This window comes from Sphingobacterium endophyticum (assembly GCF_009733535.1).
Taxonomy (GTDB): Bacteria; Bacteroidota; Bacteroidia; order Sphingobacteriales; family Sphingobacteriaceae; genus Sphingobacterium; species Sphingobacterium endophyticum.
This window is the reverse complement of record NZ_SMMI01000006.1, coordinates 173,015-261,678: the sequence shown is the minus strand read 5'-3', so window position 1 is coordinate 261,678 and position 88,664 is coordinate 173,015. Positions and strand designations below refer to the sequence as shown.

Here is an 88,664-nt window from a genome sequence, read left to right as displayed (position 1 = left end):
ACTCCTTCAGGAATGATAAGCGGCATTAAAGCTTTAAATGAATCGTGCATCTCTATATAAGTTCAAAGCACAAATATCTAATTATTTTTTATCCCCTCCACAACTTTTGTACATGATCCTGAATCAGTGATTTGAATGCATTTCAGTGAGTACTTCAATCAAATTTAATGACTCACCGAATGAGTCACTAAAAGTTTGCGAATTTCTGAACATTTTGACCTGCCTTAAAAATAAAAAAGCCTGCAAACGTTCAATTTGCAAGCTTTTGTATGTTTTGATCTTCGATGTGGTAGCCCGTAGGGGAATCGAACCCCTGTTTCAAGAATGAAAATCTTGCGTCCTAACCCCTAGACGAACGGGCCATTTTGCTTTGGTGATGCAAATATAGAAGCTTTATCTATTCTTCCAAAATATTTTCACCGGCAAAAATATAACTCATTGGCTTTGAAATCAATATTTTTATATTAAATCAAATCCTATATCTGTTCTGAAGTATTTTCCTTCGAAAAATATACGTCCTGCATCAGCGGTTGCCTGTTGCAATGCTGAGAATAAATCATCTTCCAATGCAGTTACTGCAAGTACACGTCCACCAGCAGTCAATACATTTATCCCATCCTGTTTAGTCCCCGCATGAAAAACAATAGACTCCTTAACGTTTTCCATATTTGATATCACCTTACCTGTTTCGTAGTTTCCAGGGTATCCTCCTGAAACAATAACAACAGTAGCAGCAGTCTTATCCGTTACAGTATATGAACGTTTATCCAAATCAACCTTCGCAACACCTTCTAATAGATCCACTAAATCTGATTCAATACGCACCAATACCGACTCTGTTTCTGGATCTCCCATGCGAACATTATACTCAATAACATAAGGATCACCGCCCACATTCATTAATCCGATAAAAATAAAGCCTTTGTAAGGAATCCCATCTTTCTTCAAACCATCAACTGTAGGTTTGATAATACGGCTTTCTACCTTATCTAAGAACGCTTGATCTGCAAATGGAACTGGAGAGACAGATCCCATACCACCTGTATTCAATCCTGTATCACCTTCACCAATCCGTTTATAGTCTTTTGCCGAAGGCAAAACTTTATAATTTTCACCATCTGTCAATACGAAAACAGACAATTCAATTCCTTTTAAAAACTCTTCAACCACAACCACATCACTTGCTGCCCCAAACTTGGAGTCGCTGATCATCGCCTTGAGTTCCGCTTTTGCTTCATCATAGGACTCAAGGATTAAGACTCCTTTTCCTTGCGCCAAACCATCAGCTTTCAAGACAATAGGAAGATTTTGAGTATCTAAATACGCTAATCCTTCCTCCAAATTTGATTTGTTGAATGACTTAAACGCAGCTGTAGGAATATCATGACGGATCATAAATTCCTTCGAAAAATCTTTAGAACCTTCTAATTGTGCCCCTTCTTGTTGTGGACCAATAACTGCGATTCCTTTTAAATCTTCCCTCGAAAGGAAAAAATCATGAATACCCTTTACTAATGGCTCTTCCGGACCTACAACAATAATTTCTACATTATTTTTTAACGCAAAATCAGCGATTCCTTCGAAATCCGTAACTTTTAATGCTACATTTTCACCATACTGTTCTGTACCAGCATTCCCTGGTGCGATATATAATTTGCTTAATTTTGGGCTTTGTGAGATCTTATAGGCAAAGGCAGACTCTCTACCTCCAGAGCCGATGATTAGAATATTCATACCGCAAAGATATTGAAGCAGATGAGAAATCCGCTCCCAAAAAAATAATTTACAAACTTTCCCTCGAAATTTTCGTATAATTATAAAGAATTAGCCAGCTTAATTATGAAGAAACTCACCGTCCTCTTAGGTCTTCTCTGTGTATTCAGTGTATTTTTTCGTTTATCTGCTCAAACTACTGATGTATTTCAAGAAAGAATGACTCAGTATGCAAATAAATTTCCCCAAGAAAAAATTCATATACAGACCGATAGAGATAATTATGGTGCCGGTGAAACCATCTGGTATAAAGCTTATACTACAATTGATATCGAAAATAAACTCTCCATTTTATCCAGAATAGCTTATGTCGAACTAATCAGTCCAACAGGAGAAATAGTCAGTCAAAAAATAAATTCACTGTTTTCTGGTATCTCCGTTGGTGATATCGCGCTCTCCGATACTTTGGTTGAAGGTTCCTATAGAATGAGGGCCTATACAAATTGGATGAGAAACAGTAGTGCTGACTACTATTTTGAAAAAGTTCTCAACATTGGTAATCTACGTTCGGATAATATCATCAGCAGCAGCCAAATGATAACCGAGGGAAACAATGAATATTATCTCCTAAACTTTAAAAACCCCGAGAATCAAGATTGGGCGAAAACATCCGTGGGATATGAGGTTCTGGAAGGTGAAAAGGTAGTTGACAGGGGCAGGGAATCGATGCAGCCGGATGGAACTATAAAAATAAAGGTTACTGAAAAGATAAAAGGAAAACCAATTTCCATCCGTTTCAGAAATGTAGATCAATCCACAGTAAAGAAATTAATCAATACCGATATCTTCAATAAACAAAACAGTTTGCAATATTTCCCTGAAGGGGGCCAGATTGTTGGAAATGAACTTAATAGAATTGCCTTCAAGGCCCTAAATCCAAAAGGTTTAGGAACCAAAGCCCGTATTCAAATTTTTACTTCTACAAAAGACACCGCAGCATCTGTCAGCACAAATGATCTGGGAATGGGATCTGTACCTGTTTATCTAGCTGCAGGAGAACATTATGATATTCAAGCAACCTTTGAAGATGGTTCAGTCGCAAATTTAGAATTGCCAGAAATAACCGCAGATAAATTATCCCTAGCCGTTAATATCAGCAATCCTGATAAATTGTTTATCCAGGTAAATATCGGTGAAGAAAGAATAAATGATCAAGATTTATATGTGGTCTTACAGCACTTAGGAAATATTTTTTATTTGGCTAAAAATAAAGCAAACCAAAACTCGGTGCTATTTACAGTCCCTAAAGACAAATTACCTACAGGCCTTTTGACAGTCACTTTATTAAATAAGAACTTTCAGGCAGTTGCGGAAAGACCTGTCTTCAATTTTAACAATAAAAGCTATCTACCTGCAGATATTAAGCTAGATAAGGACTCTTATGGAACAAGGGAAAAGGTAACTACAGAAATTGCAGTAGATGGAAGCCAAGACAGCACGAATATGGCCATTCTTTCTGCCTCAATTGTCAATTTAAAAAACTATAAAGACGATGTTCCTGATGCCGTTAGCATCTTAAGTTCCTTATATCTGAATGCGGACCTAAAGGGTTTCATTGAAAAACCAAGTTATTACTTTAACCAGGATGGAACAATTAAGGCATTAGACCTTGACAATTTAATTCTTACCCAGGGTTGGCGAAAAATAATAATCAGTAAACTAGATTCAATATCAGATTTAGTTCCTCAATATAACGCTGAAAAGGGTCTTAAGATTTCTGGAGCAATCAACAAGGTGGGACGTAAAGTGCCTGTCCCTAATGCCAAAATTCAGTTGATTTCCACAAATAATTTCATGGACTTTATTGATACTATTTCCAATGAAAATGGAAAATTTGAATTTGACAACCTCATCTTTCCAGACAGTGTCAAGTTTCTTCTATCTGCCAGAAATGAAAAAGGTAAAAATTTTGTCGATATATTGTATGCACCTACCGAACCTCCTCTAATAAATTTTGATAAAAATGCTCCTCTAATCCTTAACGACATAAATAAGTTAAATGAGGATCAGCTGTTAGCGAATAAAAAGTTTTATGATCAACTGGAGAAGAAGGGGATTATGGATAAGGTCTTTCAAATACAGGAAGTTACCATCCGGGCACAAAGACCAAAAGCTTCTACCAATTCTTCTAATCTAAATGGACCAGGAAATGCGGATCAGGTCATTACTGCTGATGACTTAAGCACCTGTGCAACGCTTGAGATGTGTTTGAACGGTAGGTTAACTGGTGTTTATTTCTCTAATGGTATTCCGCACAGCACAAGAGGAAATAGTCCAATGCAAGTGGTTGTGGACGGGATGTACATGGAAGCTGATATTTTGAACACAATTAGTCCAATGGATGTACAAAGTGTTGAAGTTCTTAGAAACGTGAACTATACGGCTATCTATGGTGTCTACGGCGCATCTGGTTTAATCATTATCACCTCCAAAACAGGTCGTGATGCTCGCTCATCCGCATATCAACCTACCGGAATACTTTCAATTGCCCCTAAAGGAATTTCATTAGTAAAGGAATTTTATAAACCTGCTTATGAGGTAAGTTCTGAAAATCAATTCCAAAATGATTTAAGAACAACAATACATTGGGAACCAGGAATTATAACGAATAAAGGAAAAGCTAGCTTTAACTTTTACACTTCGGATGAAGCCGGAACCTACAGGATGATTATTGAAGGGCTCGACTTTAATGGCAGGCTCTTAAGGAAGATTGTCAACTTCGAAGTTAAATAAACAAGGATATCCCAGATTATGGGGTAGCATGATTTCTTCGAATGGTCTAATCCAATCAAATAATATCCACAATTGTTATGATATGCGCTAATTTTTTGTTGATAAGACTAATTTTTCCGTAAATTTCGATACTTAACAAATGGAACTTACATGGGTACATTCTTAAATACTCAAATTTCTGAGAACATCTGCTATATCCAATTAGATAGAGGAAAATCAAACGCGATGCACTTAGAGATGATCGAAGAAATATCGGCCACCTTTAAGTCTTTAAAAGATGATCCCGCCATATTTGCGGTGATTTTGCAAGGTAAGGAGGGCTTCTTTACCTCAGGATTAGACCTTATCACGCTCTTTCAATATGATGAAGCTCAAATGAGAACGTTTTGGGATAAATTCATCAATTTAATTGAAGAACTGGCATCATTCCCTAAACCATTTATTACTGCTGTAACAGGACATAGCCCGGCAGGAGGCTGTGTACTTGCACTTTGCTCTGACTATCGGGTTATGGCTGCTGGAGAATATATCATTGGATTAAACGAAGTTCCTGTTGGAATTATCGTTCCATCGAGTATTTTCGAGCTTTACAGCTTCTGGATAGGCTCTGGAAATGCAGCTCGATTCTTATTAGAAGGTAAACTCTTAACCCCTCAAGAAGCCTTAAACATCGGTTTGATTGACGAAGTCGTCAATTTTGATAGAATTCAAAATACCGCTACTAGAAAAGCTAAGCAATATCTTCAGTTTGAGCCTAATGCTTGGAAAGCCTCAAAGATTAATATCCGTAAAAACATCATCAAGCAAATTCAGGAAACTAAAGGTCCTGCTATCGAACAGGTTTTGGAACGTTGGTGGGCACCATCTACTCGAGCGATATTAAAAGCAATTATCGACAATCTAACTAAAAAATAATATGGCAGTACAAGGAGCATTACAAACGGATGCATTAAAAGGAAAAACTGTTGTCGTTACTGGAGGAGGAACTGGACTTGGTAAAGCCATGTCAACTTATTTTTCAGAGTTAGGGGCGAATGTTGTCATCAGCAGCAGAAAGCTTGATGTACTCGAAGAAACAGCCAAAGAAATACAGGCAAAGACCGGCAACCCTGTCCTTCCTGTTGCTTGTGACATACGAAATACGGAAGAAATTACGCTCTTGAGAGAAAAGGCCGTGAAGCTTTTCGGAAGGGTTGATGTCTTAGTGAACAATGCTGCAGGAAACTTTATTTCTCCTACTGAGCGGCTTTCTGCAAATGCGTTCTCAACCATTATTGACATCGTGCTTAAAGGAACGGTCAATTGCACCCTTGAATTTGGAAAACATTGGATAGAGAACAAACAACCCGCTAATGTCTTGAATATTGTGACCACCTATGCTTTTACGGGCTCTGGTTACGTGGTACCCTCTGCTGTCGCTAAAGGCGGAGTGGTAACTTTGACAAAATCATTGGCAGTGGAATGGGGGAAATATGGCATTAGACATAATGCGATTGCTCCAGGACCATTCCCAACCAAAGGTGCTTGGGATCGATTATTGCCTGGTGAACTGGCTAAAAAGTTTGACTTCAAAAATAGAGTTCCTTTGAAACGTGTAGGCGAACATCAAGAATTAGCGAATTTAGCAGCTTTTTTAATTTCAGACTTCGCAGGATATATTAATGGCGAAATCATTAGCATTGACGGTGGAGAATGGCTACAAGGTGCTGGCCAAATGAATGGAATGGAAGCTATCCCCGCTGAAATGTGGGACAGTATTGAACAAACTATCCGGAAAAACAATAAATAATCATGATTAAAAATTACGGAATCGCCCTTATTGCATTTATTGTGCTATTGGGCTCATGTAATAACTCACAGAAATCCGCTTCCGCGCAACAAGATACTGTAACGCGCGCCAGATTGAACAAACCTGAGGAAATTCAACAGATCTCAGAAGTTATAACTCGTTTCGCTCGTGCTTATCTAAGCCAAGACAATGAAAAAGTAAATGCGCTGATCCATCCACAACATGGGCTTGCCGTTATCTACCGCCCAGGTGTCATGGACGATTTTATACTTGTCGATAGCTTTGATTTTAAATCTCCGGTTCCTGAATCATATCCTTATGTCACATTTGAAAACGATAAGATGTTAACCTTTGAACCTCTTCCAGAATTTTTATGTGATACTGATAAATGGACAAAATATGGCTTCTCAAGTGATACAACCGCAACTAGTGTTACGCATTTGCTGGATACCATTATGAAATATCAAGGTGAATATAATGAGGTAAAATATGATGACACCGTTAAAACCAAGGCTTCTGTACTGGAGGATGGTAGTTATCGTGTGATTTTAAACCCTTCTGACGAACACTTTTTAATTTTTCATGTTAAACAATTTGATGGAGCATGGTATGTCACCCTACTGGACCGTTCCTATGGAAACTGTGACGCCTAATAATTACAATTTATACACTGACTTAAATCAAACCACATGGGTACTTTAGATAAAGAAACACAAGCAAGAATTAATCAATGGCTTTCTGCTGAATATGACAAAGATACGGTCGCTAAAGTTCAGTCATTAGTTGACAACAATGAGGAAACCGAATTACTTGATTCATTTTATAAGGAATTAGAATTCGGAACTGGTGGATTACGTGGGATCATGGGAGTAGGATCTAACCGAATGAATAAATATACAATCGGAAAAGCGACCCAAGGTCTTGCTAATTACCTCATCAAACAATTCCCAAATCAGGAAATCAAGGTTGCTGTTTCCTATGATAGCAGAAATAATTCCCAATCATTTGGTCATTTGGTTGCCGATGTTTTTTCGGCTAACGGATTTCAGGTCTACCTATTCAAAGAATTAAGACCTACTCCAATGCTTTCATTTGCAGTACGTTATTTCAATTGCCAAGGTGGAGTTATGCTGACAGCTTCGCATAATCCCAAAGAATACAACGGCTATAAAGCTTACTGGAATGATGGCGGACAATTAGTTGCTCCTCACGACGAAAATGTAATCACAGAAGTCAATGCCATTACTTCTGTAAATGATATCAAATTTGATAGAGTTGAAAAGAATATTCACTTGGTAGATGAGGATTTTGATCAGATTTATATCGATGCAAATTTAAAATTAAGCATTCATCCGGAAGCGGTAAAAGCTCAGAATGACCTAAAAATCGTTTATTCCCCGATTCATGGAACAGGGATTACCATAGTTCCAAAAATGCTGGAAGCATGGGGTTTCAAGAATATTCAGGTTGTTGAAGAGCAAGCTAAACCCGACGGAAACTTCCCTACGGTGGTTTACCCTAATCCGGAAGAAGAAGAAGCTATGTCTAAAGCTATGCAGAAAGGTCAGGAAATCGATGCTGACGTAGTCATGGCAACAGATCCGGATGCTGACCGTGTGGGTGTCGCAATCAAATTGCCTTCAGGTGAATTTCAATTAATAAATGGCAACCAGATTGGTAGTTTATTAACTTATTATGTGCTATCTAGCAAAAAAGATTTAGGACAATTAAAGCCAAACCAATATATCGTAAAAACAATCGTAACATCCAACCTATTCTCCGATATCGCAAAATCATATGGAGTGAAGAGCTATGAGACATTGACTGGCTTTAAATTTATCGGCGAGGTGATGACTAAATTAGTGGGCAAGGAAACTTACCTGGTTGGAGGTGAAGAGAGTTACGGTTTCCTAGTAGGAGATTTAGTAAGAGATAAAGATGCGGTTAATTCATGTGCCTTTATTGCTGAAATGACGGCTTACTTTAAAAACCAAGGAAAATCCTTGTATGATGTGTTGTTGAAGCTGTACCTTGACTATGGTTATTATAAAGAAAAATTGATTTCCTTAACCAAAAAAGGCAAAGCCGGTGCGGATGAAATTAAACAAATGATGGCCGACCTTCGTGCAAACCTTCCAAAAACATTAGGTACAATTGAAGTAGTTGAGGTTAGAGACTATGAAAGTAGCGAAGCTACCGATATGGCATCAGGAAAGAAATCCAAAATTGACCTGCCAAAATCGGATGTATTACAATTTATTACGAAAGACGGTGATGTAATTTCTGCTAGACCCTCGGGAACTGAGCCAAAAATTAAGTTTTATTGCTCTGTTCGTGAAAATTTGGAATTTACTTCTGAATTTGGACAGATCTCAAACCGCCTTGACGATAAGGTTAGGGAAATGATGAACGATATAGTGAAAGATTAATGAATAAATGGAAAATATTAGATTCTAAATATATTATTCAACGTCCTTGGGCAACTCTACGTGTAGATAAACTAGAGATGCCCAATGGCAATATAAAAGATGAATATTATGTTTTAGAATACCCCACCTGGGTAAATATGGTGGCATTAACGGAAGACAATCAGGTGATTTTTGTTCGACAATACCGTCATGGTGCCGGGCAGATTATGGTTGAATTACCCGCTGGAGTTGTTGAAGAAAATGAAGAACCCGAAATCGCAGCTAGACGCGAACTATTGGAAGAGACTGGCTATGCATTTGATGATATAACCTATGTATGTGAGCTTTATGCAAACCCTGCTACATCGGGAAATATAACCTATACCTATTTGCTTACTGGAGGCAAAAAAGTTCAGGAACAAGAATTAGATCCTTCTGAAGATATTGAAGTTGTTTTAATGGATTTAGAAGAGGCCAAGAATTTTCTTTTTGAGAATAAAATCGGGCAGGCATTACATACTTCTGCCCTATTCTACACCTTTAAAAAGTTAGGCGTGCTTTAGTCTCGCCTAACTTTATTCTTTATATCCCCAACTTTACACAATAATTAACGCCGTTTTCGTACCTTTGCCGCATGGCAAGAGAAATTTACGAAACCAAGCGGAAAGCGCTTAAAATTAACCTTAACCCTGATATTTACGGAACATTCGCAGAAATTGGAGCAGGACAGGAAGTTGCTCGAAATTTCTTTGAAGCCGGGGCCGCATCGGGGACTATTGCAAAGACCATGTCTGCCTATGACATGGCATTCAGCGACGCCATTTATGGCGTTGAAGAATCTGGCCGATACGTGAGCAGAACTAGGCTCACCAAAATGTTGGACCATGAGTATAGTCTTTTAACCGAACGCCTGCAAGGGGAAAAATATTGCAGTAAAAAATTCTTTGCTTTTGCCGATACTGTAACTACTTTAAACTTTACCAAAACCAATGAACCTCACGGATGGATCGGTATAAGATTCCAACATGAAGTCGATGGTCCTACTAATGATATCATCATCCACGTCCGTTTATTGGACAGCGATAACAGGCTGCAAACAAAAGTTTTGGGAATATTAGGTGTTAACCTTGTATTTGCAGCTTACTATTATTCTGACAACCCTCAGACCATGATTGAATCTTTAGTAGACAACCTCTCTGTAGGTTCTGTTGAAATTGATTTAGTTAAGGTTTCTGGTCCTTTATTCGAAAAGGCAAATGAAAGATTACTGAATCTATACCTTATCGCAAAAGGATTCTCCAAAGCAGCAATCTTCAAACCAGATGGAAAGGCTGCACAAATTAAAGAATACCTGTATAAGAAGAATATCATTATTCTTCGTACAAAATACCGTCAAAAGTCAAACCCTAACTTTGACCTCTTTAATCTTGCCGTTGAAGAGTTCCTAAAAAACACAAAGGCTGTACCGGAAGATACGGTTGTACTCATTGAGGTATTAATGGGAAATGTGCTTGATGAGAATATTAACATCTCCGATGAAGATTTAATCTATTTTGCAGAAAGAGCCGAATACTTATGTTCCACAGGAAACAACATCTTGGTTTCTAACTTTAGAAGGAATAATCACCTTGCAGAATTTGTGCAGACATTCAAACCTAAACATGTCGGTATTGCAACAAACACAGCGAACTTGAAAAATATTTTTAATACGGATAATTATAATAAGGAAAACTATACCAACGAATTGCTTAGCTATATTTCCGGAATGTTCAGCAAAAATGTGAAGCTTTACGCTTACCCATATCTAGATAAGAAATCAGATACCATCATTACAACGAAAAACCTTCCTGTTTCTGAAGAAGCCAAACCTTTATTCGACTTCTTAATTAACAATCGATATATCGTAGACATTGAAAACTACGATGAGAAGTTTGTAAAAACGGTCTAAGAATAAAAAAAGGGGCAAAAATAATTTTGTCCCTTTTAAATGTTATAAAAACTTCTTAAAAATCGAATATAATATCTTGAGATCATGTTCGGTCAATAAAGCGCTATTTACATCCATCTGCGTATAATGTTGCTTAAAGCCCTTGATTGCAGCATCTAAATTCTTTACATCATATCCGATAATTCTCAACGCGATCTTAGGATCAAAACCAACAGGTGGATCTTCTAACACCTCATCATACCAATAACCAAATCCCTTATCCGCCAAAATTTTCCAAGGAAACCTTGAGGGGTCATTCTTGCGAGTTGGTGCATAATCCATATGACCAATAAAATTCGCCTGCGGAATCTTATAGGTTTCTTTTAAATAAGACAATAACTGCACTAATGCATTGATCTGAACCTCAGGCCATGGATCACTGATCCCATTATTGTCAAGTTCAATGCCTATGGAAGAAGAGTTTAAGTCTGTATCGTTTCCCCATCGACCTAAACCGGCATGATGAGCCCTATATAGGTCATTTACCATTTGAACGACCTTACCATCCCTGCCTATAACATAATGTGAGCTTACCCCAACCTTTTCATTATGGAATGTCTTTACCGTTTGATCAAGATCTTTCTGAGCTGTATGGTGAATCATCACATAGTTTGGCTTACGAACTCCAAAATTAGTCGAAGCGATCCACTCCTTATCCTTATAATTTATCTTTTCTAACTGCCCTTTTACAGGTGCTTCTTTATAAACTTCAGAAAAGTCCTTTGCTTTTTTCTTATAGATCTTTTCGGTTGTGGCATATTTACCTCCAGCACAAGAACCCATTAATGCTACAATCGAAAAGTAGATTGCATATTTCTTTATCATCATATCCTTTTTGCGTTTGTCAAACCATTATAAAGCATCCACTACAAACTCTGGACGTTCCATCCCTGGTTCCAATTCGATAATCTGAAGATTACGGAACTCCATCTTCGCACCTTCCGCTTCTAGACAAAGATAACCTTTTCGCTTTGACGCTAATCGAATACTGTTTACGAATTTACCGTTTACGGCAAGCTTAACAGTTCCATCTATACATACCACAGTGTATTTGTTCCACTCCCCAACTCCCAAACATCGGTTCTCCAATGATTTGCTCCTTTCTCCTCTTGGATTATCTGGCGATGCCGTCATCCCGCCGGCCCCAAATAATTCCCCATGTACATAGGCAATAGGCTGCTGCTTTCCATCCACCGCATGTATATTCACCCATTCTAATTCAAGCATTTGAACCTCCATACCCATCGGAAGCCTTGAGTTTGGATCTGCCTTCGCATCGCACCATACAAAAACACCTGAATTGCCCCCCTTCTCCAAATGCCTCCACTCAACATGCATAATGAAATTTTCATACATCTTTTCTGATCGAACAACTCCAATAGGATTTCCACTGTTCTGCAATAAATTGCCTTTGGCCTTCCATGTCGAATCAGAGGTATTGACATCAAACCATTGAATGGGTTTACCTTTAGCTGTCTTGCCCAATATGGACTCGTCAAAACTCTTCTCAACCCCAAACTGAAACAACTTCTTCTGTGCTTCAGCAAATTGAGTACCTAAAACAAGGGTATAAAATATAATAAGATAAAAAGAATAGGTTTTCATGATCGCTAATCTATTAATTGAAAACCTAAAATAAGAAAAACTTACCTTAAAAACTCATTTCCATAAGGACCGCCCGATGATCTGTTGGCCATTCTGAAATCACTAAATCCGAAGTCTCGGAACTCTCACCAACTATTTTTGCTGATTTGGTCTTAACCTTGGAATTAGCAAAGATCAAATCTATCCGATCATAAACCTCGTTTTCTATAGATCCTCCAGGTATCGATGTCCACGTATAGGCTGGACGCTTGTTTACATCCTTATATATCTTTCTGTAGGCATCATAAAACCCATTTTCAACCAACAGTGAAGTACTAGGCCATTTTACAGAAAAAGGAAGTCTTGGATCATTTCTATCCTTCATGTATTTCGCTGTCCAATCAAAATAACTGGGTTCATTAAAGTCTCCTAAAATAACACAGGGATAGTTTTCAAACCCTTTCAATTCATCTACAACAGAATGGATCTGCTTACCTCTTGATTTTTGTGCCGAAGCAATGGCAGAAGCTTCATCTGATAACTTCTTTTCAGCAATATCATAGGGTTCATATGGATATGCCGGTAAATGCACATCTCCCACCAACAATGTTTTACCAGCAATATCAACTTTTAAAATCTGAGATTTATCATCCTTTAACCTACTTAATGGATATTTACTGATTACAGCACGGCTCCTGTCAATGATTATACAGTTCCAACCCAAGCTATCCGCCAATAATTGGGCCCTTGAATGTTCGCCAAATTTGAAGCTTGTTTGCTCCTGAAAAGCAACAATCTCCGCACCCGATTTTCGGATAACCAACAACTGGTTCCTTACGCTCTTCTCTTTATCAAACCCTGAACCGTCTCCACCGACCCAAATATTGAAAGATAAAATCTTGAAACTCGTCTTTGCATACCCAACATGGATGTTACCTATTAAAATCAAGGTCATTAAAACTAACCTTGGAATAAATCTGATCGTTCTTTTCATAATTATTACTATTGATTAATAAATAAAAATGTCGTCAATACCGCAGCGTGATCCGATGGATAGCGGACAGGATGAGTATCGATAACCTTAGAATCTAGAGTCTTTAAACCCTTTCCTTTAAAAAATATATAATCGATTCGATCTTGATGGGTATGTGGATTGATGGGAGTCCAAGTGATTCCTCTGAATCTTTTTGGATCTTTATACACTTCCCTAAAAGTATCCTTAAAACCCAAACTTTCCATGTACTTGCTGGTAGGAAAAGGCATCACATAACCCGAGTTTTTATCTTTTACAGACTCGACCCAGTCCAAATGTGATCCCGAATTAAAATCACCTCCCAAGATAATCGGAACGCGATTGCTCGCAGCAATTTCAGGAGAAAGGCTCTGAATTATACCCTCCATGGTCCTTCGATTACCTTCCTGTTTTTCCATCCATTCTTTGAGATTCATTTGACGGCCATTATCAATTTCTGACCAATAATCAACTGGGTAATTTAACCACACCGAAGATACAACAACAAGTTGCTTCCCAATTTCTATCAATGCATTCCCGTTATTAAATGCCGTAGAACTCTTTAATGTCTCCTTGATTGGATATCGGCTCATGATAGAAATGTTGCTACTCCTTAAATAAAAGTAATAGCCTAACTCATCCGCAATTCTCGCTCCTGAACCGTAGGTTTCCTGCATCGTGATAATATCTGCCGCGGATGCTTTGATTATCTCCGCAATCCTTTTATATCCTATACCTTTTCCGGTTTCATTTCCACCATGCCAAATGTTATAGGTCATTACCCTTAAGCTGTCAACCGTTTTGGATAAAGTAAGATCTCGTTCTGAAGGAAAGTATGTATTGTAAATCTCCCTAATCTGATCGCTGCTTAAATCGGTATTATAAAGGCTTATATCATCAATATATCCATTAAAAACTTCCCATTCTCCTAAATCTCCTTGCTTTTCCCCACCAATCGTTAAGCCTATGGTTTCTACTTCGGATACTGGCTCCATTCCTTCCAATGAATAGATGGCTACCTGCTTACCGTTATAGTAGAGTGCAACCTCCTGCTTTTGGGAATCATAGCTCATACTAATCAGCGTCCAACCTTCTGTAATCAATTGCCTTGTAGGACCCGGTTTATAATCAAGGCTCTTTTTCGCCTTGATTAGCTCCCATGCCCAAGTATGGTTAGCCTGCTTATTGAACTTCCAATTCAACATAGTTGAATCGGCATATTTTATTTCCAAGTCAAGAAGATTATAAGATTCGAAGTCTTTCTCTCCCTTGACCCACATTGAAATAGTAAAAGACTTCTTCCATTTTGTTTGATCGATCACATAACTCAGGCGCTGACGATATTCTGCACTTTGAGTCAGGTTCAATCCATTGCCCCGAACTCCAGAAATTGCCTGGGCTTGCGATAGGGAATTAAATTCTTCTTTGAAAATAATCTCCTGACCAAATAGTGAAGAATGAATCGCCCAAGTAAATAAAACAAAAATGAAAAAAGTCCTTACCATCAATTATTTTTTTGCTACCACCCAGCCATAATCTATATAATCCCATCCAAAATCATCTCCATCAATATTGACCTGCAGATAACCTTCCTCTGTTCCATGAAAGGAACCGCCCCACCATCCGGCACAAATCGCTCCCGCAGTGATATATTGAACTCCTTTTACCTTTATCTCCTCATATAGATGCTGATGCCCTTGCAATACCAGTTTTAAGTTATGCTTATCAAACAGGCTCCTAACATCTTTTTGATTGATGAATGTATCTGCATCGGTATAATATCCTTCCAAAACAGGGTAATATAATGATAGAAATGGCACATGGGAAGACACGATGATAGGCTGATCTGCTGGAGTCTTTTCCAATTCAGAAATTAGCCAATTCTTCTGTACATCCGAAATGCAATACTTTCCATTACAAATCTCTGTACTGTTCAACGTAATAAATTTCCAGCCCTTATGCTCAAAACTATAATATGTTTTACCAAAGAAACTACTGAATAGTCCTGATCCATGCTCCCCTTCTGAAAACCAATAGCGATCGTGATTTCCAATTGTGTAAAACCATTTTAAACCCGAATTTGTGACAATATCTTTATAGCGTTGAAACAAACTTTTAGCAAGCTCCAAATTCTCTGCCTTCATCGCATCAACATCAACATTGTCACCGCCAGTTAAAACAAAATCAACTTTGCTTTTCTTCGCTACTCCAATTGCTTGTTCTAACCCCTTAAAGGATTGATTTGCTTCATCCTTATTCAAATGTAAATCAGTAAAATAAGCAAATGAAAACTTCTTCTGTGCTAATACGCTCGAAACCGAAAAAAGGAATACAATTAAATAAATTAGTCTTTTCATAAATAGTGTTATTTCCAACCAAATGGCTGTTTCAAATTAGGGTTTAAAATCATTTGTGTTTCTGGTATAGGCCTGTAATAATACATAGGTTCTATAAAAGTACGTTTTCTTACGTCAGTTACCATGCTTCCTCCAGCAGTTCCATTACTTAGATAAACACCGGCGGTGCTATCAAACTTTCCAATTGTATAATACACTAACGCCACACCCAAAGAATTCTTCTCCCGATCCGATGGAATAGTCTGGCCTTCTGGAATTAGTTTAATGTCGGGAATTCCATCGCCCGTAAGGTCATAATTGCCAACTGATGGAAAATACATCCCTTCAGGAATTTTCTCTAACAGTTTTCCTGCATTCCAGCGCATTAAATCATTCAAACGAGAATTCTCAAAGGCTAATTCAACTCGACGTTCACGACGAATCTCTAATATCACCCCAGCATTCGTCCCGGTAACTTTGGGGAAGTCCATTTTCAGCTTTGGATCTGGATTTCCATTCGCCTCCGCAAGCATTAAATCAGGTAAATCAACTCGCTTCCTCAGCAGATTAATGGATGAATTCAAATCCACTTGTGTCAAGGTCCCTAATTCAGCCTTTGCCTCTGCAAACATCAGAAGAACTTCAGCATAACGATGTACCGGAAAATCAATGCTGTTGTAGACGTTTTGATCCGTACTGTTCACATAGCCCTTACGTTGATGATAGCCTGTGAAATTCTTATTTAAGCGCTGAACATACGTAGTCGAACCAGGCTCTCTTTTCCATTCTGGATAAATATACGTTTGGTTCAATCTAGGATCCCTGTTTTTAAACTCTTCAACAAAACCAAACTTTGAATAGTTAGGTAAATCCGTGAACCTCTTCCCGTCTTTCATTAAGTATGTCTGAACCAAATCCCTTGAAGGAGATTGCTCATAATCCCCAAAAACTACGCCGTTAACATTCTGGGTGACATTCTTCCCTTGGTCAAAAGCATTGACTAAAATCACCTCTTTATTGTTGGTTAGATCTAAGGACTCAAATAATGTGGCATAATCTTGATCCGGTTTTCCTGAACTGAAGATCACATATTTACCCGACTTCATAATCTCCTCACTTGCCGTCACTGCCACCTGAAGAAACTCATTCGCCGTATTCTTTAAATTAAGTTCATCATGGTATTTCCGATAGGTTCCTTCATGTAAGGCAATCTTTGCCTGCATAAAATATACAGCCCATTTCCCCGGAGTGCCCGTTGGAACATTTTCCCGAACGTGCTTTACCGCAAAATCTAGATCCTCCATCACCTTTTTCATGACCTCTGTCCTAGGTGCAGCAGGATCTTTCAAGGCTTCATCTGTGGGATTTAATGTTTTATCGTACCATGGAACATCCGAATAGCGGTTAACCATATTAGAATAAAATATGGCCCTATAATATCTTGCCAAACCTACATAATGGTTTTTGATATCATCGCTGACTGCAGCCTTCTGATAGTTCTCCAAGAAGTAATTGATATCTCTCAAACGGCTCCAAGACCATCCTCCTGTAATCGTTTGTGACGATGGACTACCGGTCATCATACTCTTAATCTCTACTGCCGCTGTTGTAGCCGCATTGTCTGTAGACTGATCATTTAAATAGGTGTTCCGATTTGGAAGGCTTAACATTCCGTTCATATAAAGGGCTAAGTCCTCCTCAGTGTTAAAGAATACTTCTGGAGTAATCTGTGTCTGTGGAAAACGATCCAGAAAATCCTTCTTACATGCTGTCGAAAAGCATAGTATCGTGGCTACTGGAATTATATATATAGACTTAAATCGTTTCATAACATATTGTTTTTAGGTCGTTCATTAAAAATCAAGATTAATACCTGCAGCAAACTTCCGCTGGAATGGGTATGCCCAAGCACTATTATCCGCATTATTATTAATAGCTTCCGGATCTACGTATTTCTTCACCTCCGAGAATTCAAATATATTTTCTCCCGTTACGAAAAATCTTACCCGGCCAAGTTTCCATCTTTCCAGAACATGTGCTGGCAATGAATATCCCAATGTGATATTTTTAATCCTTAAATAAGCTCCATTTAACAGGTACTGCGTATTTGGGATAGCCAAACCTTTCCCATCGTTTACATCTGCTAACCATGACTGTAAGACAGGATAGGCTGCATCATGATTCGCGTCCGCCAATCCGGCGTCCAAATAGGCTTGTGAATGCTTAGCCCGCTGTTCTGGAGTGTCTGAATTCTCACGATAGAAATCTAAATGCCATGGATAAATATTCGCATATGGCTGTTGATATGGGCCCCAAAATAAATAATGCCTTGGATAAAAATCTCGCCTTAATACTCCCTGTAAGAAAACAGATGCATCAAACCCATTCCAATCCATATTCACGTTAAAACCAATTCTTAATCGATCATCCGAATTACCAATGATCTTACGATCCTTCATTTCCTTCTCCGTCAACCCCAACTCTATCTTTCCATTGCCGTCCAAATCCTTGAATTTTGGCCAACCATTGATGATACTCAACGCTCCCCATGGTACGATGGCCGTTTCATCCAAGGCATCAATCTCTGCCTGGCTCTTAAACAAACCATCTCCCTCTAAACCGTAAATCGTACCAAACTCATATCCTTCAAAGTAATTGGACAATAATCTTTGATCGTTCTGAAACTTCGTAATTCTTGCCCTGGAATCAGATAAAACTACTTTTGCATCAAATCGGAAAGGCTTGTCAGCAATATTAAACTGGTCTTTATAATTGACGCTTAACTCCCAGCCTTTCGTCTTTAAATCTGCTGAGTTCTGTCTTGGAACTCCTGTTCCTAATACGCCTGGCAGTTCTTGCCCTTGGGTCAACATACCGGATGTTTCGCGCACATAATAATCGAAACTCGTAAAAAACTTGTCATTGAATAATCCGATGTCTGTACCAAAGTTGATGGTAGATACATTTTCCCATGTATAGGTGTTTGGATCTATGGTTAATGGAGGTGCTCCGGTGACAACCTGCTGTTGAGCCCCATTGATGAGGTATGGTGATAAACCAGTACCCATCGTTTGGATATAAGAAAAGTCGCCTACGCTCTGGTTCCCTAAACTACCGTAGGAAGCCCTTAATTTAAGATTTGAAAATGTTGGCTTTACTTGCTCAAAGAACTTCTCATTACTTACAATCCACGCTCCTGATACCGATGGAAAAAATCCCCAACGACTATCTTTTGGAAATCTCGACGATCCATCATAACGGCCTGTTGCTTCAAAAATGTATTTGTCGTCAAAGGTATAATTCAATCGACCAAACGCACTTTGAGTGGCATATGAACTATAGGCAGCATTCACCCTCGGATCACCATATGTAAGTGCCAAATATGGTAATGTAGAGGATATTAATTTATCCCTATAAGCTGTCGTCGTGGCATAAGTGTACTCTTCTTGATTTACCCCCAAAGTACCTCCTAATGCATGCTTCCCAATTTTCTTGTTATAATTGGCATATAGATTGAAAACATCATTATAGATTTCGCCCCTACGATCCTGAACATATCCATTTCCACCTTCCTCTCGCACATCATTCGGACCAAAACCAATCTTAAATTTTTTAGCATAATCTGGATATCTCCAATATTCTCGCTTAAAACTTGCATCTCCTGTAACCGTTAAATCCCCATTTAAAAAGGTCCCAACCGCATTGAATATATTTTGAAACCCAAACATATTCTCATTCAATTTTCCTCCGTCTACCAGGCGAGCAGCTAACCGACCTGCATCATTATTCCCCCAGGTCCCATCTGGGTTCTTCGCCACATCTGTAGGTCGCAAATAATAAATATCTGTTAGGTTTGAATTTGGCCTGTCCCTATTAGTCTGATAGATATTCATATTATTATCCACCTTCAACCATGACATCGGCGCAAATGAAAACCTTCCTCGAATACCTTTTCTCTGCCAATAATCAGATGCCAGCTTATTTAAACCATTCTCCTTCGTGTAGTCCGCAGACAGGTAATAATTTAAGGGTCTATTATTAATCTGTGCACCACCTGAAAATGTCAAGGAATGTACATGTGAAAAAGAAGATTTATGCAGAAAGTAGTCGTTCCAGTTGTTTCCGCCCATATATGCCCACAAAGTCGGGTCATCAGGATTTTCCCTGACATCTGGTAGGGATGGATTTTCTGAACGTTCCTTCGCCCATTGATAATGCGCATCGCTATAGTTCACATAATCCCATGGTGTATTATCTGTGGAAATCTCAAGGAGTCTTGAGAAAATATAAGGGTCAGTCACTGGATCCGGCATCTCTGTTGGTCTTCCCCATGATGAAGTTACATTATAGGATACGACTTGACGCCCCTGTTGACCTGTCTTTGTTGTGATTAAGATAACTCCGTAGGTTGCGCGAGCACCATAAATCGCCGCAGATGCCGCATCCCGCAATACCGTATAGGTTGCTATATCACTTGGACTTAATCGGATCATATCCCAATTGTCTGATACTGGAATACCGTCAATAACAATCAGCGGGCTTCCCCCATTAATAGAGGTTGTACCTCGAATATTGATGTTTGGAATGCCTCCAGGACTTCCGTTACCATAGGTAATGTTCAACCCAGGACTCACTCCTTGTAGACCTTGCATGATATTTGTTACAGGCCGAGACTCTAATTGCTTTCCTGATATTTGATCCACTGCACCCGTTAGATTAATCTTTTTCCTTGTACCAAATCCAACTACTACAACTTCATCTAAGTTGCTGGCATCAGTCTCCATTTTTATATTCAATACATCTCCAGGTTTAGAAATAGCTTCCTGTGTTTTGTACCCGAGGTACCTAAATACTAACATCGTGTTATTGCTAATTCCTTCAATTTTGAACTGTCCGTCGTTATTGCTGGATGTCGCCTTATTGGTCCCCTTAACAATTACACTCACTCCAGTAAGTGGTTTCCCATCTACATCTGACACTGTTCCGGTGACCGAAGTCTCCTGTGCCATCAATGAAATTGGAATAATCCATACCAGTAGTACGAACAAGGTTCTAATCAACATGCTGCATGTTGAATGATTTAGATTATGGTTAGTTATCATTTATAAATTAATTGAACATTCATTCAAACTTCAAAAGTAATTTCCCGATGTTAATTCAATATTATCTTAAAATAAAGATGTGTTTAAGTTTAGTTTGCTAAGAATTGTACGCTTTAAATTGGTTAGAGGATTTCCCCGTTATTTCCTCTAAATTAGAGGAATAAAAAAATTAATCAAAGATTTTTTTTCAAAAATTAAAAATATCTATTGATATTAGGCTTTATTTATATTAATTGAACAACCATTCAATATAAAACAATGTAACATGGGTAGAAATAGTTTAAAGGACGAAAGGCAAAAAGAGATTATTCATCAATATTATCTGGTCGCAAAAAAAGAAGGTTTAGAAAATACTTCTATTGCTAAGATTGCTTCTGAAATGAATATCAACCCTAGTCTAATTATTCACTATTTCAAAAATAAGGAGGAACTGAATTATGCCCTGATTGATTACATTCTTGAAAAATATCTTGTCATATACAAAAGACAGAAAATTGCAGAGGAAGACCTTAAAGGTTACCTTATACAATTAATTGATAAGTTGTTCTCTAAAAAATGGAACGCCCTATTCAATGATAGTATTTTCTATAGCTGTTATGCAATGGGTTTTAGAGATAAGAAGATTAAGGCAAAATTTAAGAAACTGCAAGATTCCTTACGCTTCCACCTTGCCGAAGTTTTGGATAGGTGCAAAGAAGCGGGAATAATAAATATTGACTCTTCTGAAGAAATGGCAGATTTAATTTATGTCCTTGTTGATGGGGCTTATTATTATTTAAGCCTTGTTTCTGAGAAAGAAGAATATGAAGAAAAGCTTAAAATTCATCGGCAATATGCCTTTAGAGCATTAAAGATCTAAGTATTCCTAGGCAACACCTTTCCTCCGACTTTCTCTTCTACTAAAATAAGGTTTCAAGAGTCCATATAATGCTATGATTACCCAAATGGAATTCGAGGTTATATTCGGCATATCACGGAAGTAAAGTGCACTGGTGACCAGACCCAATCCTCCAATGACATTTATTGCCTGGTAAATCCATGAATCAAAACGAACAGTTCTAGTATTCAGCAATAAAAATCCAATTGTACAAAAGGTTACTCCAATCCAACCAATAATGGATACAAGGTTTTCTACGTTCATAATATTTGGCAGTAAGTATTATAAACTAATATAGCCTTTACTCAGCAATTTAGAGTAAAGGCTATATTAAGTTTTTTATTTTAGAGCGATTAAATCTCTGCGTAAGCTTCCATTGGAGGACAAGAACAGATTAAGGTTCTATCCCCTTGTGAATCGTTAACTCGACCAACAGATGGCCAAAATTTGTTGATGCGCAAATATTCAATCGGATATGCAGCAGTTTGACGTGAATATGGTCTATCCCATTCGTCTCCTGTAACAACTCTCGCCGTATGTGGAGCATGCTTCAATACATTGTCTTTCTGATCTGCTTCTCCGTTCTCAACCGCAGCGATCTCGGAACGAATGCCGATCAACGCATCACAGAATCTATCCAATTCGGCTTTCGACTCAGATTCTGTAGGCTCTACCATGAGTGTACCTGCAACTGGGAAAGAAACTGTTGGAGCATGGAAGCCATAATCCATTAATCGCTTAGCAATATCTGCAACCTCAATTCCAGCATTTTTAAATCCACGGCAATCTAAGATCATCTCGTGTGCACAACGTCCATTTGAACCCGCGTACAATACCGGATAGTGTTGTTCCAATCTAGCCTTGATATAATTCGCATTTAAAATCGCTGTTTTAGTAGCATTTGTTAATCCCTCTCCACCCATCATAGCGATGTATGCATGGGAAATTACCAAGATAGAAGCTGATCCAAACGGTGCTGCAGAAACTGCCGAGATCCCTTCCTCGCCTGAAATCTCAATGATTTCATGGTTAGGTAAGAATGGAACTAAGTGCTTAGCTACTCCAATTGGACCCATTCCTGGACCTCCTCCACCATGTGGAATACAGAATGTCTTATGTAAATTCAGGTGACATACGTCAGCACCAATATAGCCCGGACTCGTTAATCCTACTTGAGCATTCATATTAGCACCATCCATATAAACCTGACCTCCATGTTCATGGATGATATTACAGATCTCTACAATTGGCTCTTCAAAGACACCGTGTGTAGATGGATAGGTAACCATCAAGGAATTTAAGTTTGCAGAATGCTCTGTAGCTTTTGCCTTTAAGTCCTCAACGTCAATATTTCCACGGTCATCACATTTAACTACCACAACTTTCAACCCTGCCATTGAAGCAGATGCCGGGTTAGTTCCATGTGCTGAAGCAGGAATTAAACAAATATTTCGCTCAAAATCTCCACGGCTATAGTGATATGCGCGAATAACCATTAATCCCGCATATTCTCCTTGAGCTCCTGAATTGGGCTGGAAGGACATCTTAGCAAAACCTGTGATTTCACATAACCAATCATTAAGCTCATTAATCAATTGCATATAACCAGTAGTTTGGTCTACGGGTGCAAATGGATGCAAACCTCCAAAACGTGCCCAGGTAACTGGAACCATCTCAGTCGTTGCATTTAATTTCATCGTACATGAACCCAATGGAATCATAGAATGACATAAAGAAAGATCTTTTGCCTCTAATGATTTGATATAACGCAACATTTCGCTTTCAGAATGATAACTGTTGAAAACTGGATGCGTTAAGTATTCCGACGATCTTTCTAAGTGCTCAGGAATGGAAGTACCTATCTCCTTAACGAAAACATCTAAATCAACATCATTTGTTGACTTTCCTTTAATCTTAGCAAATACCTTTACGATAGTCTCAATATCAGCAAACGTCGTTGTCTCATCAATTGAGATTCCTACAACACCGTCTTGATAGTAGAAGTTCAATTCGTTGTTTAAGGCTTCGCTCTTCAATCCTACCAATTCTTCACCAACGTCGAAACGCAATGTGTCAAAGTAAGATTCATTCAATTGTTTATAGCCTAATGCTTGTATAGCTTTGTCAGCCAATTTAGTCAAATCATTGATTCGTTGAGCAATGTTCTTAATTCCTTTAGGTCCATGATAAACCGCATAGAATGAAGCCATAATTGCCAATAAAGCCTGTGCTGTACAAATGTTCGAAGATGCTTTGTCTCTACGAATGTGTTGCTCACGGGTCTGAAGTGCCATACGCAATGCATATTCACCATTCGAGTCAGAGGTTACCCCAATAATTCTTCCGGGGATATTACGTTTATAGCTATCTTTTGTAGCAAAGAAAGCAGCATGTGGTCCACCAAATCCCATCGGTACTCCGAAACGTTGTGAGTTTCCTACAACAACATCCGCTCCCCATTCTCCCGGAGGAGTCAATAATGCCAAAGACATTAAATCAGTCGCTACGCAAACTGTAATATCTTTATCATGTGCATATGCCGTAAATTCTTTATAATCATTTACCGTACCATCTGCAGCAGGATATTGAAGGAAGGTAGCAAATACATCATCCGTCAAATTCTCAACGGTAATATCAGCTACGCGAATCTCAACAGCAAATGGAACTGCTCTTGTCTGAAGTACATCTAATGTTTGCGGATACACATTTGGAGTTACCAAAAACACATTCGCATCTTTATTCTTACGCGTACTGTACAACATAAACATTCCTTCTGCTGCTGCGGTAGCTTCATCCAATAAGGATGCATTGGCAATTTCCAATCCTGTTAGGTCTGAAACCATAGTTTGGAAGTTTAACAATGCCTGTAATCGACCTTGTGCAATCTCAGCTTGATATGGAGTGTATTGTGTATACCATCCTGGATTCTCAAAAACGTTACGCTGAATAACAGCAGGTAGGATTACATCATTGTATCCCTGTCCGATATAGGATTTGAAAACCTTATTCTTTTCCGCTATTTGAGCGATTTTTTCCAAATAAGCAACTTCGCTTAGAGCTGGAGGAAGTTTTAATGCTTGCTTCTTACGGATTTGCGCAGGAACCGTTTGATCTATTAATTCATCAACGGAACCTACTGAAAGCACATTTAACATTTCCTCTACCTGAGCAGGGCTTGGACCATTATGACGATCCTCAAATTTTTCTTGGTAAAATACGTTACTCATTTTAAGTATTGATTCTAACTTTTGAGACTGATTAACTATCTGTTATCCAAATTATTCATTCATATTTCCTGTTTGAAAATTTAGATGTGCAAAGATACGGATTTTAAGGGTAATTTTTATGTACCCCGCACTCGCAAACACTTTTATTATCACATCAATCGATTGCATATTTTTTTAAATAACATATAATATTTCCCCTAATAAATTATCAATGTTTTAGTCAATCCAACCTTTTGTTTTAAATGAAGAAATTAATATCGTTTTCTTCACCCTTTAATTCATAATCAATATGACTTAACTATTAAAAAAAAGGCAAATATTCGCCAAAAACATTCAATTATCCGCATAAAAAGCCACTACTTCAATGCTTTAATCTTATTATTAAAGCTCTTAAAATTAAATATTTACAATAATTTTTATACTCTTATTTAAAATGAGAATCTTTACTAATTTAGGCTTGAATCAATTTATAAATTTATGCTTAAGTTAAACGTGAGGAATGAAACTGGGCGACTTTCTGCTGTGATTTTAGGTATTGCGAATAGCAATGGTCCAACCCCAACAGCTGAAGAGGCTTATGACCCAAAATCCCTCGAACATATACTTGCCGGTACTTATCCTGTCGAATCTGACATGGTCTATGAACTCTCCCATTTTAAAGATGTCCTAAATCGATACGGTGTCGAGGTATATAGACCCGATACCATTGAAAACCTAAACCAAATATTTACTAGAGATATTGGCTTTGTGATCGATGATTTCTTCATCAAATCTAATATTCTGCCGGAACGGGCATCCGAATGGGAAGCAATCCTCTATATTTTAGACCAGATCGACCCCAGTAAAATTATTACCGCCCCAGAAAATGTCCACATGGAGGGGGGAGATGTAATCCTCTGGAAGGATTATATCTTCGTCGGAACCTATACTGACAGTGATTATTCTCAAATCAATACCGCAAGAACAAATACCGCTGGTGTCAATTTCTTAAAAAACACCTTCCCAAATAAAACCGTCATAAGTTTTGACTTGATAAAATCAATGAAAAATCCACGGGAAAATGCGCTTCATTTAGATTGTTGTTTTCAACCTGTAGCTGAAAACAAAGCAATCATATACACGGGTGGATTTCGTAATCCTGAGGAACTTCAATTCCTATTGGACCTTTTCCCCGACAATAATCTGTTTAAAATTACTGCAGATGAAATGTACGAAATGTTCTCAAACGTATTCTCTATAGCCCCGAACGTCGTGGTCAGTGAACAGAAATTCACCAGATTAAATAACTGGTTAAGGGAACAGAATATAATCGTTGAAGAGATCCCTTATCACGAAATCGGAAAACAAGAAGGTCTACTCCGTTGTTCTACTTTACCTTTAATACGTAAATAATCATGCAAACTACCAATACAATTCTCATGGTCAGGCCTTTTTTCTTCCGCAGGAATGAAGAAACAGCTGTCAATAACTTCTTTCAAGCTGAAAATGAAAGAACAGATAGATTATCAGACCTTGCTGTTGCTGAGTTTGATAACTTCGTAAAGATCCTAAAAGCTGCTGCTATAAAAGTATTTGTCGTTCAAGATCCCGGAAAACTGGATACTCCGGATAGTATTTTCCCAAACAATGTCATTTCTTTTCATACCAATAAGGCTATCCTATACCCTATGTTTGCCCTAAATAGGAGAAACGAAAGGCTCTTGAATTACTTGGGGAAATTGGACCAATCCGGTATTCATTTTGAAACTATTCAGGACTATACCGCCTACGAAAACGCGAATAAATTCCTGGAAGGAACTGGTTCTATAGTCCTAGACCGAGTACATAAAATTGCCTACTGCTCCTTATCGGAAAGAGCAAATGAGGAACTTTTCCATATCTTCTGTAAAGATCAAGGCTTGAAGCCGGTGGTATTCCATGCAACCCAAACAGTGAATGGAACTTTCTTTCCTATCTACCATACCAATGTTATGATGGCAGTAGGAACTAATTTTAGTGTCATCTGCCTTGATTCTATCAGGAATGCCGAAGAAAGAAATCTAGTAAGATCCACTTTACAATCTACAGGGAAGGAAATTATTGAAATTTCAGAGGAACAGATGAATCACTTTGCTGGTAATATTTTAGAGGTCAAAAACGTGGAAGGCGACCCGATTATCTGTATGAGCTCGCAAGCATTTGATTCATTCTCAGACGATCAGATAGAATTATTGGAGGTACATGCTAAGTTATTGCACGCTCCTTTGTTTAGCATCGAAAAATATGGTGGTGGAAGTGCAAGGTGTATGATAGCTGAGGTTTTCCATTAGAAAACATCACATTATTAGAAACTATCTTTCGCTATTTCGCGACGAACTCGACTTAAGCTTTCTGGTGTAATGCCAAGATATGAAGCTATCATCCACTGAGGAACACGCAACAATAAATTTGGATACAACTCGATGAACTCCAGGTATCGCTCCTTTGCCGTCATCGCCAACAAAGAATTAATCCTACGTTGTAGATAGTAAATGCTTCTTTGAAGTGATTTTTCCGTAAACCTCGAAAACTCAAACCTTAACTTCGCTGCTTCTGAAAAAAATTGGGGATGCAAAAAAACTACCTTACTGGGCTCGATAGCCTTAATATAATAGAGCGATGGCTCGTCGAAATACATACTTGAACGATCGGCCATTAACCAGTTTTCTGGAGCAAATTGTAAAATATGTTCAACCCCCTTCTCATCCAATGACAAAAACTGCAACAGTCCCTCATCTACAAATAAAAAATGTTTGCATACCTCTCCTGCTCTCAATATATATTGATTATGGGCAAGATCCCTAAATTCAATATAAGGTAGCAATTGCTCAAAATCATTGTCATCCAATAAAGCCTTCTCCGTATAGTATTTATAGAAATTACTTTCCAACAGTTCCGTCTTGTCCATTATTAATAAAGTATAGTGAATTTAAAATCTAATGGATTGAAACTTTTTACAAGATCTGGAATTAAATCAGGACCATGCTTCAAATACAATTCTGCAAAATTCTCAGATCTTTCTTGAAGCCCTCCATTTGGAAACAATTTGTCCTTTATCCGATCCACTTGTATCAACGCATCTTGATGATTTCTTTTCTCAGCTTTTAGCAATTTCTTCTCTAAATTGTTTATCGCCTTTTTAAGCCTTGCTTTTACAGCATCTGTGCTTGGACCCAAACTTGGATCAATCTTATGCGTACGAAGCTTAATCTTTCCGAAAATCGCATTAAACTCCATCCACTCATCTTGAAGATTTAACCGATGCTTCGTAATCCGCTTTACATATTCCTTCTTAAGTGTTTCCCCCGATTTAAAGATACTCTTGAATGTAAAATCCAACCTAAATATTTTGCCCGCCATCTGATCATCGGTGATTAATGCCGAATTTCTTGGAATAAGAATCGGAAATTGAACCTTATATTGATCAAAATTAGCTTTCAGTTGTAGCCAATAAACAATTTCAGCACCCCCGCCAATATAAGCGAGATTTGGAAGGATCACCTCCTCATACATCGGACGCATCACTACATTTGGACTAAACCTCTCCGGGTGGTTATGTATCTCTTTTTTTAACTCCTCCTCAGTGAAATAAATATCCTGGTGCAATACTTCAAATCGACCATCTCCCGTTCGGACAATACGTTCTCTAAATTCATCAGTCAAATAAAAAAAATTGATTTCTCGAGCATGTACTTGAGTGGCAAAACCCTTCTCTAACAATTCTTCCGAAGTCTTCTCTATCGCTTTAAAACTCTTCTCCTCCAGGATATCTTCCTCCATTATGGGCACAAATAATTTCTTGAGCTCTTTACGGTCGGCATCCAAAATAATCAATCCGTACTGTTTAAATAACGAGTTCACAAAAACCCGAGTCGAATCGGCTAAATTCCTTCCCTTAAGGTATGCCTCTTCGACGAGATTGGTTAATTCGGTAGCATTCTCCGAAAGACCAAAAGTATTGCAGTATTGTTTTACAGCATCAACAATGCTTTGGGTGCTTAACCGTCCTGTGGCAGAATGGGATTCTACATCCCAGGAAATTTTTTTGCCAAATGCACGTGTATGGTTAATTTCTTCAAAATCGTGATCTTCCGTAGCCATCCAATAAACTGGCACAAAATCATGCTCTGGATATTTCTCCTTCAGATCCTGAGCTAATTTGATGGCCGTAACGATTTTAAAAATAAAATATAATGGTCCTGTGAAAATATTTAATTGATGACCTGTGGTTATGGTATAGGTATTTTCATCCTTTAAACGGATAATATTTTGAGCAACCTCTGGCGAGCTGTCCAACAAATCCCCGTATTGATCGCTTAAAACCTGAGTAAGCAACTCTCTATGGGAAAATTTCTTCTTTTGATTTATTTGATCCTTAAATCCTGCAATAGTAGGTCTATTGCCGTAAAATGAAGCTAACTGCTCATTATTGTTGAGATAGGCAATTAAGGTTTTGGAAAAACTATTGGTGTCGCTGTAATCAATATATGTGGCTTTCATCTACCGTTTTTAAACTTTTACAAATGTATACGCATTCAATATACAAAATACTAAAATTTAAAAAAAGCACGACTACTTGCCACAAATGTTATAGTTATTTGACAATGTTTCCGTACAAATCAAAATCTTCTGCACGATCAACCTTTACCTGTACAAAATCACCGATTCTTGCATAATTCGTCTTAGATTCCAATACAACTTCGTTATCAACCTCCGGAGAGTCGTATTCGGTTCTTCCTATGAAATAATCTCCATCAACACGGTCAATCAAAACTTTATACGTTTTACCAACTTTCTCCTGATTAATATCGTATGAAATCCCCTGTTGAACTTCCATAATTTGATCTACCCGATCCTGCTTTACTTCTTCAGGTACATTATCCTCTAAATTATGAGCATGTGTTTTTTCTTCATGCGAATAGGTAAAACATCCTAATCGATCAAACCTAGTTTCTTCAACCCATTCCAACATCTCTTGGAAATCTGCCTCCGTTTCATCAGGATAACCACAGATTAATGTCGTTCTCAACGCAATATCTGGAACCTTATCACGGATCTGATTGACCAAATCTATTTGCTTTTGCTTGCTTGTGCCTCTGCGCATGGAAGTTAACATACGATCTGATATATGTTGCAATGGCATATCCAGATAATTACAGATATTCGAACGCTCGTTCATGGCATCTAAGATATCCATCGGAAATCCAGATGGGTAGGCATATTGCAACCTAATCCATTCTATTCCATCAACATCTGAAAGATGACGCATTAAATCCGATAGATTACGCTTACCATAAATATCCAATCCATAATACGTTAAATCTTGAGCAATTAGAATCAATTCCTTGGTACCGTTCTTTGCCAAAAATTTCGCCTCATTAACTAAATCATCAATGGATTTTGAAACATGCTTCCCGCGCATTAATGGAATTGCACAGAATGAACATGGTCTATTACATCCCTCAGCAATCTTAAAATAGGAAAAATGTGATGGTGTGGTCAACAATCGTTCCCCTAAAAGTTCATGACGATAATCTGCTCCGATCGTTGAAAGCAATTCTGGAAGATCATTGGTGCCAAAAAAAGCATCAACGCTAGGGATTTCCGATTCTAATTCAGGTTTGTACCTTTCCGACAAACATCCCGTTACGATTACTTTATTAACCTTTCCTTGATCTTTTAGTTCTGAGAACTGTAAGATCGTATCAATGGATTCCTGTTTTGCATTATCAATAAATCCGCAGGTATTGATAACCACAATATCATTTGCCTGAATATTCGTTGCTTCATGTACAACCTCCATTTGGTTGCCTTTTAACTGGCCCATCAATACCTCACTGTCGTGAATATTCTTGGAGCACCCTAAGGTAACCACATTTACACGTGGCTTAATTACATTAGGAGCTATTTTAGATTGTTTCGTTTTCATATTAATATGTAGCCTACTTAAATAGCGAGTCTACAAAGTCTTTTTTGTTAAATAACTGTAAATCACCGATCTTCTCTCCCACTCCAATATATTTTACAGGAATTTTAAACTGATCCGATATGCCAATTACTACACCACCTTTCGCAGTACCATCAAGCTTCGTCAAGGCCAATGCATTTACATCAGTTGCCTGAGTGAACTGTGTTGCCTGCTCTATCGCATTTTGTCCTGTTGAGGCGTCCAATACCAATAAAATTTCATGTGGTGCATCAGGAATAACTTTCTGCATCACATTCTTGATTTTGGTAAGTTCATTCATCAAGCCCACCTTATTATGTAAACGCCCAGCTGTATCGATAATAGCAACGTCATCTCCATTTGCAACTGCAGATTTAACCGTGTCAAAAGCAACTGAAGCTGGATCTGAACCCATGGGTTGTGCTACAACACGAACTCCTACCCGATCTCCCCACAATTGAATCTGATCTACTGCCGCTGCTCTAAAGGTATCTGCCGCTCCCAAAACAACCTGATTGCCCGCCTCTTTTAGTTGATGGGCCAGTTTACCGATGGTAGTCGTCTTCCCAACTCCATTAACACCAACAACCATAATAACATAGGGTTTTTGATTTCCATACTCAAAAGACTCAAAGTCGTTGCTGTTGTTCTCCGCCAACAAACCTTGAATCTCGTCCTTTAAAAGTCGGTTCAAGTCATCGGTCGTCACATATTTATCTTGAGCAGCACGCTTCTGGATTCGATCAACGATTTTAAGAGTCGTCGTTACACCAACATCTGATGTCACTAAAACCTCTTCTAAGTTATCCAAAACTTCGTCGTCGATGGTAGATTTACCGACCACCGCCTTCGTAATTTTAGAGAAAAAACCCTCTTTCGTTTTTTCTAATCCTTTGTCTAAAGCCTCTTGGGCCTCAGGTGTCTCTTGCTTCTTTTTGAAAAAATCAAATAATCCCATGTTGGATAGTTATAGATAATGGATCCTAATCGTATCAAAGATACTTAAATAGAGAATACTAAAAAAGCCCTTTTGGTACACCCAAAACGGCTATTTATAAGATTTTTAAAGAAAAACTTTAAAAAAAGGAATATCTAACTGCTTATTTAGAAGCCGCAGCAACAACCTCTTTTACTTTGTCGTTGTGTACCATACTTTCTTTGAAAGTATAAGCGCCAGTTTTTGCAGATTTTGTAGTGATAACAACTTTGGTAAATTCTTTACCACCACCTTTTTGTAATGATGCAACTGCCTTTTTTGCCATGGTATTATATTTTTAATAGGGCTGATTAAAACCCAATTTGTTAATTACTTAATTTCTTTGTGAACTGTTACTTTTCTCAATACAGGGTTGAATTTTTTCAACTCTAAACGCTCAGTTGTGTTCTTTTTGTTCTTTGTGGTAATGTAACGAGACATTCCTGGAAGACCACTTTCTTTGTGCTCAGTACATTCTAAGATAACTTGTACTCTATTTCCTTTTTTTGCCATTGCCTTACTTATTTATGCCCTCACGGGTGAATTTCATGATTCTGTTTTCTGTTGATATAACAGGCTAATATCTATTAAATATGTCCTTTTTTAATAAACTTATCGATAGCTGCTGTAATACCGTTCTTGTTGATGGTTTTAATTGCTGAAGTAGATACTTTTAGCGTAATCCAACGATCTTCTTCTGGAATATAAAAACGCTTAGTCTGTAAATTAGGATAGAATTTACGTTTTGTCTTAACGTTCGAGTGTGATACGTTATTTCCTTTTAATGCCGTCTTGCCTGTTAAATCACAAATTCTTGACATGATATTCGATTTTTATTGTTGTCTTTATTCAATTATCGTCCCTTAGAAACGAGTGTGCAAATATCTATATTTCTTTTGGGAAATACAACAATAATTCTCGAATTATTTTAAAATAATCGCAGAAAGGAGTCTGATTCAACAAAATTACTGTATTTTGCACTATTATTTTAAAGCTGCCGGACAATAGTTTTCAACAATTCACAATGAACAAATATTTAATTAGAGGGATCGCCTTTTTAGCCATTGGGATAATATGCCTTTATTACGGCATCAATTTAATGCAAACTGACCATTTTTGGTATAAACCTCTCTTAATTGCAGGCGTTGTTTTCTTTGGATTCGGATTCTTAACGCTTATCTATCGAATATTTCGGAAAATTGACCGAAATAGCATTATCGATCAGCGCAATGAAAAGAAAAAATAGAGGATAGTCAATGCTTCAACAAACAAAAGGTATCACGCTTAGGGTAACTAATTACTCAGAAAGCAGTGTCGTCGCACAAATCTATACCGAAACACTCGGCTTGCAGTCTTATTTAATTAATGGAGCAAAGAAACCCAAAGCAAAAATTAACTACAATATGTTGCAACCCTTCCATATTCTCGAAATGGTTGTGTACAATAAGGAAAACAATAACCTCCAGCGTATTAAGGAAGCCCATCAGATTCCACCTTTAAAAAGCATACCCCTAAACATTGTAAAGAGTTCAATCGCCATGTTTTTAAATGAGGTGCTATATAAAGTCCTAAGACACCAGCATCCAGAACCTCAACTTTTTCAATTCCTGGAAAATGCAATTATTTGGCTCGACGAAACCGATGATGGACTCGCTAACTATCACCTGGTCTTCTTGGCAAAACTAAGTCATTACTTAGGATTTAAACCCATCATTAGCAACCTGCCTTATTTTGATTTGATGGAAGGACAGTTCTCAAACAACCTCCCAGCCCATTTCCACGTCCTCCAGGAACCATATAGTTCATATCTCCGTGAAATATTGCAAACTAGCTTCAGCAATTGTAACAAAATAAAACTGAATAAGCCGGATAGAACCTATTTACTCCAAAAATTAATAGATTATTATCGCCTTCATACTGAGAACTTTGGAGAGGTAAATTCTCTCTATATTTTGGAAGAGATTTTCGGAAATTAAGCCATGAAAAAACCCGCTGAGTTTTGTTTTCAACGGGTTTCCACAATAAATATATATTGAATCTAATTTTTAGATAAGCTTTACATTTACCGCGTTTAGTCCCTTACGACCTTGTTGTACTTCGTAAGAAACATGGTCGTTTTCACGAACCTTGTCTACTAATCCAGATACGTGAACAAAGATTTCACTCTCGCCCGAATTTGGAATGATGAAGCCGAAACCTTTGGCTTCATTAAAGAATTTTACTACTCCTTCTTGCATAATAATTACTATTGTTTTTTTTTAAAGGTATCATTATTTTTTGAATACCAATTAAATTTAATCGTTAAATGTACTAAACATTTTCAATTTTTTAGCGTCTAAAATTTCATCCAAAGAATTTGGAAAGGTTTTTGTCAATTACAATTTATTTAAACGCAAATGAAAAAACTATTTACACTAATTGCTTTTATCGGACTGTTTACGTCCCTAAATGCACAATCGACAATTATGGAAAACACTAGGAGAGTCGCTACTCGTGGGTATGCTGAAAAAGAAATAACACCTGACATCGTTTATCTTTCTATTTCTTTAAAAGAATATTATCTGGATGGCAATACCAAGAAAAAAGTAGCTATCGATCAACTAGAAAAACAACTTTATGATGCCGCAATTAAAAATGGTGTTAAGAAAGAAGATTTAACCATTCGAAACATCTATAGCTATAATCCTGAAGCAAAAAAGAAAAACAATGAACTTCTGCAAGCTAGGCAATATAGAATCAAAGTTTCAAACTTGAAAAACCTAAATACTTTGCTTGATGAGCTGGATGCTAAAGGATTACAGAGCACCGATATTATGGGATACGATCACTCTCAAAAGAAAGAAATTGATAAAGAACTTAAAACCTTAGCGGTTCGGGATGCAAGATCAAATGCTGAAATCCTTGCTGCAGCAGATGCTGAAAACGTTGGAAAGGTCATTGCAATCAATGATAATAGCTCTTTCAATTGGAATGATATCATACCTCAACCAAGGGCTTACACCATGAAAGCCGAAGCTATTTTGATGGATTCTGGAGATGAAGGCCTAAACCTTGAAGTTCGTCCTATAAAATTAACCTGCAATATTGATGCAGTTTTCGAATTAAAATAATAATGATTAAGAACACTTCTTATAATTTAGAAAAGATAGATAAAGATTTTAAATGGGTTAAACGACTATCCGTATTAATGGATAGTCGTTTCCGCATTGGTAATTTCCGCTTTGGATTAGACCCAATCCTTAACTTTATCCCTTTTGCTGGTCAAATTGCAACTTTTATTATTTCGCTCGTATTGGTTTCTGTTATGATTAGAAATGGAGCCAGTAGCAAAGTAGCTGTAAAAATGTTGCTTAATGTTACTTGGGATGCAATTCTTGGTTCAATTCCTCTGTTTGGAAATATCTTCGACTTCTTTAATAAAGCAAATGAGAAAAACATCAATCTCCTTCAGGAACATTACTACGACAATAAGCATCAAGGTAGTGCAAAAAGAATCCTAATCACCCTTGGCATCATTCTCTTTATAATCATCGTATTATTTATTTATGCAATGTATGCCTTTACTGTTTGGCTGTTTGGATTAATGTTTTAGAACGAACTGACTTATTTATACTACTTTTGTTTCCATGAGTAAAACTAGAATTTTTGCATTATTAGGTGTCGTTATCATGCTAACAGCGGTTTTTACAAACCCCTCAAAAGAAAAGATGAACGAGAAACTAACCTTAAAAGCAAAAGAAATCCTAAAGAAACAACTGGCTTATGAACACAAAGACGCCGTTGACTTTGGTATGATGCTTTTTGGTGATCAAGTGGTAAAGGAATTCATTAACAACTATACATATACTGAAAACTACTATCTTTTTTCATTGACAAAAATAAATTGGAATAGCGAAAAGCTAGTTATTGGGGGAGGAGCATTTGGTCAAGTATGGATTAGTTCCAAGATTGACGAAAAGGCCGGATTGTTGATGGATGCCTTAAAGAAACAATAATGCTTGAAATTCTATTCGAGGATGAGGAATTAATTGCAATCAACAAACCTCACGGCTTACTCGTTCATCGATCATCTATTGCCGCCGACACTTCCGAATTCGCCCTTCAAATTCTTCGAGATCAAATTGGGAAAACCGTATTTCCAGCTCACCGATTAGACAGAAAAACGGCCGGCGTCCTTCTATTTTCATTAAACAAGGAAATGGACAGCGGCATTCAAACTGCATTCTCCCAAAATCTAATCAAAAAAGAATATTTAGCTGTCCTCAGAGGCCATACCATACCCGATGGGACAATTGATTATCCCTTAAAGAAGGAGAATGGAACAATACAGGATGCTTTAACAAATTATACAACCCTAGCTCTAACAGAGATTGATTTGCCTTTCGGAAATTTTCCAACTTCTCGCTATTCATTGGTGCTGGCAAAGCCCCAAACCGGCAGAATGCATCAAATCAGAAAGCATTTCGCCCATATTTTCCATCCGATAATAGGGGATAGACCTCATGGTTGCAACAAACAAAATAAACTCTGGAAGGAAACTTTTCAGCATGATACCATGTTGCTTCACGCCAAGTCCTTAGAATTCCAACATCCTAAAACGAAAGAAAACATCCTTATTCAAGCCAATGTTCAACCGGAGTTCCAAAGAGCACTAGAGATTTTGGGACTACAGGGTTCTGATGTCCGTTAATCTAAAGTAAATTTCCTATTTTTGCAGGAACTAAAACTCATTGAAATAATATGAAAAATACTGCGTTATCAAACGTTCATATTGCATTAGGAGCGAAAATGGTTCCTTTCGCCGGATTTAATATGCCTGTTCAATATTCGGGTATCAACGATGAACATGAAACCGTTCGTACTGCGGTTGGTATGTTCGATGTATCCCACATGGGCGAGTTTATCTTAAAAGGCGAGAAAGCCCTTGACCTTATCCAAAAAGTATCTTCTAACGATGCATCTAAACTTTATGATGGTAAAGTTCAATACGGATACTTACCTAATGAAAATGGTGGTATTGTCGATGACTTTTTAACCTATAAAATTGATGACACAACCTATTTACTTGTTGTGAATGCTTCTAATATTGAGAAAGATTGGAATTGGATTAGCAAATTCAATACAGATCATGTTGAAATGAAAGACATTTCCGATGAAACCTCTTTATTTGCCGTTCAAGGACCTAAAGCTGCTGACGCACTTCAAGGATTAACCGATATAGAACTTGCTCCTATGGAATACTATTCCTTCCAAAAAGGTACGTTCGCCGGCGTTGATAATGTATTAGTTTCTGCAACTGGATATACAGGGGCTGGTGGATTTGAAATCTACGTTGCTAATGAAAACGCTGAAAAAGTTTGGAATGCTATTATGGAAGCAGGAAATCCTTATGGAATCAAACCTATTGGATTAGGTGCTAGAGATACGCTACGCCTTGAGATGGGTTTCTGTCTATACGGAAATGACATAGATGATAATACTTCTCCTTTAGCAGCTGGATTAGGTTGGGTTACTAAATTTACAAAAGACTTTGTAAACGCTGATAATCTTAAAGCTGAAAAAGAAAAAGGTGTTTCCCAAAAATTAGTTGGATTCGAAATGATTGCTAGAGGTATACCTCGTCATGATTATGAAATCCATGATGCTGATGGAAACAAAATTGGTCGTGTTACCTCTGGTACGCAGTCCTCGTCCCTTAAAAAATCAATCGGTTTAGGTTATGTGGATACCGCTTTTGCTAAAGATGGTACCGAAATCTTTATTTCAATCCGTAATCAGCCAATTAAAGCTGTGGTTAGAAAACCTCCTTTTGTTAAGTAATCAAATCTTTAAAAATAATAAAGGGCTATTTTTTAGCCCTTTTCTTTTGTTTCATTTCTTGCTGTGCCAACCTTGCCTTTTCCTCTTGCTTCAACCGCACATCTCTATTAACCTGTTTTAACAAAACAACTTTCAAATAGATCAATACAACCAATAAGGCAATGGAAATACCCAAATAAAGCATTTGACCACTATTATAACCTGCCCAAGCACTCAATACCAAAAACACAATCCCTAGATTGAGCAATAAATTCAATATAAACTTCTTCGTCATTTCTTCTTAATTACTTTGTAACCCGTAACGCGTTCCCGCAGGAAATAAAAATACACTATTCCCGCTAAAATATTTCCCATTATCACGAATAAAACCATTAATAATCTTTCCAAATCCGAAATTCTGGGAGATTTAATAATTTCCAACAAAACCATGATAACCCAGACCAAAGATAGAAGGCCAGAAATACTCAATAGGATAGGAGCAAACCAAACTCTGAGGATAAACAGCAGGATGGAGAGGATATAAAAAACCAGACTAAATAGAAATGCCTGTTTAGTCTGGTGAAATAATTTATTCATAGAACAAAGTTAAGGATAAAATCCCTCTATTGTCTATGGGAAAATTCCCAATTCTTTGTATGATTCTCCAACCTTATTGATTGCACATATAAATGCCGCAGTTCGAAGATCCTCAACGCCTTCCATGTTTTTCCAGATTTGATGAATTTCTTGGTAAGAACCGATCATCGTATCTTCTAATCCAGAATAAACTAAATCTACTTCATCAGGGCCCCTTAAAATTATCTTGCGCTCTAATTTGGTAACCTTTTGATTGGTCATCGATTCAATGATATTCAAGATCTCAGCATACATATTTTCACTGAATCTTTTCTCCAAACGGCCATACCGAACATGACTTAAATTCTTTAACCATTCAAAATATGACACAGTAACTCCTCCAGCATTCAGATAAATATCTGGAATGACTAATTTTCCCTTTCGATTAAAGACCTCATCCGCCTCAGGTGTTAATGGGCCATTGGCCGCTTCACCTATGATTTGTGCCTGAATACGTTCCGCATTATCCCCGTTAATTACGGATTCTAAAGCTGCTGGAATTAATATATCGCAGGGATACTCCAATCCTTTTGCAGACTCTTGAATACTCGTCGATCCAGGAAAATTTAAAATCGAACCCGTTGTTTTCCGGTGCGCAACAACTTCCTCCAAATCCAAACCGTTTTCATTATAGATGGCTCCTTCATATTCAATCAGTCCAACTAAAATAGATCCAGCTTCTTGAAAGTATTTGGCAGCATGATAGCCAACATTCCCCAATCCTTGCACTATAACCTTTTTCCCTTCAACACCAGTCGTCAGACCTAGCCTTTCCATGTCTTCTTCATTTTTACAAGCTTCCCGAGTCCCAAAGAAAACACCTAATCCGGTTGCTTCAGCTCGCCCTCTTACTCCGCCTTGCGATACAGGTTTTCCTGTTACACAGGCTTGTGCATTAATCTCATTAGGGTTTAAGGTGGTATAAGTATCCACAATCCAGCTCATTTCTCTTGCACCTGTACCATAATCGGGGGCTGGTACATCTGTTCCTGGGCCTATAAAATTTTTCTTTACCAATTCTGTGGTATAACGACGGGTAATCTTTTCCAAGTCATATTCTGAATATTTCTTGCTATCGATTTTTATCCCTCCTTTGGCTCCTCCAAAGGGAACATTCACTATCGCACATTTATAGGTCATTAAAGACGCCAAGGCCATCACTTCATCCTGATCAACCTCCATACTAAAACGAATACCACCTTTACATGGTAGTTTATGGTGTGAATGCTGAACCCGATAAGCTTCGATTACTTCAACATTGTCTCCAATTTTTACAGGAAATTTTACCCTCAAAATTGAATTACATGCCTTGATCTGTTCTAAGATGCCAGATGAGAATTTAGTGAACTTGGCCGCTTTGTCAAAATTACGACCCACTCCCTGAAAGAAGCTGTAAGTTGTGTTGGATGGATTTGACATAAAATTATGTTTTTGTTTACGCTTGGTACAATACTATAAAGTTAGTTCTTTTATCATTTTAATAATGCACAAACCGATAAAAACATAATTATTTCACAAATTATAATGAGAACCCCTAATGATTAGCATTTAAGCAAAAAAATGCCCTAAAAATAAAAAGCTCAAGACATTCTTGAGCTTTTTATTGATTTACTGTTTCTTAATAAACATCCATTTCTGGATCAAACTCTTCTTTCCAAGCTAAAATTCCGCCTTGAAGGTTCGATAAATTCGTAAATCCTTCCTGCTCTAATAGCATAACTGCTTGAGCACTACGCTTTCCGGAACGACAATGAATTACTACGGGAATGTCCTTTGAAATCTTATCCGACTCGATAACAACTCCTGATAATGGAATATTTACTCCATTAAGATTAGATACTTCATATTCAAAAGGTTCACGAACGTCGATTAATTGAAACTCGACATTATGATCCATCATGTCCTTTAACTCTTGAACGCTAATTTCTTTCATAGTGGGCTTTTTATCAAATATAAATATTTTACAATCAAACAGCCTGCCATTCGTTTAGAATTTTTGTATTTTCATCGCAAACATTATGCTCATGAGAAAACAATTCTTTTCCCTACTGGTCTTTGGTCTTCTATTCCATCTTGCATGCGCTCAGGATAAGCAAATTACCAGTACTGAAAATATTTCTAGAATATTAAATACCCTCGCATCAGACGATATGAGAGGTAGGTCTGCTTTAAATCAAATCGATATCGGAAAAGCTGCTGATTTTATTGCTGATGAGTTTAAACAAATTGGTCTTAAACCTTATAAAGAAGATAATTTTAGACAATCCTTTATCGTTGACCGATCTAAAGTATCCGAACAGAATGTAACATTCGGTAAAAAATCAATACCTGAGGATGAATTCCTTATTATTGGCGAACTAAATACTCCTATTACCGAAAAGGATCAGGATCTCAAGCAATATACCATTACAGAGGCTGATGATTTTTCACAAAGATTTAGAGAAATCGTACAAAAAGACACATCAAAAGCCATTATTCTTGTAGATAAAAAACATGCGCCTTTTCTAGCAAGGTTCAAAAGAATTTATAATAGAGAAAGCATTACTTTTACCGACCAAAAGAAACCCTCTGCTGGTGCAAAAGTCTTTGTTATTGCTGATGGCATTTCGAATACTTATACGGTTTCTCAATCTCGAAGTAATTCAAAATTCCCAATGTTCAATGTGGCTGCCATCATTCCAGGAAAATCTAAACCGGATGAATATGTAATCTTTTCCTGCCATTACGACCATATCGGAATAATTCAGGCCGTAGGACAGGATTCAATTGCAAATGGAGCTGATGACGATGCATCGGGGACAACCGCAATGATTGAATTAGCTAGGTATTATAAAAAACTTAACAATAATGAACGTACGCTTATTTTCGTAGCTTTCACCGGTGAAGAAATAGGTATGTTTGGTTCTAAATTTTTCTCAAATAATATCGACCCTGAAAAGGTGGTAGCCATGATCAATATTGAAATGATTGGCAAAGACTCTAAATTTGGTCCCAATAGTCTTTATATTACGGGTTACGATGCATCTAATTTGGGCAAATTAATGCAAGAGAATTTGAAAGGCTCTGAATTTACATTCCACCCAGACCCTTACACTACTCAAAACTTATTCTACCGCAGCGACAATGCTGTCTTGGCAGCATTGGGAGTTCCTGCACATACATTCTCAACTTCCCAGATCGATAAAGATCAATATTATCATACTGTAGATGATGAAGTGGAAACATTGGATATTAATAATATTAAATCCAGCATTGAGGCTATTGCTACGGGAGCAATTGGAATAATCAATGGAAAACAGACCCCAAGTCGGGTGGAAAAGTTAAGAGATTAAGCTTTTACGCATTACATAATCATTAAGAATAAACTCGTAGTAGGGGATATCAACTTCCTCTACTACTTGAAATCCTTGTTTCAGATAAAATAAATACGCATTATTTCCGCGGTTTACATTTAGCTCTAGCTCGTTAAAACCCATTTTCCTCGCTAGATCTCCCGCAAAATCAATCAATAGTTTACCAAAACCTTTTCCCTGGGTACTAGGCAGCAAATAAATCTTTTCTATTCTTAATCGATCTGCCTTGGGATCAACCCCCATAAAGCCTACCGCATTTCCTTCCTCATAAAGAAGATAAAAGGAACTACTCCCTAACATTGAAGATTGAAGTGAATCTATCGAATAAATATTCTCTAGCATAAAATCAATTTGCTTCTTACTTAGGATAGAGCCATAAGTCGGATACCAAATAGCATAAGCCAACTCTTGAATCAACTTTGAATCTTCTATCCCTGCCTTTAAAATCTCAATCATATTTCCTCCGATATGAATATATAATCTTCTTGTGCAGGAATGGAGATAAACCCATCTTCCTTTACATGAAATTCATTTCCTCCGGTATGTACTAAATTGATCAATTTTGAATAATCTCCTTTGAATCGCTCAATTATCAACGAAAACCCTTTGGGAAGCCATTTTTCGTACTTCTTTACCATTAAGGTTTTCCTCGATCCATTTAATAATATAACAACAAACTCAGAAAGGTAGGATAGGTATTTTTCCCCATCGGGTTCATCTGTTACTATATTTACGGCAAAATTCTTCTTCTCTCTTAAATAAGTAAATAAAGAATTTAAAAATGAAGTCGTATAAGGGATTACAGTTATGTTTTCTTCTAATAAATCAGCTGGAAATTGCTGATTGTCCAAAATAACATCGACTTTTATTTCCCTAGATCTAAGGATATCATATTGAGAAGAAGTGCTGATTAGGGTAGGACTCCATTCTAATAGTTGGTTTAAATATTTAGTTGATAAAGCTGTTGAATCAAAGATGAAGAGTGCTGGTTCCTGATTCTCCCGTACGATATGGTGAGAGGACATAATTTATTCTCCTAAATAACGAACAGCAATATAAGACATTAAGCCTATGCTAGTTTCAAGGGCTGTTTCTTCTATATCAAATGTTGGTGTATGAACTCCCGAGGTAATTCCTTTTGCTTTGTTTCCGGTTCCTAATCGATAGAAACAGGCATTTGTTTCTTGGGAATAATAGGAAAAGTCTTCTGCTGCTGGCCACAAATCCAATTCAACAACGTTTTCGGCACCGAGGTAGTCCACAGCATAAGACTGTGCTGCAGCTGTGATTTTTGCTTCATTAATTAAAAAAGGATATCCTTTTCTTACTTCAAAATCACAGATTGCGCCCATGCTCTCAGCAATACCAACCGCCATTTTTACCATCTTTTCATGCGCTTCAACTCTCCAGGCCTCATCAAAGGTGCGGAATGTACCCTCTAGGTAAACTTCATCTGGAATGACATTTGTCGCTCCATTTCCAACAATCTTTCCCCAAGATAAAACAGAGGGAGTTCTTGGATCAGCATTTCGGCTAACAATTTGTTGCATTGCCGTTATAATCTGTGCAGTAATGGCAATAGGATCAATATTTTGATGGGGATGTGCTCCATGACCGCCCTTTCCTTTTACCGTCATGAACAATTCATCACAGGAAGCCATGTATTTTCCTGAACGAAATCCTACTTTTCCTGCCTCAATTAATGGCATCACATGTTGGCCAACAATTCCTTGCGGTTCTGGATTTTGAAGTACTCCTTCTTTAATCATTAAAGAAGCTCCTCCTGGTAGTCTTTCTTCTCCAGGTTGGAAGATTAATTTTATTGTACCTCCAATTTCCGACTTCAGATCATTTAAAATCTTGGCAATACCCAATAATGAAGATGTATGAACATCATGCCCACAAGCATGCATCACACCGATATTCTTAGAGCCGTATGATCTGCCTTCTACCTCCGTAATTGGAAGGGCATCCATATCCGCTCGTAACGCCAAAACTTTGTCCGAAGGAATTTCACCTTTAATCAAGGCTACAACACCCGTATTCGCCATCGATTCAAACGGAATGTTTAAATCCGTTAAAATCTGTTTTACGAATGCCGAAGTATTATATTCTTCAAATGAAAGCTCAGGGTTCTCGTGTAAAAACCTTCTGTTATTTACCGTATCTTGAAAATAGGATTTGGCTAATTCTTGAATTCTCTGTTTTGATATAGACATGTCGTTCCTCCACTATTGCCAGGTCCAGACATCTTCGACAAACACAAAAACATTTCTGTATGTACCGCGAAGCTTTCTCATATATTCCGTTGCTGCGGAACGGCTTGTAAAGTCACCAACTTTGACCCTGTAGTTTGGTTCTACATAATCTAGGTAAGCATTAATTTCAGAGTTCTGGCTTTGAAATCCTCGCTGAACATTCTCAGCTTCCCGACGGCTTGAACCTGAAAAAATCTGAACCCTAAAACCACGGACTTTTACTCGGGTTGCCCTCGATTTGTCAATGGTTTTAGGCTCCAAACTTACTGCTTTGTTCGCAGATGGATTTATTGCGTAAAATGATCGGTATTCCTGTAAAAGACCTATTAATGAATCTTTTTCAACGTTTACCTTGTTTTCTTGCGCTTTCGATACTGATACCAAAGCGAATAGAATTAAACAGCTTACTATAAATCCCTTGTATTTCATTGTTTTATTAACCTTGTTTTCCGTGACAGTTTTTATACTTCAACCCAGAACCACAAGGACATTCATCATTTCTTCCAATAGCCTGCTCTTTACGAATTGGCTGAGTTATCTGAGGATCTTGCGTATTCAAGTCTTCTTCAGAAACTCCTGTCGGAGAACTTAACTCTTCTTTTGTTTCTTTAACCTTTACCTTAGGTGCCTCTGGGCGTGCTGCTTGAATGTTTTGAGGTTCTTGCTGCTGTCCAGGAATCTCGCCTTTGAACAAGAAACTTACAATATCTTTATTCATGCCGGCCAACATGGTTTTAAACAAGTTGTAAGCCTCCATTTTATAGATAATGATCGGATCCTTCTGCTCATATCTAGCATTCTGTACAGATTGTTTCAAATCATCCATTTCTCGTAGATGCTCTTTCCATGCCTCATCGATCAAAGCTAATACAATGCCTTTTTCAAATGATTTGAAAACTTCTTTCCCCTTACTTTCTACAGCTTTTTGAAGATTTGTAGCAACTTGAATGCCACGAATTCCATCTGAAAAAGGAACAATGATATTTTCTATCATGCTTCCACGCTCAGCAAGTACATTTGTCAATACCGGTAAGGTCTGCTCCGCAACGTTAATTGCTTTGCGATGGTAATAACCTATTACTTGGTCAAATAGCTTATCAACTAGGCTAGGAACGGATTCACTAGCAAATTCTTCTTGGGTAATTTCAGGATTGATTGCAAATACACGGATAACTTCTATTTGAAATTCATCAAATGAATTGTCTTCTTTTGCCTGCAAAACAACATCCTCAACAACATCGTAAATTGTGTTGTTCAAATCAACATCTAAACGCTCTCCAAATAATGCATTCTTCCGTTTAGTATAGATTACTGTACGCTGTGAGTTCATCACATCGTCATATTCTAACAAATGCTTACGCGTTCCAAAGTTGTTCTCTTCTACTTTGCGCTGTGCTCTTTCGATAGATTTGGTCAACATACCATGTTGCATCACTTCTCCATCTTCAACACCCATCTTAACCATCAAGTTAGAAATACGCTCAGATGCAAATAAACGCATCAACGGATCCTCTAATGAAACAAAGAATTGGGATGATCCTGGGTCACCTTGACGTCCTGCACGACCTCTTAACTGACGGTCAACACGACGTGACTCGTGACGCTCGGTACCAATAATTGCCAATCCTCCCGCGTTAATAACTTCCTCCGTAAGCTTAATATCCGTACCACGACCCGCCATGTTGGTAGCAATAGTTACCTGTCCTGGACGACCAGCCTCTGCAACGATATCAGCCTCTTTCTGGTGTAATTTAGCGTTCAATACATTGTGTTTTACACCGCGTAATTTCAACATACGGCTTAATAATTCCGAAATCTCAACCGACGTAGTACCAACCAATACCGGACGGCCTTGTTCAGTCAATGTTTGGATTTCTTGTGCTACCGCATTATATTTTTCACGTGCCGTACGATAGATCAAATCTTGACGGTCATCACGTTGTATTCCTTTGTTAGTAGGGATCTCAACAACATCTAATTTGTAGATTTCCCAAAGCTCTCCCGCCTCTGTAGATGCTGTACCTGTCATTCCTGATAACTTATGGTACATACGGAAGTAGTTCTGTAAGGTAATGGTCGCATAAGTTTGTGTCGCGTCCTCTACTTTAACATTTTCCTTAGCCTCAATTGCCTGGTGCAATCCGTCTGAATAACGACGGCCATCCATAATACGACCCGTTTGTTCATCAACAATCTTAACCTTACCCTCGTCAACGATATATTGATCGTCAATTTCAAATAAAGTATAAGCCTTCAATAACTGGTTGATGGAATGGATACGCTCAGCTTTGATCGAGTAATCACGCATTAACTCTTCTTTCTTCTGCGCTTTTTCCTCAACAGGGATTTCTGATTTTTCAATCTCCGCAATCTCAGTACCTACATCCGGTAGAATGAAGAAATTTGGATCTTCTCCTGTTGCCGTAATTAACTCAATACCTTTTTCTGTTAATTCTACCTGATTGTTTTTCTCGTCAATTACAAAGAACAATTCAGCATCTGCCTTTGGCATATGGCGGTTTTGCTCCTGCATGTAATAATTTTCAACCTTTTGAAGAATCTGACGGTGATTGCTTTCAGATAGATATTTGATCAACGCTTTGTTTTTAGGCAAACCACGATATGCACGGAATAATGCCAATCCTCCTTTTTCAGGATCGGTGTCATTATCAGCAATTGCTTTTTTCGCTTGGTTTAATACGGTGTTGATATATGCTTTTTGAGCGTTTACTAAACGTTCAATTCTTGGTTTCAATTGATAGAACTCATGTTGGTCACCCATTGGAATAGGACCGGAGATAATCAATGGCGTACGAGCGTCATCGATCAATACAGAATCCACCTCATCAATCATTGCAAAGTGCAATTTACGCTGTACCATCGACTCTTTCGTGTTCGTCATGTTGTCACGTAGGTAATCGAAACCAAACTCATTGTTCGTTCCATAAACGACGTCACTCAAATAAGCCTGACGACGTTGTGGTGAGTTCGGCTGATACTTGTCAATACAGTCTACGCTCATTCCATGGAATTCGAAGATTGGACCATTCCATTCCGAGTCACGACGTGCTAAGTAATCATTCACCGTTACGATGTGAATACCTTGACCTGCTAATGCATTAAGATAGGTTGGCAACGTACCTACTAAGGTTTTACCCTCACCCGTAGACATCTCAGCGATTTTACCTTGATGTAGCACGATACCACCGATCAACTGTACATCGTAGTGAACCATATTCCAGGTAACCTCTGTTCCTGCAGCAGTCCAGGTGTTTTTCCAAAATGCTTTATCACCTTGAATGCTAACGTTAGGTTTACGAGCTGCGATGTCCCTATCGAACTGTGATGCCGTAACCTCAATTTCTTTATTTTCAGTAAAGCGACGTGCAGTATCCTTAACAACAGCAAAAGCTTCAGGTAATATCTCTAATAATACTTCCTCAAGCTTCTTGTCGCGATCTTTTGTCAATTTGTCAATCTTGTCGTAGGTTGAAGTTTTTAGCTCCATATCCTCTGTAGCTTCAGCAGACTCTTTTAAACCGTTGATCTCAGTGTCGATCTCCTGCAAATAGTCGCTGATTCTCTGTTTAAAATCTAGGGTCTTTCCGCGTAACTCATCGTGCGTTAATCCAGATAATTTCTCGTATTCTTCCTTGATTTTATTTACTAATGGTTGTACTCCTTTAACATCTCTTTCAGACTTACTACCAAATAATTTGCTTAAAAACTTTAACATAATTTTTTATTTCTCTATTCGCATGTACAATAATGAATCCAATTCAAATTGACAGACATTTTGACATTAATCGGGCAAATTTAGTTATTAAGGTTGATAACTAATACGTTCCTGATTCTTTTTTATTAATTATTTTACTAAAAACAAGTTTTTCTCCGTATTGGGCACTAAGTTCAATTCCCTAGCCTTCTCGAACATCTGTCTAATCGCCTTTTTGCCTTCATCACCCAAGTTCTCAGAATATTTATTGACATATAATTCTATATGTTTATACATCACGGATTCATCCATTTCCTGAGCATGAGAACGGATATATTCCAATCCAGACTTTGGATTTTCGAAACCAAATTGAACACTCTCTGAAATCAATTGATTCACTTTATCTTTTACCTCTTGTGGCAGGGTTCTTTTGATCACGATACCTCCCAATGGAATAGGAGAGCCTGTTGTCTTTTCCCAATAGTCACCCAGGTCAACAATTTTTTGAAGACCCTTTTCCATATAAGTAAATCTATTTTCATGAATAATTAGGCCAACATCGATGCTTCCATCCAGCAAAGACTTTTCGATATCGGAAAATACCATAATCTCTTTATTGCTTAGTTCAGGAAATGCCAGGCCCAGCAAAAAATTCGCTGTTGTATATTTTCCGGGAATTCCAACACGTAATGACTTGAATTTCTCGGGCATTTCTGCCTTTCCAACAAATGCGGCTAATTCTTTCGCCAAATGCTCATCCTTGCAAATTAGCAACGGCCCTACGCCAAAACCTAGTGCAGAACCCGAATCTAGCAACTCATAATCCTCAACCGCATAGGCAAAAGCATGATAGCTTAATTTCGTGATATCCAAGTCCCCACGGAATGCTTTTGCATTCAGGGTCTCAACATCATGGTATTCCACGTGAAACTGCAAACCTTCACAATCAATCTTATTGTGAATTAATGCATCAAAAATAAATGTATCATTTGGACAGGGTGAAAAACCCAAGGATAGTTCCATATTATCTTAATTAAAAAATGCTGATGTTCTTCGTAAAAACCAATAACATCATCCCTAAAAATGTCGCCAATACCAAGCCATTTCCAAACTTATCCATTTCCTTCTTATAACTAATCCAACAGCCAACTAAATTAATTGCAGCCGCAATGACATAAAGTCCTGTCGGTTTATCAGGAAATAATTGTGACTGAACATCCGTATAACGCATCAAAATAAAGGCAAGTAATGGAAAGATTAATCCCAATAAAAAGCCTACTAAAACACTGTTCTTCATTCTATTTATCAAAAGACCAAGAATTCAATTCTGGAATCACATGATGAGCGGTCATATCAAACTGCGTAGGAACTATAGATACATAGCCATTATTAATGGCATAAGCATCCGTATCCTCCCCGCGATCTTGCAGATCGAAATTACCCGTCATCCAAAAATATTCCCGGTTGTATGGGTCCAAACGCTCGTCAAATTCCTCAAACCACTTCGCATTAGCCTGCCTACAGATTTTTATTCCCTTAATTTCAACACTCTTATTCGGGAAATTAACATTCAACAGTGAGTTTTTAGGTAACCCATTTAATAATACTTGCTCAGCTATCGTTTTAACCCACGAACGAGTATGTGAGAAATCTGCATTATAGGCAAAATCATCTAATGAATATCCAATTGAAGGTATGCCCTCAATAGCACCTTCTACCGCAGCAGACATCGTTCCTGAATACAATACATTAATCGAATAATTCAATCCATGGTTAATCCCCGATACGCACAGATCCGGCTTTTTTCCTTTAAAGATTTTATTAACTGCCAATTTTACACAGTCAACCGGAGTTCCTGAACATTTGTACATTTCAACGCCTTCATAAAGGTCAATTTTGTCTAACCTTAAAGGCTTACCAATGGTTATTGCATGTCCCATTCCAGATTGTGGACTGTCTGGCGCAACAACAACCACATTTCCAATCTCCTGCATCACCTCCAACAAAACCTTAATTCCCGGAGCGGTTATGCCATCATCATTCACAACTAATATGGTGGGTTTCTTTTTCGTCATACTGCTAAGTTAACAAATTATAGCTTCAACTTATTCAATTTATGCTTGTGCTTGATTTTGGTTTTGGTCGTGTTTTGCTCTGCTCTCATCCGCACAATGTTATGACCTTGTCCACAGCTGGTCCGCTGATATCCGGACGAGCTGTGGATCACCGCTGGATGAGGTGTGGACGAGACACGAGCAAAACACGACTAAAACACGAGCAAAGACAAAATGAAACCCCCAAAAAAACAACAAAAAAAGGTTGGCATAAATGCCAACCTTTTATATGTTTTATGGAATTAACCTAGTTTATTCAACCAGTCAACAACTTCTTCTCTGGTCTTGCCTAACTTCTGTTGTAGCTTTCCTAATAATTCATCATCCTTACCTTCTTCGTAAGCTAAATCATCATCAGTCCATTCCGCGTATTCTTGTTTGATTTTACCTTTAAGTTCGTTCCACTTACCTTTTAAATCTAATTTATCCATTTCTTATTTCCTCCTATTGTTTAATATGATATATAAGTAAAACAAGAAGTATTTGAAATAGTTTTGGAGACTCTGAGTTTTTTCATGAAACTCAAGAAATTAAAATTAAGAGTATAGTCCTTTTTTATCTATAAAATCAATAACCGGATCTGGGGTGTAAAATTTTACTGATTTTCCTTCTTTGATAGCATTTCTCAAAAATGTAGAAGATAATTCCATAACCGGAGTGTCGGTCATGCTAATTGCTGGATGGTTTCTCATTTCTCCGGCATCATAGCCTGGACGGGGATAGACAATAATTTTATAGTCCCGGAGTAAAATATCGGCATTCTTCCATTTTGTGAGTCCCATTAAATTGTCCTCTCCCATAATCAGGAGGAACTCTTTGGTTGGGTATTTTTCAGAAAGATGTGTTAGGGTATCTATAGTATACGAAGGTTGAGGAAGGCTGAATTCGATATCACTAGCTCTCAGATTGTCGGCACCATCAATTGCAAGGTTGACCATTTCTAGTCGGTCATACATATTTCCCAAGCTTTTTTTATCCTTAAACGGATTTTGAGGGGAAACTACGAACCAAACTTCATCAAGGAAAGTATAATTGGCCATATAATTGGCGATGATCAAATGACCTATATGTATCGGGTTGAAGGAGCCAAAAAATAAACCAACTTTACTATTTGCCATAATTAGGAATTAATAAAATCTAAAACTAGTTTTTCAGCTTCGGCACAAGCGGTTTCTAAGTCGTTATTTTGAAGGATTACATCAAATTTATCGGCGAATGTTAATTCGTGTTCTGCCTTTGCAAATCTTTCTTTAAGTTTTTCTTCAGAATCCGTTCCTCTTCCTGTCAATCTTTCCTTTAGTACCTCAATTGAAGGAGGATTTACAAAAATCGCTAATGCCTGTTCAGGGAATTTTGATTTCAATCGAAGTCCTCCAACAACGTCAATATCAAAAATAACGTGTTTTCCTTCATTCCAAATACGCTCTACCTCTGAACGCAAGGTTCCATAAAAGGTACCTGAATAAACTTCTTCAAATTCAATAAATTCGTGTTTAGCAACTTTATGAAGGAAATCTTCTTTAGAGATGAAATAATAATCTTCACCGTTCACTTCATTACCGCGAGGAGCACGGGTGCTGGCAGAAATGGAAAAGGAAATTTTGTCTCCGTGTTTTTCTAGCAACCTTCTTACGATAGTGGTTTTGCCCGCTCCTGATGGAGCAGAAAAAATAATTAGTTTGCCGCTCATTCTATAAGACGTTTAATAGTTGTTCTTTCACCTTCTCCAATTCATCTTTCATCTTAACGACGATTTGTTGGATCTGCGCGTTATTAGCTTTTGAACCTAAGGTATTGATTTCACGACCCATTTCTTGGGAAATAAATCCTAATTTCTTACCATTGGAATCCTGACTATTTAATGCTTCAACAAAGTAATTGCAGTGTGAGCGGAGGCGGACCTTTTCTTCAGTAATATCTAACTTTTCAATATAGAAAACCAGTTCCTGCTCGAAACGATTCATATCTACATTTTCTTTTCCTACGGCGTCTTCCATGTATTGATTGATTCTTTCGCGAATCAAAGGAATACGGCTACCTTCCACAGCTTCAACTTCGGTCAGGTATGATAAAATCAAGGAAACGCGATATTCTAGGTCTTTTTTCAGGACAGACCCTTCATCTTCTCTAAATTTATTGAATTTCTTAATTGCGGCATGAAATGCATCAACCAATACTTTTCCCTCCTCTTCGTCAACCTCATCATCATGGCTGATTACTTCAGGCATATTTAATGCTAATTCAAACATGTTTGATTTCGTATCGCCGAGTTGAAATGCGATATCCTGCAATTGCTTATAATATGCTTTTAATAGATCGGCGTTAATTGTTGCACCTTTTGCGGTTTGGTCAACGTATTCCGTTGAAATATTGATATTTACCTTACCACGTTCAATCAATTTACTACACTCCCCACGAAGTAATAGTTCTTTATCAGATACAGCCTTTGGCAAACGAAGGTTCAGTTCTAAGAACTTAGAATTTAAGGATTTGATCTCTACAGTATATTTAACCGTACTATTATCAGCAGTACCAATACCGTAACCTGTCATTGATTTTATCATATGCAAAGGTATAAAAATTAAGAAAAGAAATTACCAATCATGTTTTGCGATTAACACGCATAAATAAGTTTTATAGGCAGCACCTCTTTTCACGTGGACAAATCCAATCCCGACGTCTTGTAAAGAACCGTTCCATTGGTCTAATCCCAGCATGTGCTTTCTATGCATGAAGCCTGGAGAACCACGTCCAATGATGAATGATTTAATTCCGTCGATTGCCGTTTCATGGTTTGCTGCAATGGACTCAAAGTTATTTGTGGAGCGTTTCTTCAGCCAGTCGGGGTTGAGGTAATATCCAGCTTCGCTAATATGAAAGTTAGGGCCGTATCCGTCCGGATCGGTATGATCGAAGTAATTTCTTCTAGCCATGTCCTTAGCTCTTTCTTCAGCAACACGAGCTAGTTTGTCGTTCCATATGAGTTTGGTTTGTTTGACATTCTTTAGATTGTTCACTTTAATCTCCTTGCCGTATTTTTTGGGGTTCATACGAAAGGCATTCAGGTAATTGAAAGCTTGTTTCGCTTCTCTACGATCGACTTTGATGTTTTGGGCTAAAATGGGCTGTGCCCATAGGATAAAAGCAAATAAAATATATCTCATAGAAATGTTTAAGATAAAGACTGCGATTTAAACTCAACGTTTAAACAAGCTTTTGAATTAAACAGATTTTTTTGTGAATTTCTCTTTGATTACTTCAATGATTGGGGGCAGTAGCGAGATTCCAATGATGGCGAGAACGACGATAGAAAAGTTATTCTTGACAAATGAAATCTGTCCGAAAAAGAATCCTCCTAAAAGGAACAAGGTTACCCAAAGAATCCCACCGACAATATTGTATAAACCAAATTTAGAGTATGGCATCTTGACAACTCCTGCTACAAAAGGAGCAAATGTTCTTACGATTGGGACAAAACGAGCGTAAATAATTGTTTTTAACCCGTACTTGTCGTAAAAACCCTGGGTTTTTTCTAAGTATGAGGGTTTAAAGATCTTGGAATCTTTTCTGAATACCCTTTGTCCAAAATGTTTCCCAATTTCATAGTTTACGAAATCACCGAGTATCGCTGCTGCGATAAGCAGAACCAGCATCACGATTAGATTTAAATTTGTTTCTGGCTTTGCTATTAGGGCACCCATTGCAAAAAGTACGGAATCTCCGGGAAGGAATGGCGTAACGACCAGCCCTGTTTCAGCAAAAATGATTAAGAAAAGTATCAGATAGGTCCACATTTGATATTCTTGGGTAATATCGATTAGATGTTTGTCGATATGAAGAATGAAATCGATTAAGGCAGATATTAATTCCATGACTATAAATTCAATTCTAATAAGCAACAATTGAACCAAGCTCCCTCCAAAAAGAATAAATTATAGATAAAAAAATTAGCCCTGCATTCAGGGCTAATTTCATATTTCTTATAAAGATCGAATAGATGTCTAAAACTTATTTAGCATCTTTTTTTCTATATTTTTCCCTTACGACTTCAATAACCGGAGGTAAGATTGAAAGGATTATAATTGCAAAAACTACAATTGTAAAGTTGTCCTTGATAATAGGAAGACCTCCGAAGAAATAGCCTATAAACAAGAAAGAAGTAACCCAAAGGATTGCACCAATAACATTGTAAGATGCAAATTTAGCGTATGACATAGATCCGACACCAGCTACGAAAGGAGCAAAAGTTCTTATAATCGGGACAAAACGAGCATATATAATGGTTTTACCGCCATATTTTTCATAAAACTTTTCAGTTTTATCAAGATATTCTTTTTTGAGGAATTTATATTTTCCGGAGAAAGCTTTGGGTCCGATGTATTTACCGATATGGTAATTGACCAAATCCCCTAAAATTCCAGCAATCATTAACAGTCCCCACATCAGAAAAATGTTAAGATCTGTTTCTGGTTTAGCAATAATAGCACCAGCTGCAAATAATAAGGAGTCACCCGGTAAGAAAGGAGTAACAACAAGTCCAGTTTCGGCAAAAATAATCAGGAACAGGATCAAATAGGTCCATGTCTGATAATTATTAACGATTTCCACCAGATGGTCATCAATGTGGAGGATAAAGTCAATAAGGGCAGAGATTAAATCCAAGGTTGTGTTTTATTAGATATTGTTCAACATTACAGGCATAACCAACATCAAGATGTCTTCATGATCTTCTTTGATTGCTGGAACCAATAAACCGGCACGATTTGGAGTACTCATTTCGAGCACAACCTCTTCGCAGTTTAAGTTATTAAGCATTTCAACCAGGAATTTGGCATTGAAACCGATCTCCATGTCTTCCCCTTCAAATTGACAGCTTAATCTTTCGTGAGCCTCATTAGAGAAATCAAGATCTTCAGCAGAGATATGAAGTTCACTTCCCGAGATTTTTAAACGTACCTGATGGGTAGTTTTGTTGGCGAAAATAACTACACGACGTAGTGTGTTTAAGAACAAAGAACGGTCAACGGTAAGTTTATTAGGGTTTAAACGCGGAATTACGGCTTCATAATCAGGATATCTCTCATCAATTAAACGGCAGATCAGATTGATTGTTCCAAATTGGAAGAATGCATTTGTATTGTTGTATTCCACTGAAACATTCACATCATCAGAAGGGAGTGAAGATTTCAATAGTGTTAGTGCTTTTTTAGGTAAGATTATAGAAGTTGCTTTTTCAGCACCTACATCGGTACGGCGATAACGTACAAGTTTATGGGCATCAGTTGCTACAAAAGTAATGGACTGTTCAGCCAATTGAACGAATACACCGGACATTGCAGGTCGCAATTCATCATTGCTTACTGCGAAAATTGTTTTGTTAATAGCTTCCAATAAAATTGGTGCAGAAATATTGACTGTTGAAATATTTTCAACGACAGGGATTTTAGGGAAATCATCGGCATTTTCACCGCTTAATTTGTACTTACCATCACCGGCGGAAATTTCGATAGCCAGAGTTTTCGTATCGACTGAGAATGCCACTGGTTGATCAGGGAGCGTTTTTAGCGTTTCGATCAAGATTTTGGATGGCATTGCTACACGTCCTTCTTCTTTTGCTTCGATTTGCAAAGTCGTCACCATGCTGGTTTGCAAATCCGTAGCGGAAATGGTCAGGATGTTTTCTTTGATTTCGAACAGAAAATTCTCAAGGATTGGTAGCACTGTGCTGGAGCTAGAGGCGCCACTAATAGCCTGTAATTGTTTCAGTAATATGGACGTTGATACAATAAATCTCATTTCTTTTAGCTAATAGATTTTACTGCAATAATACAGAAAAGAATCTAATTTTTTGCAATTCAAATTAGACTTCAAGCGCATAAACATTAAAAAGCACTGCATTAAAATTTGTACATTTGTAAGATTAGGTATGCAATTTAAAAATATCGTAGGCCATCAGGCGCTCAAAGAGCATCTTATTTCGACGGTTCATGAAAATCGTGTGAGCCATGCGCAGCTATTTTTAGGGCCTGAAGGTTCTGGAAGTTTGGCATTAGCATTGGCCTACGCACAATTCATAAACTGTGAGGAGCCATTAGCGAGCGATAGTTGCGGAAGATGTCCTTCCTGTATCAAGTATGAAAAATTGATACATCCTGATTTGCATTTTTCCTATCCATTTTTCGCCAAGAAAGCGGATGAAACAGCCAGTACCTATATGGAAGATTGGCGGAAGGCATTTTTGGAAAACCCATACATGAGCCTAGGGCATTGGCGAAATCAATTGGAGGCGGAGAATAAACAGGCGAACATCAATATTGCGGAAGCCCATGATATCATAAAAAAGCTGAGCTTAAAATCTTTTGAAGCTGAATATAAAGTTTTAATCATGTGGTTGCCAGAATATTTGGATACCCAAGGGAATGCGTTATTAAAACTTATTGAGGAACCACCGGCCAAGACCTTGTTTTTGTTGGTCGCTGAGAACCAGGATAAAATATTAAATACGATCATCTCCAGAACCCAATTGGTAAAAGTCAATAAACTTTCCAATGATGAGATTCTGCAGTTTTTGGTTAATGACAAGCATATTGATGTCAATCGAGCGAATGAGATCGCCTTTATTGCAGATGGAAATGTACAGTCGGCGATTAATCAGCTTGAAGAGGCAACAAATGAGAATTTTGATCTGTTAATTCGGTGGTTACGCTGTATCGTAACAGATGCTGGCTTGAACATTATACAGATCTGTGATGAGGAAATCAGCAAATTAGGGCGTGAGAATCAAAAATTATTTTTGCTCTACAGCATTAATGTTTTAAGACAGATTGTGTTATTAAACCAAGGTTTAGACAATTTAGTCTTTTTAAAGGATGCAGAGTTGGGGTTTGTCAAAAAGTTTAGTGAAATCAGCAGTTTAGAGCAGCTGGAGGTTGCGATCGATCTTTTGGAGAAAACGCATTATTCTGTTGAAAGAAATGCAAATCCTAAAATATTATTTTTAGATTTATCTTTGCAGTTAGTTTTACTATTTAAATATAATACGTTCCCTCAGGGGACTCAATATATATAATTATAAAAATATGGGATGTGGCAGTTGCTCATCCGGGGGTGGTTGCGGAAGTCAATCACTAGGCACGGTACCGGCAGGTTGTAATAACAATGGTACGTGCATGACCAGCGGATGTAATAAATTAGATATTTACGATTGGTTAGTCGATATGGACTTACCATCTAACTATAAACCTTTTGACATTGTTGAAGTTCGTTTTAAAGGCTCTAGAAAGGAGTTTTTTATTAATACGGACAATATTTACCTAGAAATGGGAGAGATGGTCGTTGTAGAGCCCAATACGGGGGGATATGACATTGGCCATGTTTCGCTGACGGGTGAATTGGTTCGGCTTCAACTGAAAAAGAATAACGTCAAACCTGAAGACGTTTTAAAGAAAGTTTACCGAAAGGCGAACGAGAATGATGTTGCCAAATATAATCTGGCAAAGGAATTAGAATGGGAAACTATGCATCGCGCAAGGAATCTAGCGCTAGAGCTTGGTTTATCTATGAAGATATCCGATGTTGATTATCAAGGAGACAAGACCAAGGCGACTTTTTACTATACCGCAGAAGGTCGTGTTGATTTCCGGGAGTTGATTAAAAGAATGGCCGAAGCCTTTCGCATCCGGATTGAAATGCGACAAATTGGTATGCGTCAAGAGGCGAGCCGACTGGGAGGTATTGGTTCCTGTGGAAGGGAGCTATGCTGTTCTACCTGGTTGACAGATTTCAAAACAGTTTCTACCTCAGCCGCACGGTATCAAAACCTATCGTTGAATACGCTGAAATTGGCGGGCCAATGTGGTAAATTAAAGTGCTGTTTGAACTATGAGCTTGACAGCTATATGGATGCCCTTAAGGACATTCCAAATAATGTTGACCGTATAGAAACACATTCTGGCGTTGCCTACTTACAAAAGACAGATATATTCAAGAAAACAATGTGGTTTACTTACCCACATGCAGAGTCTTGGATTCCACTATCTGTAGAACAGGTAAGAGAGTTTGCTGAAATGAATTCACAAGGCAAAAAGCCACAGGAGTTATTCATTCCTGAGAAAGAAGAAACGGTAAATGTTCCTAACCCGGATTATGAAAATGTAGTTGGGCAGGATAGTTTAACACGACTTGATGACCGTAATAGGAAGAAAAAGAAGCGTAAGCCTAAGCGTAATCCTGAGGGAGCTCAAAACCCTAATGGGGAGAAACAACCTCAGAAACCTAGGAATGAGCAAAGACCAAGCAACAATAACGGTCCACAAAAGCCTAAGGAGAATAACGGCAACTCTAATTCCAGTGATGAAGCTACCCAAAATCGTAGAAGACCGCAAAACAGGAATAGAAAAAACAATAATAACAGAAATAAAGACAATAATTCAGAGGGGTAATTATTAATCCCATGCGAAGAAATATATTCATAGGTATTATTGTTCTCTTACTGGCTTCGTGCCAGGAAGGACCGTTCTATGAAAAGAATTCCGTTATTCCAGGACAACTCTGGGATAACGGATTTAAACCAGAATTCCAAGTTGAAGTGAAGGATAAGCAGAATCGGTATGATCTGTATTTTAACCTTAGACATACAGCTTATTATCCCTATACCTCATTCTCATTTCAAGTAAATCAGCGCGGAAAATCAAGTCAGGACAGCAGTCTACGCTATGAGTTTAAATTAGCAGAATCTGATGGGAGCTGGACAGGTAAATCAGCTGGAAACATTTATGAACAGAGCCAATTAATAAAGGAGAATATTTCATTTCCCGATACGGGCATCTATGTGTTTTCAATAGAACAAAACATGAATGACAATCCTTTAAGAGGGATAAATGACGTTGGTATTAAGCTTATTAAAAAATAATTATGCAACTCCTCCGATGGATATTATTTCCATTTACTATCCTGTATACCCTTGTGATCTGGGTAAGGAATAAGTTGTATGACCATCGCATTCTCAAATCAAGGAGTTTTGAAATTCCTACCATTGTTATAGGAAATTTAGCAGTAGGGGGAGCTGGAAAAAGCCCATTAGCTCAAAAATTAATCAGTTATTTTCAGGGGAGATATAAGGTCGCTACTTTAAGCAGGGGATATGGACGGAAAACCAAAGGCTTTCGATATGTACAAATCGCAGATCAAGCAAGCCAAGTAGGAGATGAGCCCTTACAATTCAAAAAGAATTTTCCAGATGTGAGCATATCAGTTGATGAAAATCGAATTAAGGGAATTGAAATCCTTGAGAAGGATCATGATTTGATTATATTGGATGATGCCTATCAACACAGGAAAGTTAAACCCCGGTGTTCCATCTTGCTATTTGAATACCAATCGCTATTACAGCCAATTTATCTGCTTCCAACAGGAAATTTTAGAGATACTTTTGATCAAACAAGAAGAGCTGACCTGGTACTTATTACAAAATGTCCAGCTGATATCCCTATTGAGAATCAAAAAATTATTGAAGATAAAATCAGAAAGCATAATCAGAAGGCATCCGTTTATTATAGTAAAATTGGCTATAAGCCAATAAAGCCTTTGAATAAAGGATCTGAGGATAAGGAATTAAGCCAAATTCCAAAACATATTTTACTTCTGACGGGGATTGCCAATCCAAGACCATTAGTTGAATATTTAATCAATGCAGAAATAAAAAGCGAGCATTTAAAATTCCCAGACCATCATCAATTCGATGAATTCGATTATAAGGTAATTCGGTCAAGGTTTGAGAAAATGCAAAGCCAACATAATGATGTCATTGTGCTTACTACGGAAAAAGATGCACAGCGCCTTTCCTTAGATGAAATTGCAGATATTCCATTTTATTATATTCCTATAGATATCCATATCAATCAAGAAGAGGATTTCTTTAGAGACCTTGAAAAAGCATTACAATTTTAGAGAAAATTATAACCTAAGACATTCAAAATTTCTGATTCTTTCATTAGATATTTTGTCACATTCCAATTTTTTTTTGATTCAACTGAAATAAATAAAAATTAACTGAAATCTTGCTTAAGATATATGTTAAGCCATTATTTGGACAATAAATTCCCTATAGAAGAATAAATTATCCTGTTAAGAAATGTTAAAAAGTAACAAACATGATACAATTACACAATAAAAGATACAATTCGGCTGTTATTTATTGTACAGAAACGGAGTAAATAATAAAAGTTAAAAACAAAAAAATTAAAATCATGAAAAAGTTATTTTTAGCAGTATCCGCAGTATTATTTTCATTAACTCTGACATTTGCTCAGGAAGTAAACCCTGAAGAAAAAGCAAAAGCAACAGTAACAGAATGGACAGAAACATTACAACTGACACCAGAACAACAAACACAGATTTACACAATTGTTTTAGAGCACAAAAAATCTAAACTAGCATTAAAATCTGATAGTACGGTTGCAGACGATGCAAAAGCAACTCAAATTGAGGCATTGACTGCAGATTTAGACAAAAAAGTCAGTGAAATATTGACAGATGAACAAAAACCATTGTATGTAAAAATTGTGGAAGCACGTGCAGCGAAGAAAACACAACTTCCAGAACCTAAAGTACAATAAGCTATCTAATATTCATGTTTCATAAATAAAAAAAAGGTATTGCACCTGGTGCAATACCTTTTTTAATTTATATATATTAAAAACAAAAAGCTTGGGATTATCTCCCAAGCTTAATAATTTCTTTTCTTTACAATGTTTTTGTCTTGACTTAAGACGCTTTTAATTTCTTTTGAATGTCTTGCACGTAAGTTTTGAATTTCTTATCTGTTTCGATAAGGTCTTCAACTGTTTGGCAAGCATAAATTACGGTAGAGTGGTCACGTCCGCCAAAGAAATTACCGATAGATTTCAAAGAAGATTTGGTGTGGTTCTTTGCCAAATACATAGAAATCTGTCTAGCTTGTACGATTTCACGTTTACGAACTTTAGATTTAACCATTTCAACTGGTACCTCGAAGTATTCACATACTAATTTTTGAATGTACTCCATTGAGATTTCCTTATGGGTATTCTTAACAAAGTTCTTTAACATAGACTTTGCTAAGTTTAGATCAATCTCTCTTTTGTTAAGGGTAGATTGTGCTAATAAAGATACCATAGCACCTTCTAATTCTCTTACACTGTTATCAATCTGATTAGCCACATATTCCACTACATTTTCAGGGAGTTCAATACCATCGGAATACATTTTTTTCTTCAGGATTGCCATTCTAGTTTCTAGATCAGGCACTTGAATATCGGCAGATAATCCCCATTTAAAGCGGCTCAACAATCTTTCTTCGAGACCAGAAAGATCTTTAGGCGCTTTATCCGAAGTAAGGATAATTTGCTTTCCTGTTTGATGTAGGTGGTTAAAAATGTGGAAGAAAATATCCTGAGTTTTTTCTTTACCGGCGAAATTATGCACATCATCCATGATAATAACATCCATCGCTTGGTAAAAATTGACGAAATCATTGATTGTATTGTTCTTTAATGAATCAACGAATTGCTGACAGAACTTTTCACAAGAAACATAGATTACCAATTTATCCGGTAAGTTACGTTTGATTTCATTCCCTATTGCTTGGGCCAAATGGGTTTTACCCAAACCAACATCACCATAGACCATCAATGGGTTGAAAGAAGTACCTCCTGGTTTATTTGCGACAGCATATCCAGCAGAACGTGCCAAACGGTTACATTCTCCTTCAATAAAATTGTCGAAAGTGTAATTTTGATTTAATTGAGGATCAACTTGCAATTTCTTTAATCCCGGAATCACGAAAGGATTCTTGATGTTCTTATTTAATGCAACAGGAACAGGAATAGATTGTTTCTTTCCCTCAGCACCATTACCATTCGAAGGAATGTTGGTGGTGTAGGGTGGGTTAGCAGAAGATTTTTCAACAACGATGTTGTATTCTAAACGACCTTGCTCTCCCAAGAACTTTTTAACAGTTTTTCTGAGAATACCTACATAGTGTTCTTCCAACCACTCATAGAAGAACAAACTTGGTACTTGAATAGTTAAAACGTTTCCTTCAAGACGTACAGCTTTAACGGGCTCGAACCATGTTTTAAAACTTTGCGTTGGTATATTATCTTTTATGACTGCAAGACAACTTTCCCAAACACTTGTACACGTTTTTTCCATTCTGAATTTGTTAATAACTTGAAAACCAATATTTGACAAAAATTCTGTTCATAACTTTTGCCTACAACGAATATGACAAAAAAAAATGAGCTAAAAAATTAAAAAAGTAAAAAAAAGCCAAGTCGCTAATAAACAAGATTTTAATTGTAATTTTTAGCATATTTTATCCAAAAACATAGCGCAAAATTATTTTATTAACACATAAAATTTGCTTTCCATTTTTGGTCAGATTTTAAAGCAAAAATTAAGCAAGACATAATAAATGTGGAAAACTTTTAATAAAAAAAGGAAGCCTGTTAGGCTTCCTTATATAGACTCTTGATTGTCTTTGAAATAACCGCTTTTAGTTAAGCAATTATCCTACCAAAGTTTCGGTTTTAATGCCTTTCGTTAATTTACGAACTTGTTCTTCAATTCCAGCAGCATCATATCCGCAAATATGCCAAAGCTCAGCTTGTTCACCATGCTCTACAATACCATCGGGAATACCTAATCTTACAACATGTGCATCATAGCCATGATCAGCCATGAATTCTAAGACTGCTGAACCCACACCTCCCGGTAAACAACCATCTTCAACTGTAATAACATTTTTATACTTTTTGAAAACCTCGTGTAACAAATCTTCATCCAGAGGCTTAGCAAATCTTAAATCATAATGTGCAGGATGTATAGCATCCTCTCTTAAATTTAAAATTGCCTTACTTGCTTCATTACCAATGCTTCCAAAGGTCAGTATAGCAGTTTCCTCGCCATCACAGATTTTCCTTCCTTTACCGATAGGAATTTCTTTAAAAGGAAGTTTCCAATCGGGCATAACTCCATTACCTCGAGGATAACGAATTGTAAAAGGCCCTTTATCAGGTAATTGAGCTGTATACATAAGATTCCTTAATTCCTCTTCGTTCATTGGCGAAGTAACGATCATATTAGGAACACAGCGCATATAAGCAATATCATAAGCGCCATGATGTGTAGGACCATCAGCACCCACTAAACCCGCTCTATCCAAACAGAAAATAACGTTTAGTTTTTGAAGAGCCACATCATGAACAACCTGATCATAGGCTCTTTGCATAAAAGAGGAGTAGATGTTACAGAAAGGCACGAGACCTTGAGCTGCCAAACCAGCACTAAATGTAACGGCATGCTGTTCAGCAATACCAACATCGAATGCTCTATCAGGCATGGCTTTCATCATAATATTCATGGAAGATCCAGAAGGCATAGCTGGAGTAATACCCATTATTTTATTATTTTTTTCAGCCAATTCAACCAGGGTATGACCAAATACATCTTGGTATTTAGGAGGTTGAGGTTTTTCAGAAATAGATTTTTTTATTTCCCCGGTTATTTTATCAAAAAGACCCGGAGCATGCCATTTTGTTTGATCTTTTTCAGCCAGTGCATAACCTTTACCTTTAACAGTAACAACATGCAATAGCTTAGGACCATTAATATGTTTCAAATCTTCAATTGTCTTCACCAATTTATTGACATCATGACCATCAACCGGTCCAAAATATCTAAAATTTAAAGATTCAAAAAGATTGGAATTTTTCAATAAAGTTCCTTTAATGCTTTGTTCAAGTTTTTTAGCCCATCCATAAGCGTTCGGTCCTTTTTTAGATATCTTTTCTAATACAGATACTAAATCATCTCTAAACCTGTTATAGCTTTTTGATGTAGTAATACTGGTTAAATATTCCTTCATTGCCCCAACATTAGGGTCAATGGACATACAATTATCATTAAGGATTACGAGAAGGTTTGATTTTTCAATACCAGCATGATTCAGGGCTTCAAAAGCCATTCCGCCGGTTAGTGCACCATCGCCAATAATAGCAACATGCTGCCTATCGGTTTCACCTTTATACGCTGAGGCCACTGCCATTCCTAAAGCGGCAGAAATAGATGTTGAGGAGTGACCAACTCCAAAAGAATCATATTCGCTTTCGCCACGTTTTGGGAAACCCGACAATCCACCTAAAATTCTATTGGTATGAAATTGATCTCTTCGTCCTGTTAAAATCTTATGTCCGTAAGCCTGGTGTCCAACGTCAAAGATAATCTGATCATAGGGTGTATTCAACGCATAATGCAACGCCACGGTTAATTCTACTACACCTAAACTCGCTGCAAAATGTCCGCCGTTTACAGAAACGATATCAATGATAAACTGTCTCAGCTCCTTACAAACCTCCTCAAGTTCCGATTCTTTAAGATTCCTTAAATCAGATGGAAATTGAATTTTTTGTAATAGCGGTCCTGCTTCTACCTGCATAAATGAAAAATTTCAAAATAAGATACAAAGTAACAATTTATTCTTTTAACTATAGAATATATATACAATTTAATCTACCGCATTGTTTTGTTTAAATCAAATCATTTAAGTGAAATTATTCTACCAAATCCTTATTTTTGAGGATATTCTATGGAAGCTACAAACTACGAGATTAAACTGGCGCAATTCGAAGGACCATTCGACTTATTGTTATTTTTTATAGAGCGCGATGAGCTTAATATTCATGATATTCCTATTTCAAAAATAACGGATGATTTCTTGGCATATATCAAACATATGCAATCCCTAAATATAGAATTAGCATCAGAATTTATTTTTGTGGCATCAACCTTAATGCGTATCAAAGCAAAAATGTTGCTTCCACGTCCAGATCTCGATGAAAACGAAAATGAAATTGACTTAAAGAAGGAGTTAGTCCAAAAGCTACTCCTATATAAACAATTTAAGGAAGTTTGTGAGGAACTGAAGGTATTGGAAGATACTCGAAGTAAATATTATGAGCGCGGAAATACAGAAACAGACTTAAAGATAGCCCGAGATACCAAAGCCCAAACCATTGATGAGGAACTCTCCACATTTGACCTGTATAAACTGATGCTTGTTTACGAACGTGTGATGTACAATTATGCACATCGTGTACAGGATGTGGTGCATACCGTAGTAAAATATCCCTATACGATTGAACAACAAAAGAAAGCAATTGCTGAACTTATAGAAATTAATAAATCATTAGATTTTTCAGCATTGGCGAAAAACTCTGAAAATAAAGTTCAATTCGTCTATAATTTTTTGGCCATGTTAGAAATGCTGCAGCAGAAACTATTGGATATAGAAATAGGTTTAGGTTTCAATAACTTCTGGATTGAGAAAAAAGTATCTTAATTCTTATTTAATTTTTCAGCAATATACTTTTTAACTTCTGGTCTGTTTTTCAACTTATCTAAGGCCTCCAATAAATAATTATATTGATTTGAGGAATCCATTTCACGAATAGCTTTTAAACTTTCGAATCCTGCCTTCATGGCTATGCTACTTTTATCTGCAAAAGATGCTATCAAACTATCTATCTTAATAGGATCCAATAAGTCATCCACGATTCCTAATTCTAAGGCTTTAATGGTATCAAAAGGTTCAGAATCAAGACATAACTGCAAGAGCTTTTTTTCTGGCATAATCCTTCTTAAGCCAGCCATTACTTGAAATGGGAAAATTCCTAATGCAATTTCTGGTAACCTAAAGTTTAGTCCTTCTTTAGCAAATACATAGGTACAGCCCAGAATAAAAAGGAATCCACCAGCAATCACATCGCCTTCTACAATGGCAATACTCGGTTTATTGAATCTGTCAAAGACTTCTCCTAAAGATATCTCCTGATTTGGAATTTCAGGATTTGGAATATCTAATTCCCGATTCTGATATGTTTTCAAGTCCATTCCCGCACAGAACACCGGACCATTAGCTTTCAATACCAATACATGAATATACTGATTGTCGTTAGCTATTTTAAGAGCGTGAGCAACTTCATTCACCATCGTTGGGGTAAATGCATTCCTTTTGTTTTCTCGATCAAGAACGAGCGTAAAAACATGGTTATTGCTATTTGTTTGGATGAACTTATAATTCATTGTTAATCAAATTTTGAAATCCCTGCATTAACACGGAAACCTTCTCAAAAGAACCTTTATTAAATCTATCCAGCAGTAATTCAGAAGGAATATTACCTACTAATTCATCTTTCGCAAAAGGACAACCACCATATCCTAAAATTGCACCTTCAAATCTCCTACATCCAGCAGAATATGCGGCATCAATTTTCAATAATGCGCTTTCAATCGCTGAATGAAAATGTGCACTAAAAGGTATATCTGGAAATTCTGAGTTCAATTTATGAAATAAATCTTTAATCAATATTGGCGTAGCTTCTGATGTAGTATCAGCAATAGAGAAATTCCTAACACCTATAGCATTTAATTTATATACCCATTCAGAGACTAAATCCATGCTCCAAGGATCATTATAGGGATTTCCAAATGCCATAGAAATATAAACTACTAAGTCCTGATTGCCATTCCTATCCATAATATCCAATATGTTCCTTACTGTTTGATAAGCATCTGCAATGCTGGAATTGGTATTTTTATTTTGGAAGGTTTCTGAAATAGAGAAAGGATAACCTAAAAAATCTATTTTATCTAGGACAGAACCTATTTCAGCCCCCCTTTTATTAGCTATGATAGCCAATAACTTCACCTTATCATTTTTTTCCAATCCATCCAATACCTTTATGGTATCACTGAGTTGAGGCACTGCTTTTGGAGAGACAAAGCTTCCAAAATCAATGCAATCAAACAAGTTGCTTTTTATCAATTGATTGATATAAGCAATCTTTTTATGAGTTGGGATAAAATGTTGAATACCCTGGATAGCATCTCTAGGACAGTCAACTAAGGTTAAAGTTTCTATTTTAGGCATCTTTTTTAATTTCTCTAGCGATTACCATTCTTTGTATAGAGCTGGTACCTTCGCCAATAGTGCACAATTTAGCATCTCTAAAGAACTTTTCCGCGGGAAAATCTTTTGTAAATCCATAACCACCAAGAATTTGAACAGCATCATTAGATACTTCTACAGCAGTTTCAGAAGCGAATAACTTAGCCATTGCACCCTCTTTAGTAACTTTAAGACCATTATCTTTAAGATCACCTGCCTGACGGATCAATAATTCTGAGGCATTAATCTTGGTAGCCATATCAGCTAAATTAAAACCAACGGCTTGGAAATCAAAAATTTTAGTTTGAAACTGTTCGCGTTCGTTTGCATATTTCAATGCACATTCATAAGCACCCCTGGCAATACCTAAAGAAAGTGCCGCAATAGAAATTCTACCACCATCCAATAATTTCAGGGCTTGAACAAATCCATCACCAATTTCACCAATCAATTGATCTTTATGTATTCTACAATGGTCAAAAAATAGAGATCCAGTTTCAGAGGCACGCATACCTAATTTATCCATTTTAGCACCTGCAGAAAATCCTTCAGTTCCTTTTTCGACGATGAAAGCAGAGATTCCTTTTTTATCACCTTTTTCACCCGTTCTAGCCATTACAACAGCTACATCGCCTGAAATAGCATGGGTAATAAAAGTTTTATCACCATTAAGAATAAAATAGTCTCCATCTTGGACAGCAGTTGTATTCATTCCCCCTGCATCAGATCCAGAACCAGGTTCTGTTAATCCCCAAGCGCCAATCCATTCCGCAGTAGCTAATTTAGGCAGGTATTTTCTTTTCTGTTCTTCATTTCCAAAACTTAGGATATGATTAGTACATAGAGAATTATGGGCAGCAACAGATAAACCTATAGATCCACATACTTTAGAAATTTCATCCAGAATGGTTATATATTCTTGATAATTAAGTCCAGATCCCCCATATTCTTCAGGAACTAAAATGCCCATAAACCCATGATCCCCTAAATTCTTAAATAATTCAATAGGAAATATTTGGGACTCATCCCATTTCATTACGTTAGGTTTTATGTAGGTATTAGCAAAGTTTCGAGCACTTTCCCTAACTAAGGTTAATTGTTCTTTAGAACCTAGGTTATACATAATATTATTTTAATTAAGTTTATATTTGGGTTATTATTATTTTTTACAAATATTATAAAAAACAAATTATATTTTATGATATTTATAATAATTAAAATAATTATACCATTATAAATTACATTATTTCAATATAATTATGCGAGGCCAATTAGAAGAACTGCAAAAAAAAAGGGAAAAACTATTGCTAGGGGGAGGCTTGGATAAAATCCAAAAACAGCACGAAAAGGGTAAATTATCTGCATGGGAACGGGTTATGTACTTGTTGGATGATGACCGTAATTTCACGGAGATTGGTGTATTTGCGGCAGATGGTCAATATGAAGAACACGGAGGCTGTCCGAATGCGGGAGTAGTTGTGGTGATGGGCTATGTAAAAGGAAGGATATGTATCATTGTATCAAACGATGCGACAGTTAAAGCAGGGGCCTGGTTTCCAATGACCTGCAAGAAAAATCTGAGGGCTCAAGAAATCGCAATGGAAAATCATATTCCAATCATATATTTAGTTGATTCAGCGGGGGTTTATTTACCAATGCAATCGGAAATATTTCCAGATAAAGAACATTTTGGAAGGATATTTAGGAATAATGCAAAGATATCCTCGATGGGAATTCCACAAATTTCTGCTATAATGGGATCTTGTGTTGCTGGAGGAGCCTATTTACCAATCATGTCAGATTATGCTCTAATAGTGGAGGGAACTGGATCAGTATTTCTTGCGGGCTCTTATTTAGTTCGCTCTTCAATAGGAGAGGTAATAGACAATGAAACGCTAGGTGGAGCTGAAACACATTGTGAAATATCGGGGGTAACAGATAACAAATATCCAAATGATGAAAGTTGTTTAGATGCTATCAAGAATATCGTTGATAAATTTGGTTCAGAACCTACTTTTCAATATTCAAGAATTGAATCAAAATCAGCAGAATATCCGATAGAAAGGTTATATGAATATATGCCAGAAGACCGATTGAAGCCTTATAATATGGTTGAAATCCTGAAGTGCATAGTAGATAGAGATTCCTTAGAGGAATATAAACAAGACTACGGTAAAACCTTGATTTGTGCATTAGCACGGGTTGATGGTTGGGCAGTAGGCATTGTAGCCAATCAAAGGGAAGTAGTAAAGGCAAAAAAGCCAGGTAATTCTACAGAAATGCAAATGGGAGGGGTTATATATTCAGATTCGGCGGACAAGGCTGCTCGATTTATCATGAATTGTAATCAACAGAAAATACCATTGATATTTTTTCAGGATATAACGGGATTCATGGTAGGATCCAGAGCAGAGCATGGAGGAATAATAAAAGACGGTGCAAAAATGGTTAATGCCATGGCCAATTCTATTGTTCCTAAATTTACCTTTATCGTTGGAAATAGTTATGGAGCAGGAAATTATGCCATGTGTGGAAAAGCATATGACCCAAGATTGATTTATGCATGGCCTACAGCAAAAATAGCTGTTATGAGCGGTGCTTCAGCAGGAAAAACCCTCTTACAAATTCAAGAAGCTGCATTAAAATCAAAAGGTGTAGCGCTCAGTGATGAGGATAAAAATAAATTATTAAAAGAAATTGAAGACCAATACAATATTCAACTAAGTCCTTATTATGCAGCTTCGCGATTATGGGTAGACGGAGTTATCGATCCTGTAGAAACCAGAAAGATCATATCGATGGGCATTGAGGCTGCAAGCCATAATACAGATATTGGAAAATATAATGTCGGAGTCATTCAGACCTAATTCATACTTCATAAAAAAGGACTTCGCTGGAAGTCCTTTTTCTATATCATTTTAAGATTCTTTACTATTTTTAATAGATCAATCGTATTTTCACAACCTGTTTTTTGAAGGATATTTTTACGATGAGTTCTAACGGTGTGAATACTGATGAATAACTCATTCGCTATTTCTTCACTTGTTTTTGCTTCATCAAGTAATTTAATGATTTGAATTTCTCTTTTAGTAAATTTTAGACTTGATTGTATATTAATATCCGCTTTGGATTGAATATTATAATAAGAAGGAAATCCATTAGACCCAATGAAATGTAATTCTGGAATATCTGAAGTTTTAATATTACTTACATCCATATGTTGCACAATCGTTTTTAGGACCGCTTTGTCGCTAATTTCATAAGCAGCAGTTTGTTGCATTATTCTAATATATTCTGAATTAGCATGTCTCAGACGATAATCATGGATTATCTTATAATGTTTTTGCTGTTCGATAGGTAATGATAAGCAGAAATCAAGAGCTAAATGCTCATGTTTCATAAATATTTCCTTGTCTTGCGGATGAATAATATCAAAAAGATGCTCCAAGGAAAAATATTCAGCCTTATATCCTAAAACCTGGAATACTTCATTGGAACAGGTAATAATTTTTGGTTCTATACAATCATAAATAAAGTAATATAGATCCAATTTCAGGTCTAAATGATCGTTAAATTCCTTAGATTCCACCAGCTTCAACCTTTCAATAAGGTTATTAGCAGTTTTTAAAAATTCATTCCATTCCAAAACTCAACAATTCAAACTACTTAGTTTTCCTGTTTAAAAGCATTCCATCCCTGTGCTTTGATCTCGTAAACATTTCCAGATTTAGAAATCATCATACAACCTTCAGAAGGTTCTGTGATATGTCCAATAATACTGATATCCATGTTGTTTTTGATTTTTTCAAAATCACTTTGAGGGACAGTAAATAGCAATTCGTAGTCTTCACCGCCACTTAAGGCACATACAGTAGGGTCTAAACCAAATTCACGAGCAGTTTCATAAGTCATTGGATCAATAGGTATTTTCTCTTCATATAACTTACAACCTACATTCGATTCTCTACAAATATGCAGTATTTCAGAAGCTAAACCGTCAGAAACATCAATCATTGCATGCGGTATGACATCAATTGAAGCTAGAAGTTCTACAATATCCTTTCGTGCCTCTGGTTTTAATTGTCGTTCGATAATATAATCTTTACCTTCCAAATCGGGTTGAATATTGGGATTTTCAAGGTAGATTTGTTTTTCTCTTTCTAATAATTGAAGACCAACATAAGCTGCACCTAGATCTCCTGAAACACAGATTAGGTCACCTTCCTTGGCAGCAGATCGATAAGCGATATGTTCAGTATCTGCATAACCAATGCTAGTAACAGAAATTACCAATCCTTGAGTTGAGGTACTAGTATCCCCTCCAACGAGGTCAACATTATAATTCTGACAAGCTAGAAGAGCACCTTCATAAATTTCTTCAACAGCCTCAAGCGGAAATTTCGATGATAAACCAATAGAAATAGTAACTTGACTAGCGATTCCATTCATAGCATATATATCACTTAAATTAACTTGTATAGCTTTATAACCCAAGTGTTTAAGAGGAACGTATCTTAAGTCGAAATGTACATTTTCTAATAAAAGGTCAGTAGAAATTAATGTTTTCTTATTGTTAAAATCCAATACAGCCGCATCATCACCAATTCCTTTTACAGTACTTTTTTGGGTTAATTCTACAGCTTGTGTGAGATGGTAGATTAAACCAAATTCACCGATTTCATTTAAATTTGTTTTCTCGCTATTTTCAAATATGCTCATCTTATAATCCTAGTTTAGCTGAAATATCCAACATGCGTTCAATAGGTTTCTGAGCGCGTTTAATAATATCTTCAGGCAAAGTAATTTCAGGTTGTTCGTAATACAAACAATTATATAGTTTTTCCAAGGTATTTAATTTCATGTGCGGACAATCATTGCAAGCACATAAATTATTTGGAGGAGCTGGAATAAAAGTTTTAGAAGGACTTGCTTTTTGCATTTGATGCAAAATACCGGATTCGGTAGCAACGATAAAAGTATCAGTAGGATCCTCAATGGTAAATTTAAGCATACCAGAAGTTGATCCAATATAATCAGCCTGAGCTAAAATATGTTCTTCACATTCAGGATGCGCAATAAACTTGGCATTAGGATATTCAGCTCTCAATGCATCGATTTTTTCTTGAGAGAAAATCTCATGCACCATACAGGCCCCATTCCAAAGGACCAGGTCTCTACCTGTTTTTTTCTTAACGTAATCACCAAGATTACGGTCGGGTCCAAAGATTATCTTTTGATCAGCAGGAAGGCTTTCAACAATTTGTACGGCATTACTAGAGGTACAGACTATATCAGAAAGAGCCTTTAATTCAGCGGTACAATTGACATAAGTTATCACTAAATGATCAGGGTATTTTTCTTTGAATTTAGCAAATAGGTGAGGAGGGCAGCTATCAGACAATGAACATCCAGCTTTTAAGTCAGGAAGAAGGACTTTCTTAGATGGTGATAATATTTTAGCAGTTTCAGCCATAAAATGTACACCAGCAAAGACAATTACCTCAGCATCTGTCTTAGCAGCTTGTTGAGATAAGCCTAAACTATCGCCAATATAATCTGCAATATCTTGAATTTCAGACTCTTGATAATAATGTGCTAAAATAACAGCATTTTTTTCTTTTTTAAGTCTTTCGATTTCTTTTACCAGATCAAGGCTTGGGTCTATTGCAACATCAATATATCCTTTAGCCACTAAGTCTGTTTCAAATGTTGTATTCATTTGGTTTTTCTAAATTGATTTCTGCCTGTTTGACTATCTAATACCACAAAAGTAAAGAAAGAAAACGAAACGAAATCCACATTCCTTTTTTTCAATAAATAATAACTCTTTTTTTAAAGAAGAATCTTGTTGTTTATTAGTCTGTGGAAAATGGGGAAAATTCGGTATGATTTTATTTTTTTTAGTGGAAGTTATATAGTTATTCACAACTTATCCACAGGAATTATAGTCTTAAGTATTGATTTTCAATCCTGTTATTTTTGAGCATTTATTTTTTCAATATTTTTCTGTGAATTATAAGTTGTTCGTAAGTTGTTAATATTTCTATCATATTCTCTTAATATTTAGGTAATACATGTGTGTAAAAAGAGAGAATTGTTGAAATAAAAGAAGTTTTACATTTTAATTCACTAGTTATTTACACGTTTTGCACATATTTTGTTAATTTGTTGGTTTATTAGTCATTAAGCTAAACGTCTACACTCTATAATACATGTTAGATAGAAAAGTTGATTTTTTGATTGTAGGTTCGGGTATTGCCGGACTGAGTTTTGCACTTAAAGCTGCAAAACTGGGAAAAGTGTTAATCGTAACGAAATCCAATGAGGATGAGTCAAATACGAAATATGCACAGGGAGGAGTTGCCGTAGTTACGGATGTAGATGATAGTTTTGAGAAGCATATAAAGGATACCTTAATAGCAGGGGATGGTTTATGTGATGCACATGTTGTGGAAAACGTTGTTAAAGAAGGTCCGGAACGTATAGCAGAATTAATATCTTACGGTACTTCATTCGATAAAGAAGATTCTGGTGAATATGACTTAGCTCGGGAAGGAGGACATTCTGAGCATAGAATTCTGCATTATAAAGATATTACAGGTTATGAAATTGAGCGTGCTTTACTTGAAAAAGTACATGCAGAACCTAATATTGAGATATTAACACATTATTTTGCGGTTGATCTGATTACCCAACATCATTTAGGCGTTCATGTTGATAAGCGTACTCAAGATATCAATTGTTATGGTATCTACGCATTTAACACGGAAACCGGACATGTGGAAAAGATACTTTCTAAGATTACCTTAATGGCTACCGGTGGTGCCGGACATGTTTATTCTACGACAACGAATCCTACAATTGCTACAGGTGATGGGATTGCCATGGTATATAGAGCAAAGGGTAAAGTAAGAAATATGGAGTTTATTCAATTTCACCCAACTGCTTTATATAATCCAAGGGAATATCCTGCATTTTTAATATCAGAAGCTGTACGCGGTTTTGGAGGTATTCTTAAAAGGGCAACAGGTGAGTCTTTTATGGAAGAATATGATGAAAGAGGTTCGTTGGCGCCGAGAGATATTGTTGCAAGAGCAATAGATGCAGAGATGAAGAAATCGGGTTTAGATTACGTTTATTTAGATATTCGACATCGATCCAAGGCTGATATATTATCTCATTTTCCAAATATTTATGAGAAATGTCTATCTATTGGTTTAGATATGACAAAGGATCTAATTCCAGTTACGCCAGCTGCACATTATTTATGTGGTGGAATATTAGTTGATGATTATGGTGCCACTTCCATTAAAAATCTATATGCCTGTGGAGAATGTTCTTCAACTGGATTACACGGAGCTAACCGGTTGGCATCCAATTCTTTATTAGAAGCAGCAGTTTATGCCCACCGTATTTTTGAAGATGCTGCAAAAGGAGTAGATAAATTAGATTTTCAAGACCATGTTCCTTCTTGGGATGAGTCGAATACCCAACTTTCTAATGAAGATATCTTAGTAACACATAATCTACGTGAAACACAGAAGTTAATGAGCGATTATGTTGGTATCGTAAGATCAGATTTTAGACTTGAAAGGGCGATGCGGAGGTTAGGACTTTTGCATGAAGAAACAGAATCATTTTATAAGGGTACAAAATTATCGGTTAAATTGTGTGAATTGAGAAATGTTATTCAAGTTGCTTATTTAGTTGTTAAGTCTGCCATGCAGAGAAAGGAGAGTAGGGGATTACATTACACAACTGATTATCCTCAGCATGCAGATCAATTAGAAGATACAATTCTTTAATTTCTTTAATTTAAGCGTTTTATGGCCACGATATTAGCAGTTAAAGGTAAATTACCACAAATAGGTTCAGATTGCTTTATAGCACCTAATAGTACATTAGTAGGTGACATTACAATTGGTGATCATTGTTCCATTTGGTTCAATGCTGTAGTGAGAGGAGATGTAAATTATATCAGGATTGGAGATTATTCCAATATTCAAGATAATGTAACTATTCATGGCACTTATGAGAAGAACGGAACTGATGTTGGTAACTATGTTAATATCGGTCATAATGCTATTATACATGGTTGTGTGATTGATGATTATGTGTTGATAGGTATGGGAGCTATAGTTATGGATAAGGCCCATATTCAATCCAATGTTATTATAGCAGCAGGAAGTGTTGTATTAGAGAATAGTATTTCTGAGGGTGGATTCCTATATGCCGGAGTACCAGCAAAAAAAATTAAGCCACTCACGGATGAGCAGCTTAATTTGCTTAAAAAATTGCCGCACAATTATGTGCTTTATTCTTCTTGGTTTATGGAATAGATGATTTCATTATTTGAATGATACATCTATTGTTTCATTTTGTTCCCAGTTAGCTCTTATTGTGAAGGTTCGGTCTAGATACCAAATCCTTTCTGCCTGCCTTCCTTTATAAACATCCCCGGAATCCCATTTTCCATTGTTATTTGCATCCTCAATTAATCGAATACTGTATTTGCCACCAGGAAATTTTATATATTTTAAAATTTTGTTTTCAGGAAGTTTTCCTACATCAAAAATCTTTTCTTTAGGTTCATCAATTAATTCAACAATATAATTCTGAGCAGAATCCAACCCTGTAAATGTTAAATTGATATCACCATAATTTTCAGTTTCGTTAAGTGTAAACTGCGATTTAAATTCCTTATTTGTTTCGTCAAATGGGCCTAAAATAGCACCAGGTTGCAGAACTAATTCATAGTTCCTATTAGGTCTCCAGTTAAATCGAATGTGGTACAATTCCCTATTGATGGAATCTTGTTGAAGTTGGAAGTTCCTTCTAGAAACAGAATCTTCCATAATTAATACCTTGTTCTTATCAACAGATGCTATAGGATATTCAGAGAATAATTCAATGTGCTTAACACGGTCAACTTTGTTGCTAATATTTAACTTAGGAATAATTGTATTATCCACTTTTAAGTTTCTAGCTTTTCGTAAGCTTACCGTATCAATTGGAATTCTATTTTCCAATATTTCTACCTTCAATGAATCGAAATCCAAGTTTTCCAAGTATACTTTTACGGAATCCTGAGTGGGTTTAAATCTAACTAATTTATTGTTATCCAATTCATTAGGATTGATAATTCGTATATCGGGGGATTCTATAGGTCGATTGAAAGTAAATAGAATTGATCCATCATTTTCTAACTTTTTTTCAAGATTTCTAAAGACATTGGGTACTCCTTTAGTATATTCCAATTCCAGCCCGGAAACATTTTGATTGAGTGAAATACTATCATTTAAGAATCCTATCCATTCATCATTGCCATTGAATATTTTGTCATTATTCATATCCTTTAAGGCATATACCCTATAGGTGTCTTCCCGCAGGTTATTGAATTTAAAATTTCCGGTTGAGTCTACTGTAGTATAATATGATGCTTTCTTTTTACCGAATATTGAATCTCTGCTCGTTGGGATTAAAATGGCGATTACCTCTTTATCTTTTTCGAGGTCGAAAGTTTTGGTATATCCATTTTTTACTTTTCCAGATATGCTCAATGAATCCAATTCTTTTCCTGTGGCAAAAACATAATTATAATTTATGAAAGGATTGCCTTCATTATAATCCACCAAGCCTTTTCCGAAGTTTATGGTGTATGTTGTATTTTCCTCTAAAGAATCTGGTAATTCAATAATAAATTTTTTCTTTTTCACCTTGTAAATTGGTTGAATACCAACGTCGGGAGAAATATTAAATTCTTTTCCAGGATTTACAGTTTTAATAAATTCATCAAAAGTCATTTCGATGATTTTCTCCTTAAAATTTTTGGAGAGGTTAGGAGGGGTGACACTCAGCAATTTTGGTGCAATAGAATCTTTTGGTCCACCTGTAGGCTTTTGCATGTTGGCACATTGAATAAAACTCAATGATACCATGATTGCTAGGCCTAAAAAGAATATGTTTTGAAATAAAGCTCTTTTTAGTCGATTTGACGAAATATTATCTTTTTTGGATAGCTGAGTCATAAATTTAAAAATAGTGTCTTAAATCGTTTTATTTTAGCTTGATTGTAAATTACTATAAAATATTGATTATCAGTGTTTTAACTCATATGAACCATTAAAACACTAATATCTGCTGGAGAAACACCAGAAATACGAGAGGCCTGCCCTAAGGTTCTTGGTTTCACTTTTAGTAGTTTTTGACGTGCTTCAATTGATAATGAAGTTAAGGAATTATAATCAAAATCGGGATTGATTTCTTTGTCTTCCATTTTCTTCATTTTATTGACGATTTCCATTTCCTTTTCAAAGTAGCTATCATACTTCACTTTTATTCCGGCCTGCTCAATTGTGTCTTCATCAAATTGAGAGATGTAGCTTGCAAAATTTTCATCGGCTTTAATGATGTCTTCGATTTCGATTTGCGGTCTACTAAGTATTCCGAACAGTCTCGATTTTTGTGTGATTGCACTTGAACCTTTTTCTTCAAGAATTGGGTTCATTTCAGAAGTTCCTATTGAGTTATTTTTCAGATAATCTACGATGGCATCAGAGTTTCTGATTTTATCATTTACTTTATCTAATCGTTCATCGGACACCAAACCTAATTTATGGGCCATTGGTGTCAAACGTATATCTGCATTATCCTGACGTAGGAGAAGTCTGTGCTCAGCTCTAGAGGTAAACATTCTATAAGGTTCGTCGGTTCCTTTGGTAACAAGATCATCAATTAGAACACCAATATATGATTCAGATCTTTTTAGGATTAACTCATGTTTATCATTAATTTTTTGGTGTGCATTTATACCTGCTATGAAACCTTGAGCGGCTGCTTCTTCATAACCAGTTGTACCATTAATTTGGCCAGCGAAAAATAAATGTTTAACGGTTAGAGTTTCTAATGTTAAATCCAACTGCATAGGAGGGAAGTAGTCATATTCGATGGCATAACCTGGTCTATACATTTTAGCATTTTCGAATCCGGGAATTAATTGTAATGCTTTTAATTGAACATCTTCGGGAAGGGAAGTTGAGAATCCATTTACATAGATTTCCACTGTTTTAAATCCTTCAGGTTCTACGAATATTTGGTGTCTATCGCGTTCTGCGAAGCGATTAATTTTGTCTTCTATCGATGGGCAGTAACGTGGTCCGAGTCCTTTTATTCTACCGGTGAACATTGGGGATTTTTCGAAGCCTGTTTTTAATATTTCATGTACAGCTGAGTTGGTATAGGTAATCCAGCAGCATCTTTGTTCTTGTGGAATTTCCACATCGGTATATGAGAATCTTCCACGGGAATCATCGCCCCACTGTTCTTCCATTAATGCATAATTCAAGCTTCTTCCGTCTACACGAGGAGGGGTTCCTGTCTTCATTCTTCCGGATTCAAATCCTAGGGACACCAACTGTTCTGTTAGACCAGTTGCTGCTTTTTCACCTGTACGGCCGCCTCCGAATTTCTTTTCACCGACATGGATAACACCATTAAGGAATGTTCCGTTTGTTAGTACTACAGAATCTGCTTCGATACGAATTCCCATAGAAGTCACTACACCTTTTGCTCTACCATTTTCTACGATCACTTCTTTAACGGTATCTTGCCACATATCTAAGTTTGGGATTGACTCGAGGGTTAATCTCCATTCTTCAGCAAATCGCATTCTATCGTTTTGGGTTCTTGGGCTCCACATAGCAGGGCCTTTAGATTTATTGAGCATTCGGAATTGTATAGTTGATTTATCGGCAATGATTCCGGTATATCCTCCCATGGCGTCAATCTCTCTTACGATTTGACCTTTAGCCACTCCGCCGATAGCTGGGTTGCAGCTCATTTGTGCAATGACACCCATGTTCATGGTAATGAGTAAAACCGATGAACCCAAATTAGCAGCTGCTGCTGCCGCCTCACATCCGGCGTGGCCGGCACCAACTACAATGACGTTATATTTATTAAACATATATCTTATTCTAGTTTCACGTGAAACTTATTCTATAGTTCAGATTAGTTTCACGTGGAACGCTATATTAACTCTGCTAGTTCCATCCAACGCTCTGTTTTTTCGTCGAGCGTGGTTTTTGTTTTTTCGATCTTCTCGGCGATCTTTTGTAGCTCTACATGATCGCTTGTATTTGAAAGTTCTTCTGTTAATGAATTTACTGTTTCTTCTAATTCTGCAATTTCATTTTCTAGTCCTTCAAATTCTTTTTGTTCTTTGAAGCTTAATTTCGCTTTCTTCTCTTGCGCCTTTGGTTTCTCAATTTTCTTTTCTGGCTTTTTATTGAGAAGTTCCTGCTCCAATTTATAGTCTGCATAGTTACCGTTATAGATAACGATCTCACCATTTCCTGGAAAGATAAATAGCTGTTCGGTTAGCTTATCTATTAAGTAACGGTCGTGTGAAACGAGGACCAAAACTCCTGGATAATTTTCAAGGAATTCTTCCAAAACATTTAAGGTGTCGATATCCAAATCATTGGAAGGCTCATCGAGGATTAGAAAATTTGGATTGGCCATCAATACTCGCATCAACTGCAGTCTTTTCTTTTCTCCACCGCTTAGCTTATTTACAAAACCAAACTGTTTTTCTGGCGGGAATAAAAATTTCGTCAATAATTGTGAAGCGGTGATAACCTCACCGTTTTTCATTTCAATATAGTCCGCTACATTCTTTACGATATCTAGAACTCTTTCATCTGTTTTGAAACTTAATCCTTCTTGTTTGTAGTAACCATATTTTGTCGTTTCTCCGACAGAAACCGTCCCTTCGGTAGGAGAGATTCCACCCGTAATTAAGTTTAGGAAAGTAGTTTTGCCACTACCATTTTTTCCTGCTAATCCAATACGATCTGCTTTCTTAAATGTATAGGTAAAAGGGGAGAGGATCTTTTTGTTTGGCACAGAAAAACCTGCATCTTCAAGTTCGAGTATTTTGTTACCCTGCCTAGATACTTGCATGCTAAGTTCAACTTGATCTTTCTTTTTCGGACCTTTTGATTTTTCCTCCAGATCATAGAAGGATTCAATTCTTGCCTTTGCCTTTGTGCCCCGAGCTTGAGGTTGTCGGCGCATCCATTCGAGCTCTTTGCGCCATAAATTTCTAGCCTTATCTGCCGCTAAAATTTCATTAGCTTCCCTTTCGGCTTTCTTCTCTAAAAAGTAAGCATAGTTACCTTTATATAGATAGACCTGACCCTTGTCAAGTTCTCTAATTTCTGTACAAATATTATCAAGGAAATAACGATCATGGGAAACCAATAGGACCGTCTTGCTACCTGATGTTAATAGTTTTTCTAACCATTCGATAGTCTCAATATCCAAATGGTTGGTAGGTTCATCAAGAATATAAATATCAGGTTCGTCAATTAGAAGTTTTGCTAGCGCAAGACGTTTTTTCTGACCACCGCTTAAAGACTCAATATGTTGTTCAAAATTATTAATCTGAAACCTACTTAGAATAGTCTTAATGTTATTTTCATATTCCCAAGCATTTAATGCAGTAAGCTTCTCAGTTATATCTAAGAATTTTTTTGAGGTAACATCCTCATTTTCAATTAATTGTTCATATTCCTTAATTAATTGTTGTTGCTCATTGTCTGCGCTAAATATAAAATCATTAATTGTTTTAAGATCTGAGAAGTCAGGTTCTTGAGGAAGATATCCGATACGTAATCCTTTCTCCTTCACAACCTTACCTTTGTTTGGGATTACAATTTCTGCTAAAATTTTTAATAGTGTAGACTTGCCTGTTCCGTTGATACCAACTAATGCTACCCGATCTCCCTTTTGTAAGGCAAAATGAAGGTCAGTAAATAACCATTTATCGTTGTACGAATGGCTTACTTGTTCTGTGCTTAAAATACTCACTTGATGTGTTGACGTAAAAATCCAAGCACAAAATTATTAAATATTTGTTAGTTATGAGTTTTAATATGAAAAGTATACAGAAAGCTGACTTTAAAGAGTCTTCTAGTTCAAGCGATAGTTAGTGATTAGATTAAATCTGGGGATATGTACATGGAAGATGGAGTTATCCATTTCACGAATCATTTCATAATATCCTTCCATAAATCCCATGTCGCTTTTGAGGTTGCATCCGGAGACATATTGATGGATATCACCCGGAGCGAGGATAGGTTGTTCACCTACGACCCCATCACCGTCAACCTGTTTGTTAAGGCCAATAGAATCATAAATTTTCCAATGACGACGAACTAACTGTACGGTATACTCACTTAGGTTTTCTATCGTAATACGATAGGCGAACATAAAATGTTCGTTTTCCGGATTGGAGTATTCTGACTGATATGTTGATTCAACCGAAATTTTTACGCCTGAAGTAGTTTGTGTTGTCATAGTCAACCAAATATATATATTCTCTCCATTTACACAAAAATATAGAGATTAAGGTTTATCTAATTTACAATTAATAGACAATAAAATCTCATAAGTGTTTGAAATAAAGTAACAAACAATAATTTATATCGGCAAGAATTAGTTAAAAGAATTACTTTATGTAAAAAATTAGTGCACGGAAAGGTTTCAAATAATGTTTAATTCCTATACAAATGATTAGGTTTGTACTATGGCAAAAGGCAATTTATATCTGATTCCAGTTCCTTTGGCAGAGCATGCAGAGAAAGCATCCTACACAATTCTTCATCAAGATATTATCAATAATATCAAAGAATATGTTGTGGAGAATGAAAAAACTGCTCGAAAGTTTTTGAAAGAAGCTGGATTAAAAACACCACAAAGCGAATTGATTATTCATGATTATGGAAAACATAAACGTGAAAAGATGAATTATGCGGAGGTATTTCGGTTAGCGGAAACTGGTTCTGATATTGGATTGATGTCAGAAGCGGGATGTCCTGGTGTAGCAGACCCAGGAGCAGATATTGTTTATGAAGCTCACAGGAGAGGTATCAGAGTTATTCCCTTGGTTGGGCCAAGTTCCATTTTATTGGGGCTGATGGCTTCTGGCTTTAATGGTCAAAACTTTAGCTTTAAGGGTTATCTTCCCATCGACAAAGGAGATAGAACAAAGGCTATAAAAGAATTGGAGTTTTTAAGCCAAAAAGAAAGAAGCACTCAGATTTTTATAGAGACACCTTTTAGAAATAATCAAATGCTTTCAGAATTAATTAAAACATGTAAGCCGCAAACAAAACTCTGTGTTGCATGCAATGTGACAGGATTAGAGGAATATATCTTAACACAGACTATAGCTCAATGGAAGTCAACATCCATAGATTTGCATAAGAAGCCATGTATATTTTTATTATTTGCCCCATAAAATTGTATTTTTATAGGTGATGAAAAATCAATTTGGAATATGGCTAATCAAGGATACATGAAATCATAATCCTCAAAGCAATAAATTAGAAGATTTAGTGAAAATATTAATCAACGAAAAATAGATGAACGACGTACTTACTCCAGAATTGACCGCAGAAATACAAAGGATAGGTATTTTTTTCATAGTCGTAATCTTAATAATATGGGCCCTATTTGCAAATACGGTTAGAAATACTTTAAAATTGATTGCAAAGGAGAATCAGTGTATACTGCCTAACCAAGCTTGGTTTTTAATTATCCCATTTTTTAATATCTACTGGAATTTTGAGGTGGCGAGACGCTTGTCTTATTCATTGAATAATGAGTTTTTTGACCGTAAAATTCCAGTTGAGGAAAACCCAGCCTTAGGAGCAGGTATGACGTATGCTTTTTCATTTTTAGCCTATAATTTTCCATTTCCTCCGTTTTACAGGATTTTAGCGATGATAGTTAGTTTTGTGTATTTTATTACCTATTGGTTTAAGATTAACCAATTTAGAGTGTTGTTAATAGAACACAATAAGTGGTTGGAGTCCGATGAGGCAAAACAGATTAATAATGAGAATTAAAGAAATAATAGAACATTTAGAAGGGATTGCACCCTTGAATTATCAAGAAAGTTATGATAATTCTGGTTTAATAGTTGGGGACGCGAATCAAGAAGTTCACAAAGCCATGATTTCCTTAGATTGTACAGAAGAAGTTGTGGAAGATGCAATTTCAAAAGGATGCAATCTGATCATCTCTCATCATCCCATTGTTTTTTCAGGATTAAAGCGTTTTACTGGAAAGAACTATGTAGAGCGTACGGTCATAAAAGCTATAAAAAATAACATTGCACTCTATGCTATTCATACGAATTTGGATAATATTTTAGGCGGTGTAAGTTCAAAAATGGCTGATAAATTAGGTTTGGATAATCAAGCTATCTTACGACCAAAGGCTGGTTTATTAAAGAAATTAGTTGTTTATGTACCCAGGACTCAAGTTGAAGAAGTTAGAACTGCGTTATTTGAAGCTGGAGCAGGTTCCATTGGGGATTATGATCAATGCAGTTATAATACAGCAGGATACGGGACATTTAGACCCTTGGAAGGAGCTAATCCAACTATTGGTAAGGTAGGGGAGCAAGAAAGAGTAGAAGAGACAAAGATTGAAGTTATTTTTCCTGCTCAATTAGAGCGAAAAATTTTGGTTTCCATGCTGTCCGCCCATCCCTATGAAGAAGTTGCCTACCAGATTGTTGGGATTGAAAACCCACATTCATATGTTGGATCAGGGGTCATAGGGAATTTAAAAGTTCCCATGTCAGAATCCGATTTTTTAGGATATCTAAAAGAAAAGATGAACTTAAATGTTATTAGACATACACAAACTTTAGGCAAAGAAATCAGTAGGGTAGCGGTTTGTGGAGGTGCAGGGGGCTTTTTGTTGGGGGATGCGAAACGATCAGGTGCGGACATTTTTATCACTTCGGACTATAAATACCATGAGTTTTTTGATGCAGAAGGAGAATTAATCATAGCAGATATCGGACATTTTGAAAGTGAACAATTTACACAAGAATTATTGTTAGATATAATTCAGAAAAAATTTGCTAACTTTGCTGTCCTATTGACGGAAATAGACACAAATCCAATAAAATACTACAGTTAATGGAACAAACCGTAGAACAAAAACTAAAAGCATTATGGGCGTGGCAATCAATCGAAACTGAGATTGATAAAATTCGCCAGGTACGTGGAGAACTACCTATTGAGGTGGCAGACCTAGAGGATGAGATCGCAGGTTTAGATACACGTATCGAGAAAATTCGTAATGAGCTTGACGAATTAGAAGATTCTATTGTTAAGCGCAAGAACATGATCAAAGATTCGCAGGCAGCAATCAAAAAATACGAAACACAATTAAATGAAGTAAAGAATAACCGTGAATATGATGCGATTTCGAAAGAGATTGAGATTCAAGGGTTAGAGATTCAAGTTTGTGAAAAACGTATTCGTGAGGCTGAATTCGAAATCAAGAACAAAACTGAAGCATACGAAGCAACTGCTAAGAATGTAGATTTCAGCAAAGGTGAACTAGATGCTAAGAAGCAAGAATTAGAAACTATTACTTCTGAGACTCAAAAAGACGAAGATAAATTAGTTGCTGAGGTTGAGAAAGCTGAGAAAAACATTGAAGAACGCCTTCTAAAGGTTATAAAGAAATTACGCAAGTCATTCCGTAATGGATTGGCAGTAGTTTCAATTGAGCGTGATAGCTGTTCAGGTTGTCACAATAAAATACCACCTCAATTGCAATCCGAGATTCGCCAAAGAAAAAAGATTATCATCTGTGAACACTGTGGTAGAATTTTAGTAGACGAGGAAATTGCCTCTGAAGAAGCATAGTTAATAATTACTATATCGTAACGCCGACACCCATGTGCCGGCGTTTTTTTTGAAGATTAAATTATTTTTTAGGGCTAATTATTAATAAATGGCTACTAAATACTATTTTTATCGAACATACCAATTAAATTAAAATGCTAAAAAATATATTGACACTTGTTGCTTTAGCTGCTGGACACTTAAGTTTTGCCCAAACAGCTGGAGAAACCCTATTATTGCGCAACCCAAGTATTAGCAAAAACCATATTAGCTTTGTCTATGGTGGAGATATTTGGATAGCAGATAAGAACGGTCAGAACCCACGTAGACTAACAGTAAACCCTGCTGTTGAACAAAACCCTATTTTTTCTCCAGATGGATCAAAAATTGCATTTACGGGGAATTATGATGGAAATACTGATGTTTATGTTATTTCTATCCAAGGAGGAGATCCAAAGAGGGTTACAAGCCACCCTGCAGGTGATATTTTAAGAGGCTGGCTTTCGAATGATGAGGTTTATTTTACGACTCAAAGGGAATTAAACTATTCATTGGGACTTCGAATGTATAGAACAAAGATTAATGGTTCCGTAGACTATCCATTAATTATGCCCGAGGCAAATCAAGGATCGCCATCGGCAGATGGAAGGTATTGGGCCTATATTAAGAATGGTGACCCTACAGAACGAGATCGCGTAGCATTTAAACGCTATCGCGGAGGGGGCATGCCATCTATTTGGATTTTTGATTCAAAAACTCATGATGTGCAAGTCGTTCCAGGTGAAAAATGTAATGATGTAAAACCAATCTGGTTAGGTGATAAAGTATATTTTCTTTCGGATAGGGATAAGATTGTTAACGTTTTTAGCTATGACGTTAAATCTAAGCAAGTAGAGAAACTTACGAATTTTAAGGAGTATGATGTTCGTACTTTACAAGGACAGGGAAATGAGTTGGTTTTTGAGCAAGCGGGTAAACTACATGTCTTAAATACAGGAAGTAAGTCTACGACTCCAATTAGCATTCAGATACAAGCAGATGCCCTTTCAAAGCGGGGACATTATGTTGATTTGAAAGATGATGTTAGAGGATTTGACATTTCACCAACAGGACAACGCGCCTTGTTTGAGTCAAGAGGAGAGATCTTTTCTGTTCCAAAAGAGAAAGGGGATGCCAGAAATATTTCAAGCTCTCCGGGATCTCATGAAAAAAACGCCTCTTGGTCTCCGGATGGGAAATGGATTTCCTATGTTTCAGATAAGAATGGTAAATATGAATTGGTAATAAGAGATCAAAAAGGAGTGGATGAACCTAAATTTTTTGACTTAGGTTCTTCAAACTTTTATTTCCAACCAACATGGTCTCCAGATAGCAAAAAATTATTCTACAATGATTCCCATCTAAATTTATTTTATGTTGACATAGCCAGCAAAAACATTACGAAAGTAGATGATGATTATCTAGGATCCCATACAGGTCGCTCATATAATTATTTTCAATCTAGCTGGTCACCGGATTCGAAATGGATTGCTTATGTTAAAACGTTGAGTAATGGTTTAGATGCTGTCCATATGTATAATTTAGATAGCAAAAAATCCCAAAGGATTACTGATGGGATGAGTTCCGTTAATGAACCTAAGTTCACGAGAGACGGCAAATATTTAATCTTCACGGCAAGTACAGATGTTGGTTTAACTAATTCGGGATTGCATATGACTGCATACGATAGGAATACGCAATTCTCAGCATATGCCTTTATTTTGTCGAGTGATTCACCGTCTATATTTAAGAATGAGAGTGATGAGGAAACAGTGAAGGGAGATGAGTCCAAAGACGATAAATCAAAAGATGAAAAATCGGAGGAAAAGAACGGAAAGAAAGAGGATAAAAAAGAATCTAAAAGCGAGGAAAATAAGGACGCTGTTAAACCTATTAAAGTAGATTTTGAAAATATAAACAATAGAATAATTGCGCTATCTATACCAAGTGGTTCCTACGGTTTTGACGGCCAAGTGGAGAATACGTTAATCTATAAGCGTGGATCAAATATATATGCTTACGATCTTAAGAAATTAGAGGAGAAAGTGTTGGTAGAGAATGCTGGTAGTTTTTCGATTAGCAGTGATGGTAAGCAGATGATTTACAGTAATAGACAGGGATATTACATTGTTGCTGCAGGTCAAAAACCAGCGGGAGATGCCGGAAAGTTAAAATTAGATGATATCAAGTTGAGGGTTGAGCCAGAACAAGAATGGAAACAAATCTTTAATGAGGTTTGGGCAATGCAAAAAGACTTTTTCTACGTTGAGAATATGCATGGAGCAGATTGGAATGCTGTGAAGAAAAAGTATGAGAAGTTCTTACCATATGTGAATCACCGGTCGGACTTAAGCTATCTATTGAATGAAATGTTGGGAGAGCTTGTTGTTGGACATAGCTATATATACCCTGGAGACGAGCCTTCTGCACCGTCTGTATCATCAGGTGTATTGGGTGCTGATTTTGAAATCGTAAATAATCGCTATAGAATCAAAAAGATCTACGATAGGATGGATTGGAATCCGACTTTCAAAGCTCCATTATCTGAGCCAGGATTGGGAGTAAAAGAGGGTATGTATATCTTGGCAGTGAATGGCAAGGAACTAACTGCAGATATAGATATCTATAGTTTATTTGATTTTACCGTGGATAAACAAGTAGGTTTAAAAGTAAATGACAAGCCGAGTTTATCAGGTGCGAAGGATATTACGGTTAAACCTATTTCATTTGGAAATGAGGTAGCATTGAGACGTCAATTTTGGGTTGAAAACAACCGTAAAAAGGTAGACTCCTTGAGTAATGGGCAAATTGCCTATGTATATATGCCTAACACAGGGAGAGAAGGATATGTATCATTCAACCGTTATTACTTCTCACAGATGGACAAGAAAGCATTGTTGTTGGACGAAAGGAATAATGGTGGTGGATCAGTAGCGGATTATGTTGTTGATCTATTGTCTAGGGAATTAATTTCAGGATGGGGCATCCGCGACGGGAAAAGTTTTACGACGCCAGGAAATGGAATTTTTGGACCAAAGGCAATGATTATTAATGAAAACGCGGGTTCAGGAGGAGATATGATGCCATATATGTTCCGATTCAAAGGATTAGGTAAATTAGTTGGCCGAACTACGATGGGGATTTTAGTTGGAATTTCTGGTTATCCGCGGTTATTGGATGGAGGAATGGTTACCTCTCCAAATTTTGGTGTGTTTGACCTTAATGGGAACTACATCATAGAAAATGAAGGTGTTGCACCGGATGTTTTTGTAGAACAAATGCCAAAAGAATTGTTGCAAGGAAAAGATCCACAACTGGAGAAGACCGTTCAAATCCTCTTAGAAGAAATGAAAACTTATCCATATAAAGAATTGAAGAAACCGAAAGATCCAATTCGAGTAAATTAAAATAAATGAAAGCCAAGTGATTCCACTTGGCTTTCGTTCTTTTTACTGATTTAAAACCGTATTTTTGGGTATGTTAATAGAAATTTGGTCGGATATTATGTGTCCTTTCTGTTATATCGGGAAGCATCACTTTGAGAAAGCACTTCATTCAGTAGGATTTAAGGATGAAATTAAAGTAGTTTACAAGAGCTACCAATTAGATCCAACATATCACTATGTTGAAGGTGATACTACCTACAAATATTTAAGCCAATCGAAAGGCATGCCCATGGAACAGGTTAAAGAGATGACGAGCCAAGTTGAGGAGATGGGTCGAAATGCAGGTGTTCATATTAACTTCAGTTCAAACATTCCAGCAAACACGTTTAAAGCGCATGAGTTGATACATTTTGCATCGACCATGGGTAAGGGTTCAGAGATGAAAGAGAGGTTGTTTAAGGCGCATTTTGAGGAAGGATTAAATATCGAAAATGATTCTGTTCTATTAAATTTGGCCACAGAAATAGGACTTCAAGAAAATTCAGCAAAAGAAGCCATCGATAGTGATAAATATGCCTACGAGGTAAAACAAGATTTGGCAGAGGCGAGACAGATTGGTGTGCGTGGTGTACCTTTTTTCCTGTTCAATAGGAAATATGCAGTTTCAGGCGCTCAGCCTGTAGATGTCTTTGTAGAAGTCTTGGAGAAGAGCTTTGGGGAGTGGAAAGAAAGTAATCCGGATATTACTTTTTTAGGAGGAAACGGATCTGGACCAAGCTGCACAGATGATAAATGTGATATTTAGACCAAAATAGATAAATGATAGAACCTAAAAAGAACTCCCCTTGGTTATCCATGATGATCCTTTTGGGATTAACATTTGCCTGCGCA

Annotated in this window: 84 protein-coding genes and 1 tRNA gene (1 of these 85 cut by a window edge); 34 read left to right on the top strand and 51 right to left on the bottom strand. The window is 36.9% G+C overall.

Annotated elements, in window-relative coordinates; genetic code table 11:
* Positions 1-287 precede the first annotated feature (287 nt).
* Both E0Y80_RS10325 and purD read right to left on the bottom strand, forming a co-directional pair.
* Positions 288-362: transfer RNA gene (locus E0Y80_RS10325), tRNA-Glu, on the bottom strand.
* Positions 363-459: 97 nt separating this feature from the next.
* Complete coding sequence (gene purD, locus E0Y80_RS10320) at positions 460-1,734, bottom strand: phosphoribosylamine--glycine ligase (RefSeq protein ID WP_156307586.1); 1,275 nt, start codon at positions 1,732-1,734, stop codon at positions 460-462.
* 105 nt (positions 1,735-1,839) lie between these two features.
* Here purD and E0Y80_RS10315 point away from each other — a divergent pair, with 105 nt between their 5' ends.
* The 7 genes from E0Y80_RS10315 to E0Y80_RS10285 all read left to right on the top strand — a co-directional run bounded on the left by E0Y80_RS10315 (position 1,840) and on the right by E0Y80_RS10285 (position 10,651).
* Positions 1,840-4,506, top strand: a complete 2,667-nt coding sequence (locus E0Y80_RS10315) for a TonB-dependent receptor plug domain-containing protein (RefSeq protein WP_156307585.1) — start codon at positions 1,840-1,842, stop codon at positions 4,504-4,506.
* A gap of 150 nt (positions 4,507-4,656) precedes the next feature.
* Complete coding sequence (locus E0Y80_RS10310; protein WP_156307584.1) at positions 4,657-5,421, top strand: enoyl-CoA hydratase/isomerase family protein; 765 nt, start codon at positions 4,657-4,659, stop codon at positions 5,419-5,421.
* Position 5,422: 1 nt separating this feature from the next.
* Entirely contained in the window at positions 5,423-6,295 is an 873-nt protein-coding gene (locus tag E0Y80_RS10305) for an SDR family oxidoreductase (protein WP_156307583.1), read from the top strand.
* 113 nt (positions 6,296-6,408) lie between these two features.
* Entirely contained in the window at positions 6,409-6,948 is a 540-nt protein-coding gene (locus E0Y80_RS10300; RefSeq protein ID WP_156307582.1) for a hypothetical protein, read from the top strand.
* 36 nt (positions 6,949-6,984) lie between these two features.
* A complete protein-coding gene (locus tag E0Y80_RS10295) occupies positions 6,985-8,724 on the top strand; it encodes a phospho-sugar mutase (protein WP_156307581.1) in 1,740 nt (579 codons plus the stop codon).
* Positions 8,724-9,266: an NUDIX hydrolase gene (locus tag E0Y80_RS10290; protein ID WP_156307580.1), complete on the top strand. Its 543-nt coding sequence runs from the start codon at positions 8,724-8,726 to the stop codon at positions 9,264-9,266. Before E0Y80_RS10295 ends, E0Y80_RS10290 begins: the two co-directional genes overlap by 1 nt.
* A gap of 71 nt (positions 9,267-9,337) precedes the next feature.
* Positions 9,338-10,651: a nicotinamide mononucleotide adenylyltransferase gene (locus E0Y80_RS10285; RefSeq protein WP_156307579.1), complete on the top strand. Its 1,314-nt coding sequence runs from the start codon at positions 9,338-9,340 to the stop codon at positions 10,649-10,651.
* Between the two features lie 42 nt (positions 10,652-10,693).
* Here E0Y80_RS10285 and E0Y80_RS10280 read toward each other — a convergent pair whose 3' ends face one another.
* Genes E0Y80_RS10280 through E0Y80_RS10250 form a run of 7 tightly spaced genes read right to left on the bottom strand, consistent with a single transcriptional unit; the run spans position 10,694 to position 20,724 of the window.
* A complete protein-coding gene (locus E0Y80_RS10280) occupies positions 10,694-11,518 on the bottom strand; it encodes an N-acetylmuramoyl-L-alanine amidase (RefSeq protein WP_156307578.1) in 825 nt (274 codons plus the stop codon).
* 24 nt (positions 11,519-11,542) lie between these two features.
* Positions 11,543-12,295, bottom strand: a complete 753-nt coding sequence (locus E0Y80_RS10275) for a 3-keto-disaccharide hydrolase (protein ID WP_156307577.1) — start codon at positions 12,293-12,295, stop codon at positions 11,543-11,545.
* 46 nt (positions 12,296-12,341) lie between these two features.
* Positions 12,342-13,268 carry an endonuclease/exonuclease/phosphatase family protein gene (locus tag E0Y80_RS10270; RefSeq protein ID WP_156307576.1) on the bottom strand — a complete coding sequence of 309 codons (927 nt, stop codon included), beginning with the start codon at positions 13,266-13,268 and terminating at the stop codon, positions 12,342-12,344.
* 8 nt (positions 13,269-13,276) lie between these two features.
* The gene (locus tag E0Y80_RS10265; RefSeq protein WP_156307575.1) at positions 13,277-14,791 is read right to left on the bottom strand and encodes an endonuclease/exonuclease/phosphatase family protein; all 1,515 of its coding nucleotides are present in this window, start codon (positions 14,789-14,791) and stop codon (positions 13,277-13,279) included.
* 3 nt (positions 14,792-14,794) lie between these two features.
* On the bottom strand, positions 14,795-15,643 hold the full coding sequence (locus E0Y80_RS10260) for a metallophosphoesterase family protein (protein ID WP_156307574.1): 849 nt from the start codon (positions 15,641-15,643) through the stop codon (positions 14,795-14,797).
* 8 nt (positions 15,644-15,651) lie between these two features.
* Positions 15,652-17,451: a RagB/SusD family nutrient uptake outer membrane protein gene (locus E0Y80_RS10255; RefSeq protein WP_156307573.1), complete on the bottom strand. Its 1,800-nt coding sequence runs from the start codon at positions 17,449-17,451 to the stop codon at positions 15,652-15,654.
* A gap of 24 nt (positions 17,452-17,475) precedes the next feature.
* Entirely contained in the window at positions 17,476-20,724 is a 3,249-nt protein-coding gene (locus E0Y80_RS10250; protein WP_231596010.1) for a SusC/RagA family TonB-linked outer membrane protein, read from the bottom strand.
* 265 nt (positions 20,725-20,989) lie between these two features.
* Between E0Y80_RS10250 and E0Y80_RS10245 the strand changes: the two genes are divergently transcribed.
* Positions 20,990-21,583 carry a TetR family transcriptional regulator gene (locus E0Y80_RS10245; RefSeq protein ID WP_156307572.1) on the top strand — a complete coding sequence of 198 codons (594 nt, stop codon included), beginning with the start codon at positions 20,990-20,992 and terminating at the stop codon, positions 21,581-21,583.
* Positions 21,584-21,589: 6 nt separating this feature from the next.
* On the opposite strand, the gene E0Y80_RS10240 is transcribed toward E0Y80_RS10245, so the two are convergent.
* Together E0Y80_RS10240 and gcvP are read right to left on the bottom strand one after the other, a co-directional pair.
* On the bottom strand, positions 21,590-21,865 hold the full coding sequence (locus E0Y80_RS10240; RefSeq protein ID WP_156307571.1) for a CBU_0592 family membrane protein: 276 nt from the start codon (positions 21,863-21,865) through the stop codon (positions 21,590-21,592).
* An 89-nt stretch (positions 21,866-21,954) separates the two neighbouring features.
* A complete protein-coding gene (gcvP, locus tag E0Y80_RS10235; protein WP_156307570.1) occupies positions 21,955-24,828 on the bottom strand; it encodes an aminomethyl-transferring glycine dehydrogenase in 2,874 nt (957 codons plus the stop codon).
* A gap of 477 nt (positions 24,829-25,305) precedes the next feature.
* Between gcvP and E0Y80_RS10230 the strand changes: the two genes are divergently transcribed.
* Positions 25,306-26,220, top strand: coding sequence for a dimethylarginine dimethylaminohydrolase family protein (locus E0Y80_RS10230; protein ID WP_156307569.1), 915 nt, complete (start codon positions 25,306-25,308; stop codon positions 26,218-26,220).
* A 2-nt stretch (positions 26,221-26,222) separates the two neighbouring features.
* Entirely contained in the window at positions 26,223-27,137 is a 915-nt protein-coding gene (gene ctlX, locus E0Y80_RS10225; protein ID WP_156307568.1) for a citrulline utilization hydrolase CtlX, read from the top strand.
* Between the two features lie 14 nt (positions 27,138-27,151).
* On the opposite strand, the gene E0Y80_RS10220 is transcribed toward ctlX, so the two are convergent.
* The 7 genes from E0Y80_RS10220 to rpmB form a co-directional block, all read right to left on the bottom strand.
* Complete coding sequence (locus E0Y80_RS10220) at positions 27,152-27,754, bottom strand: Crp/Fnr family transcriptional regulator (RefSeq protein ID WP_156307567.1); 603 nt, start codon at positions 27,752-27,754, stop codon at positions 27,152-27,154.
* Positions 27,755-27,756: 2 nt separating this feature from the next.
* On the bottom strand, positions 27,757-29,346 hold the full coding sequence (gene bshC, locus E0Y80_RS10215; protein WP_156307566.1) for a bacillithiol biosynthesis cysteine-adding enzyme BshC: 1,590 nt from the start codon (positions 29,344-29,346) through the stop codon (positions 27,757-27,759).
* Between the two features lie 94 nt (positions 29,347-29,440).
* A complete protein-coding gene (gene rimO / locus E0Y80_RS10210) occupies positions 29,441-30,775 on the bottom strand; it encodes a 30S ribosomal protein S12 methylthiotransferase RimO (protein WP_197091548.1) in 1,335 nt (444 codons plus the stop codon).
* A 13-nt stretch (positions 30,776-30,788) separates the two neighbouring features.
* Entirely contained in the window at positions 30,789-31,751 is a 963-nt protein-coding gene (ftsY, locus tag E0Y80_RS10205) for a signal recognition particle-docking protein FtsY (RefSeq protein WP_156307564.1), read from the bottom strand.
* A gap of 142 nt (positions 31,752-31,893) precedes the next feature.
* Positions 31,894-32,055 carry a DUF4295 domain-containing protein gene (locus E0Y80_RS10200; RefSeq protein ID WP_156307563.1) on the bottom strand — a complete coding sequence of 54 codons (162 nt, stop codon included), beginning with the start codon at positions 32,053-32,055 and terminating at the stop codon, positions 31,894-31,896.
* Positions 32,056-32,099: 44 nt separating this feature from the next.
* Positions 32,100-32,282: a 50S ribosomal protein L33 gene (gene rpmG / locus E0Y80_RS10195; RefSeq protein ID WP_002998409.1), complete on the bottom strand. Its 183-nt coding sequence runs from the start codon at positions 32,280-32,282 to the stop codon at positions 32,100-32,102.
* 74 nt (positions 32,283-32,356) lie between these two features.
* The gene (gene rpmB, locus E0Y80_RS10190) at positions 32,357-32,590 is read right to left on the bottom strand and encodes a 50S ribosomal protein L28 (protein ID WP_093100019.1); all 234 of its coding nucleotides are present in this window, start codon (positions 32,588-32,590) and stop codon (positions 32,357-32,359) included.
* A 203-nt stretch (positions 32,591-32,793) separates the two neighbouring features.
* Here rpmB and E0Y80_RS10185 point away from each other — a divergent pair, with 203 nt between their 5' ends.
* Together E0Y80_RS10185 and recO are read left to right on the top strand one after the other, a co-directional pair.
* The gene (locus tag E0Y80_RS10185; RefSeq protein ID WP_156307562.1) at positions 32,794-33,015 is read left to right on the top strand and encodes a signal peptidase; all 222 of its coding nucleotides are present in this window, start codon (positions 32,794-32,796) and stop codon (positions 33,013-33,015) included.
* Between the two features lie 10 nt (positions 33,016-33,025).
* Positions 33,026-33,745, top strand: coding sequence for a DNA repair protein RecO (gene recO / locus E0Y80_RS10180; protein WP_156307561.1), 720 nt, complete (start codon positions 33,026-33,028; stop codon positions 33,743-33,745).
* A gap of 69 nt (positions 33,746-33,814) precedes the next feature.
* On the opposite strand, the gene E0Y80_RS10175 is transcribed toward recO, so the two are convergent.
* On the bottom strand, positions 33,815-34,006 hold the full coding sequence (locus E0Y80_RS10175) for a cold-shock protein (protein ID WP_093100014.1): 192 nt from the start codon (positions 34,004-34,006) through the stop codon (positions 33,815-33,817).
* Positions 34,007-34,165: 159 nt separating this feature from the next.
* Between E0Y80_RS10175 and E0Y80_RS10170 the strand changes: the two genes are divergently transcribed.
* Genes E0Y80_RS10170 through gcvT form a run of 5 tightly spaced genes read left to right on the top strand, consistent with a single transcriptional unit; the run spans position 34,166 to position 37,589 of the window.
* Positions 34,166-34,879: an SIMPL domain-containing protein gene (locus E0Y80_RS10170; protein WP_156307560.1), complete on the top strand. Its 714-nt coding sequence runs from the start codon at positions 34,166-34,168 to the stop codon at positions 34,877-34,879.
* Between the two features lie 2 nt (positions 34,880-34,881).
* On the top strand, positions 34,882-35,361 hold the full coding sequence (locus E0Y80_RS10165) for a DUF4112 domain-containing protein (RefSeq protein ID WP_156307559.1): 480 nt from the start codon (positions 34,882-34,884) through the stop codon (positions 35,359-35,361).
* A 34-nt stretch (positions 35,362-35,395) separates the two neighbouring features.
* Positions 35,396-35,764 carry a DUF4359 domain-containing protein gene (locus E0Y80_RS10160; RefSeq protein WP_156307558.1) on the top strand — a complete coding sequence of 123 codons (369 nt, stop codon included), beginning with the start codon at positions 35,396-35,398 and terminating at the stop codon, positions 35,762-35,764.
* Complete coding sequence (locus E0Y80_RS10155) at positions 35,764-36,459, top strand: pseudouridine synthase (RefSeq protein ID WP_156307557.1); 696 nt, start codon at positions 35,764-35,766, stop codon at positions 36,457-36,459. The genes E0Y80_RS10160 and E0Y80_RS10155 overlap by 1 nt, the downstream gene beginning before the upstream one ends.
* Positions 36,460-36,509: 50 nt before the next feature.
* Positions 36,510-37,589 (top strand): glycine cleavage system aminomethyltransferase GcvT, encoded by a 1,080-nt coding sequence (gene gcvT, locus E0Y80_RS10150; RefSeq protein WP_156307556.1) that lies wholly within the window; start codon positions 36,510-36,512, stop codon positions 37,587-37,589.
* A 25-nt stretch (positions 37,590-37,614) separates the two neighbouring features.
* On the opposite strand, the gene E0Y80_RS10145 is transcribed toward gcvT, so the two are convergent.
* The 4 genes from E0Y80_RS10145 to E0Y80_RS10130 all read right to left on the bottom strand — a co-directional run bounded on the left by E0Y80_RS10145 (position 37,615) and on the right by E0Y80_RS10130 (position 40,137).
* Positions 37,615-37,863, bottom strand: coding sequence for a DUF6358 family protein (locus E0Y80_RS10145; RefSeq protein ID WP_156307555.1), 249 nt, complete (start codon positions 37,861-37,863; stop codon positions 37,615-37,617).
* A complete protein-coding gene (locus tag E0Y80_RS10140; RefSeq protein WP_156307554.1) occupies positions 37,860-38,165 on the bottom strand; it encodes a hypothetical protein in 306 nt (101 codons plus the stop codon). The genes E0Y80_RS10145 and E0Y80_RS10140 overlap by 4 nt, the downstream gene beginning before the upstream one ends.
* A gap of 33 nt (positions 38,166-38,198) precedes the next feature.
* Positions 38,199-39,623 (bottom strand): Glu/Leu/Phe/Val family dehydrogenase, encoded by a 1,425-nt coding sequence (locus E0Y80_RS10135; protein ID WP_156307553.1) that lies wholly within the window; start codon positions 39,621-39,623, stop codon positions 38,199-38,201.
* 199 nt (positions 39,624-39,822) lie between these two features.
* Positions 39,823-40,137 (bottom strand): rhodanese-like domain-containing protein, encoded by a 315-nt coding sequence (locus E0Y80_RS10130; RefSeq protein WP_156307552.1) that lies wholly within the window; start codon positions 40,135-40,137, stop codon positions 39,823-39,825.
* Between the two features lie 91 nt (positions 40,138-40,228).
* On the opposite strand from E0Y80_RS10130, the gene E0Y80_RS10125 reads away from it, so the two are divergent.
* On the top strand, positions 40,229-41,536 hold the full coding sequence (locus tag E0Y80_RS10125; RefSeq protein WP_156307551.1) for a M28 family metallopeptidase: 1,308 nt from the start codon (positions 40,229-40,231) through the stop codon (positions 41,534-41,536).
* Here E0Y80_RS10125 and E0Y80_RS10120 read toward each other — a convergent pair.
* From E0Y80_RS10120 to dnaN, 16 genes are all read right to left on the bottom strand, one after another.
* Positions 41,525-42,013, bottom strand: a complete 489-nt coding sequence (locus E0Y80_RS10120; protein WP_156307550.1) for a GNAT family N-acetyltransferase — start codon at positions 42,011-42,013, stop codon at positions 41,525-41,527. The two genes, E0Y80_RS10125 and E0Y80_RS10120, sit on opposite strands and share 12 nt — an antisense overlap.
* Positions 42,010-42,582 (bottom strand): thiamine diphosphokinase, encoded by a 573-nt coding sequence (locus E0Y80_RS10115; protein WP_156307549.1) that lies wholly within the window; start codon positions 42,580-42,582, stop codon positions 42,010-42,012. Before E0Y80_RS10115 ends, E0Y80_RS10120 begins: the two co-directional genes overlap by 4 nt.
* Positions 42,583-42,585: 3 nt before the next feature.
* Positions 42,586-43,776 carry a M20 metallopeptidase family protein gene (locus E0Y80_RS10110; RefSeq protein WP_156307548.1) on the bottom strand — a complete coding sequence of 397 codons (1,191 nt, stop codon included), beginning with the start codon at positions 43,774-43,776 and terminating at the stop codon, positions 42,586-42,588.
* 12 nt (positions 43,777-43,788) lie between these two features.
* Positions 43,789-44,244 carry an SPOR domain-containing protein gene (locus E0Y80_RS10105; RefSeq protein ID WP_156307547.1) on the bottom strand — a complete coding sequence of 152 codons (456 nt, stop codon included), beginning with the start codon at positions 44,242-44,244 and terminating at the stop codon, positions 43,789-43,791.
* Positions 44,245-44,251: 7 nt separating this feature from the next.
* Positions 44,252-47,551 (bottom strand): preprotein translocase subunit SecA, encoded by a 3,300-nt coding sequence (gene secA, locus E0Y80_RS10100; protein ID WP_156307546.1) that lies wholly within the window; start codon positions 47,549-47,551, stop codon positions 44,252-44,254.
* A 129-nt stretch (positions 47,552-47,680) separates the two neighbouring features.
* Complete coding sequence (locus E0Y80_RS10095; RefSeq protein WP_156307545.1) at positions 47,681-48,553, bottom strand: 1,4-dihydroxy-6-naphtoate synthase; 873 nt, start codon at positions 48,551-48,553, stop codon at positions 47,681-47,683.
* A gap of 10 nt (positions 48,554-48,563) precedes the next feature.
* Positions 48,564-48,827, bottom strand: a complete 264-nt coding sequence (locus tag E0Y80_RS10090) for a hypothetical protein (RefSeq protein WP_156307544.1) — start codon at positions 48,825-48,827, stop codon at positions 48,564-48,566.
* A gap of 1 nt (position 48,828) precedes the next feature.
* A complete protein-coding gene (gene surE / locus E0Y80_RS10085; protein WP_156307543.1) occupies positions 48,829-49,605 on the bottom strand; it encodes a 5'/3'-nucleotidase SurE in 777 nt (258 codons plus the stop codon).
* Between the two features lie 281 nt (positions 49,606-49,886).
* The gene (locus E0Y80_RS10080) at positions 49,887-50,075 is read right to left on the bottom strand and encodes a CsbD family protein (protein ID WP_156307542.1); all 189 of its coding nucleotides are present in this window, start codon (positions 50,073-50,075) and stop codon (positions 49,887-49,889) included.
* A 105-nt stretch (positions 50,076-50,180) separates the two neighbouring features.
* Entirely contained in the window at positions 50,181-50,762 is a 582-nt protein-coding gene (gene nadD / locus E0Y80_RS10075) for a nicotinate (nicotinamide) nucleotide adenylyltransferase (RefSeq protein WP_156307541.1), read from the bottom strand.
* 2 nt (positions 50,763-50,764) lie between these two features.
* Entirely contained in the window at positions 50,765-51,334 is a 570-nt protein-coding gene (gene gmk / locus E0Y80_RS10070; RefSeq protein WP_156307540.1) for a guanylate kinase, read from the bottom strand.
* Position 51,335: 1 nt separating this feature from the next.
* Complete coding sequence (locus E0Y80_RS10065) at positions 51,336-52,208, bottom strand: YicC/YloC family endoribonuclease (protein WP_156307539.1); 873 nt, start codon at positions 52,206-52,208, stop codon at positions 51,336-51,338.
* A 30-nt stretch (positions 52,209-52,238) separates the two neighbouring features.
* Positions 52,239-52,808 (bottom strand): CAP domain-containing protein, encoded by a 570-nt coding sequence (locus E0Y80_RS10060; protein WP_156307538.1) that lies wholly within the window; start codon positions 52,806-52,808, stop codon positions 52,239-52,241.
* Between the two features lie 57 nt (positions 52,809-52,865).
* Complete coding sequence (locus E0Y80_RS10055; RefSeq protein WP_156307537.1) at positions 52,866-53,516, bottom strand: DedA family protein; 651 nt, start codon at positions 53,514-53,516, stop codon at positions 52,866-52,868.
* A 136-nt stretch (positions 53,517-53,652) separates the two neighbouring features.
* On the bottom strand, positions 53,653-54,306 hold the full coding sequence (locus tag E0Y80_RS10050) for a DedA family protein (RefSeq protein WP_156307536.1): 654 nt from the start codon (positions 54,304-54,306) through the stop codon (positions 53,653-53,655).
* Between the two features lie 12 nt (positions 54,307-54,318).
* Positions 54,319-55,440 carry a DNA polymerase III subunit beta gene (gene dnaN, locus E0Y80_RS10045; RefSeq protein WP_156307535.1) on the bottom strand — a complete coding sequence of 374 codons (1,122 nt, stop codon included), beginning with the start codon at positions 55,438-55,440 and terminating at the stop codon, positions 54,319-54,321.
* A 130-nt stretch (positions 55,441-55,570) separates the two neighbouring features.
* Here dnaN and E0Y80_RS10040 point away from each other — a divergent pair, with 130 nt between their 5' ends.
* The 5 genes from E0Y80_RS10040 (at position 55,571) to E0Y80_RS10020 (ending at position 60,260) form a co-directional block, all read left to right on the top strand.
* Positions 55,571-56,713, top strand: coding sequence for a DNA polymerase III subunit (locus E0Y80_RS10040; RefSeq protein WP_156307534.1), 1,143 nt, complete (start codon positions 55,571-55,573; stop codon positions 56,711-56,713).
* Between the two features lie 10 nt (positions 56,714-56,723).
* A complete protein-coding gene (locus E0Y80_RS10035) occupies positions 56,724-58,085 on the top strand; it encodes a PSP1 domain-containing protein (RefSeq protein ID WP_197091547.1) in 1,362 nt (453 codons plus the stop codon).
* 11 nt (positions 58,086-58,096) lie between these two features.
* A complete protein-coding gene (locus E0Y80_RS10030; protein WP_156307533.1) occupies positions 58,097-58,555 on the top strand; it encodes a gliding motility lipoprotein GldH in 459 nt (152 codons plus the stop codon).
* A 2-nt stretch (positions 58,556-58,557) separates the two neighbouring features.
* Entirely contained in the window at positions 58,558-59,592 is a 1,035-nt protein-coding gene (gene lpxK / locus E0Y80_RS10025) for a tetraacyldisaccharide 4'-kinase (RefSeq protein ID WP_156307532.1), read from the top strand.
* A gap of 299 nt (positions 59,593-59,891) precedes the next feature.
* Positions 59,892-60,260 (top strand): hypothetical protein, encoded by a 369-nt coding sequence (locus E0Y80_RS10020; RefSeq protein WP_156307531.1) that lies wholly within the window; start codon positions 59,892-59,894, stop codon positions 60,258-60,260.
* Between the two features lie 148 nt (positions 60,261-60,408).
* Here the strand turns inward: E0Y80_RS10020 and dnaA are convergent, their stop codons facing one another.
* Both dnaA and dxs read right to left on the bottom strand, forming a co-directional pair.
* Entirely contained in the window at positions 60,409-61,836 is a 1,428-nt protein-coding gene (gene dnaA, locus E0Y80_RS10015; RefSeq protein ID WP_099369238.1) for a chromosomal replication initiator protein DnaA, read from the bottom strand.
* 355 nt (positions 61,837-62,191) lie between these two features.
* Positions 62,192-64,120 carry a 1-deoxy-D-xylulose-5-phosphate synthase gene (gene dxs, locus E0Y80_RS10010; RefSeq protein ID WP_156307530.1) on the bottom strand — a complete coding sequence of 643 codons (1,929 nt, stop codon included), beginning with the start codon at positions 64,118-64,120 and terminating at the stop codon, positions 62,192-62,194.
* Between the two features lie 150 nt (positions 64,121-64,270).
* Here dxs and E0Y80_RS10005 point away from each other — a divergent pair, with 150 nt between their 5' ends.
* Complete coding sequence (locus E0Y80_RS10005) at positions 64,271-65,023, top strand: segregation and condensation protein A (RefSeq protein WP_156307529.1); 753 nt, start codon at positions 64,271-64,273, stop codon at positions 65,021-65,023.
* On the opposite strand, the gene E0Y80_RS10000 is transcribed toward E0Y80_RS10005, so the two are convergent.
* The 3 genes from E0Y80_RS10000 to E0Y80_RS09990 are packed head-to-tail and all read right to left on the bottom strand — an operon-like array spanning position 65,020 to position 67,754.
* Positions 65,020-65,766 carry an enoyl-CoA hydratase/isomerase family protein gene (locus tag E0Y80_RS10000; RefSeq protein WP_156307528.1) on the bottom strand — a complete coding sequence of 249 codons (747 nt, stop codon included), beginning with the start codon at positions 65,764-65,766 and terminating at the stop codon, positions 65,020-65,022. The genes E0Y80_RS10005 and E0Y80_RS10000 overlap by 4 nt on opposite strands.
* Positions 65,756-66,613 (bottom strand): beta/alpha barrel domain-containing protein, encoded by an 858-nt coding sequence (locus tag E0Y80_RS09995; protein ID WP_156307527.1) that lies wholly within the window; start codon positions 66,611-66,613, stop codon positions 65,756-65,758. Before E0Y80_RS09995 ends, E0Y80_RS10000 begins: the two co-directional genes overlap by 11 nt.
* Positions 66,606-67,754, bottom strand: coding sequence for an acyl-CoA dehydrogenase family protein (locus tag E0Y80_RS09990; RefSeq protein WP_156307526.1), 1,149 nt, complete (start codon positions 67,752-67,754; stop codon positions 66,606-66,608). The genes E0Y80_RS09995 and E0Y80_RS09990 overlap by 8 nt, the downstream gene beginning before the upstream one ends.
* A 136-nt stretch (positions 67,755-67,890) precedes the next feature.
* On the opposite strand from E0Y80_RS09990, the gene E0Y80_RS09985 reads away from it, so the two are divergent.
* Positions 67,891-69,498 (top strand): acyl-CoA carboxylase subunit beta, encoded by a 1,608-nt coding sequence (locus E0Y80_RS09985; protein WP_156307525.1) that lies wholly within the window; start codon positions 67,891-67,893, stop codon positions 69,496-69,498.
* A gap of 41 nt (positions 69,499-69,539) precedes the next feature.
* On the opposite strand, the gene E0Y80_RS09980 is transcribed toward E0Y80_RS09985, so the two are convergent.
* The 3 genes from E0Y80_RS09980 to nadA are packed head-to-tail and all read right to left on the bottom strand — an operon-like array spanning position 69,540 to position 72,350.
* On the bottom strand, positions 69,540-70,277 hold the full coding sequence (locus E0Y80_RS09980) for a LuxR C-terminal-related transcriptional regulator (RefSeq protein ID WP_156307524.1): 738 nt from the start codon (positions 70,275-70,277) through the stop codon (positions 69,540-69,542).
* A gap of 20 nt (positions 70,278-70,297) precedes the next feature.
* Positions 70,298-71,344, bottom strand: coding sequence for a thiamine-phosphate kinase (gene thiL / locus E0Y80_RS09975; RefSeq protein ID WP_156307593.1), 1,047 nt, complete (start codon positions 71,342-71,344; stop codon positions 70,298-70,300).
* 7 nt (positions 71,345-71,351) lie between these two features.
* Positions 71,352-72,350, bottom strand: coding sequence for a quinolinate synthase NadA (gene nadA / locus E0Y80_RS09970; RefSeq protein WP_156307523.1), 999 nt, complete (start codon positions 72,348-72,350; stop codon positions 71,352-71,354).
* Between the two features lie 493 nt (positions 72,351-72,843).
* On the opposite strand from nadA, the gene nadB reads away from it, so the two are divergent.
* Both nadB and E0Y80_RS09960 read left to right on the top strand, forming a co-directional pair.
* A complete protein-coding gene (gene nadB, locus E0Y80_RS09965) occupies positions 72,844-74,436 on the top strand; it encodes an L-aspartate oxidase (RefSeq protein ID WP_156307522.1) in 1,593 nt (530 codons plus the stop codon).
* Between the two features lie 21 nt (positions 74,437-74,457).
* On the top strand, positions 74,458-74,970 hold the full coding sequence (locus tag E0Y80_RS09960) for a gamma carbonic anhydrase family protein (protein ID WP_156307521.1): 513 nt from the start codon (positions 74,458-74,460) through the stop codon (positions 74,968-74,970).
* A gap of 9 nt (positions 74,971-74,979) precedes the next feature.
* On the opposite strand, the gene E0Y80_RS09955 is transcribed toward E0Y80_RS09960, so the two are convergent.
* From E0Y80_RS09955 to apaG, 4 genes are all read right to left on the bottom strand, one after another.
* Positions 74,980-76,659 (bottom strand): Ig-like domain-containing domain, encoded by a 1,680-nt coding sequence (locus tag E0Y80_RS09955; protein WP_156307520.1) that lies wholly within the window; start codon positions 76,657-76,659, stop codon positions 74,980-74,982.
* A 77-nt stretch (positions 76,660-76,736) separates the two neighbouring features.
* Positions 76,737-78,596 carry a tRNA uridine-5-carboxymethylaminomethyl(34) synthesis enzyme MnmG gene (gene mnmG / locus E0Y80_RS09950; protein ID WP_156307519.1) on the bottom strand — a complete coding sequence of 620 codons (1,860 nt, stop codon included), beginning with the start codon at positions 78,594-78,596 and terminating at the stop codon, positions 76,737-76,739.
* Between the two features lie 62 nt (positions 78,597-78,658).
* Complete coding sequence (locus E0Y80_RS09945) at positions 78,659-80,503, bottom strand: ABC-F family ATP-binding cassette domain-containing protein (RefSeq protein ID WP_156307518.1); 1,845 nt, start codon at positions 80,501-80,503, stop codon at positions 78,659-78,661.
* A 102-nt stretch (positions 80,504-80,605) separates the two neighbouring features.
* Positions 80,606-80,992, bottom strand: a complete 387-nt coding sequence (apaG, locus tag E0Y80_RS09940) for a Co2+/Mg2+ efflux protein ApaG (protein WP_156307517.1) — start codon at positions 80,990-80,992, stop codon at positions 80,606-80,608.
* Positions 80,993-81,221: 229 nt separating this feature from the next.
* Here apaG and E0Y80_RS09935 point away from each other — a divergent pair, with 229 nt between their 5' ends.
* The 7 genes from E0Y80_RS09935 to E0Y80_RS09905 form a co-directional block, all read left to right on the top strand.
* Positions 81,222-81,935, top strand: coding sequence for an SAM-dependent methyltransferase (locus E0Y80_RS09935; protein ID WP_156307516.1), 714 nt, complete (start codon positions 81,222-81,224; stop codon positions 81,933-81,935).
* 124 nt (positions 81,936-82,059) lie between these two features.
* Complete coding sequence (locus E0Y80_RS09930; RefSeq protein ID WP_156307515.1) at positions 82,060-82,545, top strand: hypothetical protein; 486 nt, start codon at positions 82,060-82,062, stop codon at positions 82,543-82,545.
* Positions 82,535-83,632, top strand: a complete 1,098-nt coding sequence (locus tag E0Y80_RS09925; RefSeq protein WP_156307514.1) for a Nif3-like dinuclear metal center hexameric protein — start codon at positions 82,535-82,537, stop codon at positions 83,630-83,632. Before E0Y80_RS09930 ends, E0Y80_RS09925 begins: the two co-directional genes overlap by 11 nt.
* Positions 83,632-84,369 carry a zinc ribbon domain-containing protein gene (locus E0Y80_RS09920; RefSeq protein ID WP_156307513.1) on the top strand — a complete coding sequence of 246 codons (738 nt, stop codon included), beginning with the start codon at positions 83,632-83,634 and terminating at the stop codon, positions 84,367-84,369. The genes E0Y80_RS09925 and E0Y80_RS09920 overlap by 1 nt, the downstream gene beginning before the upstream one ends.
* 134 nt (positions 84,370-84,503) lie before the next feature.
* Positions 84,504-87,794, top strand: a complete 3,291-nt coding sequence (locus E0Y80_RS09915; RefSeq protein WP_156307512.1) for a S41 family peptidase — start codon at positions 84,504-84,506, stop codon at positions 87,792-87,794.
* Between the two features lie 70 nt (positions 87,795-87,864).
* Positions 87,865-88,578 (top strand): DsbA family oxidoreductase, encoded by a 714-nt coding sequence (locus E0Y80_RS09910; protein ID WP_156307511.1) that lies wholly within the window; start codon positions 87,865-87,867, stop codon positions 88,576-88,578.
* 14 nt (positions 88,579-88,592) lie between these two features.
* A protein-coding gene (locus tag E0Y80_RS09905) for a CPBP family intramembrane glutamic endopeptidase (protein ID WP_156307510.1) crosses the window boundary here: on the top strand, positions 88,593-88,664 show its beginning. 855 nt of this gene lie beyond the right edge of the window; only the first 72 of its 927 coding nucleotides appear in the window; the start codon lies at positions 88,593-88,595; its stop codon lies beyond the right edge, outside the window.

Bases quoted from the DNA above. Each gene is read 5' to 3' on its own strand.
- E0Y80_RS10020 (WP_156307531.1), top strand. From the start codon at position 59,892: ATGAAAAAGTTATTTTTAGCAGTATCCGCAGTATTATTTTCATTAACT.
- lpxK (WP_156307532.1), top strand. From the start codon at position 58,558: ATGCAACTCCTCCGATGGATATTATTTCCATTTACTATCCTGTATACC.
- E0Y80_RS10175 (WP_093100014.1), bottom strand. From the start codon at position 34,006: ATGCAAGAAGGAGTAGTAAAATTCTTTAATGAAGCCAAAGGTTTCGGC.
- rpmG (WP_002998409.1), bottom strand. From the start codon at position 32,282: ATGGCAAAAAAAGGAAATAGAGTACAAGTTATCTTAGAATGTACTGAG.
- E0Y80_RS10060 (WP_156307538.1), bottom strand. From the start codon at position 52,808: ATGAGATATATTTTATTTGCTTTTATCCTATGGGCACAGCCCATTTTA.
- E0Y80_RS10115 (WP_156307549.1), bottom strand. From the start codon at position 42,582: ATGTCCTCTCACCATATCGTACGGGAGAATCAGGAACCAGCACTCTTC.
- purD (WP_156307586.1), bottom strand. From the start codon at position 1,734: ATGAATATTCTAATCATCGGCTCTGGAGGTAGAGAGTCTGCCTTTGCC.
- dnaN (WP_156307535.1), bottom strand. From the start codon at position 55,440: ATGAGATTTATTGTATCAACGTCCATATTACTGAAACAATTACAGGCT.
- E0Y80_RS10135 (WP_156307553.1), bottom strand. From the start codon at position 39,623: ATGTCAAATCCATCCAACACAACTTACAGCTTCTTTCAGGGAGTGGGT.
- E0Y80_RS10200 (WP_156307563.1), bottom strand. From the start codon at position 32,055: ATGGCAAAAAAGGCAGTTGCATCATTACAAAAAGGTGGTGGTAAAGAA.
- E0Y80_RS10165 (WP_156307559.1), top strand. From the start codon at position 34,882: ATGATTAAGAACACTTCTTATAATTTAGAAAAGATAGATAAAGATTTT.
- E0Y80_RS09910 (WP_156307511.1), top strand. From the start codon at position 87,865: ATGTTAATAGAAATTTGGTCGGATATTATGTGTCCTTTCTGTTATATC.
- E0Y80_RS10280 (WP_156307578.1), bottom strand. From the start codon at position 11,518: ATGATGATAAAGAAATATGCAATCTACTTTTCGATTGTAGCATTAATG.
- E0Y80_RS10095 (WP_156307545.1), bottom strand. From the start codon at position 48,553: ATGGAACTATCCTTGGGTTTTTCACCCTGTCCAAATGATACATTTATT.
- E0Y80_RS10290 (WP_156307580.1), top strand. From the start codon at position 8,724: ATGAATAAATGGAAAATATTAGATTCTAAATATATTATTCAACGTCCT.
- gcvT (WP_156307556.1), top strand. From the start codon at position 36,510: ATGAAAAATACTGCGTTATCAAACGTTCATATTGCATTAGGAGCGAAA.
- E0Y80_RS10230 (WP_156307569.1), top strand. From the start codon at position 25,306: ATGCTTAAGTTAAACGTGAGGAATGAAACTGGGCGACTTTCTGCTGTG.
- E0Y80_RS10080 (WP_156307542.1), bottom strand. From the start codon at position 50,075: ATGGATAAATTAGATTTAAAAGGTAAGTGGAACGAACTTAAAGGTAAA.
- dnaA (WP_099369238.1), bottom strand. From the start codon at position 61,836: ATGGAAAAAACGTGTACAAGTGTTTGGGAAAGTTGTCTTGCAGTCATA.
- E0Y80_RS10260 (WP_156307574.1), bottom strand. From the start codon at position 15,643: ATGAAAAGACTAATTTATTTAATTGTATTCCTTTTTTCGGTTTCGAGC.
- E0Y80_RS09935 (WP_156307516.1), top strand. From the start codon at position 81,222: ATGGCAAAAGGCAATTTATATCTGATTCCAGTTCCTTTGGCAGAGCAT.
- E0Y80_RS09955 (WP_156307520.1), bottom strand. From the start codon at position 76,659: ATGACTCAGCTATCCAAAAAAGATAATATTTCGTCAAATCGACTAAAA.
- E0Y80_RS10065 (WP_156307539.1), bottom strand. From the start codon at position 52,208: ATGATAAAATCAATGACAGGTTACGGTATTGGTACTGCTGATAATAGT.
- E0Y80_RS09915 (WP_156307512.1), top strand. From the start codon at position 84,504: ATGCTAAAAAATATATTGACACTTGTTGCTTTAGCTGCTGGACACTTA.
- E0Y80_RS10160 (WP_156307558.1), top strand. From the start codon at position 35,396: ATGAGTAAAACTAGAATTTTTGCATTATTAGGTGTCGTTATCATGCTA.
- E0Y80_RS10120 (WP_156307550.1), bottom strand. From the start codon at position 42,013: ATGATTGAGATTTTAAAGGCAGGGATAGAAGATTCAAAGTTGATTCAA.
- rpmB (WP_093100019.1), bottom strand. From the start codon at position 32,590: ATGTCAAGAATTTGTGATTTAACAGGCAAGACGGCATTAAAAGGAAAT.
- rimO (WP_197091548.1), bottom strand. From the start codon at position 30,775: ATGAAAACGAAACAATCTAAAATAGCTCCTAATGTAATTAAGCCACGT.
- E0Y80_RS10315 (WP_156307585.1), top strand. From the start codon at position 1,840: ATGAAGAAACTCACCGTCCTCTTAGGTCTTCTCTGTGTATTCAGTGTA.
- gcvP (WP_156307570.1), bottom strand. From the start codon at position 24,828: ATGAGTAACGTATTTTACCAAGAAAAATTTGAGGATCGTCATAATGGT.
- E0Y80_RS10140 (WP_156307554.1), bottom strand. From the start codon at position 38,165: ATGAATAAATTATTTCACCAGACTAAACAGGCATTTCTATTTAGTCTG.
- E0Y80_RS10055 (WP_156307537.1), bottom strand. From the start codon at position 53,516: ATGGAATTAATATCTGCCTTAATCGATTTCATTCTTCATATCGACAAA.
- ftsY (WP_156307564.1), bottom strand. From the start codon at position 31,751: ATGGGATTATTTGATTTTTTCAAAAAGAAGCAAGAGACACCTGAGGCC.
- recO (WP_156307561.1), top strand. From the start codon at position 33,026: ATGCTTCAACAAACAAAAGGTATCACGCTTAGGGTAACTAATTACTCA.
- E0Y80_RS10275 (WP_156307577.1), bottom strand. From the start codon at position 12,295: ATGAAAACCTATTCTTTTTATCTTATTATATTTTATACCCTTGTTTTA.
- secA (WP_156307546.1), bottom strand. From the start codon at position 47,551: ATGTTAAAGTTTTTAAGCAAATTATTTGGTAGTAAGTCTGAAAGAGAT.
- E0Y80_RS10130 (WP_156307552.1), bottom strand. From the start codon at position 40,137: ATGAAAGAAATTAGCGTTCAAGAGTTAAAGGACATGATGGATCATAAT.
- dxs (WP_156307530.1), bottom strand. From the start codon at position 64,120: ATGCAGGTAGAAGCAGGACCGCTATTACAAAAAATTCAATTTCCATCT.
- E0Y80_RS09985 (WP_156307525.1), top strand. From the start codon at position 67,891: ATGCGAGGCCAATTAGAAGAACTGCAAAAAAAAAGGGAAAAACTATTG.
- ctlX (WP_156307568.1), top strand. From the start codon at position 26,223: ATGCAAACTACCAATACAATTCTCATGGTCAGGCCTTTTTTCTTCCGC.
- E0Y80_RS10250 (WP_231596010.1), bottom strand. From the start codon at position 20,724: ATGATAACTAACCATAATCTAAATCATTCAACATGCAGCATGTTGATT.
- apaG (WP_156307517.1), bottom strand. From the start codon at position 80,992: ATGACAACACAAACTACTTCAGGCGTAAAAATTTCGGTTGAATCAACA.
- E0Y80_RS09925 (WP_156307514.1), top strand. From the start codon at position 82,535: ATGAGAATTAAAGAAATAATAGAACATTTAGAAGGGATTGCACCCTTG.
- E0Y80_RS10000 (WP_156307528.1), bottom strand. From the start codon at position 65,766: ATGAATTATAAGTTCATCCAAACAAATAGCAATAACCATGTTTTTACG.
- E0Y80_RS10255 (WP_156307573.1), bottom strand. From the start codon at position 17,451: ATGAAACGATTTAAGTCTATATATATAATTCCAGTAGCCACGATACTA.
- gmk (WP_156307540.1), bottom strand. From the start codon at position 51,334: ATGAGCGGCAAACTAATTATTTTTTCTGCTCCATCAGGAGCGGGCAAA.
- E0Y80_RS10030 (WP_156307533.1), top strand. From the start codon at position 58,097: ATGCGAAGAAATATATTCATAGGTATTATTGTTCTCTTACTGGCTTCG.
- E0Y80_RS10155 (WP_156307557.1), top strand. From the start codon at position 35,764: ATGCTTGAAATTCTATTCGAGGATGAGGAATTAATTGCAATCAACAAA.
- E0Y80_RS10245 (WP_156307572.1), top strand. From the start codon at position 20,990: ATGGGTAGAAATAGTTTAAAGGACGAAAGGCAAAAAGAGATTATTCAT.
- E0Y80_RS10295 (WP_156307581.1), top strand. From the start codon at position 6,985: ATGGGTACTTTAGATAAAGAAACACAAGCAAGAATTAATCAATGGCTT.
- E0Y80_RS10270 (WP_156307576.1), bottom strand. From the start codon at position 13,268: ATGAAAAGAACGATCAGATTTATTCCAAGGTTAGTTTTAATGACCTTG.
- E0Y80_RS10220 (WP_156307567.1), bottom strand. From the start codon at position 27,754: ATGGACAAGACGGAACTGTTGGAAAGTAATTTCTATAAATACTATACG.
- nadB (WP_156307522.1), top strand. From the start codon at position 72,844: ATGTTAGATAGAAAAGTTGATTTTTTGATTGTAGGTTCGGGTATTGCC.
- surE (WP_156307543.1), bottom strand. From the start codon at position 49,605: ATGACGAAAAAGAAACCCACCATATTAGTTGTGAATGATGATGGCATA.
- bshC (WP_156307566.1), bottom strand. From the start codon at position 29,346: ATGAAAGCCACATATATTGATTACAGCGACACCAATAGTTTTTCCAAA.
- mnmG (WP_156307519.1), bottom strand. From the start codon at position 78,596: ATGTTTAATAAATATAACGTCATTGTAGTTGGTGCCGGCCACGCCGGA.
- E0Y80_RS10005 (WP_156307529.1), top strand. From the start codon at position 64,271: ATGGAAGCTACAAACTACGAGATTAAACTGGCGCAATTCGAAGGACCA.
- E0Y80_RS09990 (WP_156307526.1), bottom strand. From the start codon at position 67,754: ATGTATAACCTAGGTTCTAAAGAACAATTAACCTTAGTTAGGGAAAGT.
- E0Y80_RS10145 (WP_156307555.1), bottom strand. From the start codon at position 37,863: ATGACGAAGAAGTTTATATTGAATTTATTGCTCAATCTAGGGATTGTG.
- E0Y80_RS10110 (WP_156307548.1), bottom strand. From the start codon at position 43,776: ATGTCTATATCAAAACAGAGAATTCAAGAATTAGCCAAATCCTATTTT.
- E0Y80_RS09920 (WP_156307513.1), top strand. From the start codon at position 83,632: ATGGAACAAACCGTAGAACAAAAACTAAAAGCATTATGGGCGTGGCAA.
- E0Y80_RS10305 (WP_156307583.1), top strand. From the start codon at position 5,423: ATGGCAGTACAAGGAGCATTACAAACGGATGCATTAAAAGGAAAAACT.
- E0Y80_RS10105 (WP_156307547.1), bottom strand. From the start codon at position 44,244: ATGAAATACAAGGGATTTATAGTAAGCTGTTTAATTCTATTCGCTTTG.
- E0Y80_RS10185 (WP_156307562.1), top strand. From the start codon at position 32,794: ATGAACAAATATTTAATTAGAGGGATCGCCTTTTTAGCCATTGGGATA.
- nadA (WP_156307523.1), bottom strand. From the start codon at position 72,350: ATGAATACAACATTTGAAACAGACTTAGTGGCTAAAGGATATATTGAT.
- E0Y80_RS10090 (WP_156307544.1), bottom strand. From the start codon at position 48,827: ATGAAGAACAGTGTTTTAGTAGGCTTTTTATTGGGATTAATCTTTCCA.
- E0Y80_RS10125 (WP_156307551.1), top strand. From the start codon at position 40,229: ATGAGAAAACAATTCTTTTCCCTACTGGTCTTTGGTCTTCTATTCCAT.
- E0Y80_RS10265 (WP_156307575.1), bottom strand. From the start codon at position 14,791: ATGGTAAGGACTTTTTTCATTTTTGTTTTATTTACTTGGGCGATTCAT.
- E0Y80_RS10285 (WP_156307579.1), top strand. From the start codon at position 9,338: ATGGCAAGAGAAATTTACGAAACCAAGCGGAAAGCGCTTAAAATTAAC.
- E0Y80_RS10040 (WP_156307534.1), top strand. From the start codon at position 55,571: ATGCAATTTAAAAATATCGTAGGCCATCAGGCGCTCAAAGAGCATCTT.
- E0Y80_RS10240 (WP_156307571.1), bottom strand. From the start codon at position 21,865: ATGAACGTAGAAAACCTTGTATCCATTATTGGTTGGATTGGAGTAACC.
- E0Y80_RS10035 (WP_197091547.1), top strand. From the start codon at position 56,724: ATGGGATGTGGCAGTTGCTCATCCGGGGGTGGTTGCGGAAGTCAATCA.
- E0Y80_RS09995 (WP_156307527.1), bottom strand. From the start codon at position 66,613: ATGCCTAAAATAGAAACTTTAACCTTAGTTGACTGTCCTAGAGATGCT.
- E0Y80_RS10170 (WP_156307560.1), top strand. From the start codon at position 34,166: ATGAAAAAACTATTTACACTAATTGCTTTTATCGGACTGTTTACGTCC.
- E0Y80_RS09960 (WP_156307521.1), top strand. From the start codon at position 74,458: ATGGCCACGATATTAGCAGTTAAAGGTAAATTACCACAAATAGGTTCA.
- E0Y80_RS10310 (WP_156307584.1), top strand. From the start codon at position 4,657: ATGGGTACATTCTTAAATACTCAAATTTCTGAGAACATCTGCTATATC.
- E0Y80_RS09930 (WP_156307515.1), top strand. From the start codon at position 82,060: ATGAACGACGTACTTACTCCAGAATTGACCGCAGAAATACAAAGGATA.
- nadD (WP_156307541.1), bottom strand. From the start codon at position 50,762: ATGGCAAATAGTAAAGTTGGTTTATTTTTTGGCTCCTTCAACCCGATA.